At 71.6% G+C, this 113894-nt stretch carries 104 protein-coding genes and 2 pseudogenes (2 of these 106 running past the window's edge); 48 read left to right on the top strand and 58 right to left on the bottom strand.

The genetic code is table 11. The annotated features are described in order from the left end of the window. The 6 genes from NUT86_RS27135 to NUT86_RS27110 form a co-directional block, all read right to left on the bottom strand. Positions 1-831 carry the 5' portion of an NAD-dependent epimerase/dehydratase family protein gene (locus NUT86_RS27135; RefSeq protein ID WP_026169597.1) on the bottom strand. The gene continues 126 nt to the left of window position 1, outside the view, so 831 of the gene's 957 nt are visible here — the first part of the coding sequence; its start codon is at positions 829-831; its stop codon lies beyond the left edge, outside the window. A gap of 256 nt (positions 832-1087) precedes the next feature. Continuing rightward, positions 1088-2305, bottom strand: a complete 1218-nt coding sequence (locus NUT86_RS27130; protein ID WP_274738027.1) for a hypothetical protein — start codon at positions 2303-2305, stop codon at positions 1088-1090. Beyond that, entirely contained in the window at positions 2302-2532 is a 231-nt protein-coding gene (locus tag NUT86_RS27125) for a hypothetical protein (RefSeq protein WP_266439363.1), read from the bottom strand. The genes NUT86_RS27130 and NUT86_RS27125 overlap by 4 nt, the downstream gene beginning before the upstream one ends. After that, complete coding sequence (locus NUT86_RS27120) at positions 2526-4466, bottom strand: DUF3492 domain-containing protein (protein ID WP_274738024.1); 1941 nt, start codon at positions 4464-4466, stop codon at positions 2526-2528. Before NUT86_RS27120 ends, NUT86_RS27125 begins: the two co-directional genes overlap by 7 nt. A 257-nt stretch (positions 4467-4723) precedes the next feature. Further along, entirely contained in the window at positions 4724-6031 is a 1308-nt protein-coding gene (locus tag NUT86_RS27115) for a DUF3152 domain-containing protein (RefSeq protein ID WP_446750836.1), read from the bottom strand. Between the two features lie 152 nt (positions 6032-6183). Next, positions 6184-7206, bottom strand: coding sequence for an alpha/beta fold hydrolase (locus tag NUT86_RS27110; protein WP_159486297.1), 1023 nt, complete (start codon positions 7204-7206; stop codon positions 6184-6186). Between the two features lie 170 nt (positions 7207-7376). Between NUT86_RS27110 and NUT86_RS27105 the strand changes: the two genes are divergently transcribed. The 4 genes from NUT86_RS27105 (at position 7377) to NUT86_RS27090 (ending at position 9304) form a co-directional block, all read left to right on the top strand. After that, positions 7377-7595, top strand: a complete 219-nt coding sequence (locus tag NUT86_RS27105; RefSeq protein WP_018089432.1) for a hypothetical protein — start codon at positions 7377-7379, stop codon at positions 7593-7595. Between the two features lie 148 nt (positions 7596-7743). After that, complete coding sequence (locus NUT86_RS27100) at positions 7744-8385, top strand: TetR/AcrR family transcriptional regulator (RefSeq protein ID WP_026169595.1); 642 nt, start codon at positions 7744-7746, stop codon at positions 8383-8385. A gap of 118 nt (positions 8386-8503) precedes the next feature. Continuing rightward, positions 8504-8731 (top strand): DUF3107 domain-containing protein, encoded by a 228-nt coding sequence (locus NUT86_RS27095; RefSeq protein ID WP_018089430.1) that lies wholly within the window; start codon positions 8504-8506, stop codon positions 8729-8731. A 282-nt stretch (positions 8732-9013) separates the two neighbouring features. Continuing rightward, positions 9014-9304, top strand: a complete 291-nt coding sequence (locus tag NUT86_RS27090; protein ID WP_018089429.1) for a hypothetical protein — start codon at positions 9014-9016, stop codon at positions 9302-9304. Positions 9305-9328: 24 nt separating this feature from the next. Here the strand turns inward: NUT86_RS27090 and NUT86_RS27085 are convergent, their stop codons facing one another. Continuing rightward, positions 9329-10066, bottom strand: coding sequence for a ferritin-like fold-containing protein (locus tag NUT86_RS27085; protein WP_018089428.1), 738 nt, complete (start codon positions 10064-10066; stop codon positions 9329-9331). A 311-nt stretch (positions 10067-10377) separates the two neighbouring features. On the opposite strand from NUT86_RS27085, the gene NUT86_RS27080 reads away from it, so the two are divergent. The 3 genes from NUT86_RS27080 (at position 10378) to NUT86_RS27070 (ending at position 14375) form a co-directional block, all read left to right on the top strand. Then, positions 10378-12789: a DEAD/DEAH box helicase gene (locus NUT86_RS27080; RefSeq protein WP_274738019.1), complete on the top strand. Its 2412-nt coding sequence runs from the start codon at positions 10378-10380 to the stop codon at positions 12787-12789. A 114-nt stretch (positions 12790-12903) separates the two neighbouring features. Further along, positions 12904-13770, top strand: a complete 867-nt coding sequence (locus tag NUT86_RS27075; RefSeq protein WP_148589241.1) for an alpha/beta fold hydrolase — start codon at positions 12904-12906, stop codon at positions 13768-13770. Between the two features lie 125 nt (positions 13771-13895). Beyond that, a complete protein-coding gene (locus tag NUT86_RS27070; protein ID WP_018089425.1) occupies positions 13896-14375 on the top strand; it encodes an SRPBCC family protein in 480 nt (159 codons plus the stop codon). 65 nt (positions 14376-14440) lie between these two features. On the opposite strand, the gene NUT86_RS27065 is transcribed toward NUT86_RS27070, so the two are convergent. Beyond that, positions 14441-15367: an NYN domain-containing protein gene (locus tag NUT86_RS27065; RefSeq protein WP_018089424.1), complete on the bottom strand. Its 927-nt coding sequence runs from the start codon at positions 15365-15367 to the stop codon at positions 14441-14443. Positions 15368-15569: 202 nt separating this feature from the next. On the opposite strand from NUT86_RS27065, the gene NUT86_RS27060 reads away from it, so the two are divergent. Next, entirely contained in the window at positions 15570-15722 is a 153-nt protein-coding gene (locus NUT86_RS27060) for a hypothetical protein (protein ID WP_085925097.1), read from the top strand. Between the two features lie 160 nt (positions 15723-15882). Here the strand turns inward: NUT86_RS27060 and NUT86_RS27055 are convergent, their stop codons facing one another. From NUT86_RS27055 to NUT86_RS27045, 3 genes are all read right to left on the bottom strand, one after another. Further along, complete coding sequence (locus NUT86_RS27055) at positions 15883-16491, bottom strand: MarC family protein (protein ID WP_018089422.1); 609 nt, start codon at positions 16489-16491, stop codon at positions 15883-15885. 186 nt (positions 16492-16677) lie between these two features. Then, complete coding sequence (locus NUT86_RS27050) at positions 16678-17532, bottom strand: PHP domain-containing protein (RefSeq protein WP_274738013.1); 855 nt, start codon at positions 17530-17532, stop codon at positions 16678-16680. Positions 17533-17690: 158 nt separating this feature from the next. After that, positions 17691-18329 carry a DUF6758 family protein gene (locus NUT86_RS27045; protein ID WP_018089420.1) on the bottom strand — a complete coding sequence of 213 codons (639 nt, stop codon included), beginning with the start codon at positions 18327-18329 and terminating at the stop codon, positions 17691-17693. Between the two features lie 252 nt (positions 18330-18581). Here NUT86_RS27045 and NUT86_RS27040 point away from each other — a divergent pair, with 252 nt between their 5' ends. After that, the gene (locus tag NUT86_RS27040; RefSeq protein WP_274738011.1) at positions 18582-19841 is read left to right on the top strand and encodes an MFS transporter; all 1260 of its coding nucleotides are present in this window, start codon (positions 18582-18584) and stop codon (positions 19839-19841) included. Between the two features lie 115 nt (positions 19842-19956). Here the strand turns inward: NUT86_RS27040 and NUT86_RS27035 are convergent, their stop codons facing one another. After that, positions 19957-20541: a suppressor of fused domain protein gene (locus tag NUT86_RS27035; protein WP_093637681.1), complete on the bottom strand. Its 585-nt coding sequence runs from the start codon at positions 20539-20541 to the stop codon at positions 19957-19959. Between the two features lie 502 nt (positions 20542-21043). Here NUT86_RS27035 and NUT86_RS27030 point away from each other — a divergent pair. Both NUT86_RS27030 and NUT86_RS27025 read left to right on the top strand, forming a co-directional pair. Next, positions 21044-22171: a magnesium and cobalt transport protein CorA gene (locus NUT86_RS27030; RefSeq protein WP_018089418.1), complete on the top strand. Its 1128-nt coding sequence runs from the start codon at positions 21044-21046 to the stop codon at positions 22169-22171. A gap of 126 nt (positions 22172-22297) precedes the next feature. After that, on the top strand, positions 22298-22837 hold the full coding sequence (locus NUT86_RS27025; RefSeq protein WP_274738008.1) for a hypothetical protein: 540 nt from the start codon (positions 22298-22300) through the stop codon (positions 22835-22837). 71 nt (positions 22838-22908) lie between these two features. Here the strand turns inward: NUT86_RS27025 and NUT86_RS27020 are convergent, their stop codons facing one another. Then, complete coding sequence (locus tag NUT86_RS27020; RefSeq protein ID WP_078518587.1) at positions 22909-23694, bottom strand: hypothetical protein; 786 nt, start codon at positions 23692-23694, stop codon at positions 22909-22911. 195 nt (positions 23695-23889) lie between these two features. Between NUT86_RS27020 and NUT86_RS27015 the strand changes: the two genes are divergently transcribed. Genes NUT86_RS27015 through NUT86_RS27005 form a run of 3 tightly spaced genes read left to right on the top strand, consistent with a single transcriptional unit; the run spans position 23890 to position 26971 of the window. Further along, positions 23890-25197 carry a magnesium transporter MgtE N-terminal domain-containing protein gene (locus tag NUT86_RS27015; protein WP_018089415.1) on the top strand — a complete coding sequence of 436 codons (1308 nt, stop codon included), beginning with the start codon at positions 23890-23892 and terminating at the stop codon, positions 25195-25197. Further along, complete coding sequence (locus NUT86_RS27010; RefSeq protein WP_109892429.1) at positions 25187-25768, top strand: DUF1003 domain-containing protein; 582 nt, start codon at positions 25187-25189, stop codon at positions 25766-25768. Before NUT86_RS27015 ends, NUT86_RS27010 begins: the two co-directional genes overlap by 11 nt. Positions 25769-25810: 42 nt before the next feature. Then, positions 25811-26971 (top strand): Mrp/NBP35 family ATP-binding protein, encoded by a 1161-nt coding sequence (locus NUT86_RS27005; protein ID WP_018089413.1) that lies wholly within the window; start codon positions 25811-25813, stop codon positions 26969-26971. 177 nt (positions 26972-27148) lie between these two features. Here the strand turns inward: NUT86_RS27005 and NUT86_RS27000 are convergent, their stop codons facing one another. The 5 genes from NUT86_RS27000 to sigE form a co-directional block, all read right to left on the bottom strand. After that, positions 27149-27790 (bottom strand): hypothetical protein, encoded by a 642-nt coding sequence (locus NUT86_RS27000; RefSeq protein WP_018089412.1) that lies wholly within the window; start codon positions 27788-27790, stop codon positions 27149-27151. A 119-nt stretch (positions 27791-27909) separates the two neighbouring features. After that, positions 27910-28389, bottom strand: a complete 480-nt coding sequence (locus NUT86_RS26995) for a sec-independent translocase (RefSeq protein WP_159486305.1) — start codon at positions 28387-28389, stop codon at positions 27910-27912. A gap of 116 nt (positions 28390-28505) precedes the next feature. Beyond that, positions 28506-31055, bottom strand: coding sequence for a S1C family serine protease (locus tag NUT86_RS26990; protein ID WP_342456259.1), 2550 nt, complete (start codon positions 31053-31055; stop codon positions 28506-28508). Between the two features lie 122 nt (positions 31056-31177). Then, the gene (locus NUT86_RS26985; protein ID WP_018089409.1) at positions 31178-32137 is read right to left on the bottom strand and encodes an anti-sigma factor family protein; all 960 of its coding nucleotides are present in this window, start codon (positions 32135-32137) and stop codon (positions 31178-31180) included. Continuing rightward, the gene (sigE, locus tag NUT86_RS26980; RefSeq protein WP_266439337.1) at positions 32134-32826 is read right to left on the bottom strand and encodes an RNA polymerase sigma factor SigE; all 693 of its coding nucleotides are present in this window, start codon (positions 32824-32826) and stop codon (positions 32134-32136) included. The genes NUT86_RS26985 and sigE overlap by 4 nt, the downstream gene beginning before the upstream one ends. 286 nt (positions 32827-33112) lie before the next feature. Here sigE and NUT86_RS26975 point away from each other — a divergent pair, with 286 nt between their 5' ends. Continuing rightward, on the top strand, positions 33113-33796 hold the full coding sequence (locus tag NUT86_RS26975) for an O-methyltransferase (protein WP_026169593.1): 684 nt from the start codon (positions 33113-33115) through the stop codon (positions 33794-33796). Between the two features lie 134 nt (positions 33797-33930). Here the strand turns inward: NUT86_RS26975 and NUT86_RS26970 are convergent, their stop codons facing one another. Further along, on the bottom strand, positions 33931-34098 hold the full coding sequence (locus NUT86_RS26970) for a DUF3117 domain-containing protein (protein WP_006603288.1): 168 nt from the start codon (positions 34096-34098) through the stop codon (positions 33931-33933). A gap of 323 nt (positions 34099-34421) precedes the next feature. On the opposite strand from NUT86_RS26970, the gene chcB reads away from it, so the two are divergent. After that, entirely contained in the window at positions 34422-35222 is an 801-nt protein-coding gene (gene chcB / locus NUT86_RS26965) for a 2-cyclohexenylcarbonyl CoA isomerase (RefSeq protein WP_274737999.1), read from the top strand. Between the two features lie 52 nt (positions 35223-35274). Here the strand turns inward: chcB and NUT86_RS26960 are convergent, their stop codons facing one another. Together NUT86_RS26960 and NUT86_RS26955 are read right to left on the bottom strand one after the other, a co-directional pair. Next, entirely contained in the window at positions 35275-35880 is a 606-nt protein-coding gene (locus NUT86_RS26960; protein ID WP_274737997.1) for a DNA-3-methyladenine glycosylase I, read from the bottom strand. Beyond that, positions 35877-36326 carry a DivIVA domain-containing protein gene (locus tag NUT86_RS26955; RefSeq protein WP_274737995.1) on the bottom strand — a complete coding sequence of 150 codons (450 nt, stop codon included), beginning with the start codon at positions 36324-36326 and terminating at the stop codon, positions 35877-35879. Before NUT86_RS26955 ends, NUT86_RS26960 begins: the two co-directional genes overlap by 4 nt. 92 nt (positions 36327-36418) lie before the next feature. On the opposite strand from NUT86_RS26955, the gene folP reads away from it, so the two are divergent. Further along, positions 36419-37279, top strand: a complete 861-nt coding sequence (gene folP / locus NUT86_RS26950; RefSeq protein WP_266439332.1) for a dihydropteroate synthase — start codon at positions 36419-36421, stop codon at positions 37277-37279. Between the two features lie 34 nt (positions 37280-37313). On the opposite strand, the gene NUT86_RS26945 is transcribed toward folP, so the two are convergent. After that, the gene (locus NUT86_RS26945; protein WP_159486312.1) at positions 37314-38063 is read right to left on the bottom strand and encodes an LOG family protein; all 750 of its coding nucleotides are present in this window, start codon (positions 38061-38063) and stop codon (positions 37314-37316) included. Between the two features lie 112 nt (positions 38064-38175). Beyond that, entirely contained in the window at positions 38176-39267 is a 1092-nt protein-coding gene (gene dapE, locus NUT86_RS26940; RefSeq protein ID WP_159486314.1) for a succinyl-diaminopimelate desuccinylase, read from the bottom strand. Positions 39268-39307: 40 nt separating this feature from the next. Between dapE and NUT86_RS26935 the strand changes: the two genes are divergently transcribed. Then, positions 39308-40237 carry a heavy metal transporter gene (locus tag NUT86_RS26935; protein ID WP_274737992.1) on the top strand — a complete coding sequence of 310 codons (930 nt, stop codon included), beginning with the start codon at positions 39308-39310 and terminating at the stop codon, positions 40235-40237. Positions 40238-40539: 302 nt separating this feature from the next. Further along, the gene (locus NUT86_RS26930; protein ID WP_159486318.1) at positions 40540-41001 is read left to right on the top strand and encodes an ATP-binding protein; all 462 of its coding nucleotides are present in this window, start codon (positions 40540-40542) and stop codon (positions 40999-41001) included. 72 nt (positions 41002-41073) lie between these two features. Here the strand turns inward: NUT86_RS26930 and dapC are convergent, their stop codons facing one another. Together dapC and fdxA are read right to left on the bottom strand one after the other, a co-directional pair. Further along, positions 41074-42207 carry a succinyldiaminopimelate transaminase gene (gene dapC / locus NUT86_RS26925; protein WP_093637650.1) on the bottom strand — a complete coding sequence of 378 codons (1134 nt, stop codon included), beginning with the start codon at positions 42205-42207 and terminating at the stop codon, positions 41074-41076. 179 nt (positions 42208-42386) lie between these two features. Then, positions 42387-42707 (bottom strand): ferredoxin, encoded by a 321-nt coding sequence (gene fdxA / locus NUT86_RS26920; protein WP_018089397.1) that lies wholly within the window; start codon positions 42705-42707, stop codon positions 42387-42389. 140 nt (positions 42708-42847) lie between these two features. Here fdxA and NUT86_RS26915 point away from each other — a divergent pair, with 140 nt between their 5' ends. Further along, positions 42848-43918 (top strand): GNAT family N-acetyltransferase, encoded by a 1071-nt coding sequence (locus tag NUT86_RS26915; RefSeq protein ID WP_274737984.1) that lies wholly within the window; start codon positions 42848-42850, stop codon positions 43916-43918. 17 nt (positions 43919-43935) lie between these two features. Next, positions 43936-44796, top strand: coding sequence for a transglutaminase family protein (locus NUT86_RS26910; protein WP_159486322.1), 861 nt, complete (start codon positions 43936-43938; stop codon positions 44794-44796). Here NUT86_RS26910 and NUT86_RS26905 read toward each other — a convergent pair. The 5 genes from NUT86_RS26905 to NUT86_RS26885 all read right to left on the bottom strand — a co-directional run bounded on the left by NUT86_RS26905 (position 44763) and on the right by NUT86_RS26885 (position 50261). After that, complete coding sequence (locus tag NUT86_RS26905) at positions 44763-45899, bottom strand: PP2C family protein-serine/threonine phosphatase (RefSeq protein WP_159486324.1); 1137 nt, start codon at positions 45897-45899, stop codon at positions 44763-44765. The two genes, NUT86_RS26910 and NUT86_RS26905, sit on opposite strands and share 34 nt — an antisense overlap. 156 nt (positions 45900-46055) lie before the next feature. Beyond that, positions 46056-48230, bottom strand: coding sequence for a hypothetical protein (locus NUT86_RS26900; RefSeq protein WP_274737982.1), 2175 nt, complete (start codon positions 48228-48230; stop codon positions 46056-46058). A gap of 215 nt (positions 48231-48445) precedes the next feature. Further along, a complete protein-coding gene (locus tag NUT86_RS26895) occupies positions 48446-48973 on the bottom strand; it encodes a DUF6113 family protein (RefSeq protein WP_148589694.1) in 528 nt (175 codons plus the stop codon). After that, complete coding sequence (gene mshB, locus NUT86_RS26890; RefSeq protein WP_274737980.1) at positions 48970-49956, bottom strand: N-acetyl-1-D-myo-inositol-2-amino-2-deoxy-alpha-D-glucopyranoside deacetylase; 987 nt, start codon at positions 49954-49956, stop codon at positions 48970-48972. The genes NUT86_RS26895 and mshB overlap by 4 nt, the downstream gene beginning before the upstream one ends. 110 nt (positions 49957-50066) lie before the next feature. After that, positions 50067-50261 (bottom strand): hypothetical protein, encoded by a 195-nt coding sequence (locus NUT86_RS26885; RefSeq protein WP_006603310.1) that lies wholly within the window; start codon positions 50259-50261, stop codon positions 50067-50069. A gap of 287 nt (positions 50262-50548) precedes the next feature. Here NUT86_RS26885 and NUT86_RS26880 point away from each other — a divergent pair, with 287 nt between their 5' ends. Next, positions 50549-52738, top strand: coding sequence for a S9 family peptidase (locus NUT86_RS26880; protein ID WP_274737977.1), 2190 nt, complete (start codon positions 50549-50551; stop codon positions 52736-52738). Positions 52739-52855: 117 nt separating this feature from the next. On the opposite strand, the gene NUT86_RS26875 is transcribed toward NUT86_RS26880, so the two are convergent. Then, complete coding sequence (locus NUT86_RS26875; RefSeq protein ID WP_274737976.1) at positions 52856-53968, bottom strand: hypothetical protein; 1113 nt, start codon at positions 53966-53968, stop codon at positions 52856-52858. A gap of 486 nt (positions 53969-54454) precedes the next feature. On the opposite strand from NUT86_RS26875, the gene NUT86_RS26870 reads away from it, so the two are divergent. The 5 genes from NUT86_RS26870 (at position 54455) to NUT86_RS26850 (ending at position 60729) form a co-directional block, all read left to right on the top strand. Next, complete coding sequence (locus NUT86_RS26870) at positions 54455-55489, top strand: ABC transporter permease (protein ID WP_148589207.1); 1035 nt, start codon at positions 54455-54457, stop codon at positions 55487-55489. Positions 55490-55591: 102 nt separating this feature from the next. Next, a complete protein-coding gene (locus NUT86_RS26865) occupies positions 55592-57391 on the top strand; it encodes an ABC transporter substrate-binding protein (RefSeq protein WP_026169590.1) in 1800 nt (599 codons plus the stop codon). Positions 57392-57524: 133 nt separating this feature from the next. Beyond that, positions 57525-58496, top strand: a complete 972-nt coding sequence (locus NUT86_RS26860; protein WP_093637632.1) for an ABC transporter permease — start codon at positions 57525-57527, stop codon at positions 58494-58496. A gap of 10 nt (positions 58497-58506) precedes the next feature. Beyond that, a complete protein-coding gene (locus NUT86_RS26855; RefSeq protein WP_018089385.1) occupies positions 58507-59568 on the top strand; it encodes an ABC transporter ATP-binding protein in 1062 nt (353 codons plus the stop codon). Between the two features lie 12 nt (positions 59569-59580). Beyond that, positions 59581-60729: an ABC transporter ATP-binding protein gene (locus NUT86_RS26850; RefSeq protein WP_274737975.1), complete on the top strand. Its 1149-nt coding sequence runs from the start codon at positions 59581-59583 to the stop codon at positions 60727-60729. A gap of 113 nt (positions 60730-60842) precedes the next feature. On the opposite strand, the gene NUT86_RS26845 is transcribed toward NUT86_RS26850, so the two are convergent. From NUT86_RS26845 to NUT86_RS26815, 7 genes are all read right to left on the bottom strand, one after another. Then, a complete protein-coding gene (locus NUT86_RS26845) occupies positions 60843-61907 on the bottom strand; it encodes an ABC transporter ATP-binding protein (protein WP_109892405.1) in 1065 nt (354 codons plus the stop codon). After that, positions 61894-62913, bottom strand: a complete 1020-nt coding sequence (locus tag NUT86_RS26840; RefSeq protein ID WP_159486334.1) for an ABC transporter ATP-binding protein — start codon at positions 62911-62913, stop codon at positions 61894-61896. The genes NUT86_RS26845 and NUT86_RS26840 overlap by 14 nt, the downstream gene beginning before the upstream one ends. An 11-nt stretch (positions 62914-62924) precedes the next feature. After that, entirely contained in the window at positions 62925-63917 is a 993-nt protein-coding gene (locus NUT86_RS26835) for an ABC transporter permease (protein WP_026169588.1), read from the bottom strand. After that, on the bottom strand, positions 63910-64833 hold the full coding sequence (locus NUT86_RS26830) for an ABC transporter permease (protein ID WP_274737972.1): 924 nt from the start codon (positions 64831-64833) through the stop codon (positions 63910-63912). Before NUT86_RS26830 ends, NUT86_RS26835 begins: the two co-directional genes overlap by 8 nt. A 40-nt stretch (positions 64834-64873) precedes the next feature. Further along, entirely contained in the window at positions 64874-66493 is a 1620-nt protein-coding gene (locus NUT86_RS26825) for a peptide ABC transporter substrate-binding protein (RefSeq protein WP_274737970.1), read from the bottom strand. Positions 66494-66742: 249 nt separating this feature from the next. Next, positions 66743-68647, bottom strand: coding sequence for a translational GTPase TypA (gene typA, locus NUT86_RS26820; RefSeq protein WP_018089377.1), 1905 nt, complete (start codon positions 68645-68647; stop codon positions 66743-66745). 184 nt (positions 68648-68831) lie between these two features. Beyond that, a complete protein-coding gene (locus NUT86_RS26815) occupies positions 68832-71249 on the bottom strand; it encodes an ABC transporter family substrate-binding protein (protein ID WP_018089376.1) in 2418 nt (805 codons plus the stop codon). Between the two features lie 405 nt (positions 71250-71654). On the opposite strand from NUT86_RS26815, the gene NUT86_RS26810 reads away from it, so the two are divergent. The 4 genes from NUT86_RS26810 to NUT86_RS26795 all read left to right on the top strand — a co-directional run bounded on the left by NUT86_RS26810 (position 71655) and on the right by NUT86_RS26795 (position 75702). Next, entirely contained in the window at positions 71655-71954 is a 300-nt protein-coding gene (locus NUT86_RS26810; RefSeq protein ID WP_274737968.1) for a hypothetical protein, read from the top strand. Between the two features lie 115 nt (positions 71955-72069). After that, positions 72070-72897, top strand: coding sequence for a hypothetical protein (locus tag NUT86_RS26805; protein ID WP_026169585.1), 828 nt, complete (start codon positions 72070-72072; stop codon positions 72895-72897). Between the two features lie 34 nt (positions 72898-72931). Continuing rightward, the gene (locus NUT86_RS26800; RefSeq protein ID WP_159486340.1) at positions 72932-74908 is read left to right on the top strand and encodes a fumarate reductase/succinate dehydrogenase flavoprotein subunit; all 1977 of its coding nucleotides are present in this window, start codon (positions 72932-72934) and stop codon (positions 74906-74908) included. Further along, positions 74905-75702, top strand: a complete 798-nt coding sequence (locus tag NUT86_RS26795) for a succinate dehydrogenase/fumarate reductase iron-sulfur subunit (protein ID WP_274737965.1) — start codon at positions 74905-74907, stop codon at positions 75700-75702. The genes NUT86_RS26800 and NUT86_RS26795 overlap by 4 nt, the downstream gene beginning before the upstream one ends. A gap of 72 nt (positions 75703-75774) precedes the next feature. On the opposite strand, the gene NUT86_RS26790 is transcribed toward NUT86_RS26795, so the two are convergent. The 6 genes from NUT86_RS26790 to NUT86_RS26765 form a co-directional block, all read right to left on the bottom strand. Beyond that, positions 75775-78339, bottom strand: a complete 2565-nt coding sequence (locus NUT86_RS26790) for a SpoIIE family protein phosphatase (RefSeq protein ID WP_109892395.1) — start codon at positions 78337-78339, stop codon at positions 75775-75777. A 279-nt stretch (positions 78340-78618) separates the two neighbouring features. After that, the gene (locus tag NUT86_RS26785; protein ID WP_020397725.1) at positions 78619-79080 is read right to left on the bottom strand and encodes an ATP-binding protein; all 462 of its coding nucleotides are present in this window, start codon (positions 79078-79080) and stop codon (positions 78619-78621) included. 397 nt (positions 79081-79477) lie between these two features. Further along, entirely contained in the window at positions 79478-79909 is a 432-nt protein-coding gene (locus tag NUT86_RS26780) for a (deoxy)nucleoside triphosphate pyrophosphohydrolase (RefSeq protein ID WP_274737962.1), read from the bottom strand. A 51-nt stretch (positions 79910-79960) separates the two neighbouring features. Beyond that, positions 79961-80140, bottom strand: coding sequence for an SPOR domain-containing protein (locus NUT86_RS26775; RefSeq protein WP_018089368.1), 180 nt, complete (start codon positions 80138-80140; stop codon positions 79961-79963). Positions 80141-80386: 246 nt separating this feature from the next. Next, positions 80387-82090, bottom strand: a complete 1704-nt coding sequence (locus NUT86_RS26770; protein ID WP_159486342.1) for an APC family permease — start codon at positions 82088-82090, stop codon at positions 80387-80389. Between the two features lie 243 nt (positions 82091-82333). Further along, positions 82334-83086 carry a GntR family transcriptional regulator gene (locus NUT86_RS26765; RefSeq protein ID WP_159486344.1) on the bottom strand — a complete coding sequence of 251 codons (753 nt, stop codon included), beginning with the start codon at positions 83084-83086 and terminating at the stop codon, positions 82334-82336. Between the two features lie 326 nt (positions 83087-83412). On the opposite strand from NUT86_RS26765, the gene NUT86_RS26760 reads away from it, so the two are divergent. Next, a complete protein-coding gene (locus NUT86_RS26760; protein WP_159486346.1) occupies positions 83413-84162 on the top strand; it encodes a PIG-L deacetylase family protein in 750 nt (249 codons plus the stop codon). Between the two features lie 55 nt (positions 84163-84217). Here NUT86_RS26760 and NUT86_RS26755 read toward each other — a convergent pair whose 3' ends face one another. Continuing rightward, a complete protein-coding gene (locus tag NUT86_RS26755; protein WP_274737957.1) occupies positions 84218-85162 on the bottom strand; it encodes an alpha/beta fold hydrolase in 945 nt (314 codons plus the stop codon). Positions 85163-85535: 373 nt separating this feature from the next. Here NUT86_RS26755 and NUT86_RS26750 point away from each other — a divergent pair, with 373 nt between their 5' ends. Continuing rightward, complete coding sequence (locus NUT86_RS26750; RefSeq protein ID WP_274737955.1) at positions 85536-86294, top strand: carbonic anhydrase; 759 nt, start codon at positions 85536-85538, stop codon at positions 86292-86294. A gap of 101 nt (positions 86295-86395) precedes the next feature. Here NUT86_RS26750 and NUT86_RS26745 read toward each other — a convergent pair whose 3' ends face one another. Further along, entirely contained in the window at positions 86396-86818 is a 423-nt protein-coding gene (locus tag NUT86_RS26745) for an ATP-binding protein (protein WP_018089362.1), read from the bottom strand. A gap of 161 nt (positions 86819-86979) precedes the next feature. Here NUT86_RS26745 and NUT86_RS26740 point away from each other — a divergent pair, with 161 nt between their 5' ends. Both NUT86_RS26740 and glpK read left to right on the top strand, forming a co-directional pair. Further along, a complete protein-coding gene (locus NUT86_RS26740; RefSeq protein WP_093637594.1) occupies positions 86980-87747 on the top strand; it encodes an IclR family transcriptional regulator in 768 nt (255 codons plus the stop codon). A 38-nt stretch (positions 87748-87785) separates the two neighbouring features. After that, positions 87786-89300: a glycerol kinase GlpK gene (gene glpK, locus NUT86_RS26735; protein ID WP_093637820.1), complete on the top strand. Its 1515-nt coding sequence runs from the start codon at positions 87786-87788 to the stop codon at positions 89298-89300. A gap of 105 nt (positions 89301-89405) precedes the next feature. On the opposite strand, the gene ychF is transcribed toward glpK, so the two are convergent. Then, positions 89406-90494: a redox-regulated ATPase YchF gene (gene ychF / locus NUT86_RS26730; protein WP_018089359.1), complete on the bottom strand. Its 1089-nt coding sequence runs from the start codon at positions 90492-90494 to the stop codon at positions 89406-89408. 345 nt (positions 90495-90839) lie between these two features. Between ychF and NUT86_RS40485 the strand changes: the two are divergent. Beyond that, positions 90840-91358: pseudogene (locus NUT86_RS40485) on the top strand (DUF6542 domain-containing protein); the annotation flags it as partial. Between the two features lie 61 nt (positions 91359-91419). Here the strand turns inward: NUT86_RS40485 and ppgK are convergent. Beyond that, positions 91420-92313 carry a polyphosphate--glucose phosphotransferase gene (ppgK, locus tag NUT86_RS26725; protein ID WP_018089358.1) on the bottom strand — a complete coding sequence of 298 codons (894 nt, stop codon included), beginning with the start codon at positions 92311-92313 and terminating at the stop codon, positions 91420-91422. 85 nt (positions 92314-92398) lie between these two features. Next, complete coding sequence (locus NUT86_RS26720) at positions 92399-93418, bottom strand: 4-hydroxy-3-methylbut-2-enyl diphosphate reductase (protein ID WP_051104100.1); 1020 nt, start codon at positions 93416-93418, stop codon at positions 92399-92401. 84 nt (positions 93419-93502) lie between these two features. On the opposite strand from NUT86_RS26720, the gene NUT86_RS26715 reads away from it, so the two are divergent. The 4 genes from NUT86_RS26715 to NUT86_RS26700 all read left to right on the top strand — a co-directional run bounded on the left by NUT86_RS26715 (position 93503) and on the right by NUT86_RS26700 (position 97671). After that, the gene (locus tag NUT86_RS26715) at positions 93503-95044 is read left to right on the top strand and encodes an APC family permease (RefSeq protein WP_274737951.1); all 1542 of its coding nucleotides are present in this window, start codon (positions 93503-93505) and stop codon (positions 95042-95044) included. A 231-nt stretch (positions 95045-95275) separates the two neighbouring features. Continuing rightward, positions 95276-96511, top strand: a complete 1236-nt coding sequence (gene xseA, locus NUT86_RS26710; RefSeq protein ID WP_262042054.1) for an exodeoxyribonuclease VII large subunit — start codon at positions 95276-95278, stop codon at positions 96509-96511. 29 nt (positions 96512-96540) lie between these two features. Then, positions 96541-96834 carry an exodeoxyribonuclease VII small subunit gene (locus NUT86_RS26705; RefSeq protein WP_274737950.1) on the top strand — a complete coding sequence of 98 codons (294 nt, stop codon included), beginning with the start codon at positions 96541-96543 and terminating at the stop codon, positions 96832-96834. A gap of 243 nt (positions 96835-97077) precedes the next feature. Then, positions 97078-97671 carry a malonic semialdehyde reductase gene (locus NUT86_RS26700; protein WP_018089353.1) on the top strand — a complete coding sequence of 198 codons (594 nt, stop codon included), beginning with the start codon at positions 97078-97080 and terminating at the stop codon, positions 97669-97671. Positions 97672-97749: 78 nt separating this feature from the next. Here NUT86_RS26700 and NUT86_RS26695 read toward each other — a convergent pair whose 3' ends face one another. Continuing rightward, positions 97750-98286 carry a DUF4245 domain-containing protein gene (locus NUT86_RS26695; protein WP_266439489.1) on the bottom strand — a complete coding sequence of 179 codons (537 nt, stop codon included), beginning with the start codon at positions 98284-98286 and terminating at the stop codon, positions 97750-97752. A 205-nt stretch (positions 98287-98491) separates the two neighbouring features. Here NUT86_RS26695 and glpX point away from each other — a divergent pair, with 205 nt between their 5' ends. Beyond that, a complete protein-coding gene (glpX, locus tag NUT86_RS26690) occupies positions 98492-99523 on the top strand; it encodes a class II fructose-bisphosphatase (RefSeq protein ID WP_093637586.1) in 1032 nt (343 codons plus the stop codon). Positions 99524-99655: 132 nt separating this feature from the next. Here the strand turns inward: glpX and NUT86_RS26685 are convergent, their stop codons facing one another. Both NUT86_RS26685 and NUT86_RS26680 read right to left on the bottom strand, forming a co-directional pair. Then, positions 99656-99961 (bottom strand): WhiB family transcriptional regulator, encoded by a 306-nt coding sequence (locus tag NUT86_RS26685; RefSeq protein ID WP_078518586.1) that lies wholly within the window; start codon positions 99959-99961, stop codon positions 99656-99658. A gap of 302 nt (positions 99962-100263) precedes the next feature. Continuing rightward, the gene (locus tag NUT86_RS26680; RefSeq protein ID WP_274737946.1) at positions 100264-101154 is read right to left on the bottom strand and encodes a DUF1707 SHOCT-like domain-containing protein; all 891 of its coding nucleotides are present in this window, start codon (positions 101152-101154) and stop codon (positions 100264-100266) included. 167 nt (positions 101155-101321) lie between these two features. Between NUT86_RS26680 and NUT86_RS26675 the strand changes: the two genes are divergently transcribed. After that, positions 101322-102995, top strand: coding sequence for a fumarate hydratase (locus NUT86_RS26675; RefSeq protein WP_093637580.1), 1674 nt, complete (start codon positions 101322-101324; stop codon positions 102993-102995). Positions 102996-103058: 63 nt separating this feature from the next. On the opposite strand, the gene NUT86_RS26670 is transcribed toward NUT86_RS26675, so the two are convergent. From NUT86_RS26670 to NUT86_RS26655, 4 genes are all read right to left on the bottom strand, one after another. Beyond that, entirely contained in the window at positions 103059-103859 is an 801-nt protein-coding gene (locus tag NUT86_RS26670; RefSeq protein WP_274737944.1) for a hypothetical protein, read from the bottom strand. Positions 103860-104110: 251 nt separating this feature from the next. Beyond that, positions 104111-104770: a TetR/AcrR family transcriptional regulator gene (locus NUT86_RS26665; protein ID WP_109892377.1), complete on the bottom strand. Its 660-nt coding sequence runs from the start codon at positions 104768-104770 to the stop codon at positions 104111-104113. Next, on the bottom strand, positions 104767-105447 hold the full coding sequence (locus NUT86_RS26660; protein WP_274737942.1) for a DUF4166 domain-containing protein: 681 nt from the start codon (positions 105445-105447) through the stop codon (positions 104767-104769). Before NUT86_RS26660 ends, NUT86_RS26665 begins: the two co-directional genes overlap by 4 nt. Then, complete coding sequence (locus NUT86_RS26655; RefSeq protein WP_159486358.1) at positions 105444-106169, bottom strand: hypothetical protein; 726 nt, start codon at positions 106167-106169, stop codon at positions 105444-105446. Before NUT86_RS26655 ends, NUT86_RS26660 begins: the two co-directional genes overlap by 4 nt. Positions 106170-106320: 151 nt before the next feature. Here NUT86_RS26655 and NUT86_RS26650 point away from each other — a divergent pair, with 151 nt between their 5' ends. Beyond that, a complete protein-coding gene (locus NUT86_RS26650) occupies positions 106321-106539 on the top strand; it encodes a hypothetical protein (RefSeq protein ID WP_274737939.1) in 219 nt (72 codons plus the stop codon). Between the two features lie 70 nt (positions 106540-106609). Here NUT86_RS26650 and NUT86_RS26645 read toward each other — a convergent pair whose 3' ends face one another. Together NUT86_RS26645 and NUT86_RS26640 are read right to left on the bottom strand one after the other, a co-directional pair. Further along, entirely contained in the window at positions 106610-106810 is a 201-nt protein-coding gene (locus NUT86_RS26645) for an SCO3870 family protein (protein ID WP_018089342.1), read from the bottom strand. Between the two features lie 148 nt (positions 106811-106958). Continuing rightward, positions 106959-108290 (bottom strand): glycoside hydrolase family 27 protein, encoded by a 1332-nt coding sequence (locus tag NUT86_RS26640; RefSeq protein ID WP_274737936.1) that lies wholly within the window; start codon positions 108288-108290, stop codon positions 106959-106961. A gap of 500 nt (positions 108291-108790) precedes the next feature. Here NUT86_RS26640 and NUT86_RS26635 point away from each other — a divergent pair, with 500 nt between their 5' ends. The 5 genes and pseudogenes from NUT86_RS26635 to NUT86_RS26615 form a co-directional block, all read left to right on the top strand. Continuing rightward, positions 108791-109099: a hypothetical protein gene (locus NUT86_RS26635; RefSeq protein WP_141725544.1), complete on the top strand. Its 309-nt coding sequence runs from the start codon at positions 108791-108793 to the stop codon at positions 109097-109099. 121 nt (positions 109100-109220) lie between these two features. Next, positions 109221-110648, top strand: coding sequence for a class II fumarate hydratase (locus NUT86_RS26630; RefSeq protein WP_274737934.1), 1428 nt, complete (start codon positions 109221-109223; stop codon positions 110646-110648). Between the two features lie 88 nt (positions 110649-110736). After that, positions 110737-111468: a cytidylyl-2-hydroxypropylphosphonate hydrolase gene (fomD, locus tag NUT86_RS26625; protein WP_371874825.1), complete on the top strand. Its 732-nt coding sequence runs from the start codon at positions 110737-110739 to the stop codon at positions 111466-111468. A gap of 211 nt (positions 111469-111679) precedes the next feature. Next, positions 111680-112363, top strand: a complete 684-nt coding sequence (locus tag NUT86_RS26620; RefSeq protein ID WP_018089337.1) for a class I SAM-dependent DNA methyltransferase — start codon at positions 111680-111682, stop codon at positions 112361-112363. 536 nt (positions 112364-112899) lie between these two features. Then, positions 112900-113894, top strand: a pseudogene (locus NUT86_RS26615) (SpoIIE family protein phosphatase); it runs 1152 nt beyond the window's last position.

Raw genomic sequence — 113894 nt, 5'->3', positions numbered from 1 at the left:
CGGGTACGGGTAGGTGGCGGGCGGCGAGCCGGCCGGGTGCTCCGGGGACGGGCCGGGGATGACCAGACGGGCGGGCGGGGAGTCGAGTTCGTGGAGGGCGCCGCCGAAGCCGGCGACCCGGGCGAGCACCGACGCGGCCTCACGCAGCCGTACCGCCCGGCCGGTCCCGATGTTGACGACGCCCTGCGCGGCGGACAGCGAGGCGGCGTGCACCGCCCGCGCCACATCGCGCACATCGACGAAGTCCCGTTGCACCCCGAGCCCGCCGAGCTTGAGTTCGCTGTCGCCGGACTGCATGGCGCGGCGCATGGCCTCGGCGAGCCGGCCGAGCGGCGATCCCGCCGGGGTGCCGGGCCCGACCGGCGAGAAGATCCGCAGCACGACGGCGTCGAGCCCGGAGCCCAGGACCAGTTCGGTGGCGGCGAGTTTGCTGACTCCGTACGGGCCACCGGGGCGCGGGACCGCGTCCTCGGCGGTGGAGGAGCCGGGCTGGGAGGGCCCGTACTCGGAGGCGCAGCCCAGGTGGACGAGCCGGGCACCGCAGCTGCTGCGCCGCAGCGATTCACAGATGGTGGCGACCGCGACGGTGTTGTGCCGGGTCAGCTCGCGGGCGCCGCCACGGGTGGCACCGGCGCAGTTGACGACGACACCGGGGTGGACCGCGTCGAGGAAGCGGGTGAGCGCCCCCGGGCTGCCGGTGGCCAGGTCGAAGCGGACGTCGGCGTCGTCGCCCCGCCCGAGGGCGGTGAGCTGGACGGCGGGGTCGGCGAGCAGGCGGTCGGCGACATAGCGGCCCAGGTAGCCGTTGGCGCCGATGAGCAGCACCCTCATCGTGCGACCCCCCGGTCCGCGTGGCGTGTGGTCGGCTGGACGTTCATATGTCGTGCTCCTAAGGCGGATCGAGGGAAGCAGGTCGGCTTCGGCCGCGGAGTCGGCGTCCGCCCCGGGGGCGGGGGCCACATGGGGGGTGAGGTCCGCGGTGAAGAGGCCGGAGCGGCCGTTTCGGGGTGCCGCTCCGGGGGTGGTGCGTGGTGGGGGTGCCCGTGTGGGGGTGCGGGGTATCGGGGGCCGGTGGTCGTCCGGAGGGTCACGGCCGGTGCGCCTCCGGACGTCCGGAGGGGGCGGGCCAGTGTGCGCAGGCGCCGGTGAGCGCCCGCAGGCCGTGGACGAGGAGGCCGAGGGCGGCGGCGGTGCAGGCCACGGCGGGTACCGCGGCCGGTCCCGCAGCGGCGGTCAGTGCCTCGACCGGGACGCCGAGCGGGGGCAGGCCGGGGAGCCGGGCGATCAGCACCAGGGCCAGGGCGAGGGCTTCCAGGGCGGCGGCCGAGGCCAGGCCGGCCGCGGCCGCCTCGGGGAAGCCGTGCACGGCGAGCAGCCGGGCGAGGAAGAGCAGCACCCCCAGCGCGGCCGCCGCCACCGGCGTGCTCACATCGCCGCGGCCGAGGACCGCTTCCGCACCGAGGAGCAGCGCCGCCAGCGCGGCCAGGAAGAGCAGGGTGGCGGCGAGCAGCAACGGCCGTACCCGGGCGGCGAGTTCTTCGAGTCCGCGGCTGGCGGCCAGGACGCGTCGTCCGCGCACCGTGAACCAGTGGGCGCAGCCGGCCGCGGGGGCGAGGGCGAAGGCGAGTGCCACGGCGGGGGCGACGGCGGCCCGGGGAGCGGCGTGGGGCAGATCGGGGCCGCCGGCCAGCAGCTGTCCGAGCAGCCAGTCTCCGTACACCGCGTACCCGGCCGTCCAGCAGCCCCACAGGCCGGCGGTGCGCGGCCCGGTGCCGTGGCGCAGCCGCAGCGGCCCGGACCGTACGCCCAGCCGGACGGCGAGGGCGAGCAGGACCAGGCCCGAGGCACCGACGGCGGTGCGTACGGCGGGAGTTGCCCCGGTCACCGAGGCGAGGGCGGCGACGGCCGCGACGCAGACGGCGCCGGGGAGCAGCTGCAGTGCCCCGCACACGGTGCGGGAGCGCCGGGCGGGGGCGGCCTCCTGGTACGGCGCTGCCGCGGGGGCGGCGTCCGCGGCGGCGCGCGGCACCCGGGCGTAGAGCTCCTCGGCCAGCGAGAAGACATCGCGGTGCCGGAAGCGGGCGGCCGTGCGGTCGGTGACACCGTGCGCCTCCAGGCCGGCGGCGATCTCCAGCGCGTCGACAGCGCGGGCGCAGAGTTCCTGGTGGTGGTGCATCAGGGTGCGTACGGGGTCGGCGGGGCCGCGGCGCAGGGGGCGGGCGGCGGCGTCCTTGCGCGGGGGCGCGGGCCGGTCGGCGCGCACCTCTCCCGGAGCCGCGGTGGTGCCGCCTTCGGGTGTGGTCATGCCCCGTTCCCCCTCCCCCGGGGCTGCGCGCAGCCGCCCGGAGCGGGGCGGGGGTGCGCGGTACGGCGCCGGGGCGGGCGGCCGGGGCGGCCCGGGGTGCGCCGGTCGGCGCGGACGCGGGCGGGGCTGCCGGGGCGGCCGCCGTGCGCCACATCCGCCATGCCCGTCACCAGTGCCACACCCACGACACCCATCGCACAGATCACGTCCAGCACACCGGTCACCATTGCTCTCTCCCTCGCGCCGGCCACACCTGGTTGCCCGCCGTGTCATCGCGTCTCACGGCCTGTCCCCTTTCCCGGACGACGTCCCCGCCCCCGGTCTCCGTGCGCGCCCCGTCGGCGACCGGCACCGCGGCGGGCCGCCCGGCCTCGGACGCCGCCCAGCTCGGCGTTCGGCCGGCCGGGACGGTGGCCGCCCTGGCGGCGGTGCCGGTCGCGGCCCAGCGGCCGGGGACATGGGACTCGGCAGGGCGGGCGAACGGCCGCGGGACCCCGTGCGCGTCCCGGGTGCGGCAGGCGGCCGGGCGGGCCGGGGCACGGGAGATCAACTCCAGGTAGATGCCACGAAATGCCGCGACGTTCTGCTCGACGGTGAACAGCTCCAGCGCCCGCGCCCGGGCGGCCGCGCCCAGCCTGGCCCTGCGGTCCGGGTCGGCGAGCAGCGCCGCGCAGGCCTCGGCCAGGGCGCGGGGGTTGCGCGGCGGGACGACCAGCCCGGTGCCGCCGATGACTTCGCAGACCGCCCCGGCGTCGGTCGACACCGTGGCGCGGCCGCAGAACATCGCCTCCACCAGGGAGCGCGGAAAGCCCTCGATGACGCTGGAGAGCACCACCACCGCACCGGAGGCATAGGCGTCCTCCAGGGCCGGCACCTCGGGGCTGCCGATCTCCTCGAAGCTGACCGGGCTCTCGCCGACGGTGCGGGCGTCGGCCGCCTCGTCGGGGAAGAGCTGGGCGGCCAGCGCCCGGCAGTGCGCGAGATAGCCGGGCGCCCGGGGGTCACGGCCGGGCCCGCCGATGATCCGCAGCGTGGCCGCCGGCTCGGCCTTCCGTACCTCCGCGAAGGCGTGCAGCAGCGCGATGAGGTCCTTCGCGGGCTCCACCTTGCCGACCCACACCAGTGTTTTGGAGTCGTCAGCGGCGGCGTCCGCGACCGCGGCGAAGGGGGCGGCGTCCATGCCCGGGTAGACCGTGCGCAGCCGGGCGCGGTCGGCACCGCAGCGCTCCTGCCAGCGCCGGGCGTGGGTGTTGCCGGGGGTGATCAGTGCGGCCTGGGCGTAGGTCTCGGCGGCCAGTGCGCCCTGGAAGGCGGCGAGCAGCGCGCGCACCGGCACGCTCAGCGGCGAGGTGGCACGGGCGAGGTAGTGCTCGCGCAGCCGGACGCCGTACTCGGTGACCAGGAGCGGGGTGCCGAAGAAGCGCTTGGCCAGCAGTCCGGGGAGGGCGGCCGCGCCGCCGGAGGTGGCATGACAGAGGTCCACACCGCCGAGACCGGGGGTGTGCCGGTCGCCGTACCAGTCCAGGGACAGCGGCCGGAGCGCGAGTTCGAGCCGGTCGGTGACCGCCAGCAGGTCGTTGACCTGCGCGCCCTGGGCGGCGGGCAGTGCGCGGGGGCCGTGGCAGACGGCTTCCAGGATGCGTACGGCGCCCTCGGAGTGCAGCATCGCGGGCAGTCCGCCGTGTTCCCGGGCGAGTTCGGCGAGCCCGTAGAGACCGGCGGCGAAACGGTCCGCCTTCCTGGTCACGGGCGTATCGGCGGCACTGTCGGGGCCGCTGGGCGGGTCCCCGGTCGGCGCGCCCCCGTGCGGTGCGCCGCCGGCCGGCCCGCTCCCGGCGGGCACCGTGGCGAAGGCCGTCACGAGATCGCCGAAGCGCTCGGCGAAGCGGCGCCGTGCGCGGCGGCCGGGGGTGCGGCCCTTGCGCTCCTCGGCGGCCCGGCGGTGCCCGACGGGGAAGTCGCCCCACAGGGGGGCGCGGTGCACCAGGCGTACGTGTTCCGGCAGTTCGGGCCGGGGCCGCGCTTCCTGACGGGCGTCGGCGCTCAGGGCGTAGACCTCGAAGTCATGGCCGGTGAGCCCGCGCACGAGCCGGTCGCACCACGCGTGCGCCTCACCGGACGCATCCGGATAGCCACCTTCAGTGAGCAGTCCAATGCGCATGAGTGCACCCCCGTCCTCCCCTGTCGACGTCCCTGGTGGGCCGGCGGCACGGCCGCCACCTGCAGGAAGAAGCTATGCAAAAGGGCCGGTGGCGCGATGGACGGTTGTCCATCGCGCCACCGGAAGGGGTGAAAGCACGTAACTTTCCGCCCCTAAGGGCGTTTCTTCGCGCTATGTGGGAACCCGCGCCTGCCGGGTGGACCGGCACGGGGCATGGCCCGGCCCCGCGTGGCGGGCGCGCCGGGAGCCGGGTCCGTTCAGCGCTGGGTGGGGAACGGCCAGGAGTTGGGACGGCAGGTCGCCCCGTCCGTCGTCAGGAACTTCGTCTGCTGCATCATCACCGGGGCCAGTGCGCCCTGCCGGGAGCAGACCTCGTGGTTGTGTCCGAGACGGTGGCCGACCTCGTGGTTGATCAGCATCTGCCGGTAGGCGTGCATCTTGTCGTGGCCGTAGGTCCGTGCGCCCTGCGCCCAGCGATAGGCGTTGATCATGACCCGTTCGGTCGCCGCGGAGTCGCAGGAGACCTTGTCCTGGCTGGTGTCGAGGTTGGACTTGGCGCACCACTTGTCGGTGGTCCCCGGACTCGCCAGCGTGATCACGAAATCGGCGTCGCCGGACCCCACCCGCTGGAAGGCCATCTTCCCGCCGTGTGCCCAACTCCGGCTGTCGTTGAGGGTCTTGTGCACCGCCTCGGCGAACAGCTCGCCGTCCAGCGGCAGCCCCTCCTCGATGTCGACGCGATAGCGCAGCACCTTGCCCTTGCCGGGCGCCTCGGCGTCACCGCCGGCCGGCTTGAACCGGCCGGTGGCCGTCAGTTCCGCATCCAACGGGAAGACCTGGTTCATCTTCTCGTCGTAACTGGCGGGCTTGGCGTCCTGGGTGGGCCTGCTGTGCGACCTGGAGGCCTCGTCGCCGAGCCCGTCGGTACGGTCGTTCCCGCTGCGCGGCTGCGGGTCACCGCTCTCCTTGTGCTGCTCGGCGACCTGGCCCGCGATGACCACGGCGAGCACGGTGGTCACCGCCGCGGCCGCCGCGCCGGTGAACGTCCGGCCCTTGCCGCCCTTCTGGGCGCCGTGCCGCGACTCCTCCGCGTCGAACCCGTCGTCCGGGTCCTGGCCCCCGGGGCCGCCCGGCCCCGCGCCGTCCGCGCCGAATTCCGCCTGCCGGTCCAGCTCGTCGATCTCGTTCCGGTCGAAGACGACCGAACGGCCGGTGTACCGGCCGCCGGGGGCCACCCCGTCCGCGCCGGGCCCGTAGGCACCGGCCGCCTGACCCGCCGTCCGGGGCGCGCCGGCCCGGAACACATCGTCGTCCGGGTCGCTCGCGCCTCCCGGACCGCCCTGGCCGCCCGGGAACCGCCCGGCGTCGAAGGCATCCACGTACTCACGCCGCGGTCCCGGCCCGCTGCCCGGTGCGGCGAGGGCCGGTCCGGCGGACATCTCCGCGCGCGGCCGGGGAATCCGGGGCGCCCCCTGGCCGGGCGCGGCCGGGGAGGCCGGCGCCCCGGGGAACTCGCCCCAGCCGCCGCCCGGCTCACGCTGTTCGGGATGCCCGCCGCGCACCACGTCGCCCTCGAACGGCTCGCGTCTGCGGCGTCCGGGGCCGGGTCCGGGTGAGGTGCCCCCCGAGGGGCCGTCGGCGGGCGGACCGGCCGTCGGCGGGGTGTCCGTTGCGGTTTCCGGCCGGGCTCGGCGGCTATGGCGTCCCACGGGGTGTGTCAGCTCCTGCCCGCATCAGCGGTCACGTCGGTCACTTCACTGTCGAGCAGTTCACGGACGGCCCGCGCCACTGTCTCCGGGTACTCCATCATCGCCACATGCCCCGCCTCCGGCAGCGTCAGCAGTCGCGAACCGCGGAACGCCGCGGCCGCCCGCCGCGCCATCCGGAAGGAGACCAGGCGGTCGCGCCCACCGTAGACGAGAAGGGTGGGAGCGAGCACTCTCTCTGCCTGACGCCACAAATTATGTTGTCCGCCGAGCGTGTAGGCGTTCACCAGGCCGCGCGCCGAGCGCTCCATCACCTCCCAGAAATAAGGGAGTTCGAGCCGTCGCGCATATTCGTCGGCCGCGGCGTTGAACCCTTCCGGGCTGACCCGGCCGGGGTCGCCGTAACAGAGCGCCAGCACCTCACGGGTGCGGCGCTCGGGCGTCCAGTCGTGGGTGAGCCGGCCGAAGAGCCCGGCGATGCCGGGTACGGCGAGCAGTGCGGTGGGCACCGCCGTCAGCTGCGGGCGCAGCTCGGGCAGCGCCGGAGAGATCAGCGTCAGGGTGCGCACGAGGTCGGGGCGCACGGCCGCCACGCGGGTGGAGGCGGCGCCGCCCATGGAGTTGCCGATGAGGTGGACGGGGCCGCGCCCGGCCGCGTCGAGGTAGCGGATGACCGCGCGGGCCTGCGCGGAGACGGAGTAGTTGCCGTCGTGCGGCGGCGGTGAGTGCCCGAAGCCGGGCAGGTCGACCGCCTCGCCGTCCACCCGGTCGGCGAGCAGCGGCATCAGGTCCGACCAGTTCTGCGAGGAGCCGCCGAGGCCGTGGACGTAGAGCGCGGGCTCGCGGTCCCGCCCGGCGCCGGCGTGTCCGTCGCCGTCCCGCGTGGCGGGCCGTCCGGCCGGTGCCCGTACGGTCAGCGTCAGACCCGGCAGGGTCACGGTGTGCACCGTCTCCGCCGCACCGTGCCGGCCGGGGCCGGCCGGGGGCACCGGGAGGGCGGCGGTCGCGGTGTCCGGCGACTCGGTCGAAGACATGCGTCGATGTTACGAGACGATCACGCCCCCGATCGTGTGTCCGCGGTCACACACCGCATCGCGCTGCCGCGGCCACTCTCCTACGCTCGTAGGCGAGGGCAGCCGCCCCGGCCCCTGCTGTCATGCCAGGCACCAGCCGTCGAAGCGAGCACGCGAGAAAGGGAGCCACCATGCGCGTCGACCCGACAGACCCGGATACTTTCGAGGACGAGAGCGACGCCACCGAATTCGATGTCGAAGCACCGGAAGCGGACGCGGCGGAGCAGTACACCGACGTCACCCCGCACCGCGACGAGCCGCCGACCCCCGTCGACCCGGACTCGGCGAACGAAGCGGATCGAGCCGAACAGGCCCGCGTCGTGGAGCTCAACGAAGACGAATACCGATGACCTGGGGCGTTATGTCGGCTTCCGCTATCGGGGCCGGGCATAAATTCTCGGCCCGGACCGCGCACAGCCGGGTTACCCAAAAGTACGATGGCGGGCGCGGTGCACCACCTTGTACTGGCCGCGTACGGAACAATTTCTGGGAGGCAGCGTGAGCGCCATCGAGCAGACCGAGGCGGCGCGCCCGCGGGGCACACGCCTGCCACGTCGAGCCCGGCGCAACCAGCTTCTGGGCGCCGCCCAGGAAGTTTTTGTGGCGCAGGGCTACCACGCGGCCGCGATGGACGACATCGCCGAGCGGGCGGGCGTCAGCAAGCCGGTGCTCTACCAGCACTTCCCGGGCAAGCTGGACCTCTACCTCGCCCTGCTCGACCAGCACTGCGAGTCGCTGCTGCACTCGGTGCGGGCGGCGCTGGCGTCGACGACCGACAACAAGCAGCGGGTCGCGGCGACGATGGACGCCTACTTCGCGTACGTGGAGGACCCGGGCGGCGCCTTCCGGCTGGTGTTCGAGTCGGACCTCACCAATGACCCGGCGGTCCGCGAGCGGGTGGACAAGGTGTCGCTGGAGTGCGCCGAGGCCATAAGCGCGGTGATCGCCGAGGACACCGGCCTGTCACAGGACGAGTCGATGCTGCTGGCCGTGGGCCTGGGCGGGGTCTCCCAGGTGGTGGCGCGCTACTGGCTGTCCTCGGAGAGCCAGGTCCCGCGGGACACCGCGGTGCAGCTGCTGACGTCGCTCGCGTGGAAGGGCATCGCCGGCTTCCCGCTGCAGGGCGGCGACACGCACTGACCCTGTTCGCTGCGGGCGTGGCCCAAGGCGTCCTGCGCATCCCCGTACCGGGCTAATGTGTGCTGCGTACGGCGCGGATGGCCGCGCACCCCAACTGACCGTCGGAGGGACAAAAGCCGTGGAGGTCAAGATCGGCGTGCAGCACGCGCCCCGCGAGATCATTCTGGAGAGCGGGCAGTCTGCCGAAGAGGTCGAGAGCGCGGTGTCCGACGCGCTGGGCGGCAAGTCACAGCTGCTGAGCCTGGTGGACGACCACGGTCGCAAGGTCCTGGTCCCGGCGGACCGGCTGGCCTATGTGGAGATCGGCGAGCCGACCGCCCGCAAGGTCGGATTCGGCGCGCTCTGAGCAGGGGGCGCCGACTGCGGCGCCCATGACGTGACAGGGGCGGCGGCCCGGGGATCTCCTCTCCGGACCGCCGCCTTTCTGTGTCTTCTCGCGGCTCGGCCGAGCGCCGGCGCCGGGCCCCGGGCCGTCGCATTTGCGCAGATCAGGCCGTTCGAGTCGGTTCGGCTGGGCTGATCAGGCAGCGGACCGGCGCCGGGAGGGTTGCTGCCGGTGCCCCCTGGGTACGACCGCCTACGACCGATTTGTTCGACCGATCGGCGTTGTCACGCGGGAGGGAACAGCATGATCTGGGAAGCACTCGGCGCCCTGCTCATCGGCTTTGCCATCGCCCTGTCCGCCACGCGATGGCTGCCCGACCGTTTCCCCTCGCGCGCCCTCACGCTGGCGACGGGCCCGGTCGCGGCGCTGCTCGGCGCCGTGCTGACCCGCTCGATCCTCGGCCCGGGATATCCCGTCCAGGTGATGGTCGCCTCGGTCGCCGTCGGGGCGGCCCTGCTGTCGGTCCTGGTGCGCCCGCCGCACCGCCGCCTTCGGCGACCGGCACCGGCACTGAAGGGGCACCGGACGGCCTGAACCGCCCGGCGCCCGGCAAGAACGTCAGGCCGCGAGCCCCAGCGCCGCCATCCGCTTGGTGTGCGCCTCGGTGATCCGCGAGAACATCCGGCCCACCTCCGCGAGGTCGAAGCCGTCGGCCACGCCGCCCACCAGCATCGTGGAGAGCGCGTCGCGGTCCGCGACCACCCGCTGCGCCTGCGAGAGCGCCTCGCCCATCAGACGGCGTGCCCACAGCGCCAGCCGCCCGCCGACCCGCGGCTCGGCCTCGATGGCCGCGCGCACCTTCTCCACGGCGAACGAGGCGTGCCCGGTGTCGTCCAGCACGGCCAGCACCAGATCACGGGTGTCGGAGTCCAGCCGGGCCGCGACCTCGCGGTAGAAGTCACTGGCGATCGAGTCGCCGACATAGGCCTTGACCAGGCCTTCCAGCCAGTCCGACGGCGCGGTCTGGCGGTGGAACTCGTCCAGGGCGGCGGCGAACGGCTCCATCGCCTCGTTCGGCTCCGCCTCGATCCGTGCGAGCCGGTCCCGCAGCCGCTCGAAGTGGTGGAACTCGGCCGAGGCCATCTTGGCCAGTTCGGCCTTGTCGTCCATCGTCGGCGCGAGCTTGGCGTCCTCCGCCAGGCGCTCGAAGGCGGACAGCTCGCCGTATGCGAGCGCGCCGAGCAGATCGATCACGGCGGCCCTGTACTGCGGGTCGGCGGATGCCTGCGCCCAGTTCTGGGCGGCGATCCCGGTGTGTTCTTGCGCGTCAGCCGCGGCGTTGTCAGGCGTTCCCATGACCGGCACAATAGCCCGCTCGGCGGTTCGGGGAAGGCCCTGGTCAGCCACTGCCGTTCCCTCGTACGAACGACGGTCGTAGCCGGCGCCCGGAGGCCGGACCAGGCCGTGATGTATTCCTCACTCATACAAGCCTTCGGATGGGCGCGCCATATCCGGGGTACAGTGGTATTTGGACCTGCCGAGTATCGGTGGGTCGTTCCACGAAGCGGATGCCCGGTCGGTGGCCCGATCGGCTCCAAACCGACCGCCCTCTTTTGCGGCGCGTAGCAGACATACGCACAGCAGGAGGGACACCGCTCGCGGCAGGAGTGCCTGAGCGTTGGCAGTGGTCCCGCCCCACCGGCCGTCTCCGGCCGGCCCGTACGAACCCGTACGAAGGTGCGGTACGACCCCCTTCGCCGCCTCACGCCGCGTCTCACAGAAGAGGCAAGATTCTGTCTACATTTCGAGACCTCGGGATTTTCCCCGAGACGGCCGAGGCGCTGGAAGCCGTCGGCATCATCTCCCCCTTTCCCATCCAGGAGCTGACGCTCCCCGTCGCCCTCTCCGGCAACGACGTCATCGGCCAGGCCAAGACCGGTACGGGCAAGACCCTGGGCTTCGGCCTGCCGCTCCTCGAGCGCGTCAGGGTCCCCGCGGACGTCGAGGCGGGCCGTGCCCGGCCCGAGGAGCTGACCGAGGCCCCGCAGGCCCTGGTGGTCGTGCCCACCCGCGAGCTGTGCCAGCAGGTCACCAATGACCTGCTCACCGCCGGCAAGGTGCGCAATGTCCGGGTGCTGGCCATCTACGGCGGCCGTGCCTACGAGCCGCAGGTCGAGGCGCTGAAGAAGGGCGTCGACGTCGTCGTCGGCACGCCCGGCCGCCTTCTCGACCTGGCGGGCCAGAAGAAGCTGAACCTCTCGCAGGTCAAGAGCCTGGTCCTGGACGAGGCCGACGAGATGCTCGACCTGGGCTTCCTGCCCGACGTCGAGAAGATCATCCAGCTGCTGCCGGCCAAGCGCCAGACGATGCTGTTCTCCGCGACCATGCCCGGCCAGGTCATCTCCCTGGCCCGCCGCTACATGTCGCAGCCCACGCACATCCGCGCCACCGCGCCGGACGACGAGGGCCAGACCGTCCGCAACACCACCCAGCACGTCTTCCGTGCCCACTCCATGGACAAGCCGGAGATGGTCGCCCGCATCCTGCAGGCCGAGGGCCGGGGCCTGGCGATGGTGTTCTGCCGTACGAAGCGGACCGCCGCCGATATCGCCGACCAGCTCGCGCGCCGTGGCTTCGCCTCCGGCGCGGTGCACGGCGACCTCGGCCAGGGCGCCCGTGAGCAGGCGCTGCGCGCCTTCCGCAACGGCAAGGTCGATGTCCTGGTCTGCACCGATGTCGCCGCCCGCGGTATCGACGTCGAGGGTGTGACCCATGTCATCAACTACCAGTCGCCCGAGGACGAGAAGACCTACCTGCACCGCATCGGCCGTACGGGCCGGGCGGGCGCCAAGGGCACCGCGGTCACCCTCGTCGACTGGGACGACATCCCGCGCTGGAAGCTGATCAACAAGGCGCTGGACCTGGCGTTCGACGAGCCGGAGGAGACCTACTCCACCTCGGCGCACCTCTACGCGCAGCTGAACATCCCCGAGGGCACCAAGGGCGTGCTGCCGCGCGCCGAGCGCACCCGGGCCGGGCTGGCCGCGGAAGAGGTCGAGGACCTGGGCGAGACCGGCGGCCGTGGCCGTGGTCCCCGTAAGGGCGCCGTCGTGGAGGAGGAGCGCCCCGCGCGCACCCGTACACCGCGGCAGCGCCGCCGCACCCGTGGCGGCACTGCGCTGGACGGCCCGGCCGGCTCCGAGGCGCAGACGACCGGGTCGCCCGCTGCCGCCGAGAGCAGCGAGGGCACGGAGGCCGCCGGACCGCGGCAGCCGCGCCGGCGTCGCCGTACCCGCTCGGGCCAGTCCGGTGCTGCCGCGCCGGCGCCGGTCGCCGAGGCCGCGCCCACCACCGCCGTGGTGACGGAGGCCGCCACCGTGGTGACCGAGTCCGCAGCCGTGGTGGCCGAGGCTCCGGCCGAGCCCGCCAAGCCGCGCCGCCGCCGTGCCCGGGTCGCGCGTCCGGTGGACACCGAGAGCTTCCAGACCGTCGAGGTCGCCGCGAGGGCGCTGGCGGCCGAGGGCGCGGCGATCGCCGCCGAGTCCGTGGCCGTGCCGGAGCCCGCCGAGGCGCTGGCCAAGCCGCGCCGCCGTAGCCGTAGCGCCGCCAAGGCTGCCGTGGAGACGGCGCCGGCCGTGGTGACGGAGTCCGTGGCCGAGGCCGCGGACACCGTGGTGGAGGCTCCGGCCAAGCCGAAGCGGACCCGTAAGACGGCCGCCGCCAAGGCCGCCGAGGCCGCGGTGGACACCGCCGAGGGCGCTGTCGAGGCTCCGGCCAAGCCCAAGCGGACGCGCAAGACGGCCGCCGCCAAGGCCGCCGAGGCCACGGCGGACACCGCGGAAGGCGCTGTCGAGGCTCCGGCCAAGCCCAAGCGGACGCGGAAGACCGCGGCCGCCAAGGCCGCCGAGGCCACGGTGGACGCCCCCGCCGCCGAGGACGCTCCGGCCAAGCCGAAGCGGACGCGGAAGAGCGCCGCCGCCAAGCCGGCCGCGGACGCTCCCGAGGCCGCCGAGGCCAAGCCGGTGCGCCGCCGCACCCGCGCCAAGGCCGCCGTGGCCGAGGCGACTCCCGAGAGCTGACCCTCCCGGACCACGCCGGACCCTTCCGGCCCGACGACCCGGCCCCGCACTGCGGGTGCCGGGTCGTCGGCGTCCCGGCCCCGTTTCGCCGTCCGGCCCGGATAACCTCACCTCATGAGCAGGCCGCCCACCCTCACACTGCCCCCGTGCGCCCGTGCGTACCGACTCGACACCGAGCGCGGCTCGTTCGCCGTGCAGGACGCCCGGCCCGAGGCCGCACCGATCGGGACCGCCCTGCTGGTGCCCGGATTCACCGGCAGCAAGGAGGACTTCGTCGCCTTGCTGGAACCGCTCGCCGCGGCCGGGTTCCGGGCGGTCGCGGTGGACGGCCGCGGGCAGCACGAATCCCCCGGTCCGCGCGATGAACTGGCGTATGCGCAAAGGGAGTTGGCTCTCGATGTGCTGGCTCAGGCGCGGGCCGTACAGGAGCCGGACAGCGGGCCGGTCCATCTGCTGGGGCACTCCCTGGGCGGGCTGATCACCCGGGCCGCCGTGCTGCTGGACGCGGCCCCGTTCCGTTCCCTCACCGTGCTCAGCTCCGGGCCCGCCGCCATCGAGGCGTCCCAGCAGGCCCGGGTACGGATGCTGATCGAGGCGCTCGGCACGCTCGACATGGAGAGCGTCTGGCGGGCGATGCGCGAACTGGATCCCCCGGAGGCGGCGGACGCGGCGACGCCGCCGGAGGTCGGCGCGTTCCTGCACCGTCGTTGGCTGAACACCGTCCCCGAGCAGCTGATCGCGACCGGCCGGCAGATGCTGGAGGAGCCCGACCGGGTGGCGGAGCTGGCCCGTACGGGGCTGGCCACCCATGTCGTCTCCGGCGCCGTCGACTATGCCTGGCCGGTGTCGTGGATGGACGCCATGGCCGAGCGGCTGTCCGCCCGGCGCACCGTCATCGAGGGCGCCGAGCACTCCCCCAACGCCGAACGCCCGGAGAAGACGGCCGAGGCGCTGGCGGGGTTCTGGAGCGGGGTGGGCTGAGGCCGGGCCGTGTGGGCCGAGCGGGCGGTGTCGCCAGGACAGCGCCGGGCGGTTCGGCGAGCATCGAGGGAGACGGGCCGGCACCGGCGCCCGGTCCGCACCGGCTTCGTACGAAGGGCTCCCTGATGACCGAGAATCCGGCGACTCCCCCGGCCGACCCCGAAGGCCCCCATGGCATCGCGCTCACCCGGACCTTCGATGCCCGCCCCGAGCTGGTCTTCGAGGCGTGGACGACGCCCGAGCACTTCGGGTACTGGTTCGGCGGGGAGCTGACGGTGCCGGTCGACCGGATGACGATGGATCCCCGGCCGGGCGGGGTCTGGAGTCTGGTGATGCAGACCCCGGACGGCGGTGAGCTGCCGTTCTCCGGGGTCTACCGTGAGGTCGCGCCCCCGGAGCGGCTGGAGTTCACGCTCAAGGACGCGTCCGCGCCGGACGGCATCGAGGGCGAGATCGTCCGGGTCACCCTGACCGCCCTCGGGGACCGTACGGAGATGGCCTTCCGTCAGCTCGGCGGCAATCTCACCTCCGAGCAGTACCGCCAGGCGGAGGCGGGCTGGTCGGGCTTCTTCGACCGCCTCACGGAGCTGCTCGCGCGGGCCTGATCCGGCCCTTCGCACCCCGCCGGCCCCGACCGCGGCGGACCCGGCCCTGACCCATCGGACAGGCCCTAGTACTGCCCCTGAACGTGGTCCCAGAAGCCGTCGCGCAGGACCCGGCGCAGATCGGCATGGCCGCGCAGGGAGTGCCGCAGCAGCGCCTCCGACGCGGTCAGGAGTTCCTGGTCGACGGCGCCGGGCAGATAGGGGTGACCGGGGAGCAGCCCGGCCACCCACTCGCGGCCGCGTTCCGACAGCCACTGGGCGGCGACCTGTGCGCCGACGAAGCGCACATCGTCGCGGCTGGGCGCCGGCCCCTCGCCCACCGGCTGGTCGGAGAAGTCGACACCGGCCCGCCGGGTGACGTACGGCTTGCAGAACTCCAGGTCGAAGGTGCGCGCACTGTCGACCTCCCACAGCAGCGGCTCGGCCTGATTGCGGCCGCCGGAGGCCTCGATGCCCCAGAGGTGGACCCGTGCGCCGTAGCCCTGTGCCGCCTCCACCGCGGAGACCAGGTCCTCGTCGCCGCCGATCAGCACCGCGTCGCTGATCGCGCGGTGCCGGGCCAGCGACTCCAGGTCCGAACGGATCAGGGAGTCGACGCCCTTCTGCTGGTTGTTGGCGTTGAGGTTGCCGAGCCTGACCTTCACGTCGGGCAGCTCGGCGATCCGCTGCTGCTCCTGGGTGTGGATACGGCGGCGGGCGCCGTCGTACCAGTAGACGCGCAGCAGCCGGCTGTCCGGGAAGATCATCCGGGCCTTGTCGATAAAGGCCTCGATGATCCCTTCCGCGTCCAGGTCGAAGGCCTTACGGTCCTCCGTGCCGGCGACCAGCCGGCCCGCCGCGGCGTACACATAGCCCGCGTCGACGAAGGCCGCATGGGTGGACGGGGTGGTGGCGACCTCGGCGAGCACCCGCGTGAGCAGCTCATTGGTGCGCTCGATACCGGCGGCGAGCGCGGCGAGGTCGGTGGGGCCCGTGGGCTGGACGTCATTCATACCGGCCCCATTGTCCGGGCGGTCACTCTGCGGGCACAACCGCTCCCCCGCGGGCGTACTTAGACCGTCGAAATTTTTCTTTAGCGTAGGGAATGATTGCACTGGGCAGGACGTTCTACCAGTACGGAGCGCCGGGCAGTGACGCCGGGCAGCTCCGGCTCAAGAGTTCTCCACAGGAGGATCAGACGAAGGGAGAAGCCGTATGCGCTTCGAGATCATGCGCCTGGACGATGTCGACGGCACCGCCGTGGACAGCACCGTCGTGGACGCCGCCTCCGTCAACCGGATCGTGCAGCAGGCCGCCTCGACGGGCCAGCGCATCTACATCCGGCCGGCCGACACCGCCGTCCGCTAACACCGAGTTCCACCGTCCGACGACGCACGAGATCTGACGCACGACATCTCACGCACGACACCTGACGGCCGGCCGCGATCGGCCGCACCGCACGAGCGCCCCCGTACGCACAGGTCGTACGGGGGCGCTGCGCTGTCCGCGGCCGTGGGCCGCCGGGGCGTCAGGCCGCCGACTCGATCACCTGCAGTACGCCGTTGATGATCTGCTGTACGGCGAGCGCGGAGAGCATCATGCCCGCCAGCCGCGTGACCAGGACCACTCCCCCGTCCTTGATCACACGGATGATCACCAGCGAGAACCGCATCACCAGATACAGCACCACATGGATCGCCGCGATCGCCGCCCAGACGGAGATCTGCGCGGCGACGCCGTGGGCGTGCTGCACCGCGAGGATCACCGACACGATCGCGCCGGGCCCGGCCAGCAGCGGCATGCCCAGCGGCACCAGCGCCACATTGACGTCCTTGGTCTGGGTCGGCTCCTCCGACTTGCCGGTCAGCAGATCCAGCGCGACCAGCAGGAGCAGCAGACCTCCCGCGATCATCAGCGCGGGTGTGGAGATGTGCAGCCGCCCCAGGATCTGCCGGCCGAAGAGGCCGAAGAGGGCGATGACACAGAAGGCGACGGCGGCCGCCTGCCAGGCCATCCGGCGCTGCACCTTGGCCGGCCGGCCGGAGGTCAGGGCCAGGAAGATCGGGGTGATGCCCGGCGGATCCATGATCACGAACAGGGTGACGAAAAGAGTACTGAAGACGGCGACGTCGAACACGGTGAAGGCCTTGCGAGAGGTGGTACGGGATGAGCCACGGACCGGCGCGCGGACGCGGGCCCGTAAGAAAGGGGGTGGTGGGATGGCCGGGCAGGGGTCCGCTGATCGCCCGGACCGAAACGGCCCGTTGAAGGGTGACGGCCCTGCGGACCGGGGCGCGCGGCGCGGCAGCCGGCCGCGGCGGGCTCAGCCGCCGGTGCCGGGAACGGGGAAGGCGCCGGTCGCGCGGCGCACGATCTCGCCGTAGATCTCGGGGTCGGTGGTGTAGTCGCCGAGCCGGCAGGTCTTGCGGCTGCCGTGGTAGTCGCTGGAGCCGGTGGGCAGCAGGCCGAGGTCGGCGGCCATGCCGCGCAGTCGCGCGCGGGTCGGCTCATCGTGGTCCATGTGGTCGACCTCGATACCGTCGAGGCCGGCCGCGGCCAGTTCGGCTATCGCGCTCTCCGGTACGCAGCTGCCGCGCTTGACGGCCAGCGGATGCGCGAAGACGGTGACCCCGCCCGCGGCCTTGACCAGCCGGATCGCGTCGAACGGGTCGAGCTCGTGCTTCTGCACGTACGCCCGGCCGTCATTGGCGAGCCACTCGGAGGTGAAGGCGTCGGAGACGGTGGGGACCACGCCCAGGTCGACGAGGGCGGTGGCGATGTGCGGCCGCCCCACGGCGCCGTCCCCGGCGATCCGGGCGACCTGCTCCCAGGTGATCGGCACACCGAGGTCCCGCAGCTTGGCGACCATGCCCTGGGCCCGCGGCACCCGGTCGTCCCGCACCAGCTCCCGCTCGCGGGCGAGCTCGGGCTCCTCGGGGTCGAAGAGGTAGGCGAGCATATGGAGGCTCACCCCGTCGATCCGGCAGGAGAGTTCGGCGCCGGTGATCAGCGTCAGCCCACCGGGCAGCGCCGCCCGTGCCTCGGCGTGGCCGCCGACGGTGTCGTGGTCGGTCAGCGCGACGACGTCCAGACCGGCGGCCGCGGCGTTGCGCACCAGCTCGGTGGGGGTGTCCGTACCGTCGGAGGCCGTGGAGTGGGTGTGCAGATCGATGCGCACGACGCGGACTCCAGACTGCTGCGGGACGGACGGGGGACGGGGCCCGGGACACGCCGGGTACAGGTACACCGTAAGGGGACCTCAGCAGGATACCGGGCGGCCGGGTGGCACCCGCCCCCGCCGGACGGCCGCAGCGGCCCGGACCACAGGCCCGGCGGTCAGCTCAGGATCCGCGGCGACAGGGCACCACACGGCAGCAGATCCACCTCGGCCCCGGCCTCGCGCAGATCGGTCAGCACCAGCTCGTCGTACATCATCAGACCCGACTGCTCGGGCCAGGCGATCGCCCAGATCCACAGCCCGCGTGCCTCACCCGCGAAGACCGCGCGGTCCGGGGGCGCGTCGTCGACATGCCACAGCGGGGTCGGGCGGCCGGCGGCGAGCACCTTGCCGTGCGGGTGCTTGTCGACGCAGATGTGGCGGCCGGGGTCGGGGCCGTCGATGCCCGCGTAGCGCGCGCCGAGTCCGACGCCCAGTTCCTCGGCGATCAGCAGCAGTTCGCCGGGGCCGCCGAGCGGGCTGGGGCCCGTGCAGGCCACCGCGGTCGCCCGGCCGCCGCTGCGGTCGTCGCCGGCGCAGGCCACACCGGTGAACAGCCAGCCGACCGGCAGCGGCCAGGGCATCCATACGGGCACCTGGGCGCGGTGCACGACTACGCCGAGCGCCTCGACGCTCGGCGGGACGACCGGCTGGAGTGGATGCACGGTGCCGTGCAGGGCGCACTGCCAGGTGTCGGAGAAGAGACCGGGCGCCCTTACCCGGCCTCCGCACTTCGGGCAACTGGGTTCGCCCCTCATAGGGACCCACGGTCCTCCAGCCCCGCCGCCGCGTCAAGGACGATCACCCGACCGGTGTGCCCCGAATCACGTACGCCGCCGCGCAATTGACCGCTTTCCCCGGCTGGCCCGCCCCCGCCGGGGCAACTAGTTGCAGCTTGCATTCTTTAGAACGCCTAACTTATTGTGTGTAAACGTCAACGATCTCGGCGGTCGCACCGGGCCGCCGCGGACCAGGGATACGCAACCGGCAACAGGAAGGGGAACCGCAGCATGAGCGGCACGAAGAACGGCGGCCACAGCGGCGCGGACGATCCGTTCGAGGAGGGCGGCACCTCCCTGCTCCGCCAGCCGAAGGCCGTCTGGGCCACGGCGGGCGCCTCGGTCGTGGCCTTCATGGGCATCGGCCTCGTCGACCCGATCCTCCCCTCGATCGCCCGGGGCCTGCACGCCACCAACAGCCAGGTCTCCCTCCTCTTCACCTCCTACTTCCTGATCACCGCCGTCGCGATGCTGGTCACCGGCTTCGTCTCCAGCCGCATCGGCGGCCGCAAGACGCTGCTGGCCGGGCTGGCGCTGGTGGTGGTCTTCGCGGCGCTCTCCGGAATGTCGGGGTCCGTCGCCGAACTGGTCGGCTTCCGGGCGGGCTGGGGCCTGGGCAACGCCCTGTTCGTCTCCACGTCCCTGGCGGTGATCGTGGGCGCGGCGACCGGCGGGAGCAGCGCCGCGATCCTGCTGTACGAGTCCGCGCTGGGCCTCGGCATGGCCTGCGGCCCGCTGCTGGGCGCGGTCCTCGGTGACATGAAGTGGCGCTACCCGTTCTTCGGGACCGCCGTCCTGATGGCCATCGGCTTCCTCGCCATCACGGCCTTCCTCAAGGAGCAGCCGAAGCCGGCCGCCAGGACCTCGCTCCTCGCCCCGGTCAAGGCGCTCGGCCACGGCGGGCTGGCCGCCACCGCCGTCTCCGCGTTCTTCTACAACTACGCGTTCTTCACGGTGCTGGCCTTCACCCCGTTCGTGCTGAACATGTCCCCCTACAAGTCGGGCGGTGTCTTCTTCGCCTGGGGTGTGCTGCTCGCGGTGTTCTCGGTGATCGTGGCGCCCCGGCTGCAGCACCGCTTCGGCTCGCTGAAGGTGCTGTGCGCCTCGCTGCTGCTGCTCGCCGCCGATCTGCTCGTGCTGGGCTACGGCGACCACACCACCGCCATCGTCTGCACCGTCCTGTCCGGCGCCTTCATCGGCCTGAACAACACCGTCTTCACGGAACTGGCGCTGGGCGTCTCGGACGCTCCGCGCCCGGTGGCGAGCGCCGGCTACAACTTCGTACGCTGGTTCGCGGCGGCGGCCGCGCCGTTCCTCGCGCCCAAGATCGAGGAGTGGACCGATGTCCACCTCCCCTTCGTGGTCGCGGCCGGTGCGGCGGTGACCGGCACCGTCATCGTCGCGGTCCGGCGCCGGGCGCTGACCACCGAGGCCGAGGAGCGGGCCCCGCAGCACGCCACGGAGGACGGGGTCACGGCCTTCGCCCGCTGAGCCGCACCGGCCGCCGCGCCCGCCCCCGCAAGGAACCCCCGCAAGAAAACTGACGCCCCGTCCGCCCTCCCTCCGGAGGGCCGACGGGGCGCACCACTGCCCGGCGGCTCGCGGCTCAGTCGAGCGGAACGCCCGCGCGCAGCGGATCGCGCAGATCCGTACCGTGCTCCAGCCAGCGCTTCTCCAGGGCCTCGGCGCCGTGCACCCGCTTCCAGGCCGCCTCGTTGGGCGTCATCGGCAGCAGCGGCAGAAAGCGGACCGGCTCCATCGGCTCATCCAGTTCGAGGTCCTCGACGAGACCACCGGGCGAGGCGACCAGCACCGAGGTGAAGGCCGCGCCCGGCCACAGCGGCTCACCCACGTCCAGCGAAGCGCCGGGCGCCACGACCACCCCCTCGACCTGCGGGGACGCGGCGAGCACGGCGAGCGCCCGGAGCGCCTTGTCGGTGTCGGCGCGGCCGGCCCGTACGGACAGCACGAGTTCGGCGCGCGGGCCGCGCAGGGGATCGGCCAGCACGGCGGTGGGGTCGGCCATGGGCTGCGCGGACATCCCGAGCGTGGCGTAACGGACCACCCCGCTGTCCACGAAGCGGAGGACCTCGATACGGTCGGTCCCGAGGAAAGTGACGGCGGCGCGCGCGTCCGGCTCGCCCAGGGTTGTCCGCAACCGGGCCTCGACCAGCTCAAGAACGTCAGACATGGCGCGAGCATACGGCCGGTCCCGTGCCCGGCTGTCACCCCTCGACGGGCTGCTGTGCGGCGTCCCCGTTCTTCGTATCGAACGGGCAAAGCGGCACCGTAACGCTTCAGGCGGCTGATAGCCTTGCCGTCTGGTCAGGGAATGACGTCGTCCCCCAACGGGGACCGGCCGGAGGAGGTGGGGCTGCGGTGGATCCGAGTCGACCGTGCAGTACCGATAGTTCTCCCGTCATCCCCCTCGCGCAGCGAATCTCCTGATCCGAGAGCTTCCGTACCCAGCCGCTCAGCGGTGAAACCAGGGAAGCACCTTTGCGCCGGAAGTAGATGACGGAAGAGCGCCTTCGACTCTTTGTTCCGTGTTTTCTGCGAACTGCCGTCAGTGCCCCCGCACGGAGCGCCGCCCGCTTTGCGGACGTACGGCCGATGACGCCTCGTACGTCCACGTTCCGGGCAGCGTTGCCCCCCGCGCCCGCGCTGACGGCCGGCCCGTGAAGGAGCCTGCCATGTCGATGATCCGCGACCTGCGCGCCGCCGTCCGTCCGTCCCGGCGTCGCGACGACCCCTCGTACCACTACGCCGCGTCCGCCCCCGTCTGCCCGAACAGCGCCATCGTCGACTGCGGTGTCTACCGCGAGGGCCGCCGGGTGAGCGAGCACGTCACCCCGGCCGAGGCGATGGCCGGCGTCCGGGCCGAGGGCGGCTTCGCCTGGATCGGGCTGCACGAGCCGACCGAGGCCGAATTCGCCGGTATCGCCCAGGAGTTCGGGCTGCACCCGCTCGCCGTCGAGGACGCCGTGCACGCCCACCAGCGGCCCAAGCTGGAGCGCTACGACGAGACGCTGTTCACCGTCTTCAAGACGGTCCACTACGTCGAGCACGCCGAGCTGACCGCCACCAGCGAGGTCGTGGAGACCGGCGAGGTGATGTGCTTCACCGGCCGGGACTTCATCGTGACCGTGCGGCACGGCGGCCAGGGCTCGCTGCGCGCGCTGCGGCACCGGCTGCAGGACGACCCGGAGCTGCTGGCCAAGGGGCCGTCCGCGGTGCTGCACGCCATCGCCGACCAGGTCGTCGACGGCTACATGGCGGTGGCCGGCGCGGTGCAGGACGACATCGACGAGGTGGAGATCGACGTCTTCAGCTCCGGCTCCAACGGCAAGGGCCCCGGCAGCAAGGGCTCCCCCAAGGGCGGCGACGCCGGACGGATCTACCAACTCAAGCGTGAGGTACTGGAGTTCAAGCGGGCGGTGTCGCCGCTGCTGCGGCCGATGCAGCTGCTGAGCGAGCGTCCGATGCGGCTGGTGGACTCCGACATCCAGAAGTACTTCCGGGATGTCGCCGACCACTTGGCGCGGGTCAACGAGCAGGTGCTGTCCTTCGACGATCTGCTCAACTCCATCCTCCAGGCCAACCTCGCGCAGGCCGCCGTCGCGCAGAACGAGGACATGCGCAAGATCACGGCATGGGCGGCGATCTTCGCCGTGCCCACGATGATCGCCGGGATCTACGGCATGAACTTCGACTACATGCCCGAGCTCCACTGGAAGTTCGGCTATCCGGCCGTGCTGCTGGCGACGGTCGCCATCTGCTTCGGCATCCACCGCGGGTTCAAGCGCAACGGCTGGCTGTGACCCCGGCTCGCGGCACCCGCCCGCGGGGCCGCCCGTCGCCGTCCGCCGCCGCGGCCCGCGGGTCCGCGCATCTCAGCGCCTGGGCGGCCCCGGTCGCCCGTGGCCGGGGCGATTAGGCTGAGCCGTATGACGGAGACCGTGTCGCAGGCCCTGCAGGATCGGGCGCTCATCGAAGAGGCCACGAAGAAGTCCGGCCTCATCTGGGTACGGGGGACGGCGGGCCCGTCCCGTGCGCTGTGGCATCTGTGGCTCGACGGAGCCGCCTGCCTCATCGGGGACGGCGCCGGCGAACAGCCGCTGGCCGACCTCGGGCTGACCGACGGCGGGACCGCGACGGTCACCGTCCGCAGCAAGGACAAGGGCGGCCGGCTGGTCGCCTGGCAGGCCGGGGTCGTCGAGCTGGCGCCGGAGAGCGAGGCCTGGCGGGCCGCGGTCGACGAGCTCAAGGGCAAGCGGCTCAACGCGCCGGACGCGGACACCCTCACGGAGCGCTGGGCGCGCGAGTGCCGGGTGCTGCGGCTGGAGCCGACCGGGGGCACCACACAGCGTCCCGGACAGATGCCCGAGGAGTCGCACGCCGCACCGCCGCTGGCGACCTCCGCGATCACCCGGCGGCCCGTCCCGGCCGCGCTGCCGAAGCTGCTGCGGCGGGGGCGCAAGGGCTGAGGCCCCGGGCCGTCAGGCCCCTGCCCCGCCCCGCCCGGCGACAGGGAAGGGTACGGGCCGGCCGTGCCCCGTTACCGGCCGCCGCCGGAGATCCGGGGGCCGTAGTCCACGACCTGGTCCTTGGGCGGGGCCTTGAGGTCCACGCTCTTGCCCCAGTCGGCGAACCGCACCACGCCCGCGCCGCCGGCGCGCCGCAGCCGCAGCGGGTAGGGCGTGCCCTCCAGCGAGACGTCCAGGGTGCCGCCGGAGCCCGCGGCGGCGGTGAGCCGGATGGTGCGGACCCCGTCGAGGTCGTCGCGGTCCCCGGCAGTCAGCTTGCCGTGCAGCCCGAGCAGACCGGCGAGCAGGGTGTCCTTGTCGGTGAAGCCGCTGAAGCGCTTGTAGACGGGGTCCTTGGCGGGCACCTTGACGTATTTGCCGCCGAGCTTGTTCGCCGCCTGGTCGGGCGCGCCCGACCGGCCGCTCTTCTCACCGGCCCAGAAGGCCGCGTCCGCCTTCAGATAGAGCGCCTCGCCGACCCGCAGCAACTGGAAGGCGGCGGCCTTCGTGGTCAGCTCGCCCTTGGCGCCGTCCTTGGCCAGGCTCATGTCGAGCTTGTAGGTGCGGCCCTGGCTGACGACATTGCCGGAGAGATGCACCGTATCGGCGCGCTGGGCCGCGGCCCGCGCCTTGGACTCGATCTTCGCGGCGGGCAGCTTTCCCATGCCGTTGGTGCCGGCGTCCGGATCTTCCTCCTCGCCGCAGCCGGTCAGCCCCACGGCCAGTGCCGCGCAGACCGCCCCCACGAGCGCGGCCCGTCCCGTACGACGGGTTCCGGGCAGGGGTCGGGGGCCGGCGCCCGGGGGGATTGCGCTCACGTCGGCTCTGCCTCCTGATGCGGGTGACGTCGACAGCAGTACGGCAGCGTACCTGTGCTGCGCAGGCTCTTCCGCGGGGTGCGTGGCGGTCACCCTACGGCCTCTTTCACCGGGGCGGCGCGGACCCGGGCGCGTTAGCCTGAACCCGGATCGATGCCTTATTTCGGGCCGAACGGGAGAAGGGCGGCGCTCTGCATGGCAGTCGTGACTCCCCGGGTCTTCGTCTCCCATCTCGCCGGCAGCGCCGTCTTCGACCCCAACGGCGACCAGGTCGGCCGGCTGCGGGACCTCGTCGCCCTGCTCCGGGTCGGCGACCGGCCGCCGCGGCTGCTCGGTGTGGTCGTCGAGGTGATCAGCCGGCGCCGGATCTTCGTCCCCATGACGCGGGTGACCGGTGTGGACTCCGGCCAGATCGTCATCACCGGCGTGGTCAACATGCGGCGCTTCGAGCAGCGGGCGTCCGAGACGCTGGTGCTCGGGGAGCTGCTCGACCGGCGGGTGCGGCTGGTGGAGACCGGTGAGGAGGTCACCGTGCTCGACATCGGCATCACCCAGCTGCCGGCCCGCCGGGACTGGGAGATCGACAAGGTCTTCGTGCGGAAGGGGAAGGGCGGGGCGCTGCGCCGCAAGGGAGAGGCGCTGACCGTGGAGTGGTCGGCGGTGACCGGCTTCTCGCTGGAGGAGCACGGGCAGGGCGCGGAGAGCCTGCTGGCCACCTTCGAACAGCTGCGGCCCGCCGACCTGGCCGGGGTGCTGCACCACCTCTCCGCCAAGCGCCGCGCCGAGGTCGCCGCGGCGCTCGACGACGACCGGCTCGCCGACGTCCTGGAGGAGCTGCCGGAGGACGACCAGGTGGAGATCATCGGCAAGCTCAAGGACGAGCGGGCCGCCGACGTCCTGGAGGCGATGGACCCGGACGACGCCGCCGATCTGCTCTCCGAGCTGCCGGAGGAGGAGAAGGAGCGGCTGCTGGCGCTGATGCGGCCGGAGGAGGCCGCGGATGTGCGGCGGCTGATGTCGTACGAGGAGCGGACCGCGGGCGGGCTGATGACCACCGAGCCGATCGTGCTGCGGCCGGACGCGACCGTCGCGGACGCGCTGGCCCGGGTCCGCGACCCGGACCTCTCCCCCGCCCTGGCCGCCCAGGTCTATGTCTGCCGGCCCCCGGACGAGACCCCCACCGGCAAGTACCTGGGCCTGGTGCACTTCCAACGGCTGCTGCGCGACCCGCCGTTCACCCTGGTCAGCTCGATCGCCGACACCGATCTGCCCGCCCTGCCGCCGGACACCCCGCTGCCGGAGGTGACCAGCTATCTGGCCGCGTACAACATGGTCGCCGCGCCGGTCGTGGACGAGAGCGGGGCCCTGCTGGGCGCGGTCACCGTCGACGACGTGCTGGACCATCTGCTGCCGGACGACTGGCGGGAGGACGGGCTGCACGGCACGGCGGCCGCCGGTCTGACCGGCAACGGCAGCCTCGGGAAGGCCGCGCATGGGCGCTGACGAACGGGACGGCGGCCGGGAACGGTCGCGGGCGAACGGCGCCTCCGCGCTGCGCCGGGGCGCAGCCGACCGCCCGCGGGTGCGCCTGGACCAGCCGCGCGCGCCCCGCCGTACGTTCCTGCCCGAGTACGACCCGGAGGCCTTCGGACGGCTCTCGGAGAAGATCGCCCGCTTTCTGGGGACCGGCCGCTTCATCGTCTGGATGACCTTCACCATCATCGTGTGGGTCATCTGGAACACCACCGCGCCCAGCGGTCTGCGGTTCGACCAGTACCCGTTCATCTTCCTGACGCTGGCGCTCTCGCTCCAGGCGTCGTACGCCGCGCCGCTGATCCTGCTGGCGCAGAACCGCCAGGACGACCGCGACCGGGTCACCCACGAGCAGGACCGCAAGCAGAACGAGCGCTCCATCGCCGACACCGAGTATCTGACCCGGGAGATCGCGGCGCTGCGGCTCGGGCTCGGCGAGGTCGCCACCCGCGACTGGATCCGCTCCGAGCTCCAGGACATGCTCAGGGATCTGGAGCTGCGGCAGCCGGCTGACGCGGAGAGTGATGAACGCGACCGCTGACGGGCTTTCCGGAGGCACCCTCACGCGCCGTACCATCGGGTCATGGCTACCGACACGCCCCATGGCGGCACCCCGAGCGAGGACGCGGTCCGCGACGCGCTCGCGACGGTGAACGACCCCGAGATCCACCGCCCCATCACCGAGCTGGGGATGGTCAAATCGGTGGACATCGCGGCGGACGGCGCGGTGGCGGTCGTGGTCTATCTCACCGTCTCCGGCTGCCCGATGCGCGAGACGATCACGAACAACGTGCGCGAGGCCGTCGAGCGGGTCGAGGGCGTCACCTCCGTCGCCGTCGAGCTGGACGTGATGAGCGACGAGCAGCGCAAGGAGCTGGCGACCTCGCTGCGCGGCGGCACCGCCGAGCGTGAGGTGCCGTTCGCCCAGCCCGGTTCGCTGACCCGGGTCTACGCGGTCGCCTCCGGCAAGGGCGGTGTCGGCAAGTCCTCGGTGACGGTCAACCTCGCCGCGGCGATGGCGGCGGACGGTCTGAAGGTCGGTGTCGTGGACGCCGACATCTACGGCCACTCGGTGCCCCGGATGCTCGGTGCCGACGGCAAGCCCACCCAGGTCGAGAACATGATCATGCCGCCGTCGGCGAACGGCGTGAAGGTCATCTCGATCGGTATGTTCACCCCGGGCAACGCCCCCGTCGTCTGGCGCGGCCCGATGCTGCACCGCGCGCTCCAGCAGTTCCTCGCCGACGTCTACTGGGGCGATCTGGACGTGCTGCTGCTGGACCTGCCCCCGGGCACCGGCGATATCGCGATCTCGGTGGCACAGCTGGTGCCGAACGCCGAGATCCTGGTGGTCACCACCCCGCAGCAGGCCGCCGCCGAGGTCGCCGAGCGGGCCGGTTCGATCGCCGTGCAGACCCACCAGAAGATCGTCGGCGTGGTCGAGAACATGTCCGGGCTGCCCTGCCCGCACTGCGACGAGATGGTCGATGTCTTCGGCACCGGCGGCGGCGAGCGGGTCGCCGAGGGCCTGACCCGGACGACGGGCACTCAGGTGCCGGTGCTCGGCTCCATCCCGATCGATGTCCGGCTGCGCGAGGGCGGCGACGAGGGCAAGCCGGTCGTGCTGACCGACCCCGACTCCCCCGCCGGTTCGGCCATCCGGTCGATCGCGGGCAAGCTGGGCGGCCGGGCGCGGGGCCTGTCCGGTATGTCGCTGGGGATCACCCCGCGCAATAAGTTCTGAGACGGCGACCGGTGCTGCGCCCCATGGAGGTCGCGGCCCCGGCTCCCGGATGACGCGGAAAGGGGCGGGCCCACACGGGTCCGCCCCTCGCTGTTGCGCCGGGCCGTCCGGTGCCTGGCTGTCCGGTGCCGGGCCGCCCCGGCCCTCGGCTCGGCCTCGGCTCTCGTACCCGGCCGGTCAGCCCTCGTACGCGGCCAGATCCTTGATCACCGAGAAGCCCAGGCCGTACGCGCTCATCCCGCGCCCGTAGGCGCCGATGTGGACCTCCTCGGGCCCCTCGCTCGCCGAGCCGGCCAGCACCCAGCCGTACTCGGACTCGCGGTAGGCGAACGAGGTGGGCACCCCGTCCACCGGCAGCATCAGCTCGCTCCAGCTCCCGCCGCCGAGGTCGTCGGCCAGCTCCCAGGCGAGCATCGTCTGCTGGTCCAGCCAGTCCTGGCGCAGCGTCCGGTCCATCTGGGTCGGCCAGGTCTGCGCGAGCAGCCCCGACCCGGCGAGCCAGGCGGCCGTCGAGACCGAGGTCGCCTCCAGGACGCCGGTCCCGTCACCGCTGCGCCGCACGGGGCGGCTGGCGACCGTCACCACGACCGCGAACCGCTCGTCCTGCGGCGGTTCCACCTTGATGGTGGGCTCCTCGCCGTGCCCGGTGGCGCCGTGCTCGACGGTGCCGTCCGCGGCCGCGCCGACCTGCATCAGCCAGCGCGGACCGGTGAACGCCTCGTCGAGGCCGTACCACGGGAACGCGGCCAGCAGATAGCCGTCGACCTTCCGGCCGGCGGCGGCCGCCTCATGTGTCGCTGACGGACTGGTCGTCTCCATCTGCGCGGAGCCTCCTTGTTGCCCTGCGTCGTGGGCGGCCCGCCCCCCTCAGGCGACCGAACCCCGGACACCCGGAGCATAGCCATAGGCGTCCACACAGACAGTCATACCGGTGTGTGTCAGGTGGCGTCGGCGTCGAACGGCGGACGCTCGTCCGGCTGAGCGGGCCTCTTGACCATGTCGGGAGACCCGGCGGAGGCGGCCGGGGACTCCTTGGACAGGCTCGGACCCGAGCCGTTCGAGGACGTGGCGGAGGAGGCGCTGTCGTGGCCGTGGACGGCGTCGGTGACCTCGGCCATCTCCTTCTTCAGGTCGAAGCCGTTACGGATCTCCTGAAGGTCCTTGAGGCCGTACTCGTCCTTCTCCAGGACGTGTTTGCGCACGAAGTTCTTGGGCTTGAGGTCCTCGAACTCGAAGTCCTTGAACTCCGGCCCCAGCTCGCTGCGGATGTCTTCCTTGGCGCTGTCCGAGAACGCCCGGACCTTGCGGACGAAGGACATGACGTCCTGGATGACCTTGGGGAGCTTGTCCGGACCGAAGATGAGCACGGCAAGGATCACGAGCGCCACCAGCTCGAGGGGTCCTATGTCGAAGAACACCTTGCAGCTCCTTGGGTTATCCGCGGCCTTCGGTGGCCTAGGGGCCAGGCCGCCTATCACGGTACCTGGCCCCGTACGTCGGGCGGGAGTCGCCCGTACCAACACCATGCAAACGATCAGCCCGTACTGGAGGATCCCAGGCTGAGCCGGACGGACCGTTCCTTACCGCCCCTTTGGAGGGTCAGCACCAGCGTGTCGCCGGGCCGGTGGCTGCGGATCTTGACGATCAGCTCCTCACCGCTGTGCACCGGGGCACCGTCCACCTTGGTGATCACATCGCCGGCCTTGATCCCGGCCTTGGCGCCGGGGCCGCCCGGGAGGACCGGCTCCTTGCCGTCCTTGCTGCGCTCGCTGACCCGCGCCCCGTCGCCGGCGTACTCCATCTCCAACGTGACGCCGATCACCGGGTGTGTCGCCCGGCCGGTGTTGATCAGCTCCTCGGCCACCCGCTTGGCCTGGTTGATGGGTATGGCGAAGCCCAGCCCTATGCTGCCGCCCTGGGCGCCGCCGTCCAGACCGCTGCCGCTGTCGGCCGCGCGGATGGCGCTGTTGATGCCGATCACCCGCGCCTTGGCGTCCACCAGCGGGCCGCCGGAGTTGCCCGGGTTGATGGGGGCGTCGGTCTGCAGCGCGTCCACATACGACACATCGCTGCCGTCGCCCTTCTTGCCGCCCGCGGTGATCGGGCGCTGCTTGGCGCTGATGATCCCGGACGTGACGGTGTTGGCGAGGTCGAAGGGGGCGCCGATCGCCACCACAGGGTCGCCGACCCGCACCGAGTCGGAGTTGCCGAGGGTGAGCGGCCGCAGCCCCGCGACGCCCTCCACCTGGACGACGGCGAGGTCGTAGCCGCCGTCCCGGCCGACGACCTTGGCCTTGGCCGTCTGGCCGCCGCTGAAGGTCACCGAGATCTCGCCGCCGCTGCCGGCCGGTTCGACGACGTGGTTGTTGGTGAGGATGTGCCCCTGGTGGTCGAGGACGAAGCCGGTGCCCGTCCCCTGTTCGGCGCCGCCCCGTACGTGGAGCGTGACCACCCCGGGCAGCGCGGTCTGCGCGATCCCGGCGACGCTGTCGGGCTTACGGCCCCCCTCCTCGGCCGCGGACTGCGGAAGCTTGATGTCGCTGATGCCGCCGTAGCGCTCGACATACGCGCCGATGCAGCCGCCGACGCCGCCCGCGAGCAGGGCGAGCGCCACCGCACCGGCGACCAGCGGCGCACGCCGGCCGCGCCGGCCGGGCGGCGCCGCGACGGGCCCGCCCTGCAGCGGCGCGCTCCAGGGGTCGTACTGCTGCCAGGCGCCCTGGCGGGCGGGGGCGTGCCCGGGGGCGGCGGCCGGGCCGCCGTCGCCGGGTCCGGGGGTGCCGGGCTGCGGCCCGGCCGGGTAGGGCGCGGTCGCCGAGGCCGGGCGGGGGCCGCCGTCGCCGGGGTGGGGGACGAAGGCGCCGTCCGCGCCCTCCTGTGCGGCGTCGGGTCCGGCCGCGGGGTCCAGGGGGGCGCTCTGCGAGCCGGTGGGCCCGGGGGCCGCGGTCCGGCCGGGAGCGGGCAGCGGGGCGCCGGGCTTCTGGAGTCCCGGCCGGTGGGGCGCGGCCGGTTCGGTGGCGGGTTGGGGGTGTGCGGTGTCGGCCGCCCCGGCCGGGTGCGGCTGCTCGGCGCCCGGTGCGCGCTCCTCGCCGGGCGCGCCCGGGGGCGCGGCGGGTGGCGGCGGGCCCGGGTAGGCGGGGGCCTGCATCGCGTGCTGCGGGGCGGCCGGGGCGCCGTACGGGGGCAGCGCTGCGGTCTGCGGCGGCAGCACCGTGCCCTGTGCGGGGGTCGCCATCGGCCGCTGTACGGGCGGCGCGGGCGCCCAGGGTCCGGGGCCGCCGTACGGAGGGGTGCCGTACGGGTCCTCGGCGTGCAGCGGCTGCTGCCGCTGGGGCGCTGTGCCCGGGGCCTCGGCCGAGGGAGGCGCAACGGGCGGCACCGGAGCGGCTTCGGGTGCGGGGGCGGCCGCGGTGGTCGTACGGGCCGTCGTGGCCGTAGTGGCGGCGGCGTCCGGGGTCCCGGCAGCCGGTGTGGCCCCGTCCCGTGCGCCAGCGCGCACCTGACCGAGCGTCACGGTCGCCGCGGCCGGACGCGCACCGCCGGCGGTCCGGCCGTCCACAGCCCCGGCAGTCCCCTGGTCCGTACCGTCCACGGCTACGGAACCCTGGGCCGGGGTCAACTCATCGACGGTATCGGGCACTTCGGCCGCTTCGGCGCCTCCGGGCGGCGTGGGCGCCACCGAGCCGTTCCGCGGCTCCGGCGGACGCACGGTCCAGTCCTCCGTCTGCTGCCCGGCGGACGTGCCCGGCGCGTGGGGCGTCCGGGCGGTCAATTCCTCCGCCGGCCCGGACGTATCGGTCACCGCGGCACCGGCCGGTCCGGACCCGTCCGGCGAGCCCGTCGTCCCGTCAGGCGAGCCCGCCATCCCGTCCGGTGCTCCCCCCTGCTCCGGCGGACGCACGAGCCAGTCCTCGGCGCTGTGCACGTCGGACGTGCCGGTGCCCTCGGTCCGCGTCCCGTCCGCCGGGCTGCCGGCGGACGGCACCGTCTGCGGACCGGCCTCGGCGGACGGTTCCGTGCCCGGGGTACCCCCCGGACGGCTCCACCACTTCAGCTTCGGCCCGGCGGCCTTACCGTCGTCCATGCTCTCCCCAGAGTTCGCCCGCACCGTGCGCGGGCCACCACCACCTCGCGGACGCGCCCGCTCAGGGGTGCGCCGCCCCACAGCGATTCAACCAGTTCCGCGTGGGGCCGCGCAGGGGACGGTCAGTGCCGGGCGGGGGCTCCGCCCTCGGCGGAGGGGGCCGCTGCGACAGCGGAGCCGATCAGCGGGCGCTTGGGCTCCAGCGGCGGGAGCGCCGGCGGGTTCTTGCGCACCGGGGTGTTGCCGGTCACGGCTGTCAGGGGCGCGAAGTGATACGCCGAGGCCGGACCGGTCGCGGCTATCAGCGGCGAGAGGCCGAAGCGCCCGGCCGGTGCGGGCGGTGCCGACGACGCCGACGCATAGGGGCCGGGTGCCGTACTCGGGCCGTACAGGGCCATGGCGCTGGGGGCGGGGGCCAGGGTCGGACCGCCGGACGGCTGCCGACTGCCGGACGAGGGGTTCTGGGCGTGGTACTCCGCGCCGCGGAGCAGGGAACCGCTGTCTGCGGCCGGGGTGGCGCTGAGCGGGGTGACGGCCGTGCCGCCGCCCTCGACGCGTCCGCCGGGCAGGTCGACGGCCGCTTCCAGCGGGAGCGCGCCGCCCAGCGCGAAGGCCGCGAGGGAGACCGCACCGGCCGCCGCGAAGGCGAACCGGCGCCGCTGGGCGGGGCGGTCGGTCTCGGGCAGCCGGAAGCCGCGGCCCCGGGGCTGGACGGGCAGCGCCGCCATGGCATGGCCGGAGTGGCCGCCGGAGGGGACATAGCGGAACGCGCCGCCACCTCTGGCGAAGTCGCCGCGTCCGAGACCGCCGTTGCCGAGCCGGCTGCCGGGACCCTCGGGGTCACCGCCGGGCAGCTGCTGCAGACGCGCCAGCAGGCCCTCGGAGGGGCCGGGGGGCGCCGCCTGGGCGAAGACGTCTTTCAGCCGACGCTGGGCGTCGGCCTCTGCCTTGCATTTGCCGCAGGTCGCAAGATGCGCGAGCACCCGCTCGCGCGCGTCATGCCCCAACTCGCCGTCGACCAGGGCCGCAAGGCGGTCGCCGAGATGCTGCTCGGCGGGGGACGGACCGCCGTTGCCGCTCACGCGATTCCGACCTCCTGCGAGGGCACCACGGCCAGCGAGCGCCGCTGCTCGCGCTCTTCGGCGCGGGTGGCCGGGGCACGGTGCTTGAGGGACTTGCGCAGATGGGAGCGGCCACGGTGGATACGGCTGCGGACCGTGCCGAGCTTGACGCCCAGGGTCGCGGCGATCTCCTCGTAGGACAGGCCCTCGATGTCGCACAGGACGACGGCGGCACGGAACTCGGGCGCCAGGGTGTCCAGCGCCTGCTGCACATCGGCGTCGAAGTGGGTGTCGTTGAAGTGCTGCTGCGGGGAGGGCTCACGGCTGGGGAGCCGCTCGGCGGCATCGTCACCGAGCGCATCGAAGCGAATACGCTGACGGCGCCGGACCATGTCCAGGAAGAGGTTGGTCGTGATGCGGTGCAGCCAGCCCTCGAAGGTGCCGGGGGTGTACGTCGACAGCGAACGGAAGACGCGGACGAACACCTCCTGGGTGAGGTCTTCGGCGTCGTGTTGATTGCCGGTGAGGCGGTAGGCGAGGCGGTAGACCCGTGCACTGTGGGTGCTGACGATCTCCTCCCAGCTGGGCGGGGTCCACGCCTGCGCATCCGCGTCTGCGGCAAAGGTCGCGGTGGTCGCGGAGTCGGCGGTGGGAGCCCCTCCCCTGCCCTTCGGGCCATGGGGGCGGAAACGGTCAGCAGTGTTTGTCACGGATTTCGGCTCGGCGAACGACCTTTTCAAGCGCCTCAGCACCCCTCGGTCACCCGCCGCAGCCGCACCTCCCCTGGTGGCTCTGGTGGTGTCCAGTAGAGCCCCTACCATATCCACCTCGCCCGTTAGCTCCGGATAAGCAGTTTTGACCTGCATTTGGTCCTGCTTCTGGTCGTGGTTCGCGTCTCGCGCGGTCGTCACCGGTGCATCCCCCCGTCATCCCGCTACCCCTCCATAACGCCCGGTCCCATCTGCGGGTTCCCGCACGCAGCGGATACAGTCACGGTTGCGTCAACTACGGGGACAGGAGAGGGCCATTACCGGCAACCGGCAGACGAGCTTGGCATTCGCCGAGGCGTACGGCGCCGGGACCATCGACGACAGCGCCGAGGCCGCCCTGCACTGGTCCCGCGACCGGGCACGGGAAGCCGGTATCCGCACGGTGACCACCGGCACCGGCGCCGCCCTCCGTCTGCTCGCCGCCGCCGTGGACGCCAAGGCGGTCGCCGAGATCGGCACCGGCACCGGCGTGTCGGGCATCTACCTCCTGCACGGCATGCGGCCCGACGGCGTGCTGACCACCGTGGACCTCGAACCCGAGCGGCAGGGGTTCGCCAAGCAGGCGTTCCGCGCCGCGGGCTTCGCCGGCAACCGCGCCCGCTTCATCCCCGGCCGCGCCCTGGACGTACTGCCCCGGCTCGCGGACGGCGGATACGACCTCGTGTACTGCGACGGCGACCTGATGGAGTGCTTGGAGTACCTCGCTGAATCGTTGCGTCTGCTGCGCCCCGGCGGCCTGGTGTGCTTCGAGGGCGTCTTCGCGGACGGCCGTACGGTCGATTCGGCGGTGCAGCCCGCCGAGGTGCTGCGGCTGCGGGAACTGCTGCGGGCCGTGAGGGAGAGCACGACACTCGTGCCGTCCCTGCTGCCGGTCGGCGACGGACTGCTCTGCGCGGTCAAGCGCGGTTGACCCGCCCGGCTCCGGCGTACGAAACGGCCCCGGCACGCGGCGCGCCTTTACTGCGCGCCACGTGCCGGGGCCGGGGTAATTCGGCTGGGGATACCGGGGTCAGCCCCGGGAAACCGCCGGTTGCGCCGCCCTTGTCAGACGGTGACCTTGTCCAGGGCCTCACCCAGGGCCTTGGCTTCGTCGGGGGTCAGCTCGACGACGAGCCGCCCGCCGCCTTCGAGCGGAACACGCATGACGATGCCCCGCCCCTCCTTGGTCACCTCGAGCGGGCCGTCGCCCGTCCGCGGCTTCATGGCCGCCATGCTCGTTCCCCTTCCTGAAACCAGCTCATCTCAGCCGACGGCCCGAATAGGCACGTGTCACCGGCATCGAACACATTGCTTCCAGGCCATTATCCCGCATCGAACGACCCGATGACCAACATCGGGCCGCATCCCTTCGGCAACGCGCTCCCTCAAACCCCCTCAATTCGGAGAGGTGGCTGCAATACTTCTCCGCCCGCCGACCCCCGGCACACCCGCAATCTTTGATGTACGTCACATGCCGATGCCCGATGATCTCCGGCATCCTGAGCGCTGACTGCCGCTGCCGAGCAGTCCGAGCCGCGACGGAGGGGACTCCCACTATGGCCGACACCGTGCTCTATGACGTGACCGACGGACTGGCGACGATCACGCTCAACCGCCCGGACGCGATGAACGCGCTGAACATCGAGGCGAAGGTCCAGCTGCGGGACACCCTCAAGGAGGCCGCCGCCGACCCCGCCGTACGCGCCGTGCTGCTGACCGCCACCGGGCGCGCCTTCTGTGTCGGGCAGGACCTCAAGGAGCACATCGGCCTGCTGGCCGAGGACCGGGCCACCGGCTCCGGGAAGACCATGAACACCGTGCGTGAGCACTACAACCCCATCGTGACGGCGCTGACCGAGATGCCCAAGCCCGTGGTGGCGGGCGTCAACGGAGTGGCCGCGGGCGCCGGCGCGGGCTTCGCGATGGCCGCCGACTACCGCGTGGTCGCCGACTCCGCCTCCTTCAACACCTCCTTCGCGGGTGTCGCGCTGACCGCCGACTCCGGGATGTCCTGGACGCTGCCGCGGCTGATCGGCCGGAGCAGGGCCGCCGATCTGCTGCTCTTCCCGCGCAACATCAGCGCCCAGGAGGCGTACGACCTGGGCATCGCCAACAAGGTCGTACCGGCCGAGGAGCTGGCCGGGGCGGCCGCGGCCGTCGCCCGCCGGCTCGCCCAGGGCCCGACCGCCGCGTATGCCGCGATCAAGGAGTCGCTGGCCTACGGGGCGGGGCACTCGCTCGTCGAGACCCTCGGCAAGGAGGACGAACTGCAGGGCCGGGCCGGGGCGTCGGAGGACCACCGGATCGCGGTCGAGGCGTTCGTGAAGAAGGAGAAGCCGGTCTTCCTGGGGCGCTGACCCGTCCTTGGCCGGCCCCGTCGGCGGTCCGCGTCAGCCGGCCCGCCCGGGGTCAGCCGGCGGCCGCCTCCACTGCCGCCCGGACGTGGCACTCCGCCAGATGGTCGTTGACCAGGCCGCACGCCTGCATCATCGCGTAGGCGGTGGTCGGGCCGACGAAGCGGAAGCCGCGCTTCTTGAGGTCCTTGGCGAGCGCCGTGGACTCCGGGGTCGTCGGCTGGAGATCGCCGACGGTGCGCGGCACCGGCCGGCCGGCCCGGGCGGGGGCGTAGGACCAGACCAGCTCGTCGAGCTCACCGGGGGCCAGCTCGGCGGCGACCTTGGCGTTGTTGATCGTCGCGGCGATCTTGGCGCGGTTGCGGATGATGCCGGGGTCGGTGAGCAGCCGCTCGGCGTCCGCGTCCGTGAACCGCGCCACCTCCGGGATCCGGAAGCCGGCGAACGCGGCGCGGAAGCCGGGGCGGCGGCGCAGGATCGTGATCCAGGAGAGCCCGGACTGGAACGCCTCCAGGCTCATCCGCTCGAAGAGGGCGTCGTCGCCGTGGACCGGCAGGCCCCATTCGGTGTCGTGGTAGGCGCGGTAGTCGGCCATCTGCGCCGACTCCATCCCCCACGGGCAGCGCGGGATGCCGTCCGGTTCCCTCACCACGCCGCTCATGACCGCTCCTCGCCTTCCGGGGTCTTGCCGGGGACCTCGGGTCCGTCAGCGGATTCCCGGTCGCCGGGCCCGGGGGCGGGACCCGCCTCCGGCACCGGCCCGAGCACCGGCGGGCCGTCCTGTATCAGCCCCGGGCCGCCCATGGCGGAGGCATGCGCACCGGCCAGCGCGGCCTCCAGCTCGGCGATCCGGGCGTCCCGCTCGGCGAGTTCGGCGCCGAGGCGGTCCAGGACGTCGTCGACGTCGTTCATGCGGTAGCCACGGACGGTCACCGGAAGGCGGACGGCGTCCACATCGGCGCGGGTCACGGGGCGGTCCTCCGGCAGCGGGTCGTGCAGCCGGTCCGGCTCGGAATCCCACAGCCCCCCACCGTCACCGCCGCCGACGACCACGAGCGTGACCGCGGCCACCACCACGACCATCGCGATCAGCAAGAACCAGAACACGACCAACTCCCCGGACTATGTGCCTGCACTGATCGTGCCATGCGGGTGTGACAGTTAGGGTCGCTCCCGGACCACGGAGAGGGAGTCAGGGAATGCTGCGGCTGGGGAATCGCGAGTTCGGCGCGCACGATGCGGTGATCATGGCGATCGTCAACAGGACGCCGGACTCGTTCTACGACCAGGGCGCCACGTTCCGTGACGAGCCCGCCCTCGCCCGGGTGGAACAGGCGGTGGCCGACGGTGCCGCGATCATCGACATCGGCGGCGTCAAGGCCGGTCCCGGCGAGGAGGTCGGCGCCGAGGAGGAGGCCCGCCGCACGGTCGGGTTCGTCGCCGAGGTCCGCAAGCGCTTCCCCGACGTGGTGATCAGCGTCGACACCTGGCGGCACGAGGTCGGCGAGGCGGTGTGCGAGGCCGGCGCCGATGTGCTCAACGACGCCTGGGGCGGCGTCGATCCGCGGCTCGCGGAGGTCGCGGCGCGCTATGACGTCGGCCTGGTGTGCACCCACGCGGGCGGCGCGGAGCCGCGTACCCGGCCGCACCGGGTGACGTACGACGACGTCATGGACGACATCCTGCGGGTGACGCTCGGACTGGCGGAGCGGGCCGTGGAGTTGGGCGTCCGGCGGGACGCGATCATGATCGATCCGGGGCACGACTTCGGAAAGAACACCCGGCACAGCCTGGAGGCGACCCGCCGGCTGGGCGAGATGAAGGACACGGGCTGGCCGGTGCTGGTCTCGCTGTCCAACAAGGACTTCGTCGGCGAGACGCTCGACAAGCCGGTCAAGGAACGGGTGCTCGGCACCCTGGCGACCACCGCCGTCTCGGCCTGGCTCGGCGCCCAGGTCTACCGCGTCCACGAGGTCGCCGAGACCCGGCAGGTACTGGACATGGTGGCCTCGATCGCCGGCCACCGGCCCCCGGCGGTCGCCCGCCGGGGACTGGCCTGAGGACGGAAACCGTGACCGCCCCGGAGGACCCGCCCTAGATCCCGACCTCCTTGGTCACCAGCGTGATCGCCTCGTCCACGTCGTCGCTGAGGTGGAAGAGCTCCAGATCGTGCATCGACGCCTTGCCCTGGGCGATCAGGGTGTCGCGCAGCCAGTCGACCAGTCCGCTCCAGTAGGCCGTGCCGAACAGCACGATCGGGAAGCGGGTGACCTTGCGGGTCTGGACGAGGGTGAGCGCCTCGAAGAGCTCGTCGAGGGTGCCGAGGCCGCCGGGGAGCACCACGAACCCACGGGCGTACTTCACAAAACACGTCTTACGGACGAAGAAGTACCGGAAGTCGACACCGAGGTTCACATAGTCGTTCATGCCCTGCTCGAAGGGCAGCTCGATGCCCAGGCCCACGGAGGTGCCGCCGGCCTCGTTGGCGCCCTTGTTGGCGGCCTCCATGGCGCCGGGACCGCCACCGGTGATCACCGCGAACCCGGCCTCGACCAGGGCCCGCCCGATCCGCACGGCGGCGTCGTACTCCTTGGAATCACGCGGGGTACGGGCCGAGCCGAAGACGCTGACGGCCGGGCCCAGCTCGGCCAGAGCGCCGAAGCCCTCGACGAACTCCGACTGGATGCGCATCACGCGCCAGGGATCGGTGTGCACCCACTCGGAGGGGCCTTCGGAGTCCAGCAGCCGCTGGTCCGTGGTGCCGGTCTGCACCTGCTCCTGGCGGCGCAGTACGGGACCCAGCCGCTGCTCCTCCGGGACCGGTGCGCCCTCGGGACTGGCCATGTCGTGCTCCCTCCGCTGGCAGATCGTTTGCCGTTTCAGCGTAGATCCGCGGACGTGAAGAGCAGGGGAATTCGACGGGGAGGCGATCGGTCGGCGGCGGGCCCGGGGGACGTCAGGCCGTCAGCCAGGCGCGCAGCCGTTCCTCGCAGTGCAGGATGCGGTCGACCTCGACCCGCTCGTCCTTCTTGTGCGCGAGCAGGGAGTAGCCCGGTCCGTAGTTGACCGCGGGGACGCCCAGGGCGCTGAAGCGCGAGACGTCGGTCCAGCCGAACTTGGGCATCGCGGTGCCGCCGACGGACTCCATGAACGCCTTGGCCGCCGGGTGGGACAGTCCGGGCAGCGCGCCCGGGGAGTGGTCGTCGACGACGAATTCGTCCACCGGGCAGTCCGCGAAGACCTCACGGACGTGGGCCACCGCCTCGTCGGGGGTGCGGTCCGGTGCGTAGCGGAAGTTCACGGTGACCGTGCAGGCGTCCGGGATGACGTTGTTGGCGACGCCGCCCTCGACGCGTACGGCGTTGAGGCCCTCGCGGTATTCGAGGCCGTCGATGACCGGGCGGCGCGGCTCGTAGGCGGCGAGCTTCGCCAGGATCGGGGCGGCGGCGTGGATCGCGTTGGCGCCCATCCAGCTGCGGGCGGAGTGGGCGCGCTCACCGGTGGTGCGCAGCAGGACCCGCAGGGTGCCCTGGCAGCCGCCCTCCACCTGGCCGTCGGAGGGCTCCAGGAGGACGGCGAAGTCGCCGGTGAGCCAGTCGGGGTGGGCGTCGGCGACATGGCCGAGGCCGTTGAGGTGGGCTGCGACCTCTTCGTTGTCGTAGAAGACGAAGGTCAGGTCGCGGTTGGGGGCCGGGACGGTGGCGGCCATCCGCAGCTGGACCGCGACGCCGGACTTCATGTCGCAGGTGCCGCAGCCCCACAGGACGCCGTTCTCGTCCAGCCGGGAGGGGACGTTGTCGGCGATCGGCACGGTGTCGAGGTGTCCGGCGAGCACCACCCGCTCGTCGCGTCCCAGGTGGGTGCGGGCCACGACGTTGTTGCCGTAACGGTCGACGGTCAGGTGCGGGAGCGCGCGCAGGGCGTGCTCGACGGCGTCGGCGAGGTCCTTCTCGTTGCCGCTCTCGGAGGGGAAGTCGACGAGCTGCGCGGTGAGCGCGGCGGCGTCGAGCGACAGGTCGAGGGCGGGGTGGTCTGTGGAGCGCTCCATGGATCCGACCCTATCGGCAGCACTCCAGTACGGTGGGCCCGTGTCAGCCCAGCCCTCAGCCCCCCAGCGCCGCGCCCGTCTGTGGCGTACCGCCGCAGCCGTCGCCGTACTGATCGGACTGGCCGGCTATCTCCTGGTGCAGTACGTGACCGGTGGCCCCGGGGCGCCGCACTGCACGGTGCGCGCCGAGGGCGAGGCGAAGCCCTACGAGCTGTCCCCGGAGCAGGCCGCGAACGCCGCGACGATCTCGGCCGTGGCCTCCTCACGCGGGCTGTCGGAGCGGGCGGTGACCATCGCGCTGGCGACCGCGATGCAGGAGTCGGGGCTGCGCAACATCGACTTCGGTGACCGGGATTCGGTCGGGCTCTTCCAGCAGCGGCCGTCGCAGGACTGGGGCACCGTGAAGCAGATCATGGACCCGGTCTATTCGGCCGGGGAGTTCTACCGGCATCTGGCGAAGGTGCCCGGCTACTCCCGGCTGCCGCTGACGGTCGCCGCGCAGAAGGTGCAGCGCAGCGGCTATCCGCAGGCCTATGCCAAGCACGAGGCGAACGCCGCACGGCTGACCGGGGCGCTCACCGGCCGCGACCAGGACGCGATGACCTGCACCGAGAGCCGCCCGGTGGACGGGACGGCGGGCGGCGCCAAGGCGGTGCGGGAGCGGCTGGTGCGGGAGTTCGGCCCCGAGGTGCTGCCGCGGACAGGCGGCGCCGGTGGCCGCGGTGCGGGCGGCGGGAGCGGCGTGACGATACCGGTGCAGCAGTCCGGTCCCACGGCCGCGGGCGATGCCGGGCGGCGCGGCTGGGAGCTGGCGATGTGGGCGATGGCGCACTCCGCCGAGCTGCGCATCGAACAGATCTCTTACGCCGGCCGGATGTGGACGGCGGACGATGCGGGGAAGGGCTGGCAGCGGAAGCAGGCCGGCTCCGCGGTGGCCGCGCACCACGTTCGTATCATCACCGCGCAATAGTTTGCCCGGTCCCCCGGAAGGGGCACCGCAATCAATTCCCTTTTACGGAACGGGAGTTGGCCGTGCGTGAGGCGAGCACCCGGTCAATTCCCTTGTACGCAAAGGGCTGTGACGTTTCCGCGATCCCCCGCCGCGTGCACATATTGCCCGTCTTTATCCAGGGCCGATTATGTGACGCGTTACCAACTCTTTACCGGAGTTCACCGCAACCTTCGGGGTTCTGACGCGGTAGTCAGTGCGTCCGCCAGGCGGATATGGCACATCTGTCAGAAGTACGAGTCCTTCTCCGTAAAAGGAGCACCATGTCCCTCCCCGTTACGCGTCGGATCGCCCGAGCCGCCCTGCTCGTTGCAGCAGGTGCCGCTCCTGTGGTCGCTGCGGCCGGCTCCGCGAGCGCCGCGGAACTGCCCGCCGCCAAGACACTCGGCGGGCTGACGGCGCCCCTGGACTCCCGGAACACCAGCGAAACCCTCGACCACACCGCGCGCGACGGCGTCGGCCTGGTGAACGCGGCCGGCAGCAAGGCGGCCACGAAGCTCGCCCCGGCGCTCGTCGAGACCGCCGGCCCCGTCGTGAAGAAGGCCATGCCGATCACCCAGGCCGCCGCCGACAAGGCGGAGAGCGTGGCCCGCCCGATCGCCAAGAAGGGCATCTCGACCAGCACGCTGCCGCTCGACGCGGCCAAGGGACTCGTCGGCTCGCCGCAGGGCCTGCTGGCGCCCGCCACGGGCCTGCTCGGCGGTCTGCCGCTCGGCGGCCGCTGACCGTCCCCGTACGACGCGCAGGGGCCCGGGGAGTTCGCTCTCCCCGGGCCCCTGCGCGTGGTCAGCCGCGGCTCACTCCGCCAGCCGGCGCACGGCGGCGGCCACCCGCTCGTCGGTGGCGGTGAAGGCGATCCGTACGAACCGCTCCCCCGCGGTGCCGTAGAACTCGCCGGGGGCGACGAGGATGCCGCGCTTCGCGAGATCGCCGACGGTGTCCCAGCAGGGCTCGTCGCGGGTCGCCCAGAGGTAGAGCGAGGCCTCGCTGTGCTCGATGCGGAAGCCGGCGGCCTCGAAGGCGCCGCGCAGCGCGGTGCGGCGGTGGGCGTAGCGCGCACGCTGCTCGGCGACATGGGCGGTGTCGCCGAGCGCCGCGACGGTGGCTGCCTGGACGGGCGCCGCGATCATCATGCCGCCGTGCTTGCGGATCAGCAGCAGGTCGCCGAGGACCGCGGCGTCGCCGACGAGGAACGCGGAGCGGTAGCCGGCGAGGTTGGAGCGCTTGGAGAGCGAGTGGACGGCGACGAGGCCGTCGTGGGAGCCGCCGCAGATGTCCGGGTGCAGCACGGAGACCGGGTCGGCCTCCCAGCCCAGTTCGAGGTAGCACTCGTCGCTGAAGACCAGGACCCCGTGCTCGCGCGCCCAGGCGACGGTGCGGCGCAGCTCGTCGGCGCTCAGCACCCGGCCGGTGGGGTTGGACGGCGAGTTCAGCCAGAGCAGCTTCAGACCGCTGGGGTCCAGCTCCGTGGGGTCGTCGTAGACGACCGGCTCGGCGCCGGCCAGACGGGCGCCGACCTCGTAGGTCGGGTAGGCCAGCCGTGGGTAGCCGACCTTGTCGCCGGGGCCGAGGCCCAGTTGGGTCGGCAGCCAGGCCACCAACTCCTTGGAGCCGACGACCGGCAGCACATTGGTGTGCTCCAGGCCCTGGGCGCCGAGGCGCTCGGCGGCCCAGCCGGTGAGCGCGTCCCGCAGCTCGGCCGTACCCCACACCGTCGGGTAGCCGGGGCTGTCGGCCGCGGCGGTCAGCGCCTGCTGCACCAGCGCGGGGACCGGGTCCACCGGGGTGCCGACGGACAGGTCGACGATGCCGTCGGTGTGCGCGGCGGCGGTGGCCTTGTACGGCTCCAGGCGGTCCCACGGGAAAACCGGAAGCCGGTCGCGGAGCGAAGCGCGGGGGGATTCGGGCCGGGGAGACGATGCTGCGCCCACGGTGCTCTCTTTCTCGGGTGCTGCGGGGCCGTCGGCGGAAATGCTGCGGTCCCGTACGGCGGCAGGCCGTACGGGACCGGGGCGGCGCCGTGCGACCTCCCGTGGCTGACACTGGGAGGTGCCCCCAACGACATGGGAGCAAGAGGGAGCGGGCAGGCTCCCCCTTGGTCCTCGGGTCGTTACTGGTTCTGCGGCGGCAGCGCCGCGATGAACGGGTGGTCCCGCTCGATCAGGCCGAGCTTGCTGGCGCCACCGGGCGAGCCGAGCTCGTCGAAGAACTCCACATTCGCCTTGTAGTAGTCCTTCCACTCCTCGGGGGTGTCGTCCTCGTAGAAGATCGCCTCGACCGGGCAGACCGGCTCACAGGCGCCACAGTCGACGCATTCGTCCGGGTGGATGTACAAGGACCGGGAGCCCTCGTAGATGCAGTCGACCGGGCACTCCTCGATGCACGCCTTGTCCTTGACGTCGACACAAGGCTGCGCGATGACGTAGGTCACGCTGTCGTTCCTCCTCGGTAGGGCCGGCGGACCGATTGGCAGTACCGCCGCTGGGCGCGCGGGAGCGCGGCGTCGTCGATGCCCGCCATCTAGTATCTCCGTTCCCGGGCGCGAGACGAACAAGAGGGGCGGTTTGAGCGATGGAATTCCTGGCCGGCGGACGCGCGGAGGTCCGTATCACCCGTGCTGACGTGGGCAAAAGGGTATCCGTCCGGCGTCTGACCGGGGGCGGCGCGGGGGTTCCCGCGTTCACCGACGCGGTCGGCGTTCTCACATCCTGGGATCAAGGTGTGCTGAGCATCACATGCCGCAACGGCGAGACCGTACGGATCGAGGAGTCCGCACTGGTGGCCGCCAAGGTCGTTCCCGACCGCCCCGCCGCCCCCCGGCACGGAGCCGCGCGCCCCTCGGGGGAGCCGGGCCGCCGGCGGGGTCCCGCGGCCACCGCCCTGGAGCTCCAGACCGTCGCGGCCCGCGGCTGGCCCGCCGTGGAGACGGCGCGTCTCGGGGAGTGGACGCTGCGGGCCTCCGGAGGATTCACCCGCCGCGCCAATTCCGTCCTGCCGCTCGGCGACCCCGGCGTCCCGCTGGAGACCGCACTGGAGCGGATCGGCCAGTGGTATGACGAGCGCGGTCTGCCGCCGGTGATCGTGGTCGCCACCGGGCGGGAGGACGCCGACGCACGGCTGGACGCGGAGCTGGCGGAGCGCGGCTGGGCCGACGAGCGGCACACCACGGTCCGCATCGCGGCGCTGGCGCCGCTCGCCGACACCGCGGCGGACCTTTCGGGCGTCACCCTGTCGCGGGAGCCCGGCGCGGACTGGCTGGCCCTGTACAACCGGACCGGCGAGGCCGACCCGTCGGCACAGACCACGCGGACCGCCCTGCGGGTGCTGACCGGCGGGCCCTCGGTGTGGTTCGCGACGGTGCACGGCGCGGACGGCGGGACGGCGGCGATCGGGCGGCTGGTCGTCGACGGGCGCTGGGCGGGCTTCGCGGCGCTGGAGGTGGCCCCGGCCGCGCGACGGCGGGGGCTGGCCACGCGGGTGATGGCGGCGCTCGCCGAGCGGGCCCTGGAGGAGGGCGCCTCGGCGGCGTATCTGCAGGTCGAGGCCGACAACGCGGGCGCCCTCGCGTTCTACGACCGGCTCGGCTTCACCGACCACCACGGCTATCACTACCGGCGTGCCCTGCCGGGCGGCCGGCGCTGAACGGGTACCCCACCGATATGCCCCAGGAATCCGAGCCGGAGCGGGAGGACGCCCGCGCCGCACGGCGGCAGCAGTTCGCCGAGGCCGCGCGGGCCGAGCGGCCCGACCTGGCGCTGCTGTGCCTGCTGATCGGCGCCGAGGCCGATCCCGCGCTGGACGAGGCGGGCTGCGACGCGGTCCAGATCGAGCTGGACCGGCTGGCCGGACTGCTCCCGTACTCCCCGGCCGGCGGCCCCGGGGCCTGGGCCCGCAATCTCGCCGAGCTGCTGGGCACCCGGTGCGGCTTCGGCGGCTCGCCCGCCGACTACCGGCGGCTGGAGTCCTCACTGCTGCACGAGGTGCTGCGGCGGCGCCGGGGCCTGCCGATCCTGCTGTCGGTGGTGTGGATGGAGGTGGCGCGGCGGGCCGGTGCCCCGGTGTACGGGGTGGCGCTGCCGGGCCATTTCGTCGTCGGCTTCGGTGACCCCGCCGGCACCCACGTACTGGCCGATCCGTTCGCGGGCGGGCGGCCGCTCACCGACGAGGACGCGGAGCTGCTGGTCGCGGGGGCGACCGGGGAGCCGCTGAGCGCGCGGATGATGACGCCCGCCGATCCGCTGGAGATCGTGCTGCGGATGCTCAACAACATCCGGGCCTGGGCGCAGGCCCGCCCGGAGCACAGTGCGGTGCAGCTGTGGGCACTGGAGCTGTCGCTGCTGCTGCCGAGCCATCCGGCGCGGCTGCGCCATGAGCGTGCCCAACTGCTCGTCGAGCGCGGTGAGTTCCTCGCCGGGGCGGCCGAGCTGGAGGAGTACGCCCGGGTGGTGGAGGCCGTCGAGCCGGCCGGGGCGACCGCGATACGGCGTCAGGCCGCCGCGGCCCGGGCCATGCTCAACTGAGCGTCGGGGGCGGGGCGCGTCCGGCGCCGGACGACCAGCACGGTCGCATCGTCCTTGAGCCGGCCGCCGGTGAAGCTTTCGAGGTCGGCGCGGAGGGTACGGGCCAGCTCGGCGGGCTCCAGGTGGGTCCACCCGGCCAGCCGCTCGGCGAGCGGGTAGAACTCGCCGTCCTTGCCGCGTGCCTCGGTCACCCCGTCCGTGCACAGCACGATCCAGTCGTCGGGCTCGGGGTGTACCCGGACGCTGTGGCGGGGCTCGCCGCTGAGCGCTCCCAGGCCGAGCGGCAGCGCGCCCTCACCCTCCCGGCGCTCGTGGACCTCGCCGTGCCGCACCAGGTAGTACGGGATGTGGCCGCAGGACAGCACCCGGCCCTCCGGCGCGCCGTCCGTGCCGCGCACCTCCATCAGCAGCGCGGTGACGAAGCGCTCGTCGGCGCCCTCCTCGGCCGAGCGGGTGTTGTGGCGGGCCAGCGCCTGCTCCATGCGCTCCGCCACCGATTCCAGTGACTCCTGGTGCTGGGCGGCCTCCCGGAACGCGACCAGTACCTCCAGGCCCGCGCCGATCGCCGGCATGCCCTTGCCCTGCACATCGCCGATCATCAGCCGCAGCCCGTAGGGCGTGTCGCTGACCTCGTAGATGTCCCCGCCGACCCGGGCCCCCTCCTCCGCGGAGACATAGAAGCCGTACGCGTCGACCGCCCCGGCGCTGAGCGGCAACTCGCGCAGCATCGCCCGCTGGACGGTGTCGGCCACCAGGCGCGTCCGGGCGTGCAGCGCCTCCCGCTGCAGCCGGGTGCGGCACAGCACCAGCGAGAAGGCGGCCACCAGGAACACACCGAAGATGCCGACGACCCGGCTGGCCAGGCCCCAGTCGGGCACGGTGAAGATGTCGACGTAGGTCAGGCACACCACGAAGACGGCCGCCACCAGGAGCGTCTGCCGGAACGGGCAGCGCAGCGCGGCGTACAGCGGGGCGATGCCCATGAAGGCCGAGATGTGCAGCTCCGGGCCGGTCGTGGAGTCCAGCACGGTGACGACGAGGATCGCGAGAATCAGCAGCACGGGAGCGAGGCGGCGGCTCTCCGTGGATCGGTCGGCAGCCATAACACTTCCAGCCTGCGGGACTCCGCCGCACGCCGCACCGGGGGCGGCCGGTCCGCTCGCCCCGGACACGGCCGAGAGGCCCCCGGGTGCCTTCTCGGAGTTGCCGAGAAAGCGCCCTGCGGGGCCTCTCACCTGCGGTTTTGCGCTGTGTGGCGGTCAGTTGCCGTCGGTGGCGATGGTCTGGATCCGCTCGGCCGGGCTGGTGCCGAGCAGCGCCTTGCCGACCGCGCCCGCCACCTCCTCGACGCTGACCGGGTGCTTGGAGCCGTCGCCCTTGGTCACCATGACGCCGTTGAAGGTGTCGCCGTAGAGCTTCTTGAGGGCCGGGCGGTCGTAGTACGGCACCAGAGAACCGTTGATGATCTTGAACGACAGGAACTTCGGGATGGACTTCTGCGGGCTGAAGGAGACCGTGTGCGCCGCGTCCGTACGGACCGTCACCAGACCGGACATCGCGGGCTCGGCGAACTGCTTCATCGCCCTGTCCACCGCGGCCTTGCTGACCTGCGGCTGCTGGGTGCCGGCGGCCAGCACCACGGGTGCGTCGCTGCCGGTCGCGGCGCGCTTGCGGTAGGCGTCGGTGACCTTCTTCTTGGACGCGCCCACGTCGATCGCCTTGTGGGGCGAGCCGTAGTGCGGCACCGCCTTGCCGTTCTCGAAGGTGATCCCGCCGTCCTCGGAGGCGCCCCCGGGGCCCGTGGCGTTCTGCAGGGCGATCTGCAGCTTCTCGTCGTCGACGATCACCGCGGGATCGGCCGTGCGGTGCACGCCGAACAGCGAGCCGATGACGGAGACCGGGTTGTAGTCCCGGCCGGCCGCCCTGCGGACCGTCGCCTGCGGGTCGATGTCCAGGCCTGCCCTGGCGGGCTGGAGGGTGGCGGACTTGCCGTCGACGGTGAGCTTGAGCGGCGCGGTGCGGCTGTCCTTGAGCGCCGTCTCCAGCTTCTTGACGGCCTCCTCCTTGGTGGTGCCGCCGATGTCCACACCGAGCGCGGTGGTGCCGTTGGGCACATCGGCGTGGTCGAGCAGCAGCCCCGCGCCGTAGGCGACACCGGCCAGCACCACGACGGCGACACCCACGAGAACGAGCTTGTTACGGCCCTTCTTGGGCGGGTTGATCGGCTCGGGGATCTTGGGCCGCGGCTTGGGGGCGGCGCTGTCGCCCTCACCGGCCGGGACGTTGGCGAACGGCGACGGGGACGACGGCTTCTCGGGCCCGGGGACCTTCGGGATGCCGCTGACCAGCGTGTCGCCGGAGACCCGGTCACGGCCGCCGAGGGCGCCGCCCGGCCCGCCGTCCTGGGGGCCCTTCGTCCCGCGCTTGCCCTTGGGGGCGCCGGGCGCCGTGCCCTTGGGGCCGCCGGGGCCCTTGGGGGCGCCGGGCCGTCCGCCCGTGACGCCGCCGCTGCCGCCGAGGCCGCTGCCGGGTCCGGCGAGCGGGGCCGGCGGCTGCGGGGTGAGCTCCGCGGTGTCGTCGATCCGGGGCGTGCCGCCGGTGGCGGGGTCGCTGAAGCCGGGCGGGAGGTTGAGCGCGGATGTGCCGCGTGCCGGGCCGGTCGTCGGACCGCTCGGACCGCTCGGGCCGCCCGCCGGGGCGTCGAACGGGCTGTGGTCGCGGGCGGGGCCGCCGGGGGTGTCGAACGGCGAACCGCCGCCGGGCGTCGCTCCGTCGAACGGCGAGGCGCCACCGCGCGGACCACCGTCGAACGGCGAACCGCCGCCCGCCCTGGCACCGCCGTCGAACGGCGAGCCGCCCTCCTGCGGGGCCGGGCTGTCGGAGAAGTACGGCAGGTCGGGGCGCTGCGGCGAGGCGGCGCCCGACGGACCGCGCGGCGGGGTCGCACCGCCCGGGGCGGGCGGCACCGCGTGGGAGCCGGTGGACGAGGACGGACCGGCGGACCCGGCCTGCGGCTTGCGCGGCGCGAACCAGTCGCTGGTCTTCTCGGACGGGCCGCCCGCGGGGGCCTCGTCCGCCGGCGCGTCGGGCCGGGGGGTGTTCGCCGTTCGCTCCGCGTTCCGCTCACCGGCGCGGGGGGTGCCCCGGGAACCGGCGGAACCGCCGGAACCAGCCGATCCGTTCATGCCGGACTCCTCACCGACGGGCTTGCGCACGACGACCGGCGGGATGGGGCGCGACCCCGGAATGTTGATCTTGATCCGCGTCGTCAGTGTGGTCTCGGTCTTGGGCTCCTCCGGCTGCGCCGCGGCACCGGGCGCAGGCTTCTCGCCGGCCTCTCCCCTGGGCGAGCCGTACGGCGGCGTCCCGGACGGGTACGCGGCTCCGCCACGGCCCTGGGGGCCGGAGGACGAACTGTCAGATTCACGACTCAAAGCAGGTTCTCCCGGTTGGCTCCGCCGCTCGTCAGAGATGATCCCCGGCCACAGGCCGGGAGGTGCCCCCAGGGCGGCGCGACGGCGCGCACCACCATACTGTCCGCCGCGGGCGGCCACCCGGGGAGCGTACGAACACCGCCGCCCCGGGCGAACCCCCGGGCCCCGGTTCCTTCACCCGGACCCGCACGGCATCCGTCCCGGTATGGACCACGTCATCCGCCAACTCGGCCGTGCCGGACGCCCACAGGGCGCAGCTGCGTCGCGGTGGCGCAGATCACAGCGACCACGATGCCGCCCAGCAGGAAGATGTACGAACCGAGTCCCGCGCCGAAGAGAAAGTCACCTTCCGGCCGGACATTGCTGAGCAGCAGGAACACGGTCACCAGCCAGGCCGCGCCGGGTACCAGCACACCCGCGGAGGTACCGGTCGCCCTGGCGCCCCCGTAGAAGAGGCCGCCGACGCCGCACAGCGCCAGCACCAAACCGCCGGGGAACCAGGCCGCTTGGACCAGCGTTCCGGCGCCCGCCACCAGGACGCCCGCGACCAGAAGCAGCACATATATGGCGACTCGTCCCGCCGTCAGCGGTGCGGTCAGCGCGGGACCGGCCACCGGCGCCACGGGAGCGCCGGACCGTGCACCGGACCCACCGCCCGAGCCCGCCCGCGACCGCTTCCCCTTGCCGGAGGCCGCGCCGCCGTTTCCCTCACCGGCGGTCCCGCCGCCCTTCGCCGTACTCATTCCGCCGCCTCCTCGATCCGGGCACTCTCCTCCATACCCGTCATTTCACCGATACCCGCGAAGAGATCGTCCTCCCGGGCCCCGTCCGCGGCACCCGAGGCGCCGTGCACCAGCCGATAGTGCTCGGTGGCGAACAGCGGCTGGCCCAGGTCGTTGGAGAGCGCGAAGAACGGCCCGTCGACCGCGATCTGGGTGTAGTGCGCCCGCATCGCCGCGGACTTTGCGGCCGCGTACGCGGGAGTGCCGGTGAGGGATGCCGCGACCTCGGAGTCCGGCACCACGCCCGGCACATCGTCGGCCGTGGCCACTCCGGGGAAGCTGTGGCCGGCCGCGCGCAGCCGTGCGAAGCCCTCCTCGACCACGGACCGGGGGTTGCAGTTCCAGTAAATCTTCCCGATCGCATACGCGCGGCCCAGCTCCGGCCGGAAATCCGCCCGCGCGGCGAGCTCGGCACCGCGCATGGCGACGCGGTGCGCCTGGATGTGGTCGGGGTGGCCGTATCCGCCGTCCGGGTCATAGGTGACCAGGACCTGCGGCCTGACCTCGCGGATCACCGCCACCAGCTCGCCGGCCGCCTCGTCGAGCGGGGCCTGCCAGAAGGCGTCGGGGCGGTCGTTCTGGGGAGCGCCCATCATCCCGGAGTCCCGGTAGCGGCCCGGCCCGCCGAGGAAGCGGTGGTCGGTGACGCCCAGGGCCGCCATCGCGGCGGCCAGCTCGCCGGCGCGGTACGGGCCGAGGGTGTCGTCACGGTCCGGGGCGAGATGGGCGAGCCCGGGCGGGATGACCTCGCCCTCGTCGCCGAGGGTGCAGGTCACCAGGGTGACCAGCGCGCCCTCGGCCGCGTACTTGGCCATGGTCACGCCGTTGTTGATCGACTCGTCGTCGGGGTGCGCATGCACCAGCAGCAGCCGCCGGGAAAAGGCGGCGGGCGAGGCGCTCCCCTCGGCGGGTGGCTGCGGGGGACGGGCGGGCTGATCGGTCATGCCGACAGCCTACGAGCCGCCCGGTCCGCCGTCCGCAGGCGATCCCGGCCGCCGTCCGCGCGCCCGCCCGGAGGACGGGTGCGCAGACGGAGGGGCCGGCCGGGGGCTGCTCAGAACTTGATGTTCCCGAGCATGCCGGCGACGTTCGTCGTCAGCTGCTTGATCGTCGGCGCGATGGACGAGCTGGCCAGATAGAAGCCCAGCAGCATGCACACCAAGGCATGCGGGGCCTTCAGTCCAGACTTCTTGACAAGCAAGAAGACGATGATCGCCAGCAGCACCACCGCCGAAATCGAGAGTGCCACGGCGGCTCACCTCCAAGTACTCACGGTCCGGACAGGATTGAGGGTGCCCGGGCCGTACTTCACGCCCCGCGCACCCGGGTATGCCAAGGGCTCTTTACCCCGTACCCACTACGCCCAAGGGATCATAACTTTCCGCGCTAGCGCATAAGTCGGAGCACGGAAGCAGAGCGGGGGCGCACATGATCTTCACGGGTGCGACCAGGGTGAGCCGATCCTCCCCGGGGGCCGGGACGACGGGATTTCGTGCCCCGGCCCTGAGCGGCCGGACAGCCTTTAGGCTCGGGACCATGACCGGACAGCCTTCGTTCCCGCGGCAATACGCCCGTACGCAGCGCTTCACCCTGGGCGCACCGCGCAGCTATGCCCTCTCCCCCGACGGCGCGCGCGTCGCCTTCCTCCGCTCAGGTTCGGGCACCGATCGCAGCCAGCAGTTGTGGGTGCTCGACCTGGAAGAGGGACGGGAGTTCCCGGCCGCGGATCCGCAGGCCCTGCTGGCCGGTGCGGACGAGGAACTCCCCCCGCAGGAGCGGGCCCGCCGCGAGCGCATCCGGGAGAGTTCGGCGGGCATCGTCGGCTATGCGACCGACTCCGCCGTGGAGTTGGCGGCGTTCACGCTCTCCGGCCGGCTGTTCGTCTCCGAGCTGCGCGCCGGCACCACCCGTGAACTCCCGGTCCAGGGACCGGTGGTGGACCCCCGCCCGTCGCCGGACGGCCGGCAGGTGGCCTTCGTGGCGGACGGCCGGCTGCGGGTGGTGGCGGTGGACGGCGCCACCACGACGGACGGGGGCGACGGCGACGCGGCAGCGGCCGGGCCGGCGGACCGGGTGCTGGCCGAGCCCGACGGGCCCGAGGTGACCTGGGGGCTCGCGGAGTTCGTCGCGGCCGAGGAGATGGGGCGCTACCGCGGTTTCTGGTGGTCTCCGGAGAGCGACGCGGTGCTGGCCGCGCGGGTCGACGAGGCGCCGGTGCAGCGCTGGTGGATCTCCGACCCCGCCCATCCGGACCAGGAGCCCGCCCGGGTCGCGTACCCGGCGGCAGGCACCCGCAACGCCGAGGTGACCCTCGCGCTGTTCGGCCTGGACGGCAGTCGCACCGATATCGCCTGGGACACCGAGCGCTACCCCTATCTCGCGCGCGTCCACTGGTCGGCGGCCGGGCCGCCGCTGCTGCTCGTACAGGCCCGTGACCAGCGCGACCAGCGCTATCTGACCGTCGACACCGCGACCGGTGCGACCCGGACGGTGCACGAGGACGAGGACGAGGTGTGGGTCGAGCCGTTCCCCGGGGTGCCGGCCTGGACGCCGGACGGCCGGCTGGTGCGGATCGCGGACGAGGGCGGCGCACGCAAGCTGTTCGTCGGCGACCGCCCGCTGACCGGGGCGCCGCTGCACGTCCGGGCCGTCCTGGACATCGGCGAGGACGACGTCCTGTTCTCCGCGAGCGGCAGGGATCTGCACGACATCGGCGTCTACCGCGCCTGGTTCCGCGGCAGCGGTGACCAGGGTGGCTGGGAGCGGGTGGGCGAACGCCCGTACCCGACGGTGTCGTCCGCGGTGCGCGGCGGTGCGCTGACCGTGCTGTCGCAGGCGTCGCTGGAGCGGCCCGGCACCCAGGTGGAGGTGGTGCGGCTGGATCCCGACGGCGGGGAGAAGACGCTCGCCACGATCGGTTCGTACGCCGAGGAGCCGTCCCTGACCGCCCGCCCCCAGCTGGTGCTGGCCGGTGAACGGGAGATTCCGTGCGCGGTGCTGCTGCCCGGCGGCTATCAGGAGGGCGACGGTCCGCTGCCGGTGCTGCTGGACCCGTACGGCGGTCCGCACGGCCAGCGGGTGGTCGCCGCGCACCATGCCCATCTGACCTCCCAGTGGTTCGCCGACCAGGGGTTCGCGGTGATCGTCGCGGACGGCCGGGGGACCCCGGGCCGCTCCCCCGCATGGGAGAAGGCGATCTCCCGGCGCGTCGCGGAGTACGCGCTGGACGACCAGGTCCACGCCCTCCAGGCACTGGCCGGTTCCTTTCCCCTGGACCTGGAGCGGGTGGCCATCCGCGGCTGGTCCTTCGGCGGTTATCTCGCCGGGCTCGCCGCGCTGCGCCGCCCCGATGTCTTCCACGCGGCGGTGGTGGGCGCGCCGGTGACCGACCTGCGGCTGTACGACACCCACTATCAGGAGCGCTACCTCGGTCACCCGGGCGAGGAACCGGCGGTCTATGCGGAGAACTCGCTGATCACGGACGAGGGGCTGTCCGGAGCGGTGGAGCCGCACCGCCCGATGCTGATCGTGCACGGGCTCGCGGACGACAATGTGGTCGTGGCCCATTCGCTGCGGCTGTCCTCGGCGCTGCTGGCGGCGGGCCGCCCGCACGAGGTGCTGCCGCTGTCCGGAGTGACCCACATGGCATCACAGGACCAGGTGGCCGAAAACCTGCTGCTCCTCCAGGTCGACTTCCTCAAGCGCTCACTGGGAATGCCGTCCTGACCACGGGAATACCCTCCACCCCTGCCCCGTTGTGGCTCCGCAGGGGCACCCGCACCCCCTACGGGATCTGTTCGCCCGCCCCCTGAGAGCCCCCGCCGATCCCCGCCCCCTCCCGTCTCACCAGCCGGGCGGGAGCGTGGACGGCGGGGGCGGGGCGTGCGGCGGCCGCGCCTCGCCCGGGGCGGCGCCGTACGCCAGCACCTCGTCCGCGTCCGGTGCGGCCGCCGGGACACCGGGCCGGGCCGCCGCGATCACCGCGGCCAGCCCGGCGGCCGCCACGAAGGCCGCGGTGCCCACCTCCAACTGGGCCCGGACGGGCAGCGCGGCGAAGCGGCCCAACTCCCCGGTGCGCAGGGCGAAGGCGAGTGCCACGCCACCGTGCACGGACAGCAGGGCCGCGGCGGTCAGCGCCGCCGGCCTGGCCCAGGCCACCCGGCGCAGCGCGGCGGCCACGGCCGCCAGGGCCGACAGCGCAAGCGCCAGCGCCTGCCAGTGCACCGGGGGCTGCAACAGCGCGCGGAAGACGGAGGCGTCGCCGAACAGCCCCTTGCCGTAGGTGTCCCCGCCGAGCTGCGCCCACCAGCGGATCTCCCAGCAGATGACGGCGAGTCCGGCGGCGCCCAGGAGGACGGCGACGGTGACGGCCGGCCCCTTGAACGGCCTGCCGGGCGCCCCGGGTGCCACGTGGTGCGGCACCGCACGGACCACTCCGTACGCCGAGGACGCCGGCTCCGGCAGCCCGCGCGCACCGTGCCCCGCGGGCCCGTCCGGCCGCCGCCCCGCCGCGCTCACCACGATCAGCGCGACCGCCAGGGCGAGTTGCGTCAGGGCGGTCAGCCGTGCCCGCGCCGTGAGACCGCTGTCCAGCCCCTGGAGCCAGCCCGCCCCCAGCATCCACACCAGCGGGGTCCGCAGCAGTGCGGTGGCGGTCGCCAGGGAGAGCAGGGCCCCCGTGGCCACGGACGAGGGGACGGCGGTGCGCAGGGCGGCGACCGCGGCGACGAGCGCGCCGAGCACCAGCAGCGGGTCGAGCGCCGAGGTGGCCCAGGCGGTGAACTCCCGTGGCCTGGGCGTCTCTCCGAGCCAGGCCCACCACACATCCGCGCCGTGCTGGGCGATGGTCAGGTCCCGGATGATCCAGCCCGCACTGAGCAGGGCGAGCAGCAGGCAGATCAGCGCGCCGAGGCCGCGCGCGCCGCGGGTGAGAACGCTGTCCCGCACTGTGGACACGGCTCGCCCCCCGTCCGTGTCGAAGTACGTGAGTCGTTCACGGCGCCCCGCACAGGAGGTGCCCACCGCAGGTCTACTGCAGTCCCGGCCCGGGGACAACAGACCCGGACGGGGCGACGGACGAAACACGGACAAAGCAGCAACCGGCCGGGACGCCGTCTGGCGTCCCGGCCGGTCTACGGCACCCGCACGGCCGTACGTTGTTCATCATGGCGCGTCCGTATATCGGTGTTGCGACAGTGAAGTTGCCTTCATGTTAAAGAAGTTGGTGACGATATGTCTCCCATGCCGCATATCGCGACCCCCTGTCAAGCACGCCTGGGCGTCGATCTGCGCAATCTTCGCTCAAGAAGTAGACGACCTGTTCACGAGCACACCCGATCCCCTTGACTCCGCCATAAATCACTTGCGAAAGTCCGCTCATCCAGCGGTGCGACCAGGTGCCGCTTCACGTTCCAAGAGAACTCGGCGCGGGGGCACTTCGCGATGACTAGTCCATCCCAGACCGCGGCAACCAAGTCCGATACCCCAGGACTTGATTCCAAGGGTCTGAAGAAGACGAAGGACGGCAAGGACGGTGAGCTCGTTGGCCGTTCCCCCGGCCAACTGATGTGGCGGCGCTTCAAGCGCGACCGCACCGGCGTCATCTGCGCTGTCGTGGTGCTGGGTTTCTTCGTCGTGGCCGCGCTCGCCCCGGTGATCGCCAAGCTGTACGGCAAGAATCCCTACACCTTCTACGGCAACGAGGACCCGAGCCTCTTCGACGAGTTCGGTTACCCGATGGGGGCCAACGGCGGTATCTCCGGCGACTTCTGGTTCGGCATCGAACCCGCGCTCGGCCGCGATCTGTTCACGTCCCTGCTCTACGGCATGCGGACGTCCCTGGGCATCTCGGTGGCGGTGACCATCCTGGTCGTCATCACCGGCACCCTCCTGGGCGTCACCGCCGGCTATCTGGGCGGCCGGACCGACTACTGGCTCGGCCGGGTCATCGACTTCCTGCTCGCCTTCCCGAGCCAGCTGACCTTCGTGGCCTTCATGCCCGTGGTCGTGGCGTTCTTCATCCCGCCGGGCGACGAAACCCCCACCTATGTGCGCGTCGTGGCGCTGATCCTGGTGCAGTGGGCGCTGGGGTGGATGGGCCTGGCCCGGCTGCTGCGCGGCCAGGTGCTGTCCCTGCGCGAGCGGGAGTTCGTCGAGGCCGCGAAGATCACCGGGGCCTCCCCCTGGCGCATCATCCGCAAGGAACTGCTGCCCAACGTGGTCACACCGATCCTGGTGCAGGCCACCTACATGCTCCCGCTGTTCGTCACGGCGGAGGCCGGCCTGTCCTTCCTGGGCGTCGGCATCATGGAACCGACCCCGGACTGGGGGCGGCTGTTCCACACGGCCGGCATGGTCTACGAGAACGACCCGACCTTCCTTCTCTTCCCCGGCGCCGCGATGGTGATCTTCGTGCTGTGCTTCAACCTGCTCGGGGACTCGGTCCGGGACGCCTTCGATCCCAAGTCCGGGCGCTGATCGTCCATTTGAGGGGGCAGCTGTCACCCCCGGGCCGGGCTCGTACCGGTTGCGTCAGGCAGCACATCTGGACAACAACCGACAGGCAGGTGCTTGGAACCCATGAACGCACTATCTACGCGCAGAGCACGCGCCGTGATCGTGGCCCTGGCGGCCGGTTCACTCGCGCTCACCGGCTGCAGCAGCGGCGGCAGCAGCGGCAAGGACAAGTCCCAGACGGACAAGGACGCCGCCGCGCAGTCCAAGACCGTGGCGCTCGGCACGGCCGCCGACTCCACCGGCCCGGCCGCCGACGTCAAGGGGTCCCGCAAGGGCGGCACCATGCGCGTCTTCCAGCGTGACAGCTTCAACCACCTGGACCCGGCGCAGATGTACGTCAGCGACCTGGGCGACGTGTCCAAGCTGATCTTCCGTGGCCTGACCACGTACAAGCAGGACGACGCGGGCGAGAAGACGGTGGTCGGTGACCTCGCCACCGACGCGGGCCAGATGTCCGACGGCGGCAAGACGTGGAAGTACACGCTCAAGGACGGCATCAAGTTCGAGGACGGCAAGCCGATCACCTCGAAGGACATCCGCCACACCTTCGAGCGGATGTACGCCAAGTTCATCACCGACGGCCCCACGTACATGCAGACGTGGCTGTCGGGCGCCGGCACCTCGTACCGCAAGGCGCTGCCGGACGGTCCGTACAAGGGTGACCACCTGCCCAAGACCGTCCTGGACACCCCGGACGACAAGACCGTCATCTTCCACTTCGAGAAGCCGCAGTCGCAGGTGCCCTACGCGCTCGCCATGGCGGGCTACAGCGTCGTCCCCGAGGGCGCGAAGGACACCAAGGAGAACTACGACGTCAAGCCGGTCTGCGCCGGCCCGTACAAGTTCGCCTCCTTCAAGGAGGGCAAGGGCGCCAAGCTGGTGCGCAACACGAACTGGGACCCGAAGACGGACCCGGCGCGGCACCAGTACGTCGACGCCTTCGACATCACCTTCAACCACCAGTTCTCGGACTCCACCAAGCGCCTGATGGCCGACCAGGGCGAGGCCAAGAACGCGATCAGCTTCACCAACTCGGTGGAGCCGACGCAGACCAAGCAGGTGCTGGACAACCCCAGCGCCAGCAAGCGCCTGGTGCAGGGCTACCAGCCCTACGTCTGGCAGATGAACATGAACATGGACCGCATCAAGGACAAGAAGATCCGCGATGCGATCACCTACGCCATGCCGAACGCCCAGATCGTCCGCATCAACGGCGGCAGCTACGGCGGTGAGGTCGCCGGCGGTCTGCTCGCCCCGACCGTGGCGGGCTACAAGAAGGGCTACGACCCCTACGGGAAGCTCTCGCACCCCAACGGTGAGCCGGAGAAGGCCAAGAAGCTCCTCAAGGAGGCCGGCAAGACGGGCATGAAGCTCGTCTACGCCTACTCCAACACCGAGATCCGCCAGAAGGAAGCCGCGGTCATCGAGGGCGCCCTGAACAAGGCCGGCTTCGACGTCCAGAAGAAGGAGGTCGACTCCTCCTCCTGGTACCAGCAGATGGGCAAGGTCGACAACGGCTTCGACATCTACATGACCGGCTGGGGCCAGGACTGGGCGGACGCCTCCACCGTCATCCCGCCGTCGTACGACCCCCGTCAGATCCAGGACGGCGCGGCCAACTACTCCCACATCCGCGACAAGAAGGTCAGCTCCGAGATCGACCGGATCGAGAAGATCACGGACGTCAAGAAGCAGACCGGCGAGTGGCAGAAGCTGCACCAGTACATCGTGGAGAAGGTCAACCCGGCCGCCCCGGTCTTCTACACCAAGATCCTCCAGCTGCACGGCTCCAACGTGGGTGGTGCCCGCTACAACAGCGACACCAACTACCTGGACGTGAACACGCTGTTCCTCAAGAAGTAAGACGCACACAGAAGCAAGCACCGGAAGGCGGTCCGGAGAGCGCGCGGCACGGCGGAGCGCGCGCTCTCCGGGGCCTTCCCCGCCACTCCGTCACTCCCCACAGCCGCCGCCGTCCTGAGAGCAGCGAACTGCCATGCTTCCCTTCCTATTCCGCCGGATTTTCGGCGCGGTCGTCATCCTTCTCCTGTTGAGCGCCTTCACGTTCTTCGTGTTCTTCTCCACGGGCGACCCGGCCATGATGGCGTGCGGCAAGAACTGCACCGCCGACAACGTCGCCCTGATCCATCACAACCTCGGCCTCGACAAGCCCCTGCCGACGCAGTACTGGGACTTCCTCGCCGGCATCTTCACGGGCCGCGACTACACCATCGGGCACTGCGACGCCCCCTGCTTCGGCTACTCCTTCGCCACCAAGCAGGACGTCTGGACGACGATGATGGACCGGCTGCCCACCACGGCGTCGCTGGCCGTCGGCGGCGCGGTCGCCTTCCTGGTGATCGGCCTGGGTGCCGGTCTGCTGGCCGCCTGGAAGAAGGGCTCGCTGCTCGACAAGACGGTCACCGGGGCCTCCATGGTGCTCAGCTCGGTGCAGATCTACATCCTGGGGCCGATCGTCCTCGGCATCTTCGTCTACAGCGGCATCATGGCCTCCCCCAAGTACGTGGAGCTCACCAGCAATCCGGGCGGCTGGTTCATGGGCCTGCTGCTGCCGTGGCTGGTGATGTCGACGATCTTCACCGCCCAGTACACCCGTATGGCGCGCTCGACGATGATCGAGCAGCTCCAGGAGGAGCATGTCCGCACGGCCAAGGCCAAGGGCATGCCGGCGCGCTACGTCTTCATGCGCTACGCCTGGCGCGGCTCGCTGATCCCGATCGTCACGATCCTCGGCATCGACCTGAGCTCGCTGTTCGGCGGCGCCATGATCACCGAGTACACCTTCTCGCTGGCCGGTCTGGGCCGGCTGGCGATCAACTCCGTCATCACCCTCGATCTCCCCATGATCCTGGGCGTGCTGATCTTCAGCGCCGCCCTGATCCTGGTGTTCAACATCATCGTGGATGCGACGTACGCCCTCATCGACCCGCGCGTGCGCCTGTCCTAGGAGAGCCCAAGTGACCACACTCACCAAGACCGAGGACACGCCGGTCCCGACCGGATCGGACCCCTTCCTCTCCGTCCGCGACCTGCATGTGCGGTTCTCCACCGAGGACGGCATCGTCAAGGCGGTCGACGGCCTCTCCTTCGACCTGGAACGCGGGCAGACGCTCGGCATCGTCGGCGAATCGGGATCCGGCAAGTCCGTCACCAACCTCGCCATCCTGGGGCTGCACAACCCCAAGAACACCGAGCTCTCCGGCGAGATCACGCTGGAGGGCCAGGAGTTGACCGGGGCCAGGGAGAAGACCCTGGAGAAGCTCCGCGGCAACAAGATGGCCATGATCTTCCAGGACGCGCTGACCGCCCTGTCGCCGTACTACACGGTCGGCCGGCAGATCGCGGAGCCGTTCATCAAGCACACCGGCGCCAGCAAGCGCGAGGGCCGGCAGCGCGCCATCGAGATGCTGACCAAGGTCGGTATCCCGCAGCCGAATCTGCGGGTGGACGACTATCCGCACCAGTTCTCCGGCGGTATGCGCCAGCGCGCGATGATCGCCATGTCGCTGGTCTGCAACCCCGAGCTGCTGATCGCCGACGAGCCGACCACCGCCCTGGACGTCACCGTCCAGGCGCAGATCCTCGACCTCCTCAAGGACCTGCAGCAGGAGTTCGGCTCCGCCATCATCCTGATCACCCACGACCTCGGTGTGGTCGCCAACACCGCGGACGACCTGCTGGTGATGTACGCGGGCCGCGCCGTGGAGCGGGGCTCCGTCAAGGAGATCCTCACCCAGCCCCAGCACCCGTACACCTGGGGCCTGCTGAGCTCGATGCCCCGGCTGTCCTCGGACGTCCACGAGGAGCTGCACCCGATCCCCGGGGCGCCGCCGAGCCTGCTCACCCCGCCGTCCGGCTGCGGCTTCCACCCGCGCTGCGGCTTCACCGGCGAGGTCGGCGGTGCCCGCTGCACCGACGAGCGCCCGCTGCTGGAGCTGGGGCGCGCGGCCGCGTGCCATCTGAGCGCCGAGCAGAAGCAGACCCTCTTCACCGAGCAGATCAAGCCCCGGCTGGGCTAGGGAGCTATCACCATGGCAGAGAACGTCACCCTCCCGGCGCCCCGTGACGCCGCGCCCGCCCCGGGCGAGCCGCTGCTCACCGCCGAGGGACTCACCAAGCACTTCCCGATCCACGGCGGCTTCCCGTTCAAGCGGAAGGTCGGCGCGGTCCAGGCGGTCGACGGCGTCGACCTGACCGTGCACGCCGGCGAGAGCTTCGGTCTGGTCGGTGAGTCGGGCTGCGGCAAGTCCACCACCGGCCGGCTGCTCACCCGGCTCATGGAGCCGACCTCCGGCAAGATCACCTACGCGGGCAAGGACATCACCCGCGCGGGCCGCAAGGAACTGGCGCCGATCCGTTCCGAGATCCAGATGATCTTCCAGGACCCGTATGCCTCGCTGAACCCGCGGCAGACGGTCGGCACCATCATCGGCGGCCCGATGGAGATCAACGGGATCAACCCGCCCGGTGGCCGGGAGAAGCGGATCCGTGAGCTCCTGGAGACCGTGGGTCTCAACCCGGAGCACTACAACCGCTTCCCGCACGAGTTCTCCGGCGGTCAGCGGCAGCGCATCGGCGTGGCCCGCGCGCTCGCCCTGGAACCGAAGCTGATCGTCGCGGACGAGCCGGTCTCCGCGCTCGATGTCTCCATCCAGGCGCAGGTCGTCAACCTGCTCCAGAAGCTCCAGCGTGAGCTGGGCATCGCGTTCCTGTTCATCGCCCACGACCTGGCGATCGTGCGGCACTTCAGCGAGCGGGTCGCGGTGATGTACCTCGGCAAGATCGTCGAGGTGGGGACCCGCGACGAGATCTACCACCGGCCGCGCCACCCGTACACCCATGCGCTGCTCTCGGCGGTGCCCGAGGCCAAGCTGGTGGAGAGCGAGGAGGAGGACCGCGAGCGCATCCGCCTCGCCGGTGACGTCCCCTCCCCCGTCAACCCGCCCTCCGGCTGCCGGTTCCGTACGCGGTGCTGGAAGGCTCAGGACAAGTGCGCCACCGAGGAGCCGCCGCTCGTCCGGATCGGCGGGAACGAGGCCGGCCACCTCACCGCCTGCCACTTCCCCGAGGAGCCGACGACCGCGGCCCGCGGCGAGGACATCATCCTCGACCCGGCGCTGGCCGCGATCGAGGAGGCCGCGGAGGCCGAGGAGGCCGAGGACACCGGCAAGACCGAGTAGCCCTGGGTACCGCCACCGCTCGGAGCCGGAGCCCGCTTCCCCTACGGGAGGCGGGCTCCGGCGTATGTGCCCGCGGCTGCCGCGCCGGTGGCCCGACCGCCCGCCCCGTACGGCTACTCGCTCGGCACCACGTGCCGCTCCTCCGCGAAATGACAGGCCGAGGCATGCCCGGCCGGGCCCGCCGTCTCCCGGAACTCCCTGGGCACGTCCAGGGGCGGTACGACATCGGTGCACAGCTGCCGGGCCTTCCAGCAGCGGGTGCGGAAGCGGCAGCCGGAGGGCGGGTTCGCGGGGGAGGGCACATCGCCCGCCAGCAGGATGCGGTCACGACGGGTGCGGGCCTCCGGGTCGGGGACCGGCACGGCGGACAGCAGGGCCTGGGTGTACGGGTGCGTGGGGTGCTCGTAGATCTGCTCGTCGGTACCGGTCTCGGCCAGCCGGCCCAGATACATCACCGCGATGCGGTCGGAGATGTGCCGTACGACGGACAGATCGTGCGCGATGAAGACGTACGACAGCTCGAACTCCTGCTGCAACTGCTCCAGCAGATTGACCACTTGGGCCTGGACGGAGACATCCAGCGCGGAGACCGGCTCATCGGCCACGATGATCTCCGGGCGCAGCGCCAGACCGCGGGCGATCCCGATGCGCTGGCGCTGGCCGCCGGAGAACTGGTGCGGATAGCGGTGGATGAACTCCGGGTTGAGCCCGACCACTTCCAGGAGTTCCTGGACCTTCTGGCGGCGGTCTCCCTTGGGGGCCACCTCGGGGTGGATCTCGTAGGGCTCACCGATGATGTCGCCGACGGTCATCCGGGGGTTCAGGGAGGTGTAGGGGTCCTGGAACACCATCTGGATGTTGCGCCGTACGGCCTTCAGGGCGCGGGCGGAGAGGGTGCTGATGTCCTCTCCCCGGTAACGGATCTGACCGGCCGTCGGCCGTTCGAGGCCCACCAGCAGCTTGGCGACGGTGGACTTGCCACAGCCCGATTCACCGACGATGCCGAGCGTCTCGCCCTGGTGGAGGTCGAAGGACACCCCGTCGACGGCCTTCACCGCCCCGATCTGCTTCCTGAAGAGCACCCCCTGGGTGAGCGGGAAGTGTTTGACGAGGTCGCGGACCTCCAGGATCGGGGTCCCCGCTCCCGTCGCCCGGCCGCCGCCGTCACCGTGCGCCATCGAGGGTCTCCTTCCAGAAGTGGCAGGCGCTGGCCCGGCCGGGTCCGGCCTCGTACAGCGGTGGCGGGTCGGTGCGGCAGATGTCCTGGGCCAGCGGACAGCGCGGGTGGAAGGGGCAGCCGGGCGGAATGGCCGTCAGGCTGGGCGGCAAGCCCTTGATCGCGTACAGCCGCCGGCCCTTGCGGTCGAGCCGTGGGATGGAGTCCAGCAGCCCGCGGGTGTACGGGTGGGCGGGCGCCCGGTAGAGCTGGTGGACGGGGGCGGTCTCGACGATCCGGCCGGCGTACATCACCGCGATCGTGTCGGCGACGTCCGCGACCACGCCCAGGTCATGGGTGATCAGGATCAGCCCCATGGTCAGCTCGCGCTGGAGCTCGGCCAGCAGATCCATCACCTGCGCCTGCACGGTGACGTCCAGCGCCGTGGTCGGCTCGTCCGCGATGATCAGGTCCGGGCCGAGGGCCAGTGCCATCGCGATCATGATGCGCTGGCGCATCCCGCCGGAGAACTGGTGCGGATAGTCGCCCACCCGCTCCCTGGCCGCGGGGATACCGACCCGCTCCATCAGCTCCACCGCTCTGCCGCGGGCGTCCTTACGGGACATCCCCTCGTGGACCTCGAACATCTCCCCGAGCTGGGCGCCGACGCTGAGGACCGGGTTCAGCGCGGACAGCGCGTCCTGGAAGATCATCGCCATCTTCGCGCCGCGGACCCTGCGCCGTTCGTCCTTGCGCAGGGTGAGCAGATCGCGCCCCTGGAAGACGATCTCGCCGCCGGTGACGAACCCCGGCGGCGAGTCGAGGATGCCCATCACGGCCTGGGCGGTGACGGACTTGCCGGAGCCCGACTCGCCGAGCACCGCCAGCGTCTGACCGGGCGCCACGCGGTAGCTGACGCCGTTGACGGCCTTGGCCACGCCGTCCCGGGTACGGAACTCCACCCGCAGGTCCCGCACGTCGAGCAGGGCCGTACCGGCGCCCGTGGACCCTGCGTCCTCGTTCGTCATCTTCCCGCTCCTCAGCGCAGCTTGGGGTCGAGGGCGTCGCGCACCGCGTCGCCGAGCAAGATGAACGCCAGCACCGTGATGCTCAGCGCTCCCGCGGGCCACAGCAGCATGTGCGGCGCGCTGCGGATGTAGGTGGAGGCCGTGGAGATGTCGATGCCCCAGGAGATGGTGGGCGGCTTCAGGCCGGCGCCCAGGTACGAGAGCGTCGCCTCCAGCGCGATGAAGGTGCCGAGCGCGATGGTGGCGACGACGATGACCGGGGCGACGGCGTTCGGCGCGATATGGCGCAGCAGCAGCCGTCCGTTGCCCGCGCCCAGCGCCCGCGCGGCCTGGACGTAGTCGTTCTGTTTGGCGGTGACGACGGAGCCGCGGGCGATACGGGAGACCTGCGGCCAGCCGAGCAGCACGATGAAGCCGACCACCGGCCAGACCGTGGTGCCGGTGACCATGGAGAGGAAGACCAGACCGCCGAGGATCACCGGGATGCCGAAGAAGATGTCGGCGAGCCGGGAGAGCAGGGTGTCGCCCCAGCCGCCGAAGAACCCGGCCAGTCCGCCCAGCAGGCTGCCGAGCAGCGCCGCGCCGGTCGTGGCACAGACGCCGACGGTGATGGAGGCACGGGCGCCGTAGACGACCCGGGTGTAGACGTCCCGGCCCTGGGTGTCGAAGCCGAAGGGGTGGCCGGGCTGGGAGCCCTGCTGGGCCTTGGCGAGGTCGGCGCGGTAGGGGTTGCCGGTGGCGATCAGCTGCGGCCAGATCGCGATGATCACCAGGAAGACGATGACCAGCGCGGAGATCACGAAGACGGGGTTGCGGAGCAGGTCGTGCCAGGCGTCGCTCCACAGGCTGCGCGGTTTGCCGGCGGGGACCCCGCCGGGCGGTCCGGCGCCGGGCGGGGCCGCACCGGGCCGCCGTTCCAGCGACTCCGCCTCGCCGATGGCCAGCGCGGCGGACCCGCCGTCGCCGTGGCCCATGGCTTCCTTGGGGACATAGGGCTCAGGCATAGCGGATCCTCGGGTCGAGGACGGCGTACAGCAGGTCGACGAGGAGGTTCGCGAGGAGGAACACCAGCACCAGGATCGTCACGAAGCCCACGACGGTCGGCGAGTTCTGCCGCAGGATGCCCTGGTAGAGCTGGTATCCGACGCCGTGGATGTTGAAGATGCGCTCGGTGACGATCGCGCCGCCCATCAGGGCGCCGATGTCCGTGCCGATGAAGGTGACGACCGGGATCAGCGAATTGCGCAGCAGATGGCGGGTGATGACGCGGTGCCGGGGCAGGCCCTTGGCGAGCGCCGTACGGACGTAGTCGGCGCGGGCGTTCTCCGCGATCGAGGTCCGGGTCAGCCGGGTCACATAGGCGAGCGAGACCAGCGCCAGCACCAGCCCCGGCAGCAGGAGTTCGTTCAGCGGCGCCTCGGGCGCGACGGACGGCGCGGCCCAGGCCCACTGCACCCCGAACACGAACTGCAGCAGATAACCGCTGACGAAGGTCGGGATGGACACCACGACGAGGGTGAGGACCAGCACCGTGGTGTCGATGTCACGGCCGCGCCGCAGCCCGCTGAACACCCCCAGCACAATGCCCACCGCCATCTCGATCACGATGGCGACGAGGGTCAGCCGCAGCGTGACGGGAAAGGCGGAGGCCATCAGCTCGGTGACCGACTGGCCGTTGAACGCGGTGCCGAAATTCCCCTGGAAGATCTGCCCCATGTAATGCACATACTGCTTCCACAGCGGCTCATCGAGGTAGAGGTCGCGGCGGATCTGCGCGGCGGTGGCGGGGTCGGGTGCCCGTTCGCCGAACATCGCGGCCACGGGGTCGCCGAGCGCGTACACCATGAAGAAGATGAGGAAGGTGCTGCCGATGAACACCGGGATCATCTGGAGCAGCCGCCGGATCACATAGCGGCCCATGAAGCACCGACCTCCCTCGCCCGACGGCCAGTTGGCACGGTCAGTTGACCTTGATCTCGTTGTAGACCGGCACGCTGAACGGATTCAGTGAGACATTGCTGATCCGGTCCGAATAGCCGCCGCTGCCGTTCTGGTACCAGAGCGGAATGGCCGGCATCTGGCTGGCGAGGATCTTCTCCGCGTCCTGGAAGGTCCGGACGGCCTTCTGCGGGTCGGTGTCCGCGTTCGCCTCGTTCACCAGCTTGTCGAAGGAGGCATTGCTGAACTTGCCGTCGTTGGAAGAGGCGTTGGTGTAATACAGCGGCTGCAGAAAGTTCTGGATCAGTGGATAGTCCATCTGCCAGCCGGCCCGGAAGGGCCCGCTCATCCGCTTGGCCGTGATCTTGTTCCGGAAGTCGGCGAAGGTGCCGACCGGGTCCCCGACGCACGCCTGGTCGTCCCCCAGCGACTTGTTGATGCTGTTGCAGAGGGCGTCGATCCAGTCCTTGTGGGAGCCCGTATCGGCGTTGTAGGTGAGGGCGATCCTGCCGCCGGGGAGTCCGCCGCCCTCCTTGATCAGCTGCTTTGCCTTCGCCGGGTTGAACTCACAGGCCTCGCCGCACAGCCCGGCCTTGTAGCCCCCCTCCGCCCCCAGCACCGGCGAGGTCCAGTCCGTGGCGGGCGTCCGGGTCTTCTGGAAGATCTCCCGGGTGATCTGGTCCCGGTCGATCGCCATCGACAGGCCGCGGCGCACTTTGTCCGTACCCGGCCGCGACCACCGTTTGTCGTACATGGGAAAGGTGAGGGTCTGGATGATCCCGGCCGGCTGATTGATGTAGCGGCCGCCCAGATCCGCCTGCACATTCTTGAGCTGTGCGGCCGGCACATCATCGACCAGGTCGAGGTTGCCCGCCTGCAGATCGGTATAGGCGGTGTTGTTGTCCGTATAGACCCGCAGATCGATACCGCCGTTACGCGCCGGATCGTCCCCCGGATAGGCGCCCCACTTCCGCATCCGCAGCACCGACCCCTTTTCGTAGGAGTCCACGGTGTACGGGCCGTTCCCGACCGGCTTTTGGATCCAGGCGTCGTGATCCCGGAAGAATGCCTGCGGCAGCGGCATGAAGGCCGAATAGCCCAGCGTGTCCGGCCAGCTGGAGAACTTCTGGTTGAGCTTGACGGTAAAGGTCCTGTCGTCCTTCACCACCAGCCCCGACAGGGTTTTGGCCTGCGGGCTCCCCCCGTCCGGATGCACCTGCGCAAATCCGTCGATGTACTGGAAGAAGGGTGCGTTCTTCTGCTTGTTGCTCAGCAGCGCGCCGTAATTCCAGGCGTCCACGAAGGACTTGGCGGTGACCTTCTCTCCGTTGCTGAAGGTCCAGCCGCCCTTCAAGGTCACCGTGAAATTCTGCGAGTCCTTCGTCTCGATCCGGTCGGCGATCACATTCTCCGCGGCGCCCGTCTTCGGGTTGTAGCGCTTGAGCCCCCGGAACAGCATTTCCAGGACCTTGCCGCCCTGGACCTCATTGGTGTTCGCCGGCTCCAGCGGATTCTGCGGATCCCCCCAGGAGGCGCTGACCACCCCGGAACGGCTCGCCCCGCTCCCGCCCCCGCACCCCGTGGCCACGAGGGCGACGGCGACGGCGCATGCGCCCCACTGCGCACACGTGGCTCTCCGCATGACGGCTCCTCAGGTACGGGATCGTGCCCAGGGCCACATAAGATCGCAAAGCGGGAGGTACCGCACTTCGGCGGCGTGCGCCACTGCTCCGAAGACGGGAGAAACCCCTCGGATGCCCGAGTGGGGACGGAGAAGGGGCGCCCGGGGACACAGACAACGTCGCCGCGGAGCGGCCCCCGGACAGCGAAGGGGCGCCCCTCACGCGGAGGGGCGCCCCATCACTTCAGGCCGGAGTACCGGCGGCAGTCGTTACCGCTTGGCGCGCGACGCGGTGCGGCCGCGCTCCTTCTGGTCCAGGACGACCTTGCGGATGCGCACGGCCTCCGGGGTCACCTCGACGCACTCGTCGTCGCGGCAGAACTCCAGGGACTGCTCCAGCGACAGCTTGCGCGGCGGCACGATCGCCTCGAACGAGTCGGCCGAGGAGGAGCGCATGTTGGTGAGTTTCTTCTCCTTGGTGATGTTCACGTCCATGTCGTCGGCGCGGGAGTTCTCGCCGACGATCATGCCCTCGTACACCTCGGTGCCGGGCTCGGTGAACAGCACACCGCGCTCCTGGAGGTTCGTCATCGCGAAGGCGGTGACGGCACCGGAGCGGTCGGCGACCAGGGAGCCGTTGTTACGGGTGGTGAGCTGGCCGAACCACGGCTCGTGACCCTCGTGGATCGAGTGCGCGATACCGGTGCCGCGGGTGTTGGTCAGGAACTCCGTACGGAAGCCGATCAGACCACGCGACGGGACGACGAACTCCATGCGGACCCAGCCGGAGCCGTGGTTGGACATGTTGTCCATCCGGCCCTTGCGGACACCCATGAGCTGGGTGACGGCGCCCATGTGCTCCTCGGGCACGTCGATGGTCATGCGCTCGACGGGCTCGTACGTCTTGCCGTCGACCTCCTTGGTGACCACCTGCGGCTTGCCGATGGTCATCTCGAAGCCCTCGCGGCGCATCTGCTCGACCAGGATGGCCAGCGCCAGCTCACCGCGGCCCTGCACCTCCCAGGCGTCGGGACGCTCGGTCTCCAGGACGCGCAGCGAGACGTTACCGATCAGCTCGCGCTCCAGGCGGTCCTTGACCTGGCGGGCGGTGACCTTGCGGTCCTTGACCGCGGCCTTGGCGTCCGCGCCCTTACCGGTGCCGCCCCGGCCGACCAGCGGCGAGGTGTTGGTACCGATGGTCATGGAGATCGCCGGCTCGTCGACGGTGATCAGCGGCAGCGCGACCGGGTTCTCCGGGTCGGCCAGCGTCTCGCCGATCATGATGTCGGGGATACCGGCGACCGCGCAGATGTCGCCCGGGCCGGCCACCTCGGCGGGCTTGCGGGTGAGCGCCTCGGTCATCATCAGCTCGGTGATGCGGACGTTGGCGATGGTGCCGTCCCGCTTGATCCACGCGACGTTCTGGCCCTTGCGCAGCTCGCCCTGCTCGACCCGGAGCAGCGCGATACGGCCGAGGAAGTTGTCCGCGTCCAGGTTGGTGACGTGGGCCTGGAGCGGGGCCTCCGCGTCGTACTGCGGGGCGGGGACCGACTCCAGGAGCGTGGTGAAGAACGGCTCCAGGTTGGTGCTGTCGGCCGGGACGGTGCCGTCCTCCGGCTTGGTCAGCGAGGCCACACCGTCACGGGCGCAGGCGTAGACGATCGGGAACTCGATCTGGTCCTCGTCCGCGTCCAGGTCCAGGAACAGGTCGTAGGTCTCGTTGACGACCTCGTCGATCCGGGAGTCGGGGCGGTCGGTCTTGTTGATGCAGAGGATGACCGGCATCCGCGCCGCGAGCGCCTTGCGGAGCACGAAGCGGGTCTGCGGCAGCGGGCCCTCGGAGGCGTCGACCAGCAGGACGACCGCGTCGACCATCGACAGACCGCGCTCGACCTCGCCACCGAAGTCGGCGTGGCCGGGGGTGTCGATGATGTTGATCGTGACCGGGTCCCCGCCATCCTTGGGGTGATACTTCACCGCCGTGTTCTTGGCGAGGATCGTGATGCCCTTCTCACGCTCCAGGTCGTTGGAGTCCATCATCCGGTCGTCGAGCTTCTCAGCGGCGTGTTCGGCGAACGAGCCGGCCTGCTTGAGCATGCCGTCGACGAGGGTGGTCTTCCCGTGGTCGACGTGGGCGACGATGGCTACGTTACGAATGTCGTGACGGGTGGGCATACTGGCGGCGCTTCTCCCGGAATCGTGGGTGGCGACGCGTCCATTCGGTACGCGCGCCCGCCGGGCATAACGAAGCCACGGCCTCACCCCATCGTACGGGGCCGCGGCAGCAATGGCCGCCGCGGCCCGTACATATGCGCTATGACCTGCAGTTTCTCACCATTTATTCGCCCGGACTCCACCCCTACTTCTGGTAGCCGATGTCCTGGAAGCGGGGCGTGGCGAAGCCGAAGGCGCCGACGTTGGCCAGCGACTTCTTCGTGGCCACCAGCTCGGGCCGCTGGTAGAGCGGGATCGACCCGGCGGCCGCCCAGATCCGGGCGTCGGCCTGCGCCACCAGCGTGTGCGCGGCGCCCTCGTCCAGCTCGGAGGCGGCCTGGTCGAAGAGCTGGTCGATGTGGTCGGTGCCGACCCGGGTGTAGTTCTGCTCGACGGTCAGCGAGCCGTCGGGCGCGGGCTGCGGCTTGGCGTAGATCGGCCGGGCGTCGGTCGCCGGGTAGGCGGTGCCGGGCCAGGAGTACAGCGCCAGGTCGTAGTCACCGCCGGCGATGTGGTCCTGGAAGTAGCTGGCGTCGGAGACCCGCTGCAGGGACGTCTGCACGCCGATCTTGCCGAGCATCGAGGCGATCCGCCGTCCGACGGTGCGCAGCTGCTCGGAGCCGGCGCCGTCGGGGAGCACGAAGCGCAGGGTGAGCGGCTTGCCGTTCTTCTTCACGGCGGCGATCCGGGACGTCTTGCCGTCGGCGGGCCGCGGTGCGGCCGCCGCGTCGGCGGCCCGCTCGACGGCGGCGTGCCGGGCACCCGGGTGCCCGCCGGACCCCGGCAGCTGCGGGCCCTGTCCGGTCTCGATCAGCTCGGCGGCGCCGAGCGCCTCCGCGGCCCGCATCTTGTACCGCTTGTACTTGGCGTACGCCGCGGACCCGGTGTCGCCGTCCGCGTCGGCCTTCTCACTGGCGGCCGCCTGCTTGTAGAACGAGGCGCTCTGCCGCAGCAGGGCGGACTGCTGGACCTCCGAGCCGACCGCCCCGGTGAAGGACAGCGGGGCCTCGGCGGCGGCGGGACGGTCGCCCCGGCCCGGCGCACCGGCGTGGCCGCGGCCGGCGCGGGCGGGGTTGCGGTCGTCGGAGTCGCCGCCCGGCCTGTCCTCATCGGACTCGTCGGACTCATCGGACTCATCGGACTCATCGGACTCGTCGTACCGGTCACCGGCGTACCGCTCGTCCGACGGCTCGTCGCCGTCCTCGTCCGGGTATCCGTCGGGCGCCGGTGCGCCCGCCTTCTCGCCGGCCTGCTGGTGGTCGGCGCCGTCGCTCTTCCAGCCGGCGTCCGCGAGCAGCGCCTTGGCCGCCCCGGCGTCCTGCTCGCCGAGGGCGTCGCTGTGGTCCGCGTAGCCGTACTGCCCGGCCATCAGCAGATGGCTGCCGAGCGGCTTGGACGGCAGGTCGAGCGGCTTGAGGACGGTGTCAGCGAGCGCCTGCCGGTCGAGGGCCCGGGCCACCGCCCGGCGCACCCGGTCGTCGGCCAGCGGCCCGCTGCTGCCGTTGAGGGCGAGCTGGGTATAGGCGGGCTCCAGCGCCTTGCGGATGGTGTAGCCGCGCAGTACGGAGTTCTCCGCGGCGGCGGCCTTGGCGCCGGCCCGGTTCCCGTTGCTCTGCGGGCCCGCGTTGCCCTCGGCGGGCGTCCTGGGCGAGCCGGAGGAGGCCGGGCGCCGCGCGGAGGCGACCCGCTTCGCGGCGATCTGGTCGACCGCGGCGACATCGACGCTCCCCTCGGCCAGCGCCGCGGCCCGCTTGTCGCCGGGCAGGGACTGCAGCACGATCCGCTTGAGCTTGGCGGGCTCGCCCCACCACCTCGCGTTGCGGACGAGGATGACGCGGCCCTCCTCGGTGTCCCGCTTCTGGACGAGGAACGGGCCGGCGCCGACCTTGAGCTGCTCGCGTGCGCCCTCGTTGAAGGCATTGGGGCTGCCCATGACGCTCTTGGGGTAGAGCGGTGTGAACAGGGACCGCCAGTCCGCGTAGGGGCGGGCGAAGGTGACCTTGACCTCGTGGGCGTTCGCGCCCTGCTCGACCTTGCCGATCCGGTCGTAGCCGGCGTTGCGGGCCGTCCAGTAGGCGTTGTCCTTGCCGCGCAGCGCGGTCCACTGGGCGATGAAGTCGGCGGCGGTGACCGCCGTGCCGTTGCTCCACCGCGCCTTGGGGTTGATCTTGTACGTCACGACCTGCTTGGGGTCACGGGTGCTGATGTCCGCGGCGTCGAGGTAGTCGGCGTTGCGCTGCGGTCTGCCGCTCGCGTCGATGGTGAACATGCTGGGCAGCACCGCGCCGGCGATCCGCGCGGTGGTCGCGTCGGCGTCGGACTGGAAAGCGTTGAGGGTGCCGGGCATCGCATCGACGGCCCAGCGCAGGGTGCCGCCGTTCTTCAGCGCGCTGCGGGGTGCCGGGGCGATGTCCTGGGACGCCGCGACGGACGCCTCCCGGGCGTCTTCGCTGCATCCGGCCAGGGCCGGCAGCGGGAGCAGCACCCCCGCCGCGATGAGCGCGGCACAGCGGCGTCTGTGGCACACCGCGCGGCGGCCTGCGGGGTGGTCGTGGTCGGTCATGACGGTTCCCTCCGGGCTCGCCCGCGCCGCGCCGAGCACCGCCTGGGGCCTGACCGGCGCACCACGTTCGGCCGACTTTGCGGCTCATCACATCTATGGCACCCCTACTGAAAGCGACCGCGCCCGGACCGGAAGCCCGACACGGCGGCCACCGCGCCAAGGCCACCCGCCCGGCCCAACACCCGGGCCCCCGGGGCGGTCACGGCGGGGTCCACGGGGGTGCGGGCGGCCCGCCGTCCCGCCCTCTTTCGGATCAGCGTTCGACCTACGCCGGGGCGCATGGTTGCCGAAACGCACCGGTTCGAGTCGTAATCACGCTGGACCCCTTCCCAACGCCTACTGTGACGCGCGACACTCTCGGGCGCATGAGATCGCCCACCACACCTTCAAAAGTGAGGGCACGTTATGTCCCTTCAGGACGCTATGACGGCGGTTGAGCGCAGCCTGGACGACCTGGTCCGGTCGGTGGGAAAACTGGAGACGCAGATCGGCGCCGGCCTGGACATCCGCCGGGTCCGTACGGACACCGACCATCTGCGCGAGAGCCTCACCCTGCTGAAGCAGAGCGTCGCGGCCAGTCCTCCCGTCCACCGGAGCACGCCCGAAGTCGAGATGGTGCCGATCTCCGACGCCCCCTACAACTCCGCGCTGTGGACCGACGCCCAGGACGAGGGCCTCGGCTGCAGGAACGGCCACGCGCCCTAGGGGAAAACCCCTGGTGGAGGCCCCCTAGGGGGTGGCTTCGCCCCACTCATTCCCCTACCCCGTTGCCGTCCCGGCGGAAAGTATCCGGCCGGAGCGCCTTTCACGGAGACCGACGTTGGCCACTGGCACCGAACCCTCATCGCAAGCGGGCGCAACCGGCGTGCACGCCTCCTCGCGCGCCGCCATCCCCGCCCGTCATCTGCGCACCGACCGCTGGTGGCTGGCGCCGGCCTGCACCGCCGCCGGGCTGCTCGCGTTCATCGTCTACTCGACCTGGCGGGCGTTCGCGAACGCCGACTACTACGCCGCGCCCTATGTCTCACCGTTCTACTCGCCGTGTCTGGCGGAGAACTGCCACACCATGCGCGGCGGCCCCAACTGGGAGATCTTCGGCAGCTGGTGGGGCCTGTCCCCCGCCCTGCTGATCCTGATCTTCCCGCTGGGATTCCGGCTGACCTGCTACTACTACCGCAAGGCCTACTACCGCGGCTTCTGGGCCTCGCCCCCGGCCTGCGCGGTCGCCGAGCCGCACAAGAAGTACACCGGTGAGACCCGCTTCCCGCTGATCCTGCAGAACATCCACCGCTACTTCTTCTACTTCGCGATCCTGGTCGCCGGCGTACTGACCTACGACACCGCACTGACCTTCCGTGACGAGAACTACGCCTGGGGCCACATGGGCCTGGGCACCCTGGTGTTCCTCGTCAACATCGTGCTGATCTGGGCGTACACCCTCTCCTGCCACTCCTGCCGGCACATCGTCGGTGGCCGGCTGCGGCACTTCTCCAAGCACCCGGTGCGCTACCGGATGTGGGGCTGGGTCGGCAAGCTCAACGAGCGGCACATGCTGCTCGCCTGGTCCTCGCTGATCAGCGTGGCCGTCGCGGACTTCTATGTCTTCCTGCTGGCCAGCGGGGCGTTCGAGGACCCGCGCTTCTTCTGACGACAGCATCTCCTAAGGAAAGGTGTGCCCTCTGATGGCGCATGTGGACCGGCAGGCATGGGACGTGGTCGTGGTGGGCGCCGGCGGCGCCGGACTGCGGGCCGCGATCGAGGCCCGCGAAGCCGGTATGCGGACGGCCGTGATCTGCAAGTCCCTGTTCGGCAAGGCCCATACGGTGATGGCCGAGGGCGGTATCGCGGCCAGCATGGGCAACGCCAACGAGCATGACAACTGGCAGGTCCACTTCCGGGACACCATGCGCGGCGGCAAGTTCCTCAACCAGTGGCGGATGGCCGAGCTGCACGCCCGGGAGGCGCCCGACCGGGTGTGGGAGCTGGAGACCTGGGGCGCGCTCTTCGACCGCACCGCGGACGGCCGGATCTCCCAGCGCAACTTCGGCGGCCATGAGTACCCGCGCCTCGCCCATGTCGGCGACCGTACGGGCCTGGAGCTGATCCGCACCCTCCAGCAGAAGATCGTCTCGCTGCAGCAGGAGGACGAGAAGGAATTCGGCGCGTACGACGCCCGGTTGAAGGTCTTCCAGGAGTGCACGGTCACCCGCGTCCTCACAGAGTCGAAAAGCGGCTCCGCCGCGGGGTCCGGCCGGGTGTCCGGCGCCTTCTGCTACGAGCGGGAGTCCGGCCGCTTCTTCGTGCTGGAGGCGCCCGCGGTGGTGCTGGCCACCGGCGGTATCGGCAAGTCCTTCAAGGTGACCTCGAACTCCTGGGAGTACACCGGCGACGGCCATGCGCTGGCCCTGCTGGCCGGGGCTCCGCTGATCAACATGGAGTTCGTGCAGTTCCACCCCACCGGCATGGTCTGGCCGCCGTCGGTGAAGGGCATCCTCGTCACCGAATCCGTCCGCGGCGACGGCGGGGTGCTGCGCAACAGCGACGGCAAGCGCTTCATGTTCGACTACGTCCCGGACGTCTTCAAGGAGAAGTACGCGGAGACCGAGGAGGAGGGCGACCGCTGGTACGAGGATCCGGAGAGCAACCGCCGCCCGCCCGAGCTGCTGCCCCGTGACGAGGTCGCCCGCGCCATCAACTCCGAGGTCAAGGCCGGCCGCGGCTCCCCGCACGGCGGCGTCTATCTGGATGTCTCCACCCGGATGCCGGCCGAGGTCATCATCCGCCGGCTGCCCTCGATGCACCACCAGTTCAAGGAGCTGGCGGATGTGGACATCACCGCCGAGCCGATGGAGGTCGGCCCGACCTGTCACTACGTGATGGGCGGCGTGGATGTGGACCCCGACACCGCGGCGGCACACGGCGTACCGGGCCTGTTCGCGGCCGGCGAGGTGGCCGGCGGGATGCACGGCTCCAACCGGCTGGGCGGCAACTCCCTCTCCGACCTGCTGGTCTTCGGCCGCCGGGCGGGGCTGCACGCGGCCGAGTACGCGGCGTCGCTGGCCGAGCGGCCGGCGCCCGATCCGCTGCAGATCGACGCGGCGGAGGCGGAGGCGCTGCGCCCGTTCAGCGCCGAGGACACCGAGGACACCGGGGAGGCGGCGGGCGGCGACCGGGTCCCGGCGGAGAATCCGTACGCCCTGCACCAGGAGCTCCAGCAGGCGATGAACGACCTGGTCGGCATCATCCGCAAGGAGAGCGAGATGTTCGAGGCGCTCAAGCGGCTGGCCGATCTGCGGGTACGGGCCCGGCGGGCCGGTGTCGAGGGGCACCGGCAGTACAACCCGGGCTGGCATCTGTCGCTCGACCTGCGGAACATGCTGCTGGTCAGCGAGTGTGTGGCCCGGGCGGCGCTGGAGCGCGAGGAGAGCCGGGGCGGGCACACCCGCGACGACCATCCGGCGATGGACCGGCACTGGCGCAAGATCAATCTGGTCTGTGAACTCGCCGATCCGCAGGGCGATTCACGGGCGGCGGACCCGGCGCTGGGCCAGATCCGGCTCTCCCGCCGCGAGACCCCGCCGATCCGCCGCGATCTGCTGGAACTGTTCGAGAAGGACGAGCTGGCGAAGTATCTGACCGACGAGGAGCTGAGCCGGTGAGCCAGGCGCAGACAGAGCAGCAGTCCGGGACCTACCAGGCGCACTTCCGGGTGTGGCGGGGCGACGCGGACGCCGGTGACCTGGCGGATTTCACGGTCGAGGTGCACGAGGGCGAGGTGGTGCTGGACATCATCCACCGCCTCCAGGCGACCCAGGCGCCCGATCTCGCCGTGCGCTGGAACTGCAAGGCGGGCAAGTGCGGTTCGTGCAGCGCGGAGATCAACGGGCGGCCGCGGCTGATGTGTATGACCCGGATGTCGGTCTTCGACCGTACGGAGACGATCACGGTCACCCCGATGCGGGCCTTCCCGGTCGTCCGTGACCTGGTCACCGATGTCTCCTTCAACTACAGCAAGGCCCGCGAGATCCCGTCGTTCGTACCGCCCCCGGATCTGGGGCCCGGTGAGTACCGCATGCAGCAGGAGGACGTCGGCCGCTCGCAGGAGTTCCGTAAGTGCATCGAGTGCTTCCTGTGCCAGGACACCTGCCATGTGGTGCGCGACCACGAGGAGAACAAGGCCGCGTTCGCCGGTCCGCGCTTCCTGATGCGGATCGCCGAGCTCGATATGCACCCGCTGGACGCGGCGCCGGAGTCGGGTGTCGACCGCAAGACCACCGCCCAGGACGAACACGGCCTGGGCTACTGCAACATCACCAAGTGCTGCACCGAGGTCTGCCCCGAGCACATCAAGATCACCGACAATGCGCTGATCCCGCTCAAGGAGCGCGCCGCGGACCGTAAGTACGACCCGCTGGTGTGGCTCGGGAACAAGATCCGGCGGCGGAGCGAGTGATCTGACGGGCGCCCGCGCGGGGCCGGTGCCACACCCGGCCCCCGCGGCGCCCCACGGCCGCCCCTCCGCGTCTCAGAACAGGCTCAGCAGGGCCTCGGCCGGATCCACCGCCGCCGACTCCCCGTCGGGCAGCGCGAGTTCGAACCACACGGTCTTGCCGCGCGGGGTACGGCGGCTGCCCCACCCCTCGCTGAGCAGACCGACCAGCTGGAGTCCGCGGCCGCCCTCGTCGGTGTCGCGGGCGCGGCGGCGGCGCGGCTGGGCGAGATCGGCGTCCCAGACCTCGCAGACCAGCGAGCGGTCCAGCAGCAGACGCAGCCGGATCTCGCCGTGGCCGTGCCGCAGCGCATTGGTCACCAGCTCGCTGACCAGCAGCTCGGTGGTGTCGACCAGGTCCTGCAGGCCCCAGTCCGTGAGCTGGTCGCGGGCCAGTTCACGGGCGCGGGCCACCGAACGCGCCTCCGGTGCCAGACTCCAGTCGCCCACCGCGTCCTTGGGCAGCCCGTGCACCCGCGCCATCAGCAGCGCGATGTCGTCCTCGCCGTGCGAGGTGTCCAGGGCGTTCAGGACGTGGTCGCAGGCGTCCTCCAACGGGCGGTCGGCGCCGGAGAGGGCCGTACGGAACGCCCGCAGCCCCTCGTCCAGCGGATGGTGGCGGGACTCCACCAGACCGTCGGTGTACAGCGCGAGCAGCGCGCCGTCCGGCAACTCGACCTCGATCTCCTCGAACGGCTCCCCGCCGACCCCCAGCGGCATCCCCGGGGGGACGTCGAGCAGCAGTGCGTCCTCCCCGTCCTCGACCAGCACCGGCGGCAGATGCCCGGCGTTGGCGAACGTACAGCGCCGGGTGACCGGGTCGTAGACGGCGTAGACGCAGGTGGCGAGGTAGACCTCGGAGAGATCGGCGGTACGGGCGGAGCGGTTCGTCTCGGGCGTGCCGTCGGCGGTTCCGGACCGGCCGCGGGCGGACCGGGCGGTGGACCTGCCGTCGCCGTCGCCGCCGAGCCCGCGGGCGATCTCGTCCAGCGCCGAGAGCACCTCGGCCGGTTCCAGGTCCAGCAGCGCCAACGTGCGGACGGCGGTGCGCAGTTCGCCCATGGCCACGGCGGCGCGCAGTCCGCGCCCCATGACGTCGCCGACGACCAAGGCCGTGCGGTGGCCGGGGAGTTCGATGACATCGAACCAGTCGCCGCCGACCTCGGTGGCGGTGGTGCCGGGCAGATAGCGGCAGGCGATGTCCAGGCCGGCCGCCTCCGGGTCGCCGGGCGGCAGCAGACTGCGCTGCAATATCAGCGCGCGTTCGTGCTCCCGGCGGTAGAGGCGGGCGTTGTCGATACAGACCGCGGCGCGCGCGGCCAGTTCGACGGCGAGCGCGGTGTCACGCTCGCCGAACGGCTCACTGCCCTTCGTACGGGAGAACTGCACCAGCCCGACGACCGTGTCCCTGGCGACCATCGGGACGGCGAGGGTGGAGTGCACCACCGCGCCCAGCTCCGGCCCGTCGTCGCTCTCCCGGCCCGGGATGATCTGCGCATGGGCGGTCCGCAGGGCGCCCGCGCAGGGGGAGTTGAAGGGGTAGCGGTGGACGGCGCCGACCGCGACCGGGCCCGGCGTGTCGCCGAGGACACCGGGGGTGGTGGCGAGCGGGGCGTCCGAGACGGCGCTGGCGAAGGCGACCCGGCGCAGCTCGGCGCTGCCGTCGCTCATCCCGGGCGGGGCCTCGTCACCGGACAGCAGGCCCTGGTAGAGGTCCACCGAGGCCAGATCGCAGAACTGCGGTACGGCGACGTCCAGCAGGGTGCGGGCGGTGGTCTCCAGATCGAGGGAGTTGCCTATCCGGGCGCCGGCCTCGTTGAGCAGGGCGAGGTTGCGGCGGGCGTTGGCGGCCTCGCGCTCGGCCCGGCGCCGGCCGGTCACATCGGCGGCGAGCGCCGCGACACCGATGGGGCGGCCGCTGGCGCCGTGCAGCCGGTAGAGCGACACCGACCAGCGGCGGCGGTCCTCGTCGCCGGACGCCAGCCCGACCAGCTGCATCTCGGCGACCGGCTCACCGGTCTCCAGGACGCGGCGCAGCGCGGCGGTCATCCGCTCAGCCTCGGACCGCGGGAGGAAGTCGTGCGGGCCGCAGCCGCGGTACTTGCTCGCGGGGCCGCCGAAGACCGAGGCGAACCGTTCGTTGACCCGCAGCAGCTTCAGGTCCGTGCCGAACAGGGTGAAACCCATGGGAGATTGACCGAAAACGGCCTGCGAGGCGGCGAGGTCGGTTTCGATGCCGCGCAGCGCCCGGACATCGACGACCAGACAGACCGCGGCGCGCTCCCCGTCCTCGTTGCGCGAGGGCATCACATAGATCTCGGCGAGCCCGTCGGCCGCGCCGCTCGTTTCCCTGCGGTAGGGCACCAGGCCGGTCCACTCCCGGCCGTCGAGTATCTCGGACACCTTGCGGTGCCCGGTCTCGCGCAACTCCCGTGGGACGAAAGCCTCCACGGGGTCCTTGCCGAGCGCGTAACGGGCGGGGATGCCGAGCATCTGCTCCGCCCGCTCGCTCCACTGCTCGATCCGCCCGTCGGGGCCGAGCGAGAAGGAGGCCACGCGGATGTAGTCATAGATCGATCCGGGCCGGCTGCTCTGCCACACGGGCGGACCTTGCAGATCGCGCACGTGCGGACGGCCACCTGGGTCACCCGGGCTGTCCGCACCGCCCTGACCATCGGCCTGTGCGGGTTCTGCCCCGCCAGATGACATGTTGCTCACGAGCCCCGTCCCCTCCAGCTCATCGTGCCCGGACCGGACCAGCCCGAGTATCCAATACCCCGGCTATCCGGAACACGGTCTTCACGATCACAGCACAGTCTCGATCGCAGCCCATCGACGAAATGTCGATGGAATGGCAACGATCAGGACTTCATCTGTCTCCTAACCAGCCACGGACAGCTCGAACCACACTGTCTTACCGCTCTTTCCGCGACGGGTCCCCCATCGTCGCGAACTGCATGCGACCAGCTGCAATCCCCGGCCTCCCTCATCGTCGGGAGCGGCGTCGCGCTCCCGTGGCGGGTCGGGCAGCGGATCGGATACCTCGACGAGCAGCCCGTCGGAGCTGAGCAGCACCATGCGGACCCCGATCGGCCCGCTGGCATGGCGCAGGGAGTTGGTGACGAGCTCACTGACGAGTAGTACGGCCATATCGGCGGCGCCGTTCAGGCCCCAGTCGTCCAGCACCCGCCGGACCACCGTGCGGGCGGTGCGCACCGCTCCGGGGTCGGCCGGAAAGCTCCATTCGGCGGTGGCGGAACCGACGGCCTTGCTGCGCCTGCGAGCGCTGCCGGAGCCGGGCTCAGGGACCCCTGCCGCTGCGCTGTCGCTCACGCCGATCACATCCCAGCCCGATGGCTCCCCGTCGCGTTGTCTGCATCGATGGGGTCAATCAGGACATACCCGGTATCTGACCCCGCATATCGCCTGCAGCGGTGCACTGTGGCACAAATGAAACATATTGCTGCGGCGGGGACCGGGGGGGGTGCGGCCGAGGTGGACGGACGGCCGAGGTGAACGGGCGGCCGTGGGCGACGGGGCGGCGCGGGGTACGCAGGGCGTGCGGGGAGGTGTGGGCGGTCCGGGGCGGGCGGGACCGGTGCGGGAGGGACGAGGCGGTCCGGGGCGCGGCGGGCCTGGTGCGCGCGGGAAGGGTCAGGGGGGCCGGGCGCGGGCGGGTGGCCTGGTGCGCGCGGGCCAGGGACGCCCGGTGCGGCTCGTTGCGGCCGTACGCCCGTCGTTACGGCCGTACGCCCGTCACTCCGGTCGCTCCGGCCGGGGCCGCCAGCCGGCGCATCGCCTCGGCGACCGCCGGGCGGTCCTGGTCCAGCCAGTCGACCTGGTTCTCCTCGCCGGGCAGCAGCCAGCGCAGCTCGTCATGGTCCTGCAGGGGCCGCGGCACCCCGGACACCAGCCGGGCCGTCCACACCTGCAGGACATAGCCGGGGCGCAGCACCCACTCGCCCGGAATCCGCTCCAGGGCCGCGGCCTCGACACCCAGCTCCTCGCGCAGCTCCCGCTCCAGCGCCCGCTCGGGTGTCTCGTCGTCCTCCACCTTGCCGCCGGGCAGCTCCCAGCGGCCGGCCAGCGCGGGCGGTGCGCTGCGCCGTGCGGCCAGCAGCCGCCCGCGCTCGCACACCGCTCCGCCCACCACTATGCGCACGGTCGTCATGCGCGGCAGCCTACGTCCCCCGCCTGTGTCCCGCTTCTCGCCCGCCGCCCCTCAGGTCGCCGCCCGGTCGGCCTTCTCGACCACGTAGAGCTGCTGGCGGCCGCGCGTCTCGAGCCGGTCGGCCACCCGCTCCGCCTCCGCTCGGGTGGCGTACCGGCCCACGCGGTACCGGTTGCCCCCTTCGTCCTGGCGGATGACGAGCCAGGGGAGCACCGCTCCACCCTCAGTCATTGCGCCCCTCCGTCCGCCGGGTAGCGCGCCGTCACGCGCTCCTTGTCGGCTGATGCCGAAATCGCAATCCGCATATGCCCGAGCGTACGCCCGACCTTCACTCACCGGATATGGATTTACACAAAGAGGTACCGAACCGGCCACCCGCGGGCCCCGGCGCACCGGAAGCGGCCTGCGAGTGGCCGGTGGGGCCCGAGTGGCTCGGGCAGATGTACGGAACGGCGCCGGGCGGCGGCGCGGGCGGGCTCAGGCCCCGACGGGCGCCTTGACCCCTTCGGTCTCCCCGGCCTCGTCCGCCTCACGTGCCTCGTCCTCGGCACGCATCTCGGCCTCGGCCTGGACCAGCGACGGGTTGCGCCAGGAGCTGCGCACGCCCCAGTAGTAGAAGGCCAGTCCGATCGCGGCGACCAGGGCGATGTCCCAGCCCTCGGGCAGATAGCCCTTACCGCCGAACTCCTTGCCGCCCATGTACGAGACGGAGGCCATGACCAGCAGATACGCCACCATCCAGGCACCGGCCTTCAGATGCGGGCGCAGTGCGGCCCACGGCTTGCGGCCCTGGGTCAGCGGCTTGCCGATCTCGTACCAGGCCCAGACCGGGAGTCCGACGGCCATGATCAGGATGACCTTGCCGGTGAGCGGCCAGCGGCCCCAGTACAGGACCAGCGAGCCGAAGATCATCGCGATCGGCGCGATCACCGGCATCGCCTTCAGCTTCACCGGGCGCTTGAGGTCCGGCGAGACGCGGCGCAGCGACATCACCGCGACCGGGCCCGTGATGTACGAGATGACCGTGGCCACCGAGACGATCTCGGCGAGCGAGCCCCAGCCACGGAAGACCGCGAGGAACAGGAAGGCGATCACGAGGTTGAGCAGCAGCGCCGGGCGCGGCACACCGGTCTTCTTGTCCACCTTGCCGAAGATGCCCGGCAGATGACCGTTCTCCTGCACACCGTGGATCATGCGCGAGGTGGTGGCCGCGTAGATCATGCCGGTGCCGGACGGCGAGACAAAGGCGTCCGCGTACAGCAGCAGCGCCAGCCAGTTCAGGCCCCAGGCGATGGCGAGGTCGGCGAGCGGGGAGTTGAAGCCGAGACCGGCCCAGCCGCCGCCGGCGGCCAGCTTGTCGCCGGGCACCGCCATCAGGAACGCGACCTGCAGCGCGACATAGATGACCAGCGCGATCACGATCGACCAGACGACGGCCTTCGGCAGCGACTTGCCGGGGTTACGGGCCTCGGCGGCGAGGTTCAGCGGGGACTGGAAGCCGTTGTAGGCCCAGACGATGCCGGAGACGGCGACGGCGGTGAAGACCGAGCTCCAGCCGTTGGGCGTGAAGCCGCCGTGGTGAACGATGTTGTCGGTGTCGAAGTGCGCCATCATCAGCGCGCCCGCGGTCATGGCCGGGACGACGACCTTGAAGACCGTGATCGCGGTGTTGGTCTTCGCGAACAGCGAGATCGCGAACCAGTTGAGGAAGAAGTAGAAGATCAGCAGCACGCTGGCGAGCCCGACACCGGTGCCGGTCAGCTCCTTGCCGTCGTACAGCGCCTGCGCCCAGCCGAAGTCCCAGGAACTCATGTACTGGACGGAGGCGGTGGCCTCACCCGGGATGACCGAGACGATCGCGATCCAGTTGGCCCAGGCCGCGAGGTAGCCGGCGAGCGAGCCGTGGGAGTACTGGCCGTAGCGGACCATGCCGCCGGCCTTGGGGAACATCGAGCCGAGCTCGGTGTAGGTGAGGGCGATCGTCAGGGCGACGACCGCTCCGATAACCCAGGCGAGGATCGCGGCCGGACCGGCGATGGCGGCGGCCCGCTCGGCACCGAAGAGCCAGCCGGAACCGATGATGGACCCGAGACCAGTGGCGGTCAGGGCGATGGTCCCGAGGGACCGACGGTAATTCGAGTGCGAGCCCTGCTCCGCGCTCGGTGTCTTCGTCGTGCTCACGTGCTGGTCTCCTGGTCTTCCCCCGTGCCGTGCACAAACTTCGCCATCGTAAGAGCGAATCGCACGGTCGACTTCCCCCACTTACGCAAATCTCCCGCCCAGTTGAGGGTCTGTGAGGTATCCCACACCCTCACCAGGGCGACATTTACCGACAAGGAGAAGCAAATGGGACATCGACCTGTGAACCAAAGGCGCGCTCGGGACGTCTAGGCGACACCCGCAGGGCGGCGCAGAGCGCACCATTCACTTCACAGGCAGGTGGTAGGCGACGCGATAGCGGTCCGCGAGGGTGACGACATCGGCCGTCTCGACCGGCCGGCCGCCGGCGAAGTACGTCCGCGAGACGACCAGCACGGCATGCCCCGGCACCCCTCCCAGCGTCATGGCCTCCTCCGCCAGCGCCGGCCGCGCACCGACCTCCTCGACGACGTTGTCCACCACCACGTCGATGGCCGCCATCCGTTCGACCACCCCGCGGCCCGCCAGCGGCCCCTCCTCGGGCAGCATCACCGGCGTCCGCCCCGTCACCTCCAGGGGCTCCCACGAGGTCGAGAGCATCGACGGCTCGCCCTCCGCCCGGAAGACATAGCGCGTCCGCATCACCTTGGCGCCCTGCGGGAGGCGCAGCCGGGCCGCGACCACCGGACCGGCCGCCTCCTGCTCGCTGCTGGACTCCCAGGTGCCCCGCACCCGCTCGTCCGTCTGCTCCTGCCGGAAGGGCGTACAGCCACCGGCCGAGTGGAATCCGACGCGGGCGATACGGCGCGGGACGGGCTGCTCGCGCACATACGTCCCCGACCCCGAGCGGCCCTCGACGAGCCCCTCGGCCATCAGGACCTTGCGCGCCTCCAGGGCGACGGTGTCCGAGACGCCGTACTCCTCGCGGATGCGCGCCTGGGAGGGAAGGCGGGTGTGCGGCGGCAGCACCCCGTCGACGATCTTCTGGCGCAGGTCGCCGGCGACGCGGAGGTACGCGGGCTGCTCACCGAAAGGCACGTGCCCCTCCCAACAGCTTGACAGTCAGCAACAGCGTGGCAACCGCGCGTTGCCGACCGCAACCTTGGGCCAGATGTTCACCTGATGTGATGAATCCCAGCTCAGCACGTGTATCGAGCGAGATCGGGCTCCGGAGACCCCCGCATCCCCACCCCGCGCCACCCCACTGTTTCTTTCCACCCGGGTGGACGCCACCCATACATGTCACGATCGAAACGGGACCACGTTCGAGGAACACGTCCGAAACGGCATACCGAACACGGCACGGCACGAAGACGCCGCACCAGGAACGTGGACGCGGCACCAGGACGGGAAGGAAGGGCCCCATGTCCGCCGAACCCCACCTCTCCCCCATGCCCAGGGACTGGCAGCGGGCCCTCGCCGTCGTCGCCCACCCGGACGACCTCGAATACGGCGCCGCGGCCGCCATCGCCGAATGGACCGCCGCCGGGCGCCAGGTCAGCTATCTCCTGGTCACCCGTGGCGAGGCCGGGATCGACGGGCTCGCACCCGCGGAGTGCGCCGCGGTCCGTGAGACCGAACAGCGGGCCGGTGCCGCGCTCGTGGGCGTCCACACCGTCGAATTCCTCGACCACCATCGCGACGGGGTCATCGAGGCCGGCCCGGCGCTGCGCCGCGATCTGGCCGCGGCCATCCGCCGCCACCGCCCGGAGCTCCTGGTCACCCTCAACCACCACGACACCTGGGGCGGCGTCCAGTGGAACAGCGCGGACCACCGGGTGGTGGGCCGCGCGGTCCTGGACGCGGCGGGTGACGCCGGCAACCGCTGGATCTTCCCCGAACTCGCCGGCGCGCAGGGCCTGGCGCCCTGGAACGGCGTGCGCTGGGTGGCCGTGGCGGCCTCCCCGTACCCCACGCACGCCGCCGAGGTCGGCCCCGGCATCGACCGCGCGGTCGACTCGCTGGCGGCCCACAGCACCTACATCAAGGGCCTGGGCGGCGCCGGCCAGGACCCCCGCGCCTATGCCCGCAGCTTCATCGAACAGACACTGCGCAACGGCGGCGAACGCTACCGGGGCCGCCCCGCCACCCTCTTCCAGCTCTTCCCCCGCTGAGGTTCAAGCCCTCCGGGGAAGCCCGTGGTTCACACCCTCCGGGGAAGCCCGCGGTTCAAGCGCCCCAGGGAAGCCCGCGCACGAACCCGGACACCAGCTCCGCGACCTCCGCCGGCCGTTCCAGCAGCATCGCGTGTGTCCCGTCCACCCCGGCGACGGTCACCTGCGGCCGGGTTCGCGCCAGTTCCCCCAGATCGCGTGCCAGCCCCTTCACATAGGCCGCCATCAGCGCGTCGAACCACGGGGGCACGCCCGGCACCGGGGGATGGGGGCGCAGCGCACGGGCGATCAGCAGCGGCCGTGTCACCCGCCGGTACAGCGCGAACAGATCGATACCCGCCATCGCCTCCTGCAACTCCAGGGCCTGCTTCCGCCCCGGCCGCAGAAAGAGCTGCCCGTCCGCCGCCTCTCCCAGAGACCGGCGCACCCCGGCCTCCATCAGCTCCGCCGGAATGCCCAACTCCACCGCCATGGCCGCCTGATAGCCGATCACCGCGTCCAACGCCTCAGGGTGAAAGGTTCGTCCGCCCGCCTCGTCGGCGAACTCCCGTGCCTCCACCAGCCGTTCTCGCACATAGGCCACGTCCAGCCCCACATACTGCTCCGGACGCCCCATCCCGTGCCCGTCGACGTTCACCGCCGCCGGCACGCGCCCGTCCCGCTCCAGGCAGTACGCGGCGACCATCCCGCCCAGCGAATGCCCCACCACCACTGCGTCCGGCGCCCCGCACGCCGCCAGCACCGCCGTCACATCGCCGGCCACCACGTCGAAGGTCCACGGCACCGCACCGTCCCCCGACCGCCCGTGCCCGCGCAGATCCATCGCCCACACCCGGTGCCCCGCCGCCAGCAGCGGGGCGACCTGCGCCCAGTCCTCCAGCGTCCGCCCCGCACCGTGCAGCAACAGCACCGCGGCGCCCTCCCCGCCGTGATCCCGCACGGCCAGCTCCACGCCGTCGGCCGCCCCACACACCAGATCCCTGCCCGCGCTCGTCGTCATGCCCTCACGCTAGGGCCGCGAACAAGCCCCAAGATCATCCGCAAAAAGGATGCCCCGGCCGCCCGTTCCGGGTCAGAATGGATCAACCCCCTTTTCCTGTGGGCCCCTTGCCGGGTCCGTTCATCGCCCCTGCCGTACCACGCAGGAGACGTGGCGGATGTCGCCCGGCCGGCACGCCCGGCACCTCCCGCGTCTCGCGCACCCGCCTCGGGAGCACGGGCCGGGCCGCCCCCGACCCGACCGGTTCTGTGGGCCGTCGGTGGCACAGCGGGCCGCACCCGCTTGCGCCTCCCGTCGCGTCGCCCCGCCACGCTGAACAATCGCCCTGGTCAGGACGTACGCATACGTCGCAGCGGACTGAGGGGAACGACCGATGGACGGAGCGAGACAGCCGGGTCGCAGGGCCCTGCTCACCGGCGGACTGTTCGTCGCCACGGCGGCACTCGCGGGGTGCTCATCGAAGAGCGGCGCCCCGGCGACGGCCGGCACCTCGCCGCAGGCGCGGCCGACCATGCAGCCGACCGCGCGGCCGACCACACCCGCGGCGGCCTTCACGCGCCTGATCGAGGGCAACGAGCGCTGGGTGAACGGGGACCTCCAGCACCCCGACCGGGATCCGGACCGGCGCGAGTTCGTGGCACAGAAACAGGAGCCCTTCGGGTCGGTCCTCGCGTGCATCGACTCCCGGGTGCCGCCGGAACTCCTCTTCGACACCGGGCTGGGAGACCTCTACGTGATGCGCACGGGCGGGGAGGCGATCGACCCTGTGGTCACGGGTTCCGTGGAGTACGGGCCCATGACCAGCGGCACTCCGCTCATCGTGGTCCTCGGGCATCAGCGGTGCGGCGCCGTCGAGGCGTCGTACACCTCGCTCCGTGACGGCAAACCGCTGCCCGGCAACCTGGAGGCGATCGCCCGGGCGCTGCGGCCGGCGTACGAGCAGGCGGTCCGGGAAGGCGGTGACGACCCGGTCGACACCATGGCCCGCGCCCAGGTCACGCTGACCGCGGCCGAACTGCGCGCCAACCGGGACCTGGCCCCGCTCGTGAAAAAGGGCGACCTTGCCGTGGTCGGCGCCTATTACTCGCTCGACACGGGCAAGGTGGAGGTCCTGGCGGGCGCGCCGTCCTAGGAGAGGCCGCCACCGGACGGGGTAGCCAGGAGGGGGCCGGGCTCGGTGGGAGCCCGGCCCCCTCCCGGCGTGCGCGCCGGCCTGTGCCGGGGCCCGGCGGCTCACGCGGTGAGGAGCTTCGCCCACCAGGTGATGCCGCCCGCGTGGACCCGTGTGCCGCACTCGGCCGCCAGGGCGGTGACGATGTCGAGCCCGCGGCCGTGCTCGTCCGCGTCGGCCTCGACGGCCGGCCGCCCGTCCGCCGCCGCGGTCCCCGCGTCGGTGACCTCGACGCGCAGGGCGTGGCTCCCGTCGACGACCCGTGACAGCCGCAGCACCGCCGGCGGCAGGGCGTGGACGACCGCGTTGGTGATCAGCTCCGAGATCACCAGGAGCGCGTCCTCGGCGAGGTCCGGGGCCAGATTCCAGTCGGCCAGGACCGTACGCACCCGCCGGCGTACGACGGAAACGGCCTCGGGGATGTGGGGCAGCGGACAGACATGTTCGTCCGCCTCCCGAACCACTGCGTCAAGCTGTGCCGTCATGCCGCCTCCTTCGAGGCTCCTGCCGGCTGGACACCGGTCTTGAGAGGGACGCTAGGGGGGACGGCAGGGGCGGTCAATGAACGTCGGTCGGCATTACCGAACGCTGTTGCGGAGAGCCGTCCCTTCCGGTCCGATGCCGACTACGGGACTACGCTTGCCTCATGGCCGGCCCGGTCCAGTCGATCGAACGGGCGGCGGCAATCCTGCGTCTGCTCGCCAGTGGGCCCCGTCGGCTCGGACTGGGTGAGGTGGCCGCTTCGCTCGGACTGGCGAAGGGCACCACCCACGGCATTCTGCGCACCCTGCAGAACATCGACTTCGTCGAGCAGGACCCGGCGACCGGGAAGTACCAGCTCGGGGCCGCGCTCCTGCACCTGGGCACCAGCTACCTCGACGTGAACGAGCTGCGGTCCCGCTCCATCAACTGGGCCGACGCCCTGGCCGCCCGCAGCGGGGAGGCGGTCCGCCTGGGCGCGCCCCTGGAGGGCAAGGTGCTCATCGTCCACCATGTCTTCCGCCCCGATGACACCCTCCAGACCCTGGACGTGGGCGCGCTGCTGCCGCTGCACGCCTCCTCGCTCGGCAAGGTGCTGCTGGCCTTCGGCAGCGTGCCCCTGGAGCCGGCCGTGGAGGCCGGGCTGGAGGCGTACACCCGGCACACCCTGGCCGACCCGGAGCGCCTGACCCGGGCGCTCACCGAGGTCCGGGAGCTCGGGTGGGCCGCCGAAGTACAGGAGATGATCACGGACGAGGCAGGCGTCGCCGCGCCGATCCGGGGCCACGGCGGCCTCGTGGTGGGCGCCATCGGCGTCTCGGGCACGGTCGAGCGGATCTGCGACTCCCAGGGCGTCCCGCAGCCGGACCTGGTCACCCAGGTCCGCCACGCCGCCCGGGCGATCTCCCGGGATCTGGGAGCCGCCCGCTGGTGAGCCCCGCCGCCCTCGTGCCCCGCAACGGAAGGCTGATCATGGTTGAGCGGTATGTGATGTCCATCGACCAGGGCACCACCTCCACCCGGTGCATCCTGTTCGACCACCAGGGGCGGCTGGTGTCGGTCGCCCAGCGGGAGCACCAGCAGCACTTCCCTCAGCCCGGCTGGGTCGAGCACGACGCCGTCGAGATCTGGCACACCCTGCAGCGCGTGGTGCCGCACGCGCTCGCCGACGCCGATGTCCGCCCCGAGGAGGTCGCCGCCGTCGGGATCGCCAACCAGCGCGAAACGACCGTGCTGTGGGACCGGCGTACGGGCACCCCGCTGGGCAGGGCGATCGTCTGGCAGGACACTCGCACGGCCCCGCTGGTCGAGGAGCTCAGCAGCCGGCCCGGGGACGAGTTCTTCCTCCAACGCTGCTGCCTGCGCCCTTCCACCTACTTCTCCGCCCCCCGGATCCGCTGGCTGTTCGACCATGTCGACGGGCTGCGGCAGCGCGCCGAGGACGGCGAGGTGCTGTTCGGCACGATGGAGAGCTGGCTGATCTGGAACCTCACCGGCGGCCCGGCCGGCGGCCTGCACCTCACCGATGTCACCAACGCCAGCCGCACCATGCTCATGAACATCAGCACCCTCGACTGGGACGAGGAGCTGCTGGAGTTCTTCGGGGTCCCCCGCCCGATGCTCCCGGAGATCCACTCCTCGGCCGAGACCTACGGAACCGCCCGTTCCGTCCTTCCGGGCGTCCGCATCGCCGCGGCACTCGGCGACCAGCAGGCGGCGCTGTTCGGCCAGACCTGCTTCGCCCCCGGCGAGGCGAAGTGCACCTACGGAACCGGCAGCTTCCTGCTGCTCAACACCGGCACCGACCTCGTACGGTCCCGGCACGGACTGCTCACCACCGTCGCCTACAAGATCGAGGACCAGCCCGCGGTCTACGCACTCGAAGGCCCCATCGCCGTCACCGGCGCGCTGGTCCAGTGGTTCCGCGACCGGCTGGGAATGATCAGCACCGCCCCCGAGATCGAGACCCTCGCGCGCACCGTCGAGGACAACGGCGGCTGCTACATCGTCCCGGCGTTCTCCGGCCTGTACGCGCCGCACTGGCGCAGCGACGCCCGCGGAGTCATCGTCGGCCTCACCTCGTACATCACCAAGGGCCATCTGGCCCGAGCCGTGCTGGAGGCCACCGGCTGGCAGACCCGTGAGGTGGTCGACGCCATGAACGCCGACTCCTCGCTCGCCCTGAAGGTGCTCAAGGTGGACGGCGGCATGACCTCCGACAACCTGCTCATGCAGTTCCTGGCCGACGTGCTCGATGTGCCCGTGGTGCGCCCCATGGCCGTCGAAACGGTCTCCCTCGGCGCCGCCTACGCCGCCGGACTCGCCGCCGGCTACTGGCCCGACCTGGAGGTCCTGCGCCGCAACTGGCACCGCGCCGCCCAGTGGCTGCCGGACATGGACCCCCAGCGGCGACGCTCGGAGTACGAGAACTGGCAACGCGCCGTCGAGCGCTCCCTGGGCTGGATCCGACAGCCGAACCCGCCGTGACACGGGCGCCTCGGCACAGAACAGAAACGGGGCCGGTCCCAAAGGGAACCGACCCCGTCCGACCTGGACGTGTGCCAGGTCGCTACGCCAATGCGCAGGCGTGGACTAGACGTTGAACCGGAACTCCACCACATCCCCGTCCTGCATCACATAGTCCTTGCCCTCCATGCGGGCCTTGCCGGCCGCGCGGGCGTCGGCGACCGAGCCGGTTTCGACCAGGTCGGCGAAGGAGATGACCTCGGCTTTGATGAAGCCCTTCTGGAAGTCGGTGTGGATGACACCGGCCGCCTCGGGGGCCGTGGCGCCCTTCTTGATGGTCCAGGCGCGGGTTTCCTTGGGGCCGGCCGTCAGGTAGGTCTGCAGGCCGAGGGTGTTGAAGCCGACGTGGGCGAGGGTGGCGAGGCCGGGCTCGTCCTGGCCCACGGACTGGAGGAGCTCCAGGGCCTCGTCGTCGTCCAGCTCGGCGAGGTCGGCCTCCAGCTTGGCGTTCAGGAAGATCGCCTCGGCGGGCGCGACCAGGGCGCGCTGCTCGTTCTTGAAGTCCTCGTCGGTCAGCTCGTCCTCGTCGACGTTGAAGACGTAGAGGAAGGGCTTGGTGGTGAGGAGGTGGAGGTCGTGCAGGAGCTCCTCGTTGCCGGAGCCCTGGACGATGCCCGCGGCGAAGAGCGTGTCGCCCTTCTCCAGGATCGCCTTGGCCTCCTCGACCGCCTTGACCTTCGGGGCGATGTCCTTCTTGATGCGCGACTCCTTCTGGAGGCGCGGCAGGACCTTCTCGATGGTCTGGAGGTCGGCGAGGATCAGCTCGGTGTTGATCGTCTCGATGTCGCTCTTGGGCGAGATCTTGCCGTCGACGTGGACGACGTTCTCGTCCTTGAAGGCGCGGATGACCTGGCAGATCGCGTCGGACTCGCGGATGTTCGCGAGGAACTTGTTGCCCAGGCCCTCACCCTCGGAGGCGCCGCGGACGATGCCCGCGATGTCGACGAAGTCGACGGTCGCCGGGAGGATCTTCTGGGAGGAGAAGATCTCCGCCAGCTTGGCCAGACGCGGGTCGGGGACGCCGACGACACCGACGTTCGGCTCGATGGTGGCGAACGGGTAGTTGGCCGCCAGCACGTCGTTCTTGGTCAGGGCATTGAACATGGTCGACTTGCCGACATTCGGCAGACCGACGATTCCGATCGTGAGCGACACGTGGCGACTCGACTTCCGAGCGAGAGGTGGTGGGGTGGGCAGCGGCCCCGGGAGGGCCGATCCACCAGTCTACGGGGCGGCGCGGGCCGAGCGGCCGCCACCGGGACAGGTCCGCGCCGCGCCCCGCCCCCGGCCCGTAGCGAACTCGGCCGCAAGGTCGGCGAAAGCGCGTGTCCCGCGACCGGTTAATACCACTTAGCGGCCTACCGTTGCCGGGTGGAGCAACACGAAGCGCGCACGCCCCAGCACAGCCCGCCGCGGTCCGGACGGCCGCCAGCGGGCCAGGACGCCCGGCTCCCGCGCCCCGCGGAGGCCGTGACCCCCGATCCCGACGACGCCTCCGCGATGCGGGCCTCCGGGTTCGCGTCCGTACCGGCCTCCGCCACGGCCGCCGTGCACGCCGCGCCGCGTGGTCCCGCGCCGGCCGGGGCCCTCCGGGCACCCTCCCGGCCGGCGGCGGCCGCGGTCCCCGGACGCGGCCCGGCTCCCTCGGCGGGCGCGGAGTCCTCCGCCGTCCACCGGGCGCCGCCGCGGCGCCCGGCCCCCGACCCGCCGGCCGGCCCGCAGCGCCGGATGCCGGCCGCCAAGCTCACCGGTCTCGGCTGCTGGCTGCTGGCGACGCTGGCGCTGCTGGCGTTCGCCTTCGTGGACCGGCTGCTGTTCGGCGGCGCACCGACCGCGTACGGCGTCTGCTACCTGCTGGTGGGCATCGGCGCGGCGGTGTGGGTGCGGCCGTACGACCTGGTCTGTGCGCCGGTCACCCTGCCGATCGCCTTCACGCTCGGCGCGCTGCCGATCCAGCACGGCGGGGACGGCTTCGAGGGGCTCTTGATGGGCCTCTTCACCGTCCTCGCGCTGAACGCGGGCTGGCTCTACGCGGGCACGCTGGTCTGCGCGCTGCTCGCGATCGTCCGGCGGGCGCTGATCATCGCCCGTCGTCGGGCCAGCCGACCGGTGAGTCGACCGCAGAGCGCACCGCGCGGGCAGCAGAACCGGCCGCCGACGCGGTCCGCCGACCGGACCCGGCCGCGGCCCGGGAACCGTCCGAGGCAGGTGGCTCGCCAGCCCGAGCGGCGTGCGCAGCCATCGCGGCCCCCACAATCCCCGCATTGTTCTGAAGCTGAGCCGGCACGATCTCGGCCCTGATGCCCTCGATCAGCGGCAGGAACTTCTCCGCTTTACGGCTCACCCCGCCGCCGATCACGAACAGAGCGGGCGAGAAGAGCATCTCCACATGGGCGAGGTACTTCTGGACCCGGTGCGCCCAGTGCTGCCAGCTCAGGCCCTCGTCCTCCTTGACCTTCGTGGAGGCGCGCTTCTCGGCGTCATGGCCGTGCAGCTCCAGGTGGCCGAGCTCGGTGTTGGGGACGAGGCGGCCGTCGATGAAGATCGCGCTGCCGATGCCGGTGCCGAGGGTGAGCACGACGACCGTGCCGGTCCGGTCGCGGCCCGCGCCGTAGCGCATCTCGGCCAGCCCGGCCGCGTCCGCGTCGTTGAGTACTGTGACGGGGCTGCCGGCGGCCTCGCCGCTCAGCCGGCCGGTGAGCAGGGCGTCGGCGTCCAGGCCGATCCAGCCCTTGTCGACATTGGCGGCGGTACGGGTCGTCCCGTCGGTGACCACACCGGGGAAGGTCGCACCGACCGGCCCCGACCACCCGAAGTGGTCCACGACCTCCTTGACGCAGTCCGCGACCGCTTCCGGGGTGGCCGGGTGCGGGGTCAGTACCTTGTAGCGCTCCTCGGCGAGATCGCCGCGCGCCAGATCCACCGGGGCGCCCTTGATGCCCGATCCGCCGATGTCCACACCGAAGACCTTCATGGGAAAAGGCTAGGCGCGGACGGGGCGGCTCGCCCCCGGGATGAGTCGACTCATGGCCCGGACGGCGAACCGGCAGCGGCGGGGGTCAGTCCTCGGTTGCCGCCTTGGCCTCGGCGCGCAGGTCGCGGCGGAGCTCCTTGGGCAGCGAGAAGTGGATGGACTCCTCGGCGGCCGTGAGGGTCTCGACGTCCTCGTAGCCGCGCGCGGCGAGCCAGTCCAGGACACCGTGGACGAGAACGTCGGGGACGGAGGCACCGGAGGTGACGCCGACCGTGCCGACACCCTCCAGCCAGGCCTCGTCGATCTCCTCGGCGTAGTCGACCAGGTGGGCGTCGCGGGCGCCGGCGCCCAGCGCCACCTCGACGAGGCGCACGGAGTTCGAGGAGTTCTTGGAGCCGACGACGATGACCAGATCGGCCTCGGCGCCCATCTGCTTCACCGCGGTCTGACGGTTCTGGGTGGCGTAGCAGATGTCGTCGCTGGGCGGCGAGAGGAGGTTGGGGTAGCGGCCCTTGAGGGCGTCCACCGTCTCCATGGTCTCGTCGACCGAGAGCGTGGTCTGGGAGAGCCAGACGACCTTGTCGGGGTCGCGGACCTCGACGTTCTCGACGTCCTTGGGGCCGTCGACGAGGGTGATGTGCTCGGGCGCCTCACCGCTGGTGCCGATGACCTCTTCGTGGCCCTCGTGGCCGATCAGGAGGATGTCGTAGTCCTCCTTGGCGTAGCGGACGGCTTCCTTGTGCACCTTGGTGACCAGCGGGCAGGTCGCGTCGATGGTGGCGAGCTTGCCGCGCTTGGCCTCGTCGTGGACGACCGGGGCGACGCCGTGCGCCGAGAAGATGACGATGTTGCCCTCGGGCACCTCTTCCGTCTCTTCGACGAAGATCGCGCCCTTCTTCTCCAGGGTCTTCACGACGTACTTGTTGTGCACGATCTCGTGGCGCACGTAGACGGGGGCGCCGTACTGCTCAAGGGCCTTCTCGACGGCGATGACGGCGCGGTCCACGCCCGCGCAGTATCCACGGGGGGCGGCGAGCAGGACCCTGCGGCGCGAAGCGGCTTCGCCCGGGGTGGTGGCGGGAGTCGGGCTGGGCGAGGAAGTCATGCGTCCCATCGTAAAGGCGCGCCCCCGCCCCCGAAGATCGCACCGCTGGCCCAGACTGAGGGCGGCACGCAGCGAGGAGGACAGATGCCGGTCACGGGCGGCAGTGGGGAGGAGGGGGCGGCGGACGGCGCCGCGGGCGGGGGCGGGGGTTCCGCCGCTACCGGGGCGCTGCGGCGGACGCTGACCTTCCGGGATCTGCTCGTCTACGGGCTGCTGTTCATCGCCCCGATGGCGCCGGTCGGAATCTTCGGCGCGCTGCAGGCCACGTCGCACGGTGCGGTCACCCTCGTCTACCTGGTCGCGACCGTCGCGATGGCGTTCACCGCCTTCTCGTACGCCCAGATGGTGCGGGTCGCCCCACGGGCCGGGTCGGTCTACACGTACGCCCGGGTGGGGCTGGGCGAGGGCGCGGGGTTCGTCGCCGGATGGATGGCGATGCTGGACTATCTGCTGATTCCGGCGGTGGCGTATCTGTTCTCCGGGATCGCGCTGCACGCGCTGGTGCCGTCCGTGCACCCGTGGGTGTGGACGGCGCTGGCGGTGGCCGTGACGACGCTGCTGAATCTGTCGGGCGTACGGACCGCGGCCCGGGCCGGGTTCGCGGTGCTGGCGATGGAGATCGTGGTGCTCGCGGTGTTCGTGGTGTCGGCGGTCGTCGAGCTGATCGCGCACGGGGCTCCGCGGGGCTGGGCCGAGCCGCTGACCGGTGAGGGCGGTTTCTCGGCCGGGGCGGTGCTGGCCGCGGTGTCGGTGGCGGTGCTGTCCTATCTGGGCTTCGACGCGATCGCCTCGTTCGCGGAGGAGGCCGGGGGCGGGGAGGACGGCCGGGGGCCCGGCGGGCCGGACCGGGTGGCGCGGGCGGTGCTGAGCTGTCTGGTGGTGGCCGGTGTGCTGTTCGCCGTGCAGACGTATCTGGCGGCGCTGCTGATGCCGGTGAGCGCGGCGGAGCTGGCGGCCCGGCCCGCGGAGCAGGGCGCGGCGTTCTACGCCACGGCCGACTCGGCGGTGGGCCGGTGGCTGCAGGACCTGGTGGCGGTGAGCAAGGCGGTCGGTGCGGCGTTCGCGGCGCTGGCGGGGCAGGCCGCGGCCGGCCGGCTGCTGTTCGCGATGGCCCGGGACCGGCGGCTGCCGGGGGCGATGTCGAAGGTGGACGCGGGCAGCGGGGTGCCGCGCCGGGCGCTGCTGGGGGCGGCCCTGGTGACGCTGGTGGCGGCGGTGGGCGCGGCCCGCAGGGACGACGGGCTCGCGCAGCTGTCGTCAATCGTGAACGTGGGGGCGCTGACGGCGTTCGGACTTCTGCACGCGTCGGTGATCGGCTGGTTCTGGGTCCGCGGACGACGGGGGCGCCCGCCGCTCGGGCGGAGCGGCGGGCTCGTCGGGCGGAGCGGGGAGCTCGGTGGGCGGAGCGGAGAGCTCGTCGGGCGGACCGGAGAGCCCGGAGGAGGGCCACCGAGTGTGCTGCGGCGTGCGGTGGTGCCGTTGCTGGGGCTGGCGGTGGTGGTCGCGGTGGTCGTCGAGGCGTCCGCCACCGCGCAGCTCGTGGGCGGGGTCTGGCTGGTGTCGGGGCTCGTGGTGCTGGCGGTGCAGCACGGTGGACGGGCGCGGGCGGGCGGGGCGCGGGGCTGACGGGGACCGGCCGCGGCTGCGGGGGCGGCGGGCGGTGACCGGCGGCGGGAGCGGCCGGGGGGGCGACCGGCGGCGGGAGCGGCCGGGGGGGCGACCGGCGGCGGGGGCGCAGACCGGGCCGGACGCTGGACCGGACGCCGGGCCGACGGACACGGCCGCGGGGCGCCTCCCGGCCGGCCACGGGCCGCGCGGCCGCGGCCACTGTCAGTGCCCGCCGCTACTCTCGCTCGTATGGCTGTTTCTACGTCCCCGGAAACGCCGATCCCGGTCGGCGAGGTGTCCCGGCTCATCGGCGGCTGGATCGAGCGGCTCGGCGCGGTGTGGGTCGAGGGGCAGATCACCCAGCTCTCACGGCGGCCCGGCGCGGGGGTGGTTTTTCTGACGCTGCGCGACCCGTCGTACGACATCTCGGTGAGCGTGACGTGCTACCGCCAGGTCTTCGACAAGGTCGCCGATGTGGTGAGCGAGGGCGCCCGGGTGGTGGTGCACGCCAAGCCGGAGTGGTACGCCCCGCGCGGCCAGCTGTCGCTGCGGGCCGCCGAGATCAAACCGGTCGGGGTCGGTGAACTCCTCGCGCGCCTTGAGCAGTTGAAGAAGTCTCTGGCCGCGGAGGGGTTGTTCGCGGCGGACCGCAAGAAGCCGCTGCCGTTTCTGCCGCAGCTGATCGGGCTGGTCTGCGGCCGGGCGAGCGCCGCGGAGCGGGACGTCCTGGAGAACGCCCGGCACCGCTGGCCGGCCGTCCGCTTCGCGGTGCGCAATGTGCCGGTGCAGGGCGTGCATGCCGTCCCGCAGGTGGTCGCGGCGGTCCAGGAGCTGGATGCGCTGCCCGAGGTGGACGTGATCATCGTGGCCCGGGGCGGCGGCAGCGTGGAGGATCTGCTGCCGTTCTCGGACGAGCAGCTCGTACGGGCCGTGAGCGCGGCCGTGACCCCCGTCGTCTCGGCGATCGGCCATGAACCGGACAGTCCGCTGCTGGATCTGGTCGCCGATCTTCGGGCCTCGACGCCGACGGACGCGGCGAAGAAGGTGGTGCCCGATGTGGGCGAGGAGCTGGCCCGGGTCGAGCAGCTGCGGGAGCGGGCGCGGCGGGCGGTCGACGGGTTTCTGCAGCGGGAGGAGCGGGGGCTGGCGGCGGCGCTGCAGCGGCCGTGCATACAGCGGCCGCAGCGGATGATCGAGGACCGCGAGGAGCAGGTCACGGCGCTGCTGGAGCGTGGCCGCCGGACCCTGGGGCATCTGCTGGACCGCGCCGACTCGGAGCTGACGCACACCCTGGCGCGGGTGGTCGCGCTCTCCCCCAAGGCGACGCTGGAGCGCGGCTATGCGGTCCTGCAGAAGCCGGACGGTGCGGCGGTGCGCTCACCCGGGGAGGTCGGCGCGGACGAGACCCTCCGGGCCCGGGTCGCCGAGGGCGAGTTCACGGTGCGGGTGGACGGCGCCCCGGGCGCTGCCACGGCCGCCGAATAGTGCACGGACAGACTCTTAGGGTGGGAGACATGGCGAAGGCGAAGACGGACAACGCGGCGGACGCGGAGCAGGGTGCGGCGGCCGGGGTGGCGCAGGTGGCCCCGGTGGACTCCACACTCGGCTACGAGCAGGCGCGGGACGAGCTGATCGAGGTCGTCCGCAGCCTGGAGGCGGGCGGCACGACGCTGGAGGAGTCGCTCGCGCTGTGGGAGCGCGGCGAGGCGCTGGCGAAGGTCTGCCGCCGCTGGCTGGACGGTGCGCGGGCGCGGCTGGACGCGGCGCTGGCGGAGTCGCCGGACGAGGCCGGGGCGGAGCGCGCCTAGAAGCACGCCTAGGAGCACGCCTAGGGGGTGTCTCTCCCTGGGGGGCGGCCCCAGCGGCCTTCCGGACCCCGGAACGAAAGCCGGTCCCTGTGAACCGACTCACAGTGATCCCATTTTAGTTGAAACTTAATCTATTCCGTTTACAGTGGTTCTCGTAGCACCCTGTGACGGCACCGCACTCACCGCAGTGCCAGCAGGACCGCCTGACCTGAACCCCCCATCTGACTCACCGAGGTGCCCTTTATGTCTCTCGCCCTTGACGCCGCCGCTCAGGACCTCCTGTTCCGTGAGGCCCAGACCGCCAACACGTTCACGGACGAGCCGGTGACGGACGAGCAGATCCAGGCCATCTACGACCTGGTGAAGTACGGCCCGACCGCCTTCAACCAGACCCCGCTGCGGATCACCCTGGTCCGTTCCGAGGAGGCCCGTCAGCGTCTGGTCACCCACGCCATGGGCGCCAACGGCCAGAAGACCCTGACCGCGCCGCTGACCGCGGTCCTCTCCGTGGACCTGGACTTCCACGAGAAGCTGCCGAAGCTCTTCCCGGCCGCCCCGGGCATCAAGGACTCCTTCTTCTCCCAGGCCGCGGCCCGCGAGGTGGCCGGCACCCAGAACGCCACCCTCCAGGCCGGCTACTTCATCGTCGGCGTCCGCGCCGCGGGTCTGGCCGCCGGCCCGATGACCGGCTTCGACTTCACCGGCATCGACAAGGAGTTCTTCGGCGACGGCAAGCAGAAGTCCTTCCTCGTCATCAACATCGGCAAGCCGGGCGCCGACGCCTTCCACCCGCGCTCGCCGCGGCTGGACTTCGACGAGGCCGTCACCGCCGTCTGAGCCCGCTCCCGCAGCTCCACGCATGAGGCCGCCGCACCCTCCCGGAGGGTGCGGCGGCCTCATCGATGTCCCGGCTGGTCAGCCCTTCTTCGCCACCAGCGCGGCGGCCAGATCGGCGAGCCGCCCGTACGGCGCGGTGCCGGTGATGACCGTGGTCACCCCGGACTCCTCACGGACCAGCGCCCGGTACTTGTCGCCCTGGTAGCGGTCCCACTTCTTGCTGCCGACGGCCTGCTTGCCCTCGGCCTTGGCCGCGCCGAGCGTGACGTCCTGGATGAACTTCCGCGGCATGGCATCGCTCTGCTCGATGGCCGCGTACTCCTGCTCCGGGTCGAGCATGCCCAGATGCCAGGCGCCGCCCTTGCCGTCCTCGCTCGCCTTGTAGGAGACGGAGGTGGCGCGCCAGGTCTTGGGCAGCCCCTCGGGCGCGGCGACCGCATAGGGCGCCGCCCGACGGGCCGTGATCAGTTCGACGCGGTAGTCGACCCGCTTGACCGCGTTCCTCGCCGCGTCCGCGCTCTCGTCGTGCGGGATGAAGATGTAGATCGCCCCGACGAGGATGCCGATCACCGCCAGCGACAGGACCATGTCCCGCACCGTTTGCCTGCCTCGCATACCTGCCACGTCCCTATGGTCCCCTATGGCCGCCGCGGACCCGACAGGCCCCCCGGTGATGGTCGTGACCTGCGCAAACAACCGGTCCCCCGGCTCCCCCGCGGCTGCTCATGCGTGGGGCCCTCTGCTCATTTTGGCGAGGTACGGATAAGGTCGGTATCACCCTCATCCTTCACGGCCGTCGCCGTACAGAAAGGTGCGCTCGATGACCGAGCATCATCTCCCGTCCCCACTCGAGGTCAGCCCCGAGGCCCCGGACCGCAACCTCGCCCTGGAGCTCGTCCGGGTGACCGAGGCCGGTGCCATGGCGTCGGGCCGCTGGGTAGGGCGAGGTGACAAGAACGGCGCGGACGGCGCGGCGGTCAAGGCCATGCGCGCCTTGATCCACACCGTCTCGATGAACGGCGTCGTGGTCATCGGGGAGGGCGAGAAGGACAACGCCCCGATGCTCTACAACGGTGAGCGCGTCGGCGACGGGACCGGCCCGGAGTGCGACGTGGCCGTGGACCCGGTGGACGGCACCACGCTGACCGCCAAGGGCATGGCGAACGCCGTCTCCGTGATGGCGGTGGCCGAGCGCGGCTCGATGTTCGACCCGTCCGCGGTCTTCTACATGGACAAGCTCGCCACGGGCCCCGAGGCCGCCGACTTCGTCGACATCACGGCACCGGTGGCCGTGAACATCAAGCGGATCGCCAAGGCGAAGAAGTCCGCGGTCGAGGATGTCACGGTGGTCATCCTGGACCGTCCCCGCCACGAGGGCCTGGTCAAGGAGGTCCGGGAAGCCGGCGCCCGGATCAAGTTCATCGCCGACGGCGATGTCGCGGGCGCGATCATGGCGGCCCGCGAGGGCACCGGCGTGGACCTGCTGCTGGGCATCGGCGGGACGCCCGAGGGCATCATCGCGGCCTGTGCGCTGAAGTGTCTGGGCGGCACCTTCCAGGGCAAGCTGTGGCCCAAGGACGACGAGGAGCGGCAGCGCGCGCTCGACGCCGGGCACGACCTGGACAAGGTGCTGGAGATCGACGACCTGGTCCGCGGCGACAACGTCTTCTTCGTCGCCACCGGCATCACCGACGGCGAACTGCTGCGCGGTGTCCGCTACCGCGCAGAGAACGCCTACACCCAGTCCCTGGTGATGCGTTCCAAGTCCGGCACCATCCGCCAGATCGACTCCCAGCACCGGCTGTCGAAGCTGCGCGCCTACAGCTCGGTGGACTTCGAGCGCCCCAGCTAGCGGCGCCCCGGCGGGCCCGTAACGCCCGCCCCCGTACACACACTTCGCCCCCGTCGGAGAGTCTCCGGCGGGGGCGAAGTGACCCCTACGTGCTGTGGTGCGCCGTACGGGCCGAAGCCGGTGCCGCGACGGTCAGCCCGCCGCGGGCATATGGGCCGTGCGCTGGAGCTCGCTCTCCCGGCGCCGCCGGCGGGTCAGCACGACCCGGCGCTCGGCCGCGGTCAGACCTCCCCAGACGCCGTACGGCTCGGGCTGGAGCAGCGCATGCTCCCGGCACTCGACCATCACGGGGCAGCGGGCACAGACCCGCTTCGCGGCCTCTTCTCTGGCCAGTCGCGCGGCGGTGGGCTCCTTGGACGGAGCGAAGAACAGCCCGGCTTCGTCCCGGCGGCACACCGCCTCCGAATGCCAGGGGCCGGCCTCATCGCGAGCAGGCATTTGCTGGGACGGAACGACAGCGGCATCCTGCAGGGGCTGATGCGGTAGCAGCACGGTCTACTCCTGACGACGGCTTCGGCGCGAGAATCACCCTTGCCCGTCTCGCTGCGCACGGCCTTTTTCCGCACCCCGCAGCCGTACGAGAGACGATGCACCAGCCCTACCCGCTGTACGCACGCTTATGCACACCGTGGCGATCGTGCGACAACGAGAAAAGCGTCAGCGGACGAACCCTCCGGGAACGACGGCGAACGCCCCTTAGCAGCGCCCGCCGACCGCCGGCCGCGGCCCGTCCGCCGCCGTCAGTGGTCCGTGCCCTTACGGAACCGGTCCCGGCGCTCGCGGCGTTCGGAGCGGTGCTGCTCGTGCCACTCCCGCTGTTCCTGGCGCAGCTGGTGGTGGCGCTCGCGGTGTTCGTCGCGCAGTTGCCGGCGCATCTCCCGGTGCCCCTCGACCAGCCGGTCGCGCAGATCGCGGATCCAGGCGCCGCGCTTGGGCCTGGCCTCCACACTGCCCAGCACCGCATAGCCGTTGACCAGCACCTGCGGGGCGTCGGCGTCCTCCGCGTCATGGGACTCGACCTCGAAGCTGCCGAGGATGCCGGAGCCGCTGCTGCGCAGCGTGATGTTCTGCGGGACCTGGATCTCCACGCTGCCGAAGACGGCCGTGACATTGATCTGGATCTGCTGCTGCGGGAAGACCGCCTCGGTCAGATCGATCTCGACGCTGCCGAAGAACGCCACGGCGTTGATCCGCGCCGGGGCCTGCCAGCGGCCCTTGCGGACGGCGGCGCTGAAGACCGCGACGAGGTTCTGGTCGGGGGCCGGGGCGCCGGGCCCGTAGGCGTACCCGGCGGAGTCCTGCTGCGGGCGGCCGGCGCCGGCGGCGGGCAGATCCCGTACGACGGGCTCCAGTTCGCCCATGGTCTTCGCGCGGTAGACCGTGTCGATCCGCTCCGCGTGCTCCTCCGGGTCCAGCCGGCCCTCCGCCAGCGCCTCGCGGAGGATCCCGGCGATCCGGTCGCGGTCCGCGTCGGACGCCCGGATATCGCGTTCGGCCACCGCGGGCGGCGCCGGCGCCCCGGCCGCCGGCTTGGTCATGTTCAGCGGTTGCCGCTCCTGGAGCCGGTCCTGCTCCTGAAGCGGTCCGGGCGGGGTCTCAGGGCCCGGACGTCCCCCGTTGTCTGCATCCACCGGCCCAGCGTACCGAAACGCGATAGATCGCGACTAGGAATCGAACGGACCCGGCCACGCGCCGACTGAGCCTTACCTCACAGCGGCGTCCGCTCGCCAGGGTTCTACGCTGTTGAGGCGCTGCCGTAGATGCCAGCCGGACCTCTCCGAGTAAGGAATGACCTTCAATGCCGGAATTCGCCTACACCGACCTGCTCCCCGTAGGTGAGGACAACACCCCGTACCGTCTCGTCACTTCGGAGGGTGTGAGCACCTTCGAGGCCGACGGCCGTACGTTCCTCAAGGTCGAGCCGGAGGCGCTGCGCAAGCTGGCCGCCGAGGCGATGCACGACATTTCGCACTATCTGCGCCCCACCCACCTCGCCCAGCTCCGCAAGATCCTGGACGACCCCGAGGCCAGCGCCAACGACCGCTTCGTCGCGCTCGACCTGCTCAAGAACGCCAACATCGCCGCCGCGGGCGTCCTGCCCATGTGCCAGGACACCGGCACCGCGATCGTCATGGGCAAGCGCGGCCAGCAGGTCCTGACCGAGGGCGGCGACGAGGCGGCCCTCTCCCGCGGTATCTACGACGCCTACACCCAGCTGAACCTGCGCTACTCGCAGATGGCTCCGCTGACCATGTGGGACGAGAAGAACACCGGCTCCAACCTCCCCGCCCAGATCGAGCTGTACGCGACCGACGGCGGCGCCTACAAGTTCCTCTTCATGGCCAAGGGCGGCGGCAGCGCCAACAAGTCCTTCCTCTTCCAGGAGACCAAGGCGGTCCTCAACGAGGCCTCCATGATGAAGTTCCTGGAGCAGAAGATCCGTTCGCTGGGCACCGCGGCCTGCCCGCCGTACCACCTGGCGATCGTCGTCGGCGGTACGTCGGCCGAGTACGCCCTCAAGACCGCCAAGTACGCCTCCGCGCACTACCTCGACGAGCTGCCCGCCGAGGGCTCCCCCACCGGCCACGGCTTCCGCGACAAGGAGCTGGAGGAGAAGGTCTTCGAGCTGACGCAGAAGATCGGCATCGGCGCCCAGTTCGGCGGCAAGTATTTCTGCCACGACGTCCGCGTGGTCCGGCTGCCGCGCCACGGCGCGTCCTGCCCGGTCGCCATCGCCGTCTCCTGCTCCGCCGACCGCCAGGCCGTCGCGAAGATCACCGCCGAGGGCGTCTTCCTGGAGCAGCTGGAGACCGACCCGGCCCGCTTCCTCCCGGAGACGACGGACGAGGAACTGACCGAGGGCGCGGGCCCCGACCTCGACGCCGTCGCCATCGACCTCAACCGCCCCATGGACGACGTCCTGGCCGAGCTGACCAAGCACCCGGTCAAGACCCGCCTGTCCCTCACCGGCACGCTGGTCGTCGCCCGCGACATCGCGCACGCGAAGATCAAGGAACGGCTGGACGCCGGCGAGGAGATGCCGGAGTACCTGAAGAACCACCCGGTGTACTACGCGGGCCCGGCCAAGACCCCCGAGGGCTACGCCTCCGGCTCCTTCGGCCCGACGACCGCGGGCCGGATGGACGCCTACGTCGAGCAGTTCCAGGCCGCCGGCGGCTCCAAGATCATGCTCGCGAAGGGCAACCGCTCCCAGCAGGTCACCGACGCCTGCGGCACGCACGGCGGCTTCTACCTGGGCTCCATCGGCGGCCCCGCGGCCCGTCTGGCCCAGGACTGCATCAAGAAGGTCGAGGTCCTGGAGTACGAGGAACTCGGCATGGAAGCCGTCTGGAAGATCGAGGTCGAGGACTTCCCCGCCTTCATCGTCGTCGACGACAAGGGCAACGACTTCTTCCAGGACCCGGCGCCGGCGCCCACGTTCACGAGCATTCCGGTGCGCTCGGGGAACTGACCCGCTCGCAGTACCGCCCACGGGCCCCTGGCACCCGCCAGGGGCCCGTGGCCTTTGCCGCGCTCAGTACCAGCCGATGATGTCGAGCCCCGGACCGAAGTCGGCGTAGACCTGCACGGGCTTTCCGTCGGAGGTCACGAGTTTTTCGAACAGCAGCTTCGGCTCCGCGGAGCTGCCCTTCTCCTTCAGGAACCAGCCGTGGTCGGTGTGGACGATGGTTTTCTTCCCGTCGGAGCTGGTCGCCTCAAGTGTCTTCTCAGGGTGGACGGCCTTGGTCTTCACCACGTCACCGGCATCCGTGACATCCCAGGTCAGCTCGTCGTCCGCGGAGAATGTGCCCTTCGGGAGAGCCAGCTCTTTCCTGAGGTCTTCAGGCTTTTCCGGGTCGGCGGAGTACACCGTTTCGTTGTTGGCCAGGAAATACACCCTCGTGCCATCGGGGCCGAAGCGAGGCTGGGCGTATACGGGCTTCCCTCCGGAGTATGTCGGCCGACCGCCGATCCTCAAGGGCTTCTTCCCGTAGAGACCGGTCCCGCGCCCGACGTCTGTGTAGCCCCCGATGAAGAGTTCCCCCTCACCGGTGGTCCAGACGACCTTGCGCCAGTCGGAGGAAAAGGCTTCCCTCTTCCACACATTGGGCTTGGCGTCATGCGGCAGGAACGCGTCCACTGTCTCCTTGCCGGTCTTCACATCGAAGACGGCGAAATTGGTGCCCGCTAAGGTGACCAGTCCCGTCACCTTCGGCCGGGGGGACTTGGCCTCCGCCGATGGACTCGCCGCGGGCTTCGTCGAACGGTCCTTGCCGCTCGGTGCGGGCTCGGAACCCCCTCCGCAGGAAACGGTGCCCGCGAGCAGGACGGCCACCAACGGAAGCGCGCGAAGGACTCCCCGGCGGGGATTCCACCCGGTCAACGCACTCCGGCCCTTGCCACAGGTGTGCACAGAGACGCTCGGCATCCACGATCATCCCCTTGTCTACAGCCAGATAGCGCTCAGTTGACCACAGCGCCGACTGTCCGCAGGGGGAAATGAGATGTTCCCCTTCCCGTCCGAGGCAGCTGTCGGGCCCTTCATGGTGCGGCCGGGCCTCGGGCAGGTCCTCTCGCGAAAGGCCGCTACCGTGCTTCCGGCGTCGCTCGGGCGCGTCGGGCGGTGCCGCGGCGGAGCTGGGCGCGTACGGCGCGTTGGGCGACCGGGCCCAGGTCCTCCAGCACGCCGAGCAGTCCGGACAGCTGCTCCAGTGCGTCCAGGGCTCCCAGCGCCCCTTCCGGGTCCACGCCCTCGTACAGCTCCAGGCCGACGAAGCCCGCCGCGAGTGCCCGGGAGAGGCCGGTGACGTCCACGAATGCGGCGATCGGTGTCCCGGCCAGCACCCGCGCCAGCACCTGTTCGATCTCCTCGATCCACAGGGCGAGTCCGGCGACGGTCGCGGGGGCGAGCCGGGGCTGCGTCTGGGCCCCGGCCAGGAGCTGGGCGAGGACGGCGACATGGCCGGCGGCGCGCTCCTCGGTATGCAGCTCCCGCCCCAGCTCCAGGAGTTCGGCGAGGCTGCCGACCTGCGCGAAGCGTTCGCGGTAGTGCGCGACGCGCTGTTCCGCGCCGTACCGGCAGGCGGCGGCGAGGAGTTCGTCGACGCTGCCGAAGTGGTAGAAGACCAGGGCCTGGTTGACTCCCGCGGTGGTGGCGATGCTGCGGGCCGAGGTCTTGGCGATGCCCTGCTCGATGAGCGTCTGCAGCGCACCGGCGAGCAGTTTCGTACGGGTATCGGCGCTCATGTTCTGACCTCCTCGCGCAAGGGCCGCAGCCCGGCGCGCACCCCTCGCTCGGCGATGTTCACGAACTCGGCGGAGAAGGACCCCTCGTATCCGAAGAGGGGGCCGAACCGCCGGTTGCCGACCCTCACCTGGATACGGAACAGCCCGGCCGCATCATCGTACGACTCGCGCACCACCGCATCGCCCCCGATCAGGTCCGGCACCCGGACGTCGACCGGCCCCTCCCGGAAGCGGTGCTCGCCGGAGCGGATGATCAGGGCCCCGGTGCTGTCCACCGTGAAGTACAGGTCGGTGGCGAGGTGCTGGTGGGTGCCGAGGTAGTCGACGACGCAGCCGCGCTCGGGGCTGAAGACCATGGTGGCGTCGAAGCGGCGGGGGCGGCGCGGGAAGGAGAACGTCCGGACGAAGGTGACGGTCTCACGGCCGAAGGAGTCGGTGTACGGGACGTTCTCGATGACGAAGGGGATGTCCCGGCCGGTCTGCGGGACGAGGATGTGGCGGCTGCCGCCGAGGGCCAGGAACGGCCGGACGAAGCTGCGGCCGTGCCAGATCCGGTCCATCGTGCCCCTCCCGATGCACGCCTCCCCGCTGTCGAGCCCGACGGAGAAGCGCCGCCGGATGTTCGGGTGGAGCCGGTCGAAGTCGGCTCCCAGGGCGCGCTGGAATATCGAGGTCATGACTTCTCCAGGGTGGCGAGGAGGGCGGTCGGGGCGGCAGCGCTCTCGCTGCGTCCGGCCCGTTCCGGCGGGCGGCGCAGACAGCGGCGGGCGGCAGGGGTGACGGACAGGGGCGGCAGCAGCAGCGCGGCCCCTGCCACGGCGAGGACGGGGCCCACGGCCCCGGCGCCGGGGACCACGGCTGCGGTGACGAGGACCGCGGCGATACGGGCGAACAGCTCGGCGAGGGCGTGGCGCAGCGACCGCTCCGGGGTGATCCCGCGCTCGCACCACAGCCGCAGCCGGTCGAAGGACCAGGCGGTGGCCCAGCCCATGAGCGGCCGGAAGACGAGCCGGTCGACGACCCGGCCGAAGCGTCCCCAGCGCGGCCGGTAGTCGTATCCGGTGAGGAACCGCAGCTCCTCACCGTCCGGGACGTACCGCCAGTACCCGCGGCCCTCCTCGATGAGCGACAGCGGGTGTGCGGAGGCGAAGCGGAGGGCGGAAGTCCGGGTGCCGTCGGGCCGGTTCCGCTCACCGGCCGAGACGCCGGTGCCGTCGACCGTGAGCAACGGCAGGACGCGGGTGGCGTAACGGAAGCGCTGCGGCTCCCCCGGCTCGCACGGCAGATAGTCGATCTCGCTGAACCTCAGGTCCCAGCGCTGATGCCGGTCCGGCAGCTGACTGCGGTCCCAGACCTCATCGATCCCGGCGCGGATGCGCGCCTCCACGTACAGACCCATAGGGATTCCCCCGTCCCAGACGTTTTGAGCGACTGCTTAAAACGCAGCGTAGAGGGTTTTGAGCAGTCGCTCAAGGTCGTTGGGAGGGGAGGACGGGAGGGAGGGGGCTCTACGGACATCCCCGGAGCAGTGCGCGATAGCGGGCACTGCCATGACGGCCAACTCCACGGAGGGCACCGCGCCCTCCCGTGACAGCAGCGCGATATTCGCCGGCCAAGGGCACACCGCCCGCCGGGCCGCCGACCTCGTGGCCGCTCTGCTTCCGCCCGCGATCCTGGTGGTGACGGGCCTGCTGGTACGGGCCCGGCTGATCGATGACGGGTTCGTGGTCCTCACATACGGCGGCTACCTGCTCGCAGAGCTCTCCTGACCGGGCGGACGAGCCGGCATGCAACGGGCGCCGGGGCTGATGCCCCGGCGCCCGTCGAATTCTGTGGAACTCAGTGCGAGTTCGTCCGGCGGAAGCGGACCCACGTGACGACCGTCAGGCATGCGGTGGTCCACATCAAAACGCTGGCGGTGGCCACGGACTCGACGTACTGCTCGTAACCGACCGCGCGCAACTGGACCGCGAGGGCGCCCAGCGCCGTCCCCAGCGACGCCAGCGCGGCGGACAGGGTGGCGAAGGGAGGCTGTGTCATTCCATCTCCTCTGCTGTGAACCGAAATTGTGTTCACCGAGTGTAAAGACGATCTCGTAGCGCAGGTGCGGAATGAGCGCCTCAGGGGCCCAACACCCGGTCCTACCAGCCTCGATGACGTGGACAGGCGCAGGGTGGCCACGCCTGACTCAGCCCGTACGGATCGAGCCGGTCACCGGCCACCACACGGACCTGGCGGGGGGCCGCGGGCTCACCCGGTAGAGCACGGTGCCGCCGGCCGGAACGGTGGCGCTGATGGTGCCGTCGGTGCTGACATGGCTGGAGTGCGCCCACAGGTCGTTGAGGTGGTAGCCGGTGCTGTTCGCCGGGAGGCCGACGGCCGCCGCGGTGGTGGAGATGACGGCCTGTGAGGACGATTCGTTGAACAGGGCCACGGCGACGTCGCCGTTGGCCAGGGGGCGGCGCAGCACGTTCAGACCGTTCTCGGTGGTGACCGCCGTGCCCTGTTCGCCACGGCTGTCCTGATTGACGGCGATGACGTCCTTGTTGAGGTAGACGCTCCGGTCCTGGTCACTGATGGGGAAGCCGGAACCGCCGGCGGCCGCGGGGGTACGCAGGTCGGCACCCGAGATCAGCGGGGCCGCGAGCACTGCGGCGACCGAGAGCTCGGACTTCTCCTGGTCATACGTCAGGCGCTTGTTGGGGTCGTTGGAACCCGACGCGAAGGCGTAGTTTCCGGTCCCCAGCATGTCGATGTCGTTCCATCCGCCGGGGCCGGCCCACTTCGCCTTGTCCAAGTCGGTGTGGATGAGGCGTTTGAGGCCGTCGAAGGAGGCGTCCCGGTCCCCGTCGATGCGCCACATGTTGGCCACGCTCCTGCCCCACTCCCAGGGGGACTCGCCCTGCGCCGCGGGCTGGAGCGAGAGGCTGAAGACGATCGGACGGCCGGTTCGTTCGAGTGCGTCGCGCATGGTGCTGTCCCGGGTCTCCAGCGGCAGCTTTTCGTCGCCGGGCCGCTGGTCGGGGTCGCTGGCCGTGCAGTTGTCGTACTTGAGGAAGTCCACGCCCCACGAGGCGAAGGTGTCGGCGTCCTTCTGCTCATGACCAAGACTTCCGGGGAAGCCCTGACACGTGTGGTACGTCGGGCTCTCGTAGACGCCGAACTTCAGGCCCTTGCCATGGACATACGCGGCGAGTTCGGCCAGGCCGTGGGGGTACTTGGCCGCGTCGGGGACGAGGCGGCCTTCGGAGTCGCGGGACCGTTCCATCCAGCAGTCGTCGATGGTGAGGTACTGGTAGCCGGCGTCGCGCATGCCGCTGGACACCATGAAGTCGGCGGTGTCCTTGACGATTTGCTCGGTCGCGTTGCAGCCGAAGGTGTTCCAGCTGTTCCAGCCCATCGGCGGGGTGCGGGCCAGGTCGTTGTCCAGGGCCTGCGCGGGGCCCGCGGTGAGCAGGGGGACGCCGAGCAGAGGGGGCAGGAGGGAGAGGGTGAACAGTAAACGGGAGAGCACACGCATGGAGGCCTCCAGCAGGGAGTCGGGGATCCGGGGGGATTCACGTCATGAGTGGGCGTCACCTCCGGCAGGGTGACCGTGCCCACCTCGGTCCGGGTGGTTCCGTCGGCGGAGTAGTCGGTGCGCCGCATCCGACGCCTGACGCGGTGCGCGGGCATCTGACGCGGTGCGCGGGCAAGCGCACCAAAATCAACATAAACAGTCAATGCCCGCAGCAATTCGCCCCGTTGATCCAGCCAGTTCAAACAAGATGAAACGGATCTCAACGTCTGCGCTGCCCTGCTCCGGCCCTCTCCGAGCGCTCGGGGAGGCATCGTTGCTGTGTGCGGGCCCTCGGGCAACGCCCCGTCAGGCAACAGCCGTGACGGCCGGTCAGGACGGATCTGCGAGGGCGGAACCCGGAGACCCGCGACGGCCATGATCACTACACTGTTCGAGTGACACCTGACCTGTGTCACGTCACTGATTTCATGACCACATGGGGGATACGCAGCATGCGCAAAATGAGCCGTTCGCTGGCAGTTGCCGTCACATCCGTGGCGGTTGCCGGTATCGCCTTCGCCGGGGTCGCGCCGGCCAGTGCCGCTCCGGTGGGTACCGCGGCGGCGAGCAGCGCCAAGTGCGACAGCATCGAGAAGGCCATCAGGCAGCACACGATCGCGGCCGACAAGTACCAGGCACTCGCCAAGAAGGAAGCCGGCAAGGCTCACCCGGACCGGGACAAGGTCGCCCAGTACAAGGCGAAGGCCAAGGCCGAGCTCAGCGCCGTCGATGCGTACCAGGTGGAGTACGCGAGGCAGTGCAAGGGGTGACGTCGCAGCGATGACGTACCAGGGCCCGGCTCTTCGGAGCCGGGCCCTCGTGCGTGCGCCGTCGGGTGAGCGGGCTTCCGTATCCGGGAACAGATCGGCGGCCGCGGGTACTGAAACAGGTATGAGCGAAAACGGCGACTTCAGCGGATCCGGCGACAGCGACTCCGACGGCTTCCGGACCGAGCACGACTCCATGGGTGAGGTGCGGGTGCCCGCGCATGCGAAATGGCGGGCGCAGACACAGCGGGCGGTGGAGAACTTCCCGATTTCCGGGCAGCGGCTGGAGCGGGCGCACATCGCGGCGCTGGCGCGGATCAAGGGGGCGGCCGCCCTGGTCAACGGCGAGCTGGGGGTGCTGGACAAGGAGATCGCGGAGGCGGTGCAGGAGGCCGCTAACGAGGTCGCCGAGGGGCGGTGGGACGAGCACTTCCCCATCGATGTGTTCCAGACGGGGTCGGGGACGTCCTCGAACATGAACACCAACGAGGTCATCGCGACGCTGGCGAGCGAGCGGCTGGGCCGCCAGGTGCATCCGAACGATCACGTCAACGCGAGCCAGTCGTCCAACGACGTCTTCCCGTCCTCGATCCATATCGCGGCGACCTCGGCGGTTCTCGACGATCTGATCCCGGCGCTGGAGCATCTGGCGGAGAGCCTGGAGCGGAAGGCCGAGGAGTTCGCCGAGGTCGTGAAGTCGGGGCGGACGCATCTGATGGATGCGACACCGGTGACGCTGGGGCAGGAGTTCGGCGGCTATGCCGCCCAGGTGCGGTACGGCGTCGAGCGGCTGCGGGCGTCGTTGCCGCGGCTGGCGGAACTCCCGCTGGGCGGTACGGCGGTGGGGACGGGGATCAACACGCCGCCCGGGTTCTCGGCCGCGGTGATCGCCGAGGTGGCGCGGGCGACCGGGCTGCCGCTGACCGAGGCGCGCAATCACTTCGAGGCGCAGGGGGCGCGGGACGCGATCGTCGAGACCAGTGGGCAGCTGCGGACGGTCGGGGTCGGTCTGACGAAGATCGCCAATGATCTGCGGTGGATGGCGTCGGGGCCGCGGACCGGGCTCGCGGAGATCGCGCTGCCGGATCTGCAGCCGGGCTCGTCGATCATGCCGGGGAAGGTCAACCCGGTGATCCCGGAGGCGGTGCTGATGGTGGCGGCGCAGGTCACCGGCAATGACGCGACGGTGGCGGCGGCCGGGGCGGCCGGCAACTTCGAGCTGAATGTGATGCTTCCGGTCATTGCCCGCAATGTGCTCGAATCGGTGCGGCTGATCGCCAATGTGTCGCGGCTGCTGGCGGACCGTACGGTCGACGGGATCACCGCGAACGTGGAACGGGCCCGTGAGTACGCCGAGTCGTCACCGTCGGTCGTCACTCCGCTCAACAAGTACCTCGGGTACGAGGAGGCGGCGAAGGTCGCCAAGAGGTCCCTCGCCGAGCGGAAGACCATCCGCGAGGTGGTCCTGGAGGGCGGCTATGTCGAGCGGGAGCTGCTGAGCGAGGCGCAGTTGGACGAGGCGCTGGATGTGCTGCGGATGACACGTCCGTAACAACGGAGCGGCGCAGGATACCCCGTCCGTAACGCCCGGTGCGTCTCATGTCACGGCGCGCGTCATGCCGCGCCTCTAAGATCTGCGCATGACAGCGGACATGGTGGACACGACGGAAGGCGAGACGGCCGGCGGTCGCGGGGCGGCCGGGGCGAAGCGGGCGGCGGACGGGGCGCGCTGGGCGCCGGGGGACCACATCCTCTGGCGCTATCGCGACAACGCCGATGCCGGGCGGTTCCACATCTGTCGGCCGATGACCGTTGTCCAGGACACCGATGAGCTGCTGGCCGTGTGGATGGCGCCCGGCACCGCCTGCATCAAGCCGGTGCTCGCCGACGGCACGCCGGTGCACCGCGAGCCGCTGTCCACCCGCTACACCAAACCGCGCCGGACCGCCCGTGACCACTGGTTCGGCACCGGTGTGTTGAAGCTGGCCCGGCCCGGCGACCCGTGGTCGGTGTGGCTCTTCTGGGAGCGCGGCTGGCAGTTCAAGAACTGGTACGTCAATCTGGAGGAGCCGCGCCGCCGTTGGGCGGGCGGCATTGACTCCGAGGATCACTTTCTCGACATCTGTGTCTATCCGGACCGGCACTGGGAGTGGCGGGACGAGGACGAGTTCGCGCAGGCGCAGCGGGACGGCCTGATGACGGACGCCCAGGCCGCCGAGGTCAGATCCGCGGGCCGGGCCGCGATCGCACAGATCGCGGCCTGGCGCGCGCCGTACGCCGACGGCTGGGAGGATTGGCGGCCCGATCCGGCCTGGGGCGTTCCCCGGCTCCCGGAGAACTGGGACCGCGCGCCGGAGCGTTTGCGGTCGTGAGGGAGTGAAGTGAAACGACGTGAGTGAAGGGGGCGAACCGTGGAAAGGTGCGCCTATGGGCAAAGCTGTTTCCCGCGAGGCGAGAGGCACGGCCGAGCCCCCTTGCTGCGCCCCGGGCCTTCAAACGTAGGATCGTCCTCCGCAAGACTGCACAGGCGCAACTCCAGAACTGGAAAACGAACTTGACCGCGGTCGCAGGAGGGGCGAGGTCGTGAGTGCGACTAGCTACGACGGATATGAGGGGCTGAACCGGTTAGCACTGGACCGGGCCGGCCAGGCCGAGGCGTTCGACGCCATCGGCGACCGGTATGACGACGCCTTTCCGCACAAGGAGGGCCAGCTCGCTTCGAGCGCCTGGCTCGCCGACACCCTGCCCGCCGGCTCGCGCATCCTGGACCTCGGATGCGGTACGGGCCTGCCGAGCGCCCGCCAGCTCTCGGACGCCGGGCATCGCGTCGTGGGTATCGATCTCTCCCCCTCGATGATCAAACTGGCCCGGCAGAACGTCCCGGGCGCCGACTTCCACCGACTGGACATCGCCGATCTGCGCAGCGGCCGACTCGGCGGCCGTGGCTCCTTCGACGGTATTGCCGCTTATTTCTCGCTTCTCATGCTGCCCCGTGCCGAAATCCCTTACGCACTGGGCATGCTCCATGATCTGCTACGTCCTGAGGGGCTGCTTGCCCTGTCGATGGTCGAGGCGGATGTGGACGACTTCACGATTCCGTTCCTGGGCAACTCGATCCGGGTATCGGGTTACCTGCGGGACGACCTGCGCCGGGTCGTGCACGACGCGGGTTTCGACGTCGTCGGGGAAGATGCCTACGCATACGCCCCGTCAAGTACGGACGTACCACCCGAGATCCAGCTCTTTCTGCACCTGCGACGCGCTTGAGACGCAGCGCGTCGGGCGCGGCCGCACGGGCGGCGCGCTCGGAACGCGGCGCGTCGGGCGCGCAGCCCCGGACGGATGGAATCCCACGCGTGACGGAGCACCCCACCTCCCACGAATCGCGGCAGTCGGCCTCGACCGCCGCGTCCTCGCTGTCCCCTGCCCGGGGGCCGGCCGGGACGGCGCCGCTCGGCGCGGTCCCCGACCCGCGCAGCGCCCTGCAGCAGCCCGGCACGACCGGGTGCGTTCCGGTGCCCGGCACCGGCTTCGCGGTGCGCGGCGGTGACGACATAGGTCTCGCCGGTGTCACCGTCACGGCCTCGGCGGGCTCGCCGGCCGGCCATGACGACGGCGAGCCGGCCGCGGACCACGGCGCGGCGCGGCGGGACCCGACGGCGGACGCGGACAGCGCCGCCGCCGGGCACTCCGGCGGGCGTGCCACCGATCACTCCGCCGCGCACCGCGGCGGCCATGCCGCCGCACGCGATGCCTCGGTCCCGTATGGGGAGGCGTACGGCGACTCGTACGGGGAGGTATCCATGCCTGCGAGCGGGCGGCCGGACGGGGCGGGCCGGGAGACGGCCCGTGCCGGACAGCGGGTGGCGCAGGGCGCGGTGGGCCGCGCCGAGGCGCCCGAGCCGGGTGAGGAGCCGCACCACGGTCAGCTCCCGCGCCATGGCGGTGAGGGTGTCGGACGGCCGCGGGAGGGCGGCGGTCCGTCCGGTGCCGGGCGGTCGCGGCCGCGCGGCGGTGAGCCGGGCGGGACGGTGCCGGAGCAGGCGCCGCACGGCGGACGGTCCGCGGCCCCGGGCGCCCCGCACGGTGAGGTGTCGCGGCCGGCGGCCGGGGAGGCCGCCGGGGCGCAGGTGCCCGCGGCGGCCGGCCCGCCGCCGGAGCCGCTGCCCGCCGCGCCGGCCCGCTCGGCGCATCCGGGCGAGAGCGGTGAGGTGGCCGCGGCCCGGCAGGCGGGCGGTGACCGGCTGCGCTTCATCGGGGCGGCGACGCGGCGGATCGCCCGGGGCATCGACCTCGACGAGATCGTGCTCGGGCTGTGCCGGGCGACGGTTCCGACGTTCGCCGACGCCATCCTCGTCTATCTGCGCGACCCGCTGCCGGTGGGCGATGAGCGCCCGACCGGGCCGGTGGTGCTGCGGCTGCGCCGTACCGACCGGATTCCGGAGGAGCCGGACACCAACGGCGGCCGGCTGCCGGTGCTGCCCGCGCAGCCCGATCTGGGCCCGGCGATGGGCGGCAGCGCGGCGGAGCTGGCCGAGGTGGAGCCCGGCGGTCCGCTGGCCGAGGTGCTGCGGGGCGTACGCCCGCTGTTCGGCGAGGCGCAGGCGGCGCGGACGGCGCTGCCGGAGCTGCTGGGCCCTGACCCGCGGCTGCCCGGCGGCCATCGGGTGATCCTGGCGCCGCTGCGCGGCCGCCGCCGGGTGATCGGTGCGGCGGTGTTCCTGCGCCGTCCGGACCGCCCGGCGTTCGAGCCGGACGATCTGCTGGTCGCGGCGCAGCTGGCGACGCACACCGCGCT

This window comes from Streptomyces sp. G7(2002), assembly GCF_028870195.1.
Lineage (GTDB): Bacteria > Actinomycetota > Actinomycetes > Streptomycetales > Streptomycetaceae > Streptomyces > Streptomyces nigrescens.
This window is presented reverse-complemented; position numbering and strand designations above follow the sequence as displayed.

Coding starts and splice junctions, on each gene's coding strand:
- NUT86_RS27130 (WP_274738027.1), bottom strand. CDS start 2,305: ATGACCACACCCGAAGGCGGCACCACCGCGGCTCCGGGAGAGGTGCGC.
- NUT86_RS27125 (WP_266439363.1), bottom strand. CDS start 2,532: ATGGTGACCGGTGTGCTGGACGTGATCTGTGCGATGGGTGTCGTGGGT.
- NUT86_RS27120 (WP_274738024.1), bottom strand. CDS start 4,466: ATGCGCATTGGACTGCTCACTGAAGGTGGCTATCCGGATGCGTCCGGT.
- NUT86_RS27110 (WP_159486297.1), bottom strand. CDS start 7,206: ATGTCTTCGACCGAGTCGCCGGACACCGCGACCGCCGCCCTCCCGGTG.
- NUT86_RS27105 (WP_018089432.1), top strand. CDS start 7,377: ATGCGCGTCGACCCGACAGACCCGGATACTTTCGAGGACGAGAGCGAC.
- NUT86_RS27090 (WP_018089429.1), top strand. CDS start 9,014: ATGATCTGGGAAGCACTCGGCGCCCTGCTCATCGGCTTTGCCATCGCC.
- NUT86_RS27085 (WP_018089428.1), bottom strand. CDS start 10,066: ATGGGAACGCCTGACAACGCCGCGGCTGACGCGCAAGAACACACCGGG.
- NUT86_RS27075 (WP_148589241.1), top strand. CDS start 12,904: ATGAGCAGGCCGCCCACCCTCACACTGCCCCCGTGCGCCCGTGCGTAC.
- NUT86_RS27070 (WP_018089425.1), top strand. CDS start 13,896: ATGACCGAGAATCCGGCGACTCCCCCGGCCGACCCCGAAGGCCCCCAT.
- NUT86_RS27065 (WP_018089424.1), bottom strand. CDS start 15,367: ATGAATGACGTCCAGCCCACGGGCCCCACCGACCTCGCCGCGCTCGCC.
- NUT86_RS27060 (WP_085925097.1), top strand. CDS start 15,570: ATGCGCTTCGAGATCATGCGCCTGGACGATGTCGACGGCACCGCCGTG.
- NUT86_RS27045 (WP_018089420.1), bottom strand. CDS start 18,329: ATGAGGGGCGAACCCAGTTGCCCGAAGTGCGGAGGCCGGGTAAGGGCG.
- NUT86_RS27040 (WP_274738011.1), top strand. CDS start 18,582: ATGAGCGGCACGAAGAACGGCGGCCACAGCGGCGCGGACGATCCGTTC.
- NUT86_RS27035 (WP_093637681.1), bottom strand. CDS start 20,541: ATGTCTGACGTTCTTGAGCTGGTCGAGGCCCGGTTGCGGACAACCCTG.
- NUT86_RS27030 (WP_018089418.1), top strand. CDS start 21,044: ATGTCGATGATCCGCGACCTGCGCGCCGCCGTCCGTCCGTCCCGGCGT.
- NUT86_RS27025 (WP_274738008.1), top strand. CDS start 22,298: ATGACGGAGACCGTGTCGCAGGCCCTGCAGGATCGGGCGCTCATCGAA.
- NUT86_RS27015 (WP_018089415.1), top strand. CDS start 23,890: ATGGCAGTCGTGACTCCCCGGGTCTTCGTCTCCCATCTCGCCGGCAGC.
- NUT86_RS27010 (WP_109892429.1), top strand. CDS start 25,187: ATGGGCGCTGACGAACGGGACGGCGGCCGGGAACGGTCGCGGGCGAAC.
- NUT86_RS27005 (WP_018089413.1), top strand. CDS start 25,811: ATGGCTACCGACACGCCCCATGGCGGCACCCCGAGCGAGGACGCGGTC.
- NUT86_RS27000 (WP_018089412.1), bottom strand. CDS start 27,790: ATGGAGACGACCAGTCCGTCAGCGACACATGAGGCGGCCGCCGCCGGC.
- NUT86_RS26990 (WP_342456259.1), bottom strand. CDS start 31,055: ATGGACGACGGTAAGGCCGCCGGGCCGAAGCTGAAGTGGTGGAGCCGT.
- NUT86_RS26970 (WP_006603288.1), bottom strand. CDS start 34,098: ATGGCGGCCATGAAGCCGCGGACGGGCGACGGCCCGCTCGAGGTGACC.
- chcB (WP_274737999.1), top strand. CDS start 34,422: ATGGCCGACACCGTGCTCTATGACGTGACCGACGGACTGGCGACGATC.
- NUT86_RS26960 (WP_274737997.1), bottom strand. CDS start 35,880: ATGAGCGGCGTGGTGAGGGAACCGGACGGCATCCCGCGCTGCCCGTGG.
- folP (WP_266439332.1), top strand. CDS start 36,419: ATGCTGCGGCTGGGGAATCGCGAGTTCGGCGCGCACGATGCGGTGATC.
- NUT86_RS26945 (WP_159486312.1), bottom strand. CDS start 38,063: ATGGCCAGTCCCGAGGGCGCACCGGTCCCGGAGGAGCAGCGGCTGGGT.
- dapE (WP_159486314.1), bottom strand. CDS start 39,267: ATGGAGCGCTCCACAGACCACCCCGCCCTCGACCTGTCGCTCGACGCC.
- NUT86_RS26930 (WP_159486318.1), top strand. CDS start 40,540: ATGTCCCTCCCCGTTACGCGTCGGATCGCCCGAGCCGCCCTGCTCGTT.
- NUT86_RS26915 (WP_274737984.1), top strand. CDS start 42,848: ATGGAATTCCTGGCCGGCGGACGCGCGGAGGTCCGTATCACCCGTGCT.
- NUT86_RS26910 (WP_159486322.1), top strand. CDS start 43,936: ATGCCCCAGGAATCCGAGCCGGAGCGGGAGGACGCCCGCGCCGCACGG.
- NUT86_RS26905 (WP_159486324.1), bottom strand. CDS start 45,899: ATGGCTGCCGACCGATCCACGGAGAGCCGCCGCCTCGCTCCCGTGCTG.
- NUT86_RS26895 (WP_148589694.1), bottom strand. CDS start 48,973: ATGAGTACGGCGAAGGGCGGCGGGACCGCCGGTGAGGGAAACGGCGGC.
- mshB (WP_274737980.1), bottom strand. CDS start 49,956: ATGACCGATCAGCCCGCCCGTCCCCCGCAGCCACCCGCCGAGGGGAGC.
- NUT86_RS26880 (WP_274737977.1), top strand. CDS start 50,549: ATGACCGGACAGCCTTCGTTCCCGCGGCAATACGCCCGTACGCAGCGC.
- NUT86_RS26870 (WP_148589207.1), top strand. CDS start 54,455: ATGACTAGTCCATCCCAGACCGCGGCAACCAAGTCCGATACCCCAGGA.
- NUT86_RS26865 (WP_026169590.1), top strand. CDS start 55,592: ATGAACGCACTATCTACGCGCAGAGCACGCGCCGTGATCGTGGCCCTG.
- NUT86_RS26860 (WP_093637632.1), top strand. CDS start 57,525: ATGCTTCCCTTCCTATTCCGCCGGATTTTCGGCGCGGTCGTCATCCTT.
- NUT86_RS26850 (WP_274737975.1), top strand. CDS start 59,581: ATGGCAGAGAACGTCACCCTCCCGGCGCCCCGTGACGCCGCGCCCGCC.
- NUT86_RS26845 (WP_109892405.1), bottom strand. CDS start 61,907: ATGGCGCACGGTGACGGCGGCGGCCGGGCGACGGGAGCGGGGACCCCG.
- NUT86_RS26840 (WP_159486334.1), bottom strand. CDS start 62,913: ATGACGAACGAGGACGCAGGGTCCACGGGCGCCGGTACGGCCCTGCTC.
- NUT86_RS26835 (WP_026169588.1), bottom strand. CDS start 63,917: ATGCCTGAGCCCTATGTCCCCAAGGAAGCCATGGGCCACGGCGACGGC.
- NUT86_RS26830 (WP_274737972.1), bottom strand. CDS start 64,833: ATGGGCCGCTATGTGATCCGGCGGCTGCTCCAGATGATCCCGGTGTTC.
- NUT86_RS26825 (WP_274737970.1), bottom strand. CDS start 66,493: ATGCGGAGAGCCACGTGTGCGCAGTGGGGCGCATGCGCCGTCGCCGTC.
- typA (WP_018089377.1), bottom strand. CDS start 68,647: ATGCCCACCCGTCACGACATTCGTAACGTAGCCATCGTCGCCCACGTC.
- NUT86_RS26815 (WP_018089376.1), bottom strand. CDS start 71,249: ATGACCGACCACGACCACCCCGCAGGCCGCCGCGCGGTGTGCCACAGA.
- NUT86_RS26810 (WP_274737968.1), top strand. CDS start 71,655: ATGTCCCTTCAGGACGCTATGACGGCGGTTGAGCGCAGCCTGGACGAC.
- NUT86_RS26800 (WP_159486340.1), top strand. CDS start 72,932: ATGGCGCATGTGGACCGGCAGGCATGGGACGTGGTCGTGGTGGGCGCC.
- NUT86_RS26780 (WP_274737962.1), bottom strand. CDS start 79,909: ATGACGACCGTGCGCATAGTGGTGGGCGGAGCGGTGTGCGAGCGCGGG.
- NUT86_RS26775 (WP_018089368.1), bottom strand. CDS start 80,140: ATGACTGAGGGTGGAGCGGTGCTCCCCTGGCTCGTCATCCGCCAGGAC.
- NUT86_RS26760 (WP_159486346.1), top strand. CDS start 83,413: ATGTCCGCCGAACCCCACCTCTCCCCCATGCCCAGGGACTGGCAGCGG.
- NUT86_RS26755 (WP_274737957.1), bottom strand. CDS start 85,162: ATGACGACGAGCGCGGGCAGGGATCTGGTGTGTGGGGCGGCCGACGGC.
- NUT86_RS26750 (WP_274737955.1), top strand. CDS start 85,536: ATGGACGGAGCGAGACAGCCGGGTCGCAGGGCCCTGCTCACCGGCGGA.
- NUT86_RS26745 (WP_018089362.1), bottom strand. CDS start 86,818: ATGACGGCACAGCTTGACGCAGTGGTTCGGGAGGCGGACGAACATGTC.
- NUT86_RS26740 (WP_093637594.1), top strand. CDS start 86,980: ATGGCCGGCCCGGTCCAGTCGATCGAACGGGCGGCGGCAATCCTGCGT.
- glpK (WP_093637820.1), top strand. CDS start 87,786: ATGGTTGAGCGGTATGTGATGTCCATCGACCAGGGCACCACCTCCACC.
- ppgK (WP_018089358.1), bottom strand. CDS start 92,313: ATGAAGGTCTTCGGTGTGGACATCGGCGGATCGGGCATCAAGGGCGCC.
- NUT86_RS26720 (WP_051104100.1), bottom strand. CDS start 93,418: ATGACTTCCTCGCCCAGCCCGACTCCCGCCACCACCCCGGGCGAAGCC.
- NUT86_RS26715 (WP_274737951.1), top strand. CDS start 93,503: ATGCCGGTCACGGGCGGCAGTGGGGAGGAGGGGGCGGCGGACGGCGCC.
- xseA (WP_262042054.1), top strand. CDS start 95,276: ATGGCTGTTTCTACGTCCCCGGAAACGCCGATCCCGGTCGGCGAGGTG.
- NUT86_RS26705 (WP_274737950.1), top strand. CDS start 96,541: ATGGCGAAGGCGAAGACGGACAACGCGGCGGACGCGGAGCAGGGTGCG.
- NUT86_RS26700 (WP_018089353.1), top strand. CDS start 97,078: ATGTCTCTCGCCCTTGACGCCGCCGCTCAGGACCTCCTGTTCCGTGAG.
- NUT86_RS26695 (WP_266439489.1), bottom strand. CDS start 98,286: ATGCGAGGCAGGCAAACGGTGCGGGACATGGTCCTGTCGCTGGCGGTG.
- glpX (WP_093637586.1), top strand. CDS start 98,492: ATGACCGAGCATCATCTCCCGTCCCCACTCGAGGTCAGCCCCGAGGCC.
- NUT86_RS26685 (WP_078518586.1), bottom strand. CDS start 99,961: ATGCCTGCTCGCGATGAGGCCGGCCCCTGGCATTCGGAGGCGGTGTGC.
- NUT86_RS26675 (WP_093637580.1), top strand. CDS start 101,322: ATGCCGGAATTCGCCTACACCGACCTGCTCCCCGTAGGTGAGGACAAC.
- NUT86_RS26665 (WP_109892377.1), bottom strand. CDS start 104,770: ATGAGCGCCGATACCCGTACGAAACTGCTCGCCGGTGCGCTGCAGACG.
- NUT86_RS26660 (WP_274737942.1), bottom strand. CDS start 105,447: ATGACCTCGATATTCCAGCGCGCCCTGGGAGCCGACTTCGACCGGCTC.
- NUT86_RS26655 (WP_159486358.1), bottom strand. CDS start 106,169: ATGGGTCTGTACGTGGAGGCGCGCATCCGCGCCGGGATCGATGAGGTC.
- NUT86_RS26650 (WP_274737939.1), top strand. CDS start 106,321: ATGACGGCCAACTCCACGGAGGGCACCGCGCCCTCCCGTGACAGCAGC.
- NUT86_RS26645 (WP_018089342.1), bottom strand. CDS start 106,810: ATGACACAGCCTCCCTTCGCCACCCTGTCCGCCGCGCTGGCGTCGCTG.
- NUT86_RS26640 (WP_274737936.1), bottom strand. CDS start 108,290: ATGCGTGTGCTCTCCCGTTTACTGTTCACCCTCTCCCTCCTGCCCCCT.
- NUT86_RS26635 (WP_141725544.1), top strand. CDS start 108,791: ATGAGCCGTTCGCTGGCAGTTGCCGTCACATCCGTGGCGGTTGCCGGT.
- NUT86_RS26630 (WP_274737934.1), top strand. CDS start 109,221: ATGAGCGAAAACGGCGACTTCAGCGGATCCGGCGACAGCGACTCCGAC.
- fomD (WP_371874825.1), top strand. CDS start 110,737: ATGACAGCGGACATGGTGGACACGACGGAAGGCGAGACGGCCGGCGGT.